The following is an 87,811-nucleotide window of genomic DNA, read 5'->3' on the forward strand; positions in this document are numbered from 1 at the left end:
ACGGTGTTCCCGGCAGGTCCGGCAGGCTGCCGAGAATGGCCCGTTTTCCAGAGGGGAGCGGCGGCGGAGGGCCGCGGGATCGATCCGTTGGCGCGCTCGCCCGCGCGCTTATGCGGCGGCGGCGAGCGGCGTCGCGCGGAAGCTGATCGCCATCCGGTTATAGGCATTCATCAGGCTGATCGCGATCGTAAGATCGGCAAGGTCCTTGCCCTGGAAATGCTCGCTGACGGCGTCATAGGCGGCCTTTGGCACACCCGTCGAAGCGACAAGCGTCACCTCCTCGGCCCAGGCAAGCGCCGCGCGCTCCTTGTCGGAGAAGATCGCGCCTGCCTCCCGCCATGCAGCGACAAGGACGAGATGCTCCACCGACATGCCTCGCTTGACGAGGTCTCGCGAATGCATGTCGATGCAATATGCACATCCGTTCAGCTGCGACGCGCGAAGATACACCAGATCGATGAGGCGGGCGGGCAGCCCCGACTGCGCGATATGTCCGTAAACCGCCCCCAGCGCTTTCATGCCCGCGGGGGATGCCGCGTTATAGTTCAAACGTTCGCTCATAAGAGACTCCTTGGATTGGGTGATGTTCAGTGGCCGGCGGGCGTGGTCAGCGCCTCGTCGCCCTCGTCCATGATGAAAACCGCGAGCAGCCGGGCGGGCTCGGTCTCGCTCGCATTGTCGCTCACCGCATGATACGCACCGGGCCTCTCGAACCATCCTTCGCCCGCACGATAGACCCGCGCAGGCTCGTCATCGACCTGGCTCCGGATCGCGCCGCTCAGGACGTACGCATAGATGAACGCCGAGCCGGCATGCCGGTGCGGCACCGACTTGCCGTTCGCCGGATATTCGACCAGCCGCGATACCAGGCGCTTGCCCGGTATGTTCGCGATGGCCTGTTCGGCGACGGTATTGGACGTTTCACGGATCGGCGCGCCGTGCGCGAACGCCGCGGTGGTGAACAGCAAAGTCGCGGCAAGCGCCGCACTGGCTGACAAGCGTTTCACAACAGTTCTCCATCAGGTTGATGGGAGGAAATTATGCAGCCGTCGGCCCACAAAACAGATGCAAGAATGCCCTGTTTTTGTGTACCATCGACGCAGGCCAAGCCGCTTGCCGTCGATATCGATCGGGACGCCAAAGTGCCGCTGGCAACGCAGATCTATCAAGGGCTGCGCGCGGGGATCGAAGACGGGACGATCGCGCCCGGCGCCCGGCTGCCTTCCTGGCGCGACCTGTCCGCGCAGCTCGGTGTGGCGCGGGGCACCGTCCGCATCGCATATGAGCGCCTTATCGACGAGCAATATGCGATTGGCATGGGAGCAGCCGGAACGCGGGTCGCAAAGCACCCCTCGTCCCGCCGCATCGAGGCGTGGTCCCCCGAAGCGCCGCCCTTGCCCGATATGTTCCACGGCTTCGGCACGGCACCGCTATCGTTTCAGATGGGTGTGCCCTCACAGGCCACCTTCCCCTTTGTCCTCTGGTCCCGCCTGCTGGCGCGGGGCGCACGGGCCGCCGCAGCCGCACCGGTGGCGTATCCCGATCCCAGAGGTGAGCCGTCGCTTCGCGCCGAGATCGCCGCGTATTTGGCGATCGCGCGGGGAATCCAATGTTCGCCGTCACAGATCCTGATCACTGCAGGATTTTCAGCCGCGCTGGGGTTTGTGGTTCAGGGACTGCGGCTCCAGGGGCAGCAGGCCTGGATGGAAAATCCCGGCTTTCCGCTCACGCGATCGGCGCTGATTGCGTCCGGTCTCGACGTCATTGGCGTGGACGTCGACAAGGAAGGCCTCCAGGTGGCGCGCGGCATCGAGATGGCGCCCGCCGCGGCGCTCGCGGTCGTCACGCCGGGGCAACAGGCCCCGCTCGGCATGACCATGTCGTTGTCACGGCGCCTCGCACTGTTGGGCTGGGCTCAGCAAAATGGCGCGTGGATCATCGAGGACGATTATCTCAGCGAGTTGCAGCTCAAGGGGCGTGCGGCACCCGCGCTGGCATCGCTAGATCAAAATGGTCGCGTGTTGCACGCCGGCAGTTTCAGCAAGACGATCAGCCCCACGTTAAGGCTCGGATTCCTTGTCGTGCCTCCGGACCTCGCACGATCGTTCGGTGACGTCGCGGCCTGCGTGAGACCGGCACCGGCCGCACCGGTCCAGCAGGCCGTCGCCGATTTTCTGCGGGAGGGACATTATCTCCGGCACCTCAGGCGCATGAAGCGCCTCTATCACTCCCAACGGGAGGCGATCACACGTTGCCTCGCAGAGATTCCAGGCAGCAGACTGAAAGTCGCTGCCAACGCTGGCCTTGCAATCGTCACTACGCTGCCATCGGATGCGCGCGACGTCGAAATAGCCCTTAACGCGTTGCCATATGGCCTTGCCCCCGCACCACTTTCACCATGGTATCACGGCGAGACCGCACAGCGGGGGCTGCTGCTGGGTGTGACGAACATCTCGCTGAAAAACCTGGAAGCCGACTGCCGAAGGCTTGCCGAGCTGGCGCGCTAGGCGACTTCGGCGGGTGCGGAAACCTCGCCGTCGCCGTGCAGCGTCAGCAGCGATTCCATAAGCCCCTCGTCGGCGCTCGAGCATACGCCGAGCACGACCGCCTCGTCGCAGCCCTCAGCGGCGATATAGGCGTGGCCCATGTTGGAATCGATATAGATCGACTCGCCCTTGTCCAGCAGCACGGGATCGTAGAATTCGGTGTGGATCTCCACGCTGCCTTCGACAACGTAGATATATTCCTCGCCCGAATGATGGACGAGTTCGCCAAACTCGGCGACCGACTTGGCGCGGATGCGCGTGATAACCGGGATCATCCGTTTCCGGCGGAGCTCGGTGCATAGATAATAATAGTCATAGTTCGGCGTCTCGACGCGGACGGCCTGATCGACAAGGCCGATACTGCGTCGCGCGGTCACGGGCTGGTCGGTCGCCTCGTCGGGTTCGGCGAACAGTTCCGACATGCGCAGGCCGAGCCGCTGGCTCAGCTGGAGCAGCTTGTCATAGGTCAGCGTGAGCCGGTCATGCTCGATCTTGGACAGCGTAGAAACGGGAATTCCAGTCCGGGCGCTCATCTCCTTGAGCGTCCAATCCTCCCGGTGCCGGAGTCCACGGAGAAGCGCACCGAGCGTCGGATTGGCAGTTTTCATGCAGTTCCCAGCGCCTCCTGCGCCCAAGTTGACAATTGTTTCTAATTAGGATCACTATGTCCCATTCAGAACATATCGACAAAGATACTGGCTGTGCTGCGGAGATGCAATCCCGGTGCCAGCCGGTGCCCGGGGAAGGGAGCGTTAGAAATGCGTTCGATCAAGCTTTTGGCGGCTGCGGCCCTGTTGCTCGCGGGCGGTGTCACCGCCGCGCAGCAGGGAACAAGCCTTGTACCGTCACCGACTGCGAAGCCGGCCGTGGCGGCGGCGTCGGGTCCGGCGACACCGCAGGCCCAGCGTGCGCTCAGCAAGGAGGACGTCGACAACTGGCTCGACGGCTACATGCCCTATGCGCTCAAGACGGGCGATATCGCGGGCGCCGTCGTTGTCGTCGTCAAGGGCGGCCAGATCCTGACCCAGCGTGGTTTCGGCTATGCCAACGTGGAAAAGCGCACGCCGGTTGATCCCGACCGGACGCTCTTCCGTCCCGGTTCGGTGTCAAAGCTCGTCACCTGGACCGCGGTGATGCAGCTGGTCGAACAGGGCAAGATCGACCTCGACGCGGACGTCAACGCCTATCTCGATTTCAAGATTCCCCCCAAGGACCGCAAGCCCGCGACGATGCGGCAGGTCCTGCAGCATACGGCAGGGTTCGAGGATCATGCCAAGGACATCATGTTCACTGATCCCGCCAATCTGCCTTCTCTGGCGGACTATTCGCGCAATGCGCTGCCCAAGCGGATCTACACGCCCGGCACGACGCCATCCTATTCCAACTATGCGACGACGCTCGCGGGCTATGTCGTCGAACGCGTTTCGGGCCAGCCCTTCGACGACTATGTCGAACAGCATATCTTCAAGCCGCTCGGCATGACGCGATCGACCTTCCGCCAGCCGCTGCCCAAGTCGCTCGCGCCGCTTATGGCAACGGGTTACGACGTGGCTTCGGGTGAGCCCGGCAAGTTCGAGATCGTCGGACCCGCGCCCGCGGGCAGCCTGTCCTCGCCGGGCACCGACATGGCGCGATTCATGATCGCGCATCTCAATCAGGGTGCAGGGCTGATGAAGCCCGAAACCGCCCAACTGATGCATGACAGCCCGTTCACGCTGCTGCCGCCGCTCAACCGCATGGAGCTCGGCTTCTTCGAGACGAACCTCAATGGTCGCCAGGTGATCGCGCATCTCGGAGATACCAGGGCGTTCCATACCTCGCTGCATCTCTTCATGAACGAGAATGTCGGCTTCTACGTGTCTTTCAACAGCGCTGGTGCGCGGGGCGCAGTGGGTGGTCTGCGCGGCGCGCTCTTCCAGGATTTCGCGGATCGCTATTTCCCGTCGATCACGCCCGCCGATGGCAAAATCGACGCAAAGACCGCGGCCGAGCACGCGAAGCTGATGACGGGGCTGTGGCGGAACAGCCGCCGCGAGGAATCCAATTTCCTCGCGATAGCCGGCCTCCTCGGTCAGACCGAGGTTTCGGTCAACGCCAAGGGCGAGCTGGTCATCCCCGCGCTCACCGGGCTCAACAAGGCGCCGCGCAAATGGGTCGAGATCGCACCCTTTGTCTGGCGCGATGTGAACAGCCATGACCGGCTTGCCGCGAAGGTGGTCGACGGCAAGGTGGTGCGCTGGAGCATGGACGGCGTGTCGCCCTTCATGGTGTTCGACCGCGTCCCCGCCTCCAAATCGGCGTCGTGGATCCTGCCGCTGCTCTACACCAGCCTCGGTATCCTGCTGCTGACGCTGATCCAGTGGCCGGTGGCTGCACTTGTGCGCCGCCACTACAAGGCGCCGCTCGCGCTCGAAGGCCGCGAACGGCTGGCATATCGCGGCGTTCGCATCGGCTCGGGCCTGGTGCTTGCGGTCCTTGCCGGCTGGATGGTCGGCTTCACCAGGCTGATGGGCGACTTCAACCTGATGACTTCGGCATCCGACTGGTGGCTGTGGACGCTCCAGATCCTCGGGCTCGTCGTTTTCGTCGGCGGCGTGGCGGTTGCAGGTTGGAACCTGTGGCTTGCGTTCAAGGGCAAGCGTCGCTGGACGGGCAAGCTGTGGGCGGCACTGCTGCTGCTGTCGATGCTTACCGTCCTCTACGTTGCCTGGAGCTTTGGCCTTCTCGCGATGACGGTGCATTACTGATGACAAAACTGCGATTGAATGTTGCCACCGAGGCGCTCGCGCTCGCGTCGCCTTTCCGGATTTCGGGTCACGTCTTCGAGACCTGCGACTGCATCGTCGTCACACTCGACGACGGCATGCATCAGGGGCGGGGGGAAGCCTCGGGCGTCTATTATCTTAATGACGACGTGCCCCACATGCTGGCTGCAATCGAGGGTGCCCGTGCCGCGGTCGAGGCGGGGGTGTCGCGCGAGGAATTGCGTGCGGTCCTTCCGGCAGGCGGGGCGCGCAACGCGATCGACGCGGCGCTCTGGGAACTCGAGTCCAGGCGCTCGGGCAAGCCCGTCTGGGCGCTGGCCGGTATTGCCGAGCCGCGCCCCGTCGTGACCACCTTTACGCTGGGCGCCGATGAACCCGCGACAATGGCGGAGGGCGCGAAGCGCTTTGCGCAGGCGCGTTCCATCAAGGTCAAGCTCACTGGCGATCTCGACCTCGATATCGCGCGCGTGCGGGCGATCCGCGCCGCACGGCCCGATGTCTGGCTGGGCGTCGATGCCAATCAGGGCTTCGCTATCGGCGAACTCGACGCGCTGGTTGACGCGATGGTTGCGGCCGATGTGTCGCTGATCGAGCAGCCGCTCGCACGCGGTCGCGAAGCCGATCTCGACGGCTTCACCTCGCCCATTCCGATCGCCGCCGACGAAAGCGCGCTGACGGTCGACGACGTTGCCGGCCTTGTCGGGCGCTTCGAAATGTTCAACATTAAGCTCGACAAATGCGGGGGGCTCACCGAGGGGCTCATGATCGCGCGTGCCGCACGCGAGGCGGGCCTTGGCGTCATGGTCGGCAACATGGTCTGCACAAGCCTCGGCATGGCGCCCGGCTTCGTGCTCGGCCAGCTCTGCGACATATGCGACCTCGATGGTCCGATCTTCCTCAAACAGGATCGTTCGCCGAGCATCGTCTATCGTGATGGCACCGCCTGGTGCGACGAAGCCATATGGGGCGCGGAGGCCGTTGCCGCGGCATGACCGAAACCGGTCCACGGCCCTGGTTCGGGCAGCCGCGCGGGCTCACCATCCTGTTCCTCACCAACATGTGGGAACAGTTTTCCTATTACGGAATGCGGGCGCTGCTGGTCTATTACATGACCAAGCAGCTCCTGCTGAGTCAGGGCCATTCGTCCTTCGTCTATGGCGCCTATACCGCATGCGCCTATTTCACGCCGATCGTCGGGGGCGTGATCGCCGACCGGCTGCTCGGCAAGCGTCGCGCGGTCGTGCTCGGCGCGAGCATCATGGCGGCGGGCCATTTCATGATGGCCTTCGAGCCGCTCTTCTATGTCGCGCTCGCCACCATCGCGCTGGGCAACGGCCTGTTCCTCCCGAGCCTCCCGAGCCAGATCAACGATCTCTATACGGCCGGCGATCCGCGCCGGAGCTGGGCGTACAATGTCTATTATGTCGGTGTGAACATCGGCGGGTTCCTTGCGCCGCTGATCTGCGGGACGCTCGGCGAGTTCTATGGCTGGCATTACGGCTTCGGCGCGGCAGGGTTCGGGATGCTGGCCGGATTGCTGATCTATCTCTGGGGCCAGCGCTATCTGCCGCCGGAGCAATTGCGAACGCCGTCGCAGCAGCACCGGGCGATGCGCTGGGCTGATCATCGACGCACATTCGTGGTGCTGCTCACGATCGGCCTTTCTGTCACCGTGTTCCGAGGTGCTTATGAGCAGGCGGGCAACACCGTCGCGCTCTGGGCCGACAGCGGCGTCGATCGCATGGCGGGCGGGCTGGTGATCCCGATGACGTGGTTCCAGTCGCTCAACCCGCTGCTCGTCATGCTGATGACGCCGCTGCTGCTGGTCTACTGGCGCCGCAGCGCGGACGCGGGGCGTGACGCCTCCCCCCGCGCCGCATGGCCACGGGCGCGCTGGTGGTCGCGGGCGCCTATCTGCTGCTCGCGCTCGTCGTCTGGACGGGCGGCGGTGCGCGTGCGAGCTGGCTGTGGCTCGTGGCGTTCTTCGGCATTTTCACCTTCGGCGAATTGCTGATCCTGCCGACGGGACTGGGCCTGTTCGCGCAGATCGCGCCGCCGCGGCTGGGAGCGACCACGGTTGCGGCGTGGTATCTGGCGATCTTCACGGGCAGCCTTTCGGCGGGGCTGGTCGGCATGCTGTGGAGCCATATGGGCCCCGCGCCCTATTTCGCGCTGCTCGCAGTGATCGCCACGGCCGCTGCAGGCCTGTTACGGGCGCTTGATCGCATGGTGCTCAGCGTCGACCCCACCGCGACGACCGAAATCAATTGACAGTTCTCCAATTAGGACAATATCGTCCCGCTTCGGAAAACAAACGAGAGTGGTGCACCGCGCGGCCAATATTGGTGCATGCGTGACCCCGCCGGATACCGGAGCGGCCCAAAGGCCCGCGACAAAGGGGAAGGCCATGACCAGTAGAAAGCAGCTCGACCGCCAACCGTCGGCGCGCTTCGCCGATTGCATGGCGTTCTGACGAGAGCGCCGATGACACGCGACCCATCCACAGGCGCCGATGCGTTGCCACAGCCCTATCTGCTGTTCCTCGGAGACACGACCGAGCCCGGCTTTGCCAAGACCGCCTTCGGTCTGCGCGACTGGGCGGGAGACCGGTGCATTGGCGAGTTCGCGCTCGCCGGCGCCACCGTCTCGGCGGGATTACCCTGGCTCTCCCCTGCGCAGGCACGCGCGATCGGCGCACGCGCGCTGGTGATTGGCGTAGCCAATACCGGCGGCGTCATTCCCGAGAGCTGGATCGGTGCGCTGGTGGAAGCGCTTGAGGCCGGCCTCGACCTGATCAGCGGCATGCACGCCAAGCTCGCGGATATTCCCAATTTGCGCAGCTCCGCCGAGCGGCTGGGCCGCCGGCTAATCGACATCCGTACGCCACCCCCCGGAATAAAAGTCGCGACTGGCGCGAAGCGCAGCGGCAAGCGACTGCTGACAGTCGGCACCGATTGTGCGTTGGGCAAGAAATACACGGCGCTGGCGATCGCCCGCGGATTCCAGGCGCGCGGCATCGACGCAACCTTCCGCGCGACCGGTCAGACGGGAATCATGATCGCGGGTGCAGGCATGCCGATGGATGCCGTGGTCGCCGATTTCGTCGCCGGCGCCGCGGAAATGCTGAGCCCCGCCGCTGCGACCGATCACTGGGATGTCATCGAGGGGCAGGGATCGCTCTTCCACCCCGCCTATGCCGGCGTCTCGCTCGGGCTGCTCCATGGCAGCCAGCCCGACGTCTTCGTCGTGTGCCACGAAGCCGGACGCACCGACATGCTGGGCACCGCAGGTTACACGCTTCCTTCGATCGCGGCGGTGATCGAACAGACGCTCGCGCTCGGGCGGCTGACCAGCCCCGCAATCCGCTGCGCCGGGATCAGCCTGAATACGGCATCGCTCAACCCCGAACAGGCGGCGCACGAAATTGCCACCCACGCCGCCCGGATCGGCCTGCCCGTCGCGGATCCGATCCGTGGGGGCGCTCCTTTTGATCGTCTTCTGGAGGTCTGTCTCTCATGATCCCCGCAGTAGATACCGGTCGTTCCACATGGTTTCAGCGCTTCCTGCTCCCCGGCTTCGCTTTCAAGGCGGTGATCATCGGCGGGGGCTATGCCACGGGCCGCGAACTCGCCGAATTCTTCCTGCCGAGCGGCCCGTGGGGCGGGCTCGCCGCGATGCTGCTCGCGACGCTGGTCTGGAGCCTGATCGCCACGCTGACCTTCCTCTTTGCGCGGTTGACCGGCGCACGCGACTATCGCAGCTTCTTTCAGGAACTGCTGGGGCGGGGATGGGTGATCTTCGAGGTCGCCTATCTGCTGTTCATCATGCTGATCCTCGCGGTGTTCGGTGCGGCGGCCGGCGCGATCAGCGAGGCCGCCTTCGGCCTGCCGCCGATTGCGGGCACACTCGCCCTGATGACGGGCATCGCGGCGTTCGCCACCTTCGGCAATGCCTCGGTCGAGGCGCTGTTCAAATGGGTATCGATCCTGCTCTACGGCGTTTACGCCGTCTTCCTCGTGCTTGCGCTGAGCAGCTTCGGTGACCGCATCCTCGCGGGCTTCGCGCAGTCGGTTCCGACCGACGGCTGGGCGCTCGGCGGCATCACCTATGCCAGCTACAACATCATCGGCGCGGTGGTCATCCTCCCCGTCGTGCGCCATCTGACCAGCACGCGCGACGCGGTCGTCGCGGGCGTGATCGCGGGCCCGCTCGCGATGATCCCCGCGGTGATATTCTTCTCGTGCATGGTCGCCTTCTACCCGGGGATCGCGAGCGAGACGCTGCCCTCCGACTATCTGCTCGGACAGCTCAACAACCCCGTATTCCACTTCATCTTCCAGCTGATGATCTTCTCCGCACTGCTCGAAAGCGGCACAGGCGCAGTCCATGCGGTCAACGAGCGCGTCGCCGCGGCCTGGCAGGTCCGGCGGGGTGTCGCGCTGGGCGATTCGGCGCGGCTGGGCATCGCGCTCGTGCTCCTCATCGGCTGCATGCTGCTCGCCGATCGCTTCGGTCTCGTTGCGCTCATCGCCAATGGCTACCGCGCGCTCGCATACATTTTCCTCGCCGTTTACGTCCTGCCCCTGCTGACGCTTGGCGTCCTGCGGATGTGCCGCAGTCGCCCACTTGTTCCGGAGGTCCAATGAAAAAGCTGATCCTCACATTCGCGCTTGCCTCGACCCCGCTTGCCGCGGCGCCGCCACCCGACTTCGACGCGCGCGTGGAACAGGTCCGCAAGTCCGCGGGCGTTCCGGGCATGGCGATTGCCATCGTCGAGGACGGCAAGACCGTGCTCGCCAGGGGCTATGGCGAAAAGAAGCTCGGGTCCAATGATCCAGTGACGCCCAACACGATCTTCCCGACGGGCTCGACGGGCAAGGCGGTTACGGTCGCGGCGCTGGCGACGCTTGTCGATCAGGGGAGAATCAAGTGGGATGACAAGGTGATCGATCACCTGCCCTGGTTCCAGATGTGGGATTCGTGGGTGACGCGCGAGATGACGATCCGCGACCTTCTCGTCCACCGCAGCGGCCTCGACCTCGGCGCGGGCGATCTGCTGTTCGTTCCGCGCAGCAATCTCTCGCGCAAGGAAGCCGTGCAGCGCCTGCGCTACATCAAGCCCGCGACGAGTTTCCGCAGCGGCTATGCCTATGACAACATCCTCTACATGGTCGCCGGCCAGCTCATCGAGGAGGTCACCGGCCAGACCTGGGAAGACTATGTTGCGCAGCATGTCTTCAAGCCGGCGGGCATGCTCGCCTCGACCAGCGACGATGCGAAGCGCTTCGCGACCGCCGACCGTGCGATGCCGCACGCGCGGATGAATGCCGGGCTTCGCGGCGCGGGCGACCAGGAACCGCTCAACGAGCGCGACGAACTCGCGCGCAATGCTGCGCCCGCGGGCGGGCTCGCGGTCAGCGCCGCCGATATGGCGAAGTGGCTCACGATCCAGCTCGCGCATGGCAAGCTCCCCGGCGGCGGCCAGCTCTTCAGCGCGGCGCAGGCCGCCGAGATGTGGAAGCCCATGGTTCTTCAGCCGGGCGGGCCACGCCCCGAAAGCCTGAAGCTCACCCAGTCGATGTTCGAGACCTATGCGCTCGGCTGGACGGTGCAGGACTATCGCGGCGCCAAGATCGTCTGGCATGGCGGGGCGGTATTCGGCTTCCTGACCGCGGTCGTGCTGCTGCCCGAGAAGAATGTGGGCTTCTCGATCGAGATCAACAGCGAGGACGGCCACGCCATCCGCGGTTTGATGTACGAGCTGCTAGATCACTATCTCGGCTATCCGCGCGAGGACTGGCCCGCCAAATATGCCGAGGTCAAAAAGCAGTCGGTCGCCAAGGGGCTCGCGCTGTACAAGGCCACCGCGGCCAAGCCGGCAGGCATCGGCCCCGCGCTTTCGCTCGATCGCTATGCCGGTACCTTCAGCGATGCCTGGTATGGGAATATCGTCGTCGGGCAGGACAAGGCGGGGCTGACGATCGATTTCAAGTCGACCCCGCGCATGGGCGGCCGGCTTGAGCATTTCCAGTACGACACCTTCATCACCCGGTTCGACGACAAGACGATCGAGCCTGCCTATGTGACCTTCGGGCTCAATGCCGATGGCAAGGTGGAGCGCGTGACGATGAAGGCGGTCTCCCCGCTTGCCGATTTCAGCTACGACTATCACGATCTGCTCTTCACACCCGCGGCTTCAGCGGCGAAGAATGCGTCATCGAAATAGGTCCCTCAAGAACCAAGGAAATCAGTGTGGTCGCCAAGTTCGCGAAGAGTGCCCGATATCTGTTCACCACCGCGATGCTCGTGGCCATCGCGCAGCCGGCGCATGCCGAGAGCTATGAAGCGCGTGTCGCGCGGGTGCTCAAGGCCACGCCGTTGATCGACGGTCACAATGACTGGCCCGAGGCGCTACGCGAGCGCGAGGGCGAAGGGCGGTGGACGATCGACCTCACGCGCGGTCTCGATGGCAAGCCGGTTCCCTACAACACCGATATCGAACGGCTGCGCCGCGGCATGGTGGGCGGTCAGTTCTGGTCGGTTTATGTCTCCGCGGATCTGCCGGGCCTCGAACAGGTCAAGGAGACGCTCGAGCAGATCGACTATGTGCGCACCATGGCCGCGCGCTATCCCAACGACTTCGCGATCGCGCGGACCGCCGAAGATGTCCGGCGCATTCACGCTTCGGGTCGGATCGCCTCGCTGATCGGCGTCGAGGGGGGCGGCCAGATCGACGGCAGCCTGTCGGTGCTGCGCGCCTATCGCGATCTGGGGGCGGGCTATCTCACGCTCTCCCATTCACGGACGATCGCGTGGGCCGACTCCGCAACCGACAATCCCAAGCATGACGGGCTGACCCCGTTCGGCGAAAAGGTGGTGCACGAGCTCAACCGGCTCGGCGTGCTCGTCGATCTCAGCCATGTCAGCGAGGCGACGATGAAGGACGCGCTGCGCGTTTCGCGCGCACCCGTGATCTATTCGCACTCCAATGCGCGTGCGCTCAACGACCATCCGCGCAACGTGTCCGACGAGGTGCTCAGGCTCGTCGCGGCGAATGGCGGCGTGGTCATGGTCAACTACGCCAACATCTACATATCCGACGCCTATCGGCGCTGGTCGGCCGATGCCGCCGCGGAGAAGACGCGGCTGAACGCGCCCCCCTTTGGCGGGCTCTATATCGGTCAGGCCGACAAGGCCGCGGCGGCGTTCGCGCAGTGGGAAAAGAAGCATCCCGCGCCCAAGGTGACGCTCGCGCAGGTAGCCGATCATATCGAACATATCGCGCGCGTCGCGGGCGTCGATCATGTCGGGCTGGGGTCGGACTTCGACGGCGTCGGTAACAACCTTCCGCAAGGGCTCGGAGACGTCGCGACCTATCCCGCGCTGCTCGCCGAACTGATGCGGCGAGGGTGGAGCGACACCGATGTCGCCAAGCTCGCGGGTGAGAATGTGCTGCGCGTCATGGCGGCGGCCGAGAAGGTCGCCGCATCGATGGCCAACGAGCCGCCGGCATCGGGAGAGGCTGCGACCGCAGCCAAGGGTCAGTAGGTCGGGACGAACGCCATGCTCCAGGGCTTGCCGCCCTGGTGTCGTGTCGATTGAAACCCGCCAAATAGCCGCAGAGTAACTACCGGCACCAGCACGCGTGCGCGCTCGCTCATCGCGGGCGTGGCGGTGTGCTGCGACGTCACCGCCAGCTGTGCGTCGCGTGGCGCCGGCAAGCGAGATTCCCCGCAATCCAAGAATATGGGGCGGCGTGGATCCACGCCGCCCCATGTTGAAGCATCCAGATGCCGGCGAAGCTGCCGCCGGCGGACAGCCCGCGTCAGAACTTCACGCGGGCGCCGGCCGAGAAGTAGGTGCCGACGATGTCATAATGCGGGTTGCCCGCGGCCGAGATCGGCGGGGCGACGTCGAACACATTGTTGACGTTGCCGAACAGCGTGAACTTGTCGGCCACGTTGAACCGCACGCCCAGATCGACATAAGTCCGCGATCCGATCTCGTTGTTGACCAGCGTGGTCAGCAGGTGGTTGTAGAGGCCGCCATCGACATAACGTACGCGCGCGTCCACCGCGACGTCCTCATCCTGATAGCCTGCGCTGAGTGTGGCGCGCCACTTGGGCATGCCGTTTGCGGTGGCGTCGCCGACGTCGCCGGCGCTGTCGATCCGGGTCAGGCCGGTGTCGAAGATGAACCGGTCGATATAGGTCGCGAGCGCACGGAAGCGGAGCGTGCCGGGCATGTCCACGTCGAGTTGAGACAACGGAAGCGAATAGGATGCTTCGATATCGACCCCGCGCGTCGCGAAGCTCGCAATATTCTGCGCGTTCGAGAACACGGTTTCGACCGTCTGGGTAGTCGGATTGCGGATCACGCGATCGCAGGCCGCCTGGCTTCCCCTGTTACAGGCAAGCGTCAGGTTGGACGCCGAAAGGGTGGTGATCGCGCCGCCTATGTCGATGTCGTAATAATCGACCGAGAGGTTGAAGCCGGGGAAGAATTTGGGCGAGAAGGTCGCGCCCACGGCCAATGTCTTGCTGACCTCGGGCTCGAGCTCGGGATTGCCACCGCTATAGGTCGTGACCGTCTGCGGCGTGGCGCTGTAGCCGGGGGTCCCGGTTCGTCCCGCAGAATCCTGATCGACCAGCGGGCCGACGTTGATCCGCCGGACCGCGAACAGATCGGCGACACCCGGCGAACGGATATCGCGCGAACGCGTCACGCGCAGCAGAATGTCGTCGAACAGGCGCACGGTGCCGCCCGCCTTCCACGACCAGATTCCGCCGCTGTTGCTGTAGTGCGAATAGCGCGCGGCGCCGTTGAGATCGACCTTGACGTCGTCGATATCGACCAGCGGCAGCGCGAGTTCGGCGAAGCCTTCCTGGACGTCGAATCCGCCCGAAAGATCGCTGGTGAAGACGGGAAGCGCGAAGATACCCGCGACCGCATCGGCATTGCGCGACGAGGATTGCTCTTCCCAGCGCGCCTCGGCGCCGATCGCGAGCGTCACCGGTCCGGCCCAGAGCGAGAAGATATCGCCCTGAATCTCGGCACCTGCGGAATCAAGCTTGGTCACCGACAGCGATTGCTGCGTACCCGTGACATAATCGACCGCCTCCGCCGAGGCGTTGAACCGCCCGAACGGGTTGAGCGGGCGGCATGCCGGGTCGTCGTTGGTGGTGATGGCGTCGGCATTGACCGCGCAGACGATCTGCCCGCCGCTCGATACCGCGTTGAGCGCCTTGGTGAAGTTGGCACCGATCCGGGAATTTTCGAGTTTCTGATCGCTGTGCACTTCGCCATGGCTGTAGTGCGCGTTGTACTTGAAGCCGTTGCCGAACGTGCCATCGATCCCGATCGCACCTTCGATGTTCTCGCGAACGGTGTCGAATCGCATGAACAGGATGTCATTGAACACGCGACCCAGCGTGAAGCTGGTCTGCCCTGCCGCCGCGAGCTGGTTGCGGATCGTCGTGGACAGATAGGGGTTGGTCGCCTGGATCGTCAGCGGTGCGACGGTGAAGTCGGGCAGGAAGCGCGCGTCGGTGGTGGAGCGGCCATAGGTAAAGTCCGCCCAGACAGTCGCGCCGCCGAGATCGTAGCTGGCGCGGGCGTAGGTGCTCAACCGCTCGAAGGGGGTGGCGGCATTGATGTCGTCATAGAGGCCGATGCCGTCTTCGCCCCCGATCATCTGTGCCGGGAATGCTGCGGTGCCGAGCGGCGTGCCGTCGAGCCGCGTGCCGCCGCGGAAGGCCCGCAACGTGCCATCCTGATTGAAGATCTGGCCGGCGAGAACGCCGGTGGTGATCAGGCCTTGGGCGGCAAGATTGCCGTAGTTCACGTCGCGCGTCAGACGCGTCGACAGATCGGTGAGGCTGGACGGATTGGTCCGGACGATCGCCGCGCTGCCCAGGTTACGGCGCGAGTTGCGATCGAGGATGCCCTTGTCCTCAATATAGTCGGCGCCGATCATGAAATGGCCGTCGCCGCCCGCGAAATGCGTGCCGAAGCTCGCGTCGAACCCGTATCGCGTCCCGTCGCCGCGCGAAGAGATGCCAGTCTGGGCACCGACCGATATGCCCTCGAGATCATCCTTGAGAATGATGTTGACCACGCCCGCAACGGCGCCCGAGCCCCAGGCCGCCGACGCACCGCCGGTGACCACCTCGACCCGCTCGACGAGATTGGTGGGCACGAAGTTCAGGTTGTTTTCGCCGACGAAGCGGCGGCCGTTCAGCAGCGTCAGGGTTCGCGAAATGCCGAGGCCGCGCAGATCGACGGGCGCGGTGCCGGTCGACGTGTTGCCGTTCGACACTTGCGGCGTGACGGACTGCCGGAATTGCGGCTGATCATTCAGCACTTGCTGGATGTTGGGCCTTGCACCTTCGCGGAGTTCGACGTCGCCGATTACCGTCGTGGGCGTGGGCTGGTCGAAGCCCGCCTTGGCGATGCGCGATCCGGTCACGACGATTTCGCCGTCATTCTCGGCGCTGTCGGACTCCGGTGCCGGTGTCGTCTGTGCAAAAGCACTCGTGCTTGCGAGCAGGGCCATGGCCAAGGTTGCCGTGCGGCTGGCTTGGCGGATGTTGTTTTTCAAACTGTTGCTGACGCGCATCGAGTGGTCCCCCTTGATCATTGTCATGCCGATTCGACCAGACCGGTCTCTCCCTTTGAGACATCAATCTGTCATATGATCCTGATTAGGACAACAATAATATTATCGGAAAACCATTTGTCGTTTAGGATTGCGTTTGCGCAATCCGGTTCTGACCATCCAGAAGCTGCAATCTGCGCGTACGCGTCGGCTTGGCGGGCGGGCGAGGTCGTGCCGGCTGCGGCTATTTGCCGCTCTCGCGGATGCGGGCGCGCGCGTTTCCATTCAGGACAGTGTCCACGTCACCAAGGCTGATGGCGATCTGTGGCTTTGCGGCTTTCTCGATCGTGAGCGTGACGGGCTGAATCATTCCCGTCCGGTCGCGCAGCACCGCGGTGACGCTCGCCCAGCCGGACGCGGTCTGGTCGTCCCGAAGCGCTCGGCGGTCCATGTCGTGCCCGATCGATCGTCACGCAGTGTCAGTCGGCTGCCCGACAGGCGAGCGCCGCTGTCCTGCGCGATCGCGAAACTGACGGAATATCGCAGGTCCCCGCCAGCGACGGCGCCCTTGCCCGAAATGCTGCGCTTGCTGTTTGCAGCCGTCATCTTGCGACTGGGCATATGCGCGGTGCGCAGTATCGCGCAAGCGCAGCGCTCAGAGCCTTGCGATCTCGTATCGGCCGGTGCGGGGCGTGGCGCCCGAAACGCCCGCGCGCGGCGGTGACGACACACACCATCGACGTCCTCCCTTTTTTCGCACAACGCGCTCAATCGGGACGCGCTGTCAAGATCGGGACATTATTTCCCTGCAGGCGCGATTTTTCGGCTTCTTTTACCCAAAAGCACGGCGGTCAGCTGCAAACATAAGAAAAAATTCTGTGATTAAAGTGCGCATTATGTGGCATTTGGCCGGCAAACGGGCATATTTTGCCAAGCGCCGATTTCCGAGTTGACCATTTCCTTTTGGGACAATAGTGTCCCAATCAGAAACCAACGGGAGTCTGCATGCCTGCACTATCTCGCCGCCAAGCGCTTGCCGCCGCGTTGGCCGCCGCCGCTGCCGCACCTTTTGCGTCGCGCGCCGCCGCGCCTGCGAAGCTCGCTCCGCCGCCCAAGGGCTATTCGCGCCGTTCGGTCGACCTGGTTCGCGAATCGCTCGTGATCGACATGCTCGCCCCGCTCAAGATCGAGATGGGGCCGGAATTCTATGCAGCGCCATTGAGCGAGAAGGATGCGATGGAGTTCCGCAACTGCGGAATCACCGGCTTCCATCACGCGGTGGGGCTTGGGGGCTCGAACGCCAAGGAGCAGGCGCTCAGCTTCTTCGCGATCTGGGGCAATTATGTCGCACGCAACTCGCACGTCTTCACAGCGGTCGGCAAGGCGGCGGACCTGACGCGCGCCAAGACAGACGGCAAATGCGCGGTCATCATGGGGCTGCAGAATTCGGATCACTTCCAGCGCGTCGACGACGTCAAGTTCTTCTATGAGCTGGGGCAGCGTTGTTCGCAGCTGACCTACAACTCGCAGAACCGCATCGGCTCGGGATCGACCGACCGCGTGGACGGTGGCGTCAGTGATTTCGGCGCCGCGATCATCGAGGCGATGAACAAGGTGGGCATGCTCGTCGACGTGTCGCACTCGGGCGACCGCACGACTCTCGACGCGATCGCCATTTCCAGGAACCCGATCGCGATCACGCACAGCAACTGCCGCGCGCTGATCAACCATCCGCGTGTCAAGACCGACGAGGCGATCAAGGCGCTCGCGGCGAAGGGCGGGGTGATGGGCATCACCGGTGTCCGCAACTTCGTGAGCAAGGCCGACCCGACCACCGTCGTCCAGATCGTCGATCACATCGACCATGTCGCCAAGCTGGTGGGGATCGAGCATGTCGGCATCGGCTCGGACGCCGATCTCAACGGCTATGACGACGTCTCGCCCGAGATGAACAAGCAACTGCGCGGCGCGTACAAGGACAGTTATGCCTTCCGCGACAAGATCGACGTCGACGGCTTCGATCACCCCTACAAGGTCTATGACCTCACCGAAGAGCTGATCCGGCGCAAATATTCCGACACCAATATCAAGGCCGTGCTCGGCGGCAATTTTCAGCGCCTGCTCGCAGCCACCTGGGGTGGCTGAGCGCAACCATGAATCCCTACGCAGGACCTACCCGATGAAGATCGACATTCCGTTCGATCGCGCCGCGAGCGCGATGGTGTTGCCGCAACCCTATCTGCTTTTCCTCGGCGACACGACCGAACGCGCCTTTGCCAAGACCGCCTTCGGACTGCGCGACTGGGCTGCCGACAAATGTGTCGGAGAATTCACGCTTGAAGGCGCATCGGTCACGACCGGCCTGACGCATCTCACCCCGCACGAAGCTGCCGCCAGCGGCGCGCGAGCACTGGTGATCGGCGTCGCCAACAGCGGCGGCGTGATCCCTGAAAGCTGGCGCGCCGCGCTGTTCGATGCGCTCGAGGCGGGGCTCGACATCGTCAGCGGCATGCATGCGCGGCTGACCGACATACCTGGACTGGCCGACAGGGCCGAGACGCTCGGGCGCCAGCTGATCGACGTCCGTTCGCCGCCTGCGGGAATCCCCGTTGGTACCGGACGCAAGCGCAGCGGCCTGCGGTTGCTCACGGTCGGCACCGACTGCGCGCTCGGCAAGAAATACACCGCCATCGCGCTCGCGCGCGCCTTTGCCGAGCGTGGCGTCAACGCCGATTTCCGGGCGACGGGCCAGACCGGGATCATGATCGCGGGCGGCGGGATGCCGATGGACGCAATCGTGTCCGATTTCGAGGCTGGCGCCGCCGAACTGCTTTCACCCGATGCCGCGCCTGATCACTGGGACGTGATCGAGGGGCAGGGGTCGCTGTTCCACCCCGCCTATGCGGCGGTGTCGCTCGGCCTGCTGCACGGCAGCCAGCCCGATGTGGTAGTCGTTTGCCACGAACCGGGCCGCACCGATGTGCTGGGCGCCCCGGGCTATCGCCTGCCCAGCATCGAGGAGACGATCGAGGCGACGCTGCTGCTGGGACGGCGCACAAATCCCGCGATCCGCTGCGCCGGCGTTTCGCTCAACACGTCGAGCCTCGGTGATGCCGAGGCGGCCGAATTGATCGCGCGCGAGAGCGAGCGGCTTGGAATTCCCGTCGCCGATCCAGTCCGGGGCGGCTCCGCCTTTGCGCGGCTGGTGGATCATTGCCTGAAAGCCGGGCAATGACGGGGGTCCGCCGAGCGCGACGCCTCGCAGCCGCGGCGCTGGCCGTGCTGTTGCTCCCGGGGGCGTCGGCGCCGGCGGACTATGACATCGTGATCCGCGGCGGACGCGTGCTCGACGGTGCGGGCAATCCGTGGGTTACCGCCGATGTCGCGATCAGGAACGGCGTGATCGTCCGTGTCGGCAGGGTCGAGGGCAAGGGCACGCGCGAGATCGATGCGCGCAACCGCTATGTCGCGCCCGGTTTCATCGACATGATGGACCAGTCGGGCGGCGTGCTGCTGCGCAACGGCGGCGCCGAAAACAAGATACGCATGGGCGTGACCACGCTTATTGGCGGCGAGGGTGGAACGCCTGTACCCGCCGCGGAGATCGCCAACTATTTCGGGCGGCTCGAGCAAGGGGGCATTGCGGTCAATTTCGGCACCTATTACAGCGCCGCGCAGGCGCGCGTGAAGGTGATGGGCGATGCAGCCGGCGCGCCCACCAATGCACAGCTCGAGCAGATGGAAACCGAGGTCACCGCGGCCATGCGTGCGGGCGCCTTCGGTATCACGACCGCGCTGATCTATCCGCCCAACAGCTTCCAGTCGACCGCCGACCTGACCCGGCTTGCGAAGATCCCCGCGCGTTGCGGGGGCTTCTATGCGACGCATATGCGCGATGAGAGCGGAAAGCTGATCGAAGCCATCGACGAGGCGATCGCGATCGGTGAGCAGAGCGGCGCAAAGGTCGAGATCTTTCATCTCAAGGCGGCCTATGCGCCCGGCTGGGGGCAGATGATGCCCAAGGCGCTTGCGCGCATCGACGCGGCGCGCGCGCGGGGGGTCGATATCGCGGCCGATGTCTATCCCTATCGCGCGGGTGGGACGGGGCTCGAAGTAACCGTCCCGGCGCATCTGTTCGCCAAGGGCAGGCAGGAAGCGATCCGTCAGTTGCGCGATCCTGCCGTGCGCGTCCGGCTCAAGCGCGAACTCGCAGCAGGGCCGCAGCCCGGCTGGTCCAACCTCGTCGATGCTTCAGGCGGGTGGAAGAATGTCGTCCTCGCAAACAGCTTCAATGCGAAGTACCAACGCTTCCACGGCAAGAACTTCGTCGAGATCGGTCAGGCGCTCGGCAAGGACCCCGCGGACGCCGCCTGGGACATCCTGCTCGAAGCGCTGCCCAATCGCGCCTACGCGCTCTACTTCATGATGGATGAAGGCGACATCGAACGCGCGCTCGCGCGCGCCTGGACCAGCATCGGCAGCGACGCCGCCGCCGCGGAGAAGCCCGGCGCGGTCGACGCGCTCGGCCTGCCGCATCCGCGCGCCTATGGCACCTTTCCCCGCGTCATCGCCGAATATGCCGTAAAGCGCGGCAAGCTTAGCCTCGCGGACGCGGTGCGCAAGATGACGTCGTGGCCGGCGCAGCGCATGGGGCTGTCCGATCGCGGCCTCGTGCGTGAGGGGATGAAGGCCGATGTCGTCGTCTTCGATCTGGGCAAGCTCGATGACGTCGCCGATTTTGCCGACCCCACCGCAAATCCGACGGGCATCGAGCAGGTCATCGTCAATGGCCAGCTCGCGCTCGCGAATGGCCAGCCCACGGGTACGCGAAGCGGCAAGGTGCTGCGCCACCGATGCGAGATCTAGCCGGGCGCATGAACGGGCGAGGTTGCCGCTTCACGACAGGCAATCGGCCGAAACAGACAGAGAGGGAGGATGTTATGTCGCGTCATCGCAACAACCGGGGAGTGGGTGTCGCCCTGCTCGCCCTGATGCTTTCGAGCGGCTTGCCGACGGTAGCGGGCGCGCGTGATGCGACACCGCAAACCACCGTGGTAGACGCGCAAAAGCCGCAGCTTCAGGGCCTCGAATCCTTTGTCGATGGCGTCGTCGCCAGCGGCGTCGCGAACCGCGAGATCGCGGGCGCGGTCGTGGTGGTGGTCGCCGACGGCAAGGTGCTGTTCAAGAAGGGCTATGGCTATTCCGATGTCGCCAAGGGCGTGGCGGTCGATCCCGATCGCACGCTGTTCCGTCCGGGCTCGGTGAGCAAGCTCTTCACCTGGACCGCGCTGATGCAGATGATCGAGCAGGGCAAGGTGAAGCTCGACGATCCCGTCGATAAGTATCTCGATTTCAAGATGCCGACCGCGGCGTTCAAGAAGCCGATCCGCATCCGTGACCTCTTCACCCATACGCCGGGTTTCGAGGATACCTATGTCGGCATGTTCTCCAAGTCGATGTCGGAGTTCGAGCCGCTCGGAAAATTCCTTGCCACCCACATCCCGACGCGCGTCCGCGAGCCGGGGGTCGAGGCGAGCTATTCAAACTATGGCACCGCGCTCGCGGGCTATATCGTGCAGCGTGTCTCGGGCGAGGCCTTTCCGGACTATATCGACAAGCACATCTTCAACCCGCTCGGAATGACCCACAGCACCTTCCGCGAGCCCGTGCCCGAAGGCTGGGAGCTGGCGAAGAGCTATGACTTCACCGAAGGCCGCTTCGTCGAGAAGCCCGGTGAACTGATCACCAACATCGCGCCCGCGGGATCGCTTTCGGCGACCGGTGCGGACATGGCGCGCTTCATGCTCGCCCATCTGCAGGATGGCACGCTCGACAGCGGCACGATCCTCAAGCCCGCAACGGCGCGGCAGATGCGCGAGCGCCTGTTCGCCAACGCGCCCTCGCTACCGGGGCTGGCTTATGGCTTCCTCGAATACCGCGCGGCCAACCCGCGGATCGTGGGGCATGGCGGCAATACCGGCTATTTCCATTCGGACCTGATGATCGTGCCCGAGGCGGGCGTGGGCGTATTCGTCTCGGTTACCGGCGGCGATGCCGCGTCGACCGCGCGCTCGGAACTGATGCACCTCATCACCGACCGGGTCTTCCCCGCCGGCCCGCAGTTGCTCTGGGCGGGCGCGGCGACCCCCGTGGTCGAGGGTTTCTACCGGCCCAACCGGCGCTCCTACGCGGCGGGCACCATTTCCGCGGCCAGCCTGATCCGGATCCGCAAGGACGGCGAAGGCGGACTGGTGACCGAGATCAGTGGCAAGACGGTGCGCTGGGAGCCGGTGGGGCCGCGGGTGTTCCGGCAGGCCGGCGGCGAAACCACGCCGCTCGGGCCGCTGGGCAAGCTCGAGTTCTACGGCGAAGGGGCGGACACGCGCTTCTCGTTCGAGCACCAGCCCTATATGCTTTTCCGCCTTGTGCCCTGAGGGGGAGGTTCGGGCATGAAGAAGGTCATCGCCGCTGCGGTTGCGGTCGGACTCGCCGCCGCCGCGCCCGCACAGGATTACGCCTCGTACAGCGACGAGGCACTCGCGCGCGAGCTGGCGCAGCGTGCCGACACGACGATGCTTGCGGTGGTGCCGATGCGCGACGGCATCGGATTGGCCACGAACGTCTATCTGCCCAGGGGCGCCAAGGGGCCGCTCCCGACGATCCTCTGGAAAACGCCGTACAACGAGCTGTCCTACAAGGCAGCGACCAGCCGGCGCGCGCTGGAAGCCGTCAAGCGCGGCTATGCTTTCGTCGTGCAGAACGAGCGCGGACGCTATTATTCGGAGGGCGAGTACGAGATTCTCGGCCATCCCGCGACCGACGGCTATGATATGCTGAGCTGGATCGCGAAGCAGCCATGGTCGAACGGCAAGGTCGGCACGCTCGGCTGTTCGTCCTCGGCCGAATGGCAGCTCCAGCTCGCTGCGCAGAACCATCCCGCACACAAGGCCATGGTGCCGATGGCCTCGGGCGCGGGAATCGGCAAGGTCGGCCCCTTCCAGGAGCAGGGTAACTGGTATACCGGCGGCGTACCGCGCACGCTGTTCTTCGTCTGGCTCTACGGTGTCGACAATCCGCTGCGGCCGCAGGTGCCGGCGGAGATTGATCAGGCGATGCGCGCCCGACTGGTCCAGTACAACGATCTCGCCGCCAAGAAACCCGAGGTGAAGTGGCCCAAACAGATCGCGACACTGCCCGTCGACAGCATCCTTACGAGCATGGGCGAGCCACCCGCGACCTTCGAGCGCTTCATCGCGCGGACGCCCGCCGATCCGGCGTGGCGCAAGGGCGGACTCTATCACGACGACATGGGCTGGGGCGTCCCCGCGCTGTGGTTCAACAGCTGGTATGATGTCTCGATCGGGCCCAATATGGCGCTGTTCAATCACGCCCGCACGGTGAAGAGTGACGCCGAGGCGAGCGCGCATCAATATGCGGTGATCGGCCCCAATCCGCACTGCCAGTTCAACAAGCTCGGACCGAACTACACTTCGGGAGATCGCAAGCTGGGCAACGCCAGCTTCGACGTCGACGGGCAGGTCTATGGCTTTTTCGATCGCTGGCTGAAGGGTGACGCCAAGGCGTTTCCCGATTCAACGCCCGCGCTGCGCTATTTCGCGATGGGTGAGAACCGCTGGAAGTCCGACGCGCAATGGCCGCCCAAGGACGCCAAAACGGTGCGTATGTACCTGCGCTCGGCGGGTTCCGCCAACAGCGTCTATGGCGACGGCAAGCTGCTGCGCGATGCGCCGCCCGCGACCGAGACGCCCGACCGCTACAGCTACGATCCGATGAATCCCGTCCAGACGATCGGCGGCGGCGACTGCTGCAATGGCGGGCTGGTGACCGCGGGCGCCTTCGACCAGCGCGTCATCGAGGCGCGCAACGACGTGCTGGTCTACACAAGCGACCCGCTGACCGAGCCGCTGGAGGTCAGCGGATTCGTGAATGCCGTGCTCAGGATCTCGTCGGACGCGAAGGACACCGACTTCGCGATCAAGCTGGTCGACGTCGCCCCCGACGGCACCGCCTATATCCTGGGCGACACCATCCTGCGTGCGCGCTACCGGGACGGCTTCGACAAGCCGGTCATGATGGAGAAGGGCCGGGTCTATACGCTCCGGCCGACGCCGATCACGACGAGCAACACCTTCCAGCCCGGGCACCGGATCCGGATCGAGGTGACGTCCTCAAACTTCCCCAAGTTCGTCCGCAACCTCAATACGGGCGGGGACAATGAGCGTGAAACCAGATCGGTGGTCGCGCGCAACGCCGTCCACCATGCGGGGGACGATGCCTCCTATATAGAGCTGCCCGTCGTCAAATAGCGGCAGGACGCAGCCAGGGCCGCCACGCGGCGGGTCGAAAATGCGCGTGGCGGCCGAATGGCAATGCCTCAACCAAGGCACGCTCGAGCGATGGAAAATGGCGCGATACCTTCTCGCCCGGATCGCGGCACGCTAATGTGTCGTGCGTTTGGCGGAAGAGTGACTGCCGATCTGCGGCTGTTCACGCCAACGGCGTTTGGCCCTAGCTGATGGCCGCAACAACTCGCTCAAAGGAGCAGACCATGGCAGTGGATGTGAAATACACGACGCGTGCAACCTCGACCGGGGGTCGCGAGGGCACGGTGCGATCCGAGGACGGCCGCTTCGAAGCCGGACTGTCGATGCCCAAGGAACTCGGCGGCGCAGGTGGCGACGGAACCAATCCCGAGCAGCTTTTTGCGGCGGGCTATTCGGCCTGCTTCATCGGCGCCCTCAAGGCTGCGGGCCAGCAGCTCAAGATGAAGGTGCCCGCCGAGACGACGGTGACGGCCACGATTGGCATCGGACCGCGATCGGAAGGCGGCTTCGGTATAACGGCTTCGCTGCTCGTTGACCTTCCGGGGCTTGACCGGGCTGATGCTCAGACGCTCGTCGATGCCGCGCATCAGCTCTGCCCCTATTCGAATGCGACGCGCAACAATGTCGACGTCGGGCTCAGCCTCGCCTGAACGTACGCGGATTCCCTTGCAGCTAACCGGGCGGCCCGGCGCCGCGCGGATTTGCGCTGTCTCCCGAAAGGACCGGCCCGATGGCCAAGAAGATCAAGATCGATTTCGTGTCCGACATCGCCTGCCCCTGGTGCATCATCGGCCTCAACGGTCTCGAACAGGCGCTCGACCGCGCCAGCGATGCCGTGGATGCCGACATCACCTTCCATCCCTTCGAGCTCAATCCCCAGATGCCCGAGGGCGGGCAGAACATGATCGAGCATGTCGGGCAGAAATACGGCATCTCGGCAGACGAGGCGCGGGTCAACCGCGAGCGCATCAAGGCGCGTGCGGCCGAACTCGGCTTCATGATGAACACGTCGGACGGCAGCCGCATCTACAACACATTCGATGCCCACCGGCTGCTCGCCTGGGCCCGGGAAGAGGGCAAGCAGCACGCGCTCAAGCGGCAGCTCTTCATCGCGAACTTTACCGAGCAGAGCGACCCGGGCAATCACGACATCCTCGTCGCTGCTGCCGAAAAGGTGGGTCTCGACCGCGCGACTGCACGCGCGATTCTGCAATCGGACCGCTATGCCGAGGAGGTCCGCGCCGAAGAGGCGCTCTGGGTGAGCCGCGGCATTCAGGGCGTGCCAGCCGTCGTGATCAACGACCGTTATCTGATCTCGGGCGGCCAGCCACCCGAGGCGTTCGAGCGCGCGATCCGGGAAATCGCCGAAGACCTGTAGGGACTGGCCGAAATATTGCGCATCAGCGGCGAAACAGCCGGTCGGGCATGATGTGCTCGCGCAGAACGCCGTGTTGGGTGAGCGGGGCGGGCCATTCAAGGCCGAACATCAGCGCCTCCACGGCAAGCGCCATGGCGGGCGATGTCTGCAAGCCATAGCCGCCCTGTCCGGCGAGCCAGAAGAACCCCGGTGCGTCGGGAGCAAATCCGGCGGTCGGCACCTTGTCGGCGACGAAGCTCCTCAGCCCCGCCCAGCGCGTCGTGATCCGACGCACCTTGAGTGTCGTTGCTTCCTCGACGCGCCAGGCCGCAAGGGCTACGTCCTCCTCCTCGGGCTGCGCGTCGCACGGCAGCGAGGGCGTGACATCCATCGGCGAAACCAGGAGCTGACCCGCCTCGGGCAGCATGTAGAATCCGTCGTCGGAGGCGGTTTTCAGGAAGGGCCAGCCCGATATGTCGAGGTTGCCGGGGGGCGAAAAACCGATGATCGTCCGGCGCAGCGGCTGCAGCCCCAGCGGCTTGACCCCTGCCAGAGTCGCGATCTGATCAGCCCATGCCCCCGCTGCGTTGACGATGATCCTCGCGGCATATGCGCCGGCGGGCGTGTCGACGATCCAGCGGCCTTCAGATTGCGCGATGCCATCGACTTCGGCTCCGAGCACCAGTTCACCCCCGGCGGCGCGTAGAGCGCGCGCGTTCGCCTGCAGCAGTGCGTCGGCGTCGAGCTTGCGGCCCGCGGTATCGAGCAGACCGGCGACGACGCCGTCCTTCCCGGTTTTCAGCACGGGCACGATGTCGAGGATTTCCCCCGGCCCCACACGCTGCACGGTGTCGGTAAAGCGGTCCATTTCCGCCTGAAGCGCATCGAGCTCGGGCAGCGTCGCGGCATCCGCAATGAACAGCGCGGCCTTTTGCTGCCACAGCGGAGCGGGCCCGAATTCGGCAGGCGGCGACGCGAAGAAGTCGCTGCTGGCGGCGGTCATGCCGCGGACGACATCGTTGCCGATCCCGAAATGATAGAAGGTCGCGCTGCGCCCGGAGGAGTGATAGCCGAGCGCGGTTTCGCGCTCGAGCACGACGGTGTCGGCGTGGCGCGCGCACCGCGCGGCTGCGGACAGGCCCGCAACGCCACCGCCGATTACGAGCACGTCCGCAAGCCTTGTCATCAGCCGCCTTTCCTATCCAGATATAGGCGGGGCCTCATCGTCCATTGTCAACAACGGCGATCGTGATCGCCGACGGATGCGAGGGCGTGTGGAATACCGAATGCGTCTGCGCTTTGTAGTCGGAAGGCCTGGCCTTCAGGATATTGGGGACATAGGTCTGCGGGTTGCGATCGATCAGCGGAAACCAGCTGCTCTGCACCTGCACAGCGATGCGGTGCCCCTTCTTGAACACATGCGACGCGGAATGCAGGTCGATATTGTAGTCCAGCACCTTGCCCGGCGCGATCGGCTGGGGCTTTTCGTAGCTGGCGCGGAAGCGGCCGCGGAAGACGTCGTTCGCGATCATGCGCTGGCGCCCCTTCAGCTCGGGCGGCGTCGTGGCGTCGTCGGGATGGACGTCGATCAGCTTCACAACCCAGTCGGCATCCGAGCCCGTGGTGCTCGCGAAGAGCTGGGCGGCGACATCGCCCGCGATCGTCACGTCCTCTGCCAGCGGTTCGGTCTGCCAGAACAGGACATCCTTGCGTTTTAAAAAGGGTGCCTGATCATCGGCGAGCCATGTCGACCAGGTCGAACCCTTGCGCATGAAGGGCTTGAGCGAGGCACGATCGCGATAGGGCACGGGATTCGCCGGATCGGACCGGAAGCGGTCGGCGGCCTCTGCAGTCGAGGGCGGATCGAAGGACAGGCGTCCGCCCGCCCGCAGGTAGAGCTTGCGCGGGGTGGCCTCGGCGGCGGGCCAGCGTGACAGCCGCTGCCACACATTGCTGCCCGACTGGAACACCAGTGCCTCGGGCTGATCGAGCGTGCCGATGCCCTTCAACCAGTGGCGGAACCAGGGTAGTTCAACCTTGGTCCGGAACCATGAGCCGGTCGGCCCGCCGAGTTGATAGGGGCCGTAGGTGTTGCCATCGCGCCGCCATCCGCCATGGTTCCACGGCCCGACCACGAGATAGTTGAGGTTGCGATCGTCGCCCTTTTCCTGGTTGGCGTAGATCTGCATCGGACCGTAAAAGTCCTCCTGATCCCACCATCCGGCAACGATGAGATTGGGCGTTGCCACCCTGGCGGGCATCATGTGGGACGTGCGGCGCTCTTTCCAGAACGCGTCATAACTCGGGTGCGAGACGAAATTCTGCCAGCTCGGCATAGTACGTCCCAGCCGCTGTCGATCGAGACTGGCGAGGTCGGTCTGCTTCAGATACCAGTCATAGGCATCGTCGGTGCCGAAATCGAACGCGTTCATGGTGCGGCCGTCGGTTTCCAGCGCCGAGACCCACGACCAGGCATAGTCGAGCCGGAAGGCGCCGTTGTGCAGGAAGTCGTCGCCGATGAACATGTCCTCGGGGGATGCCTGCGAAGACACCGCCTTCAGCGCAGGATGGGGATCCTTTGTCGCGACGGCAGTTGTCCAGCCGCCATAGGACACGCCGAAAATCCCGACCTTGCCGTTGTTGGCGGTGACATTTTTGACCAGCCAGTCGATCGTGTCGTAGGTGTCGGTCGCCTCGTCGATCCCGTCCGCCGACGTCTTCGAGGGGCGCAGGTTCACGAACTCGCCCTCCGAGCCGAAGCGACCCCGAATGTCCTGAAAGACGAAGATGAACCTGTCTGCGGCGAGTTCGCCATAGCCCCCGGACTTGCCCAATCCCTGCCCGATGCGTTGGGGGGTGAAGCCATAGGGTGATCGCGTCATCAGAATGGGAAGAGGGCCGGTTGCGTCCCTGGGGCGCCAGATCTGCGCGTGCAGGCGGACGCCGTCGCGCATCGGGATCATCACCTCCTGGCTGACATAATCCGAAGCCGGAGCGAGCGGCGCCGGCGCGACGGGCGCCTGGTTCGTCGCCGCGGGCTGCGAAACCACCGCTGCGGGCAGGCTCGCTGTGACGAGAAGCGCCAAAAGCGTGGCGCTTCGTTTCATGACCGAACTGACCATACGCATGTGTCTCCCCCAAAAGATATCGTGTTCAGGCAGAGAAGGGGTGCAGGCGGCCCCTTTCCCATGACGTTCCGGGGACGCGGACTGCGCCCCCGGGCGATGACATCAGGACGTTGCTCTCAGGCGCGCGATCAGCGCGTTTCGGTGTAAATATACTCGTGCTGGCTGTCGCGGATGGTCAGCGTCCGCGCGCCGTCTTTGTTGCCGATCACTGCATCGATACCGATGTTGCCGGGACCGGCGGAAAGGAGCGAAACGGTGCCGTCGGCGTTCTTGCGCGTGGCCACCGGCCCTTCGATAAAGCCCGCCTTGACCCATTCGGTGCCGCCGCGGTCGTTGAGTGCGATAGAGCCCACATCGCTGCGATAGCTGGCCGCCAGACCCGCGAGCGCCGCGGGATCGCCCGGCACCGTCAGCCGCGCGCGCTTTGCCTTGGCCTGCGCGTTGAGGCGGGCCGCCGCGGCGGCGACATCCTGCGCGGCTTCGGGCTTGCCGTCATAGACGACCTCGAGCAGGCGGCGGAGGAAGGGCGCAAGCATCGACGCGCCCGGATCGGCGTTGGTGAGGATCACCGCGCCGATACCGGCCTCGGGCAGCACGTAGAAGCTGCTGTGATAGCCCTGCAGCGTGCCGCCATGCGTGACGACGGGTACGCCGGCGACGACGCGCTCCATCAGGCCCATGCCGTACCATGCCTTCTCCCCGACCGGCACGCCGTGCTTGCGGCGTTCGAGGATGTTGGCTTCGCTCACCACGCGCTTGCCCTCGGGCGTCACGCCCTTGCCGAGCTCGAGCTGTGCGTAGCGCGCCATGTCCGCGGCGGTGGACCAGGCGCCGCCGGCCGGCCGGTGCGGCGTGATCAGATGGTTGAAATAATTCGACATCTCGACCATCCGCCCATCGACGTCATAGCCATGCGGACGCGCCCAGTTGCCGGCCTCGGCCGTCTTGAAGTCGAAGCCGGTGTCAACCATTCCGAGCGGGCCAAAGATGCGCGTCTGCATCGCCTTGTCGAAGGCCGCGCCCAGCTCCATGTCGGGATAGGCGAGCGCACCGCCGAGATAGCCGGCGGCAGAGGCCATCAGGTTGTTATACTGGAACAGCTCGCCGAACTTGCTCGTCGGCTGGGTCTGCGCGAGCTGGACGAAGGTGTCGGAGGCGGGGGCGCCCTCATCGGCGAGGATGAAGGCGAAGTCCTTGCGCGGCAGGCCGGTGCAGGCGCAGACAAGATGGCGGACCAGAACCGACCTGGTGACCTCGTCGCTGCCCAGCCGGAACGTCGGATACAGCTTGGTCACCGGATCATCCCATTTCAGCTTGCCCTCGTCGGCGAGCGCCGAGAGCAGCAGTGTCGCCATGCCTTTGGTATTGGAGGCGACCATGAACTTGGTGTGCGCGTCGACGGGTTCGGTGCCGCCGAGTTCGCGCACGCCGACGCCGCCCTGCCAGACAACCTTGCCTTGATCGATGAGCGCGATCCCGACGCCCGGCACCCCGAGCGTGCGTGCGGATTCGGTGACGAAATCGCGAAGCGCCTGGATGCGATCGGGGGTGAGGCGGTGCGCTACCTTGCCCGCGAAGCTTTCGGGCGCATAACCCGCCGGGCGCAGGCTTTGCGCGAGCACGGAGGTAGCGGCCGAGCGCTTGTTGGCGGTCGATTCGGCGCCGTCAGTGATCACCACGGTCCAGGCGGTGCCCTGGCGCATCGCGGTCGCCGAAACCACGGCTTTCTCGCTGGGCGAGGTTTCGTAGGAAATGCCCACGCGCTCGTCCCAGCCATCGCCGCGCGTGCCGGTGGTCACCAGTCGAACCGTGCGCTTCGCATCGGGCTTGTAGAGCGACCACGCCTTCGCCGCGGCTGCCTGCGCGTCGGGCGCGCTGCCCACCTCGATGACGGCGATGTTCAGATTCGCTTCGGGCGCGGCGAAGACCGTCGCGCTTCCGCGGACGGACGCGGTCCAGTCCTTGGGCTGCGTATAGGCAATGCCCGACACGGTCTTGCCCGGCGTGTCGGAGGTAGCGGGAGCTTGAGCCGCGAGCGCGGTCGGCAGGCTCAACAGAGATAGAGCGAGCTTAAATTTCACGGCCAACCTCTCCATCGATTGTCAGTAAGTGTCGTTATCTATCGACCGCATCAAAATGAAAAAGCAGGATCATTTTCTGCCTCATGCGACCTGATTGGAAATTTGTAGTCGCAATTGGAGAACTGTCAATGCCGCTATGAGCATGGGCCGGGCGCCGCCCGATCGGGTGTGACAAAGTGTTTCTGCAATGGTGATCGCACTGGAACATCGGCGGCGCGCGCCCTAGCTCATCCGCTGGACACGCGTGCCGCCGCCCGGCATGGCTGCGCTGAACTCGATACAGATCCGGTTGATGACTGCCCTAGTAATCCTGCTCGTTGAAGACGATCCCGCGCTGCGCACGCTGACCGCACGCGCGCTGCAGCAGAATGGCTATCAGGCGCGACCCGCGGCGTCGGCGCCCGAAATGTGGGCCGCGTTCGATTCAGGGCCGATCGATCTTGTGCTGCTCGACGTCATGCTGCCCGGCACCAACGGGCTCGATCTGTGCCGCCAGCTTCGCCAGCGCAGCGACGTCCCGATCATCTTCATCAGCGCCAAGGGCAGCGAAACCGATCGCGTCGTGGGGCTCGAGCTCGGCGCGGACGACTACCTCGCCAAGCCCTTCAGCGCGCGCGAGCTGATCGCACGCGTCCGCGCGGTGCTCCGCCGCGGACAACTCGACCGCCGCCACGGCGACGGCGGGCATGGGGTCGCGCACTTCGCGGGCTGGACCGTCAACTTTCCGCGGCGCGAGCTGCATTCGCCGACGGGCGCGGTGGTTGACCTGACGGGTGCCGAGTTCGACCTGCTGTCGAGTTTTCTCGAAAATCCGCAACGCGTGATCGCGCGCGAGCGGCTGATCGAGCTGTCGCGGACGCGACTGGGCGACGCGTCGGACCGCAGCATCGACGTGCTCGTCAGCCGGCTGCGACGCAAGCTCTCGCACACCGATTCGAACGCGCCGATCCTCACGGTACGCGGCGTTGGCTACATGTTCAGCGCCGAAGTCACGCGCCAATGACCGAAAGGATGCGCCCGTCATTCGGGCTGCTCGGCCGTGTCTTCGCGATCCTGCTGCTGACGATCGCGATCGAGTTCGCGGTAAGCACCCTGCTCTATGAACGCGCGGGGCAGCTGCGCGTCCGCGAGGATGAGGCGCACCGCATGGCCGAGCAGCTCGCCATGGCCAGCCGGCTGATGAATGCGCAGCCTCGTGCGCAGCGCCCCCAGTTGGCCGGCCGCCTTTCGCGCGAGACATTCATCGTCAAATGGCACCCGACGCGGATCCTCCCCGTCCCGCTGGCGGCGGAGCTCGGCGAGATGCGCGCGCAGATCGTCAGCTGGGAGCCGTCCCTCGCGCGCAGCGACCTCCACCTGCATCTGAAATCGCCGGGCCGCAACGGCGTCGTCATGGGACAGCTCGGGCTCGACGATGGCAGCTGGCTCGAATTCAAGGCGACGCAACTCGTCAACCCTTCCAAGCTGCGCTTCAACCGCTTTCTCCTCGCGCTCATCCCCGCCGTCGCGCTGATCCTGATCGCGGGACTGCTGCTGCGCCGTGTGCTCGCGCCGATGCGGATGCTCGCGCGCGCCGCCGAGCGCATCGGCGAGGGCGGACGCGTCGTGCTCCCCGAAATCGGTGTTTCCGAGATCCGCCGCGTGGTGCGCGCCTTCAACGACATGCAGGCGCGGATCCACCAGCTCATCATCGACCGTACCGAGGCGCTGGCCTCGGTCGGGCATGATCTGCGCACCCCGCTCGCGCGGCTGCAGCTGCGCGCCGAAGGGATCGAGGACCCCGCGCTGCGCACCGCGATCGCCAAGGATGTCGACGAAATGGAAGCGATGGTCGCCTCGCTGCTCGCCTATTATGGGGGGGACAGCGATCCCGAAAAGCCCGTCCACGCCGATATCGCGGTGCTGGTGCAGACCATCGTCGACGACGCCACCGATATGGGGCACATCGCGAGCTACACGGGCCCCGATCATCTCGAGGCGATGATCCGCCCGGTCGCGCTCAAGCGCGCCTTCGGCAATCTCGTCGAGAATGCGATCAAATATGCCGATGGCGCGGAGGTCAGCCTCGAGGCGGCGGGGGACCGGATCATGCTGCGCGTCGAGGACAATGGCTGCGGTATTCCCGAGGACGAGCTGCTCCATGTGCTCCAGCCCTTTGTGCGCCTCGACCCCGCGCGCAGCCGCGACACGCACGGGCTGGGGCTGGGCATCCCGATCGCGCACCGTTTCGCGCTGCGCGAAGGCGGGGTGCTGCGGCTGATCAACCGGCCGGGCGGCGGGCTGCGCGCCGAGCTCGACATGCCGCGCAATGCGACGCGCCGCCCTTTTGCGGCGCGGTAGAAACACTTCCTTACGCGCGAAACACTTCGTCACAGGAACGCTGCAACGCAGCAAAGATCGATGACTAGCTTGATCCTGCGCCGTCCCCCTCGGCGCCAGTCAAGGAGTCATTCCCGTGAACGAGCTCATCGGTCGCGTCTTTTCATTCGAGAAGCAGGTCTTTCCCAACCAGAGCGCGCTCTACGCGCGGCTCGCGAGTGACGGGCAAAGCCCCAAGGCATTGATGATTTCCTGCGCGGATTCGCGCGTCGTGCCCGAGCACGTGATGCAGGCGCAGCCCGGCGACCTGTTCGTCTGCCGCAACGCGGGCAATATCGTGCCCCCGTTCGCCACCCAGAATGGCGGGGTTTCCTCCACCGTTGAATATGCGATCGCGGCGCTCGGCGTGCGCGACATCATCGTCTGCGGTCATTCGGACTGCGGCGCGATGAAGGCGCTGGCGATGCAACAGGATCTGAGCGGCATGCCCAATGTCGCGGCCTGGCTGCGCCACGCGCACGCCGCGCACAAGGTGGTGACCGACAGCTATCCCGAGATGGAGGATGCGCAGCGAATCCGTGCGGTCTCGCTCGAGAATGTCGTCGCCCAGCTCGCGCATCTGCGCACGCACCCATCGGTCGCCGCGGGGATCGCGCGCGGCGAAATCGCGCTCCACGGCTGGTTCGTCGATATCCATGCGGGCTGCATTCTCGCGCTCGACGGGGCGACGGGTCGCTTCGTGCCGCTGCGCGAGGGCGAGCCGCTACCCGTGGCGCTGGCCTATGCGCCGCGCCGTGCGGCCGACTTCACGGCGGAGGCGGCCGAATGAACCTCGCCAGCACCGCTCTGGGCAAGACGCTGTCGCGCGACTTCACCGCGTCGATCGTCGTGTTCCTCGTCGCGATGCCGCTCTGCATGGGCATCGCGATCGCGTCGGGTGTCCCGCCCGAAAAGGGGCTGATCACCGGCATCATCGGCGGCATCGTCGTCGGCGCGGTCGCGGGCTCGCCGCTCCAGGTCAGCGGTCCCGCCGCGGGCCTTGCCGTCATCGTCTTCGAGATCGTGCGCGACCAGGGCCTGTCGGCGCTCGGGCCGATCCTCATGCTCGCCGGCCTGATCCAGTTCGCGGCCGGCGTCTTCAGGCTCGGCGGCTGGTTCCGCGCGATCTCGCCCGCGGTCGTCCACGGCATGCTCGCGGGCATCGGCCTGCTGATCGTCGTCGGCCAGTTCCACGTAATGTTCGATGCCAAGCCGCTCCCCGGCGGCATAGACAACCTGCTAGCCATGCCCGGCCGCATCCTCGGCCTTGCCCCCGGTGGCGAAGGCGGCGCGCTTGCCGCCTTCGCCATTGGTGTGGTGACGATCGCGACGATGCTCGGCTCGGAAAAGCTGCGTCCGCAGAGTATGCGCCTCGTGCCCGCCGCGCTGGTCGGGGTCGTCACCGCGACCGCGATGGCCTATGGCTTTTCGCTCGAGGTCATCCGCGTCGACGTGCCCGAATCGATCGTCGGCGCAATCGCGCTGCCCGATGCAGGAATCCTTGCGCAGCTTGTCCAGCCCTCGGTCATCACGACCGCGATTGCGATCGCGTTCATCGCGAGCGCGGAGACACTGCTCTCGGCCGCCGCGGTCGACCGGATGCACGACGGCGCGCGGACCAACTACAACAAGGAGCTGCGCGCGCAGGGCGTCGGCAACCTGCTGTGCGGTGTTGCAGGTGCGATCCCGATGACGGGCGTGATCGTGCGCAGCTCTGCCAATGTCCAGGCAGGCGCGGTGACGCGGCTGTCGGCGGTGCTCCACGGCGTGTGGATCCTCGGCTTCGTCGCGCTGCTGCCCTGGCTGCTGCGCGAGATCCCGATGGCCGCGCTCGCCGGCGTGCTCATCGTCACGGGCGCCAAGCTGGTCAGCCTCGACCATGTCCGCCACCTGTTCCACCGCTATGGGCTCCTCCCTGCGGTCATCTGGGCGGGAACCTTCATCATGGTCGTCGCCACCGACCTGCTGACCGGCGTGCTGGTCGGCCTCGCGCTGTCGCTGATCGAGCTGCTGCCGCATGCGACCAAGCTCAGGCTCGGCGTCGACGAGCGCCGCGATGACGACATACACGAGATCGTGCTCGACGGCACCGCGACCTTCGTCGCCCTGCCCAAGCTGAGCGCGGTGCTCGATGGCGTGACAGGCCCGGGCAGTCTTCGCCTCGACGTCGAACAGCTACGGCATATCGACCATATCTGCGCGGAGATGCTCGAGGACTGGATCAAGCGCCGTCGCGAGGCGGGGCATGTCGTCGAACTCAAGGGCGCAAGCGGGCGGCTCGGCGCGCTCGCCCACGCATGAACCGCGCCGCGGGCTTCCCCATGCCGGTCGAGGCTCGCGGCCCCTCTGCGCCAATCACCGGAGAGTCGATGGCGCTCGCGAACGGGGATGACGGGTTTCTCGTCATCCCCGTTTCGGTTGGCGGGGTTGCGGCGCGCGCGATGCTCGATAGCGGCGCGACCCGCTCGATCCTCGATTCGGGCTTCGCCGCGCGTCATGGCATAATACCCGTCCGTGCGCGCCACGTTACAGGGCTCAGCGGAGACACGCTTGCAGGCCTGGCGCCGCCGCTCGACATCGCCGCCGGATCGGTGCGACTCCAGCAGATCGAACCGCTCGTCCTTGACCTCGCGGACATCGCGCGCGCCGCGGGGGCATCGTTCGAGGTCGTGCTCGGCCGCGAACTCTTCCTGCAGAGCGCGATCGCGATCGACCCCGATGCGCAGCGCCTGTCCCTCGACCCCGACCGCGCTATGCCGGGCGCGCTATTGCCGATCACCCAGACGCGCGACCGCCATTTCTGTACCGAGATCGAGCTGGTGCGCGGCCTGCCCGCCGATGCGATGATCGACCTCGGCTGCACCGCGCCGCTCTATGTCAGCCCGCGCTTCGCCGAGTCGCATCGGCTGTTCGCGGGGCTGCGCCGCGGATCGAGCGCTGCGATCGGCGTCGAGGGGATCGCGATCAGTCAGCTCGGCCGCCTGCCGCGGCTGCGGTTCGGCGATTTGACGCTGCGCGACATTCCCTTCGCGGTGCCGGCGCGGTGGAATTTCGCGGCGCCGGTAATTCTGGGGCTACCCTTGCTGATGCGCTTCCGGAGCCTGCTCGATTTCGGCCGGGGGTGCATGCGGCTCGCGCCCGCCCGCGCGCTCGAAAGGCCCTTCGCGCGCGATCGCTCGGGTCTCAGCGTGATTCCATCGGAGGGCGGGCTGCAGGTGATCCATATCGCCGATCACAGCCCTGCCGCGCAGGCGGGGCTCGTCGCGGGCGACACCATCGTCGCGATCGATGACGGCAACGGCGGAGCTCAAGCCGGCAAGGCGCATCGCGGCCTCGGCAAGCGCCCGCCGGGCACGCGCTATCTGCTTTCGGTCAAGGGCAAGGGGCGGTGCGAGCTGGTGCTGGTCGACTATTATTGAGGCCGTGCCGACGCGCCGATGGGGCCGCCCTTCGGGCGGCCTCACTGCAATTTTCGAATGCCTTGAGAAGCAATGGTGCCCAGGAGAGGACTCGAACCTCCACGCCCTTGCGAGCGCCAGCACCTGAAGCTGGTGCGTCTACCAATTCCGCCACCTGGGCACGGGGTAGGCGGCGCGGATAGACGGGGTTATCGGCGCTTGTCAACACGGGGTTTAGGGGGCAAAGCCGCGACAGCAAAATAATCCTGAGGGACGTGAGTGATGAACCGGCTGGTTGTGATGTTCGGCGGCAGCGGATTTCTGGGCCGCTATATCGCGCAGGAGCTGTTGGCGAGCGGCGCACGCGTGCGTTTTGCCGAGCGCGATCCGAAGCGCGCCTGGTTCCTGAAGCCGCTCGGCAATCTGGGACAGACCCAGTTCGTCGCCGCCGATGTCGCGCGCAAGGACAGCGTCGCGCGCGCGGTGCAGGGCGCCGATGCGGTGATCAACCTCGTCGGCATCCTCTCGGGCAAGTTCGACAAAATCCATGCCGAGGGGGCGCGCAACGTCGCCGAGGCCGCGGCGGCCGCGGGCGTCGACACGCTCGTCCATGTCTCGGCGATCGGCGCGGACCGCAACGCCGAATCGGCCTATGCGCGGACCAAGGGGCAGGGCGAGGAGGCGGTGCGCAAGGCGTTCCCCGCCGCAACGATCCTGCGCCCCTCGATCATCTTCGGACGCGAGGACAATTTCATCAACCGCTTCGCGGGCCTCATCCGCGCGCTGCCCGTGCTGCCGGTGATTCGGAGCAAGGCGAAGTTCCAGCCCGTCTATGTCGGCGATGTCGCCCAGGCCGCCACCAGAGCGCTGCTCGACCCGCGCCACTATGCGGGCAAGACCTTTGAGCTGGGCGGGCCGCAGGTGCTCAGCATGGGCGAGCTCAACGACTGGATCGCGCGCGAGATCGGGCGCCATCCGCTTGTTGCCGACGTTCCCGACGCGGCGGCCGGTGCGATAGCGCGGCTCGCCGGGTGGCTGCCGGGCGCGCCGATCACCTGGGACCAGTGGCTGATGCTGCAGAAGGACAATGTCGTCGCATCCGATGCGCAGGGACTTGCGGCGTTCGGCATCAGCGCCACGCCGCTCGCCGCGGCCGCACCCGGATGGCTGGTCCAGTATCGGCGCCACGGCCGCTTTGCCGGGGTCAAGGGCGGGGCCTGATTTCCTGATCCGTTTGTGTCGAGCGAAGTCGAGACACGTATCACAACGCTCTCGTCCCTCGACTTCGCTCGGGACGAACGGATCGGAAGATCGCGTACATGACCTCCTCCGAAGTCCTGACCTATATCCTGCTCGGCATCATCGAGGGCTTGACCGAGTTCCTCCCCGTCTCCTCGACGGGGCACCTCATCCTCGCCAGCGCGCTGCTCGGCTTCGAGGGCGAAGCCTCGATCGCGTTCAAGATCGCGATCCAGTTCGGCGCGATCCTCGCGGTGCTCGTCGCCTATTGGGGGCGCTTCTGGAATATCGGCAAGGGGCTGCTCACCTTAGACAAGGGCGCGGTCGCCTTCACGCGCAACATCCTGCTCGGCTTCCTGCCCGCGATGGTCGTGGGCGTCATCGCCTATGACGCGATCCGCGCGGCGATCCAGACGCCGATGATCGTCGCGGTGATGCTCGTGCTCGGCGGCATCGCCATCCTGGCGATCGAGCGCATGGTCAAGCATGTCCGCTTCGACAGTGTCGAAGCGATGCCGACCTGGACCGCGATCCGTATCGGCATGGTCCAGTGCCTCGCGATGGTGCCCGGCGTCAGCCGCTCGGGCGCGACGATCATGGGGTCCCTGCTGATGGGAGTCGAACGCAAGACCGCCGCCGAATTCAGCTTCTTCCTCGCGGTCCCGACGATGCTCGCCGCCACCGTCTATGCGCTGTGGAAGGATCGCGCGCTGCTCAGCACCGATGATCTCGGCGCAATCGCGATCGGCTTCAGCTGCGCCTTCCTAGTCGCGCTCGCCATCGTCAAGGCGTTCGTCGCGGTTGTCTCGCGCTACGGCTTTGCGCCCTTTGCATGGTATCGAATCGCGCTGGGAAGCATCGCTTTTGTCTGGCTGTTGATGAGATAAGTCCGAATCGGCCGTAATATTCTAACGGGCTTCCATAATTTAGCATCGTAAAGGCTTGAATCGGGCAAAACAGGGTAAGCTCTACTTACCTAAATTGACAAATCCGCGTGACTCCGCGGTTCTTTCGGTTATCGCGACCCTGCGACAACGGAGGGACCGATGGCCGAACAGGCGATGCTCAAATTCGTGGGAACGGGACAGGCCTATCCCGAAAAGCGCGCGGCGGAGTTGCGCGCCGAGGATTTCGAGGAGATCGCAAGGCGCTACGAGATCGCGAAGGCCGAGGAACAGGCCTCGCGCTGCTCGCAATGCGGCGTGCCCTATTGCTCGGTCCATTGCCCCCTGCACAACCATATTCCCGACTGGCTGCGCCTGACCGCCGAGGGGCGACTGCGCGAGGCGTTCGAGCTGTCCAATGCGACCTCGACCATGCCCGAGATCTGCGGCCGCATCTGTCCGCAGGACCGGCTGTGCGAGGGCAATTGCGTGATCGAGTTCTCGGGCCATGGCGCGGTCACGATCGGCTCGGTCGAGAAATTCATCACCGACACCGCCTGGGAAGAAGGCTGGGTCGAGCCGCTCGTTGCGGGCCGCGCGACCGGTCAGTCGGTGGGCGTGATCGGCGCCGGACCCGCGGGGCTCACCGCCGCCGAATATCTGCGCGCCGCGGGGCACGAGGTGCATGTCTATGACCGCCACGACCGGATGGGCGGGCTGCTCGTCTATGGCATTCCCGGCTTCAAGCTCGAAAAGCATGTGGTGAAACGCCGCATCGGGCGGCTCGAGGAGGGCGGGATCGTCTTTCACCGTGGTTTCGAGGTCGGTCGCGACGCGACGATCGAGCAGCTCCGTGCGAAGCACGACGCGTTGCTGATTGCGACGGGCGTCTACAAGCCGCGCGCGATCAAGGCGCCGGGCGTGGGCGCTCAGGGTGTCGTCGAATCTCTCGACTATCTGATCGCCTCCAACCGCAAGAGCTTCGGTGACGCGGTTCCCGAATTCGAAAGCGGCGCCCTGAATGCGGCGGGCAAGAATGTCGTCGTTATCGGTGGGGGCGATACCGCGATGGACTGCGTCCGAACCGCGATCCGCCAGGGCGCGAAGTCGGTGAAATGCCTCTATCGCCGCGACCGCGCCAACATGCCGGGCTCGCAGAACGAGGTGAAGAATGCCGAAGAAGAGGGCGTCGAATTCGTCTGGCTCTCCGCGCCGGAGGCGTTCGACGGCACCGAGGCCGTGGCGGGCGTGCGCGCGACGAGAATGCGTCTCGGCCAGCCCGACGCCTCGGGCCGCCGCGCGCCCGAGCCCGATCCGGGCAGCGAGTTCCGGCTCGACGCCGATCTGGTCATCAAGGCGCTCGGCTTCGATCCCGAGGATCTGCCGCGCCTGTTCGGTGCAGAGGAACTCGGCGTCACGCGCTGGGGCACGCTGCGCGTCGACCACAAGAGCATGATGTCCAACCTCGACGGCGTCTTCGCCGCCGGCGACATCGTGCGCGGCGCGAGCCTCGTCGTCTGGGCGATCCGCGACGGCCGCGATGTCGCCGATCACATGCACAGCTATTTGAAGGCCAAGGCGAAGGTCGCACCCGCCAAGGCGCTGGAGGCGGCATGATGCGGCGCGCTCTTTACTCCGCCGCGCTGCTGCTGGCTACCGCGCCGGCTATTGCACAGTCGCAGCCACCCCTCGCCGCAGAAGCGCCGCCCTCCGATCGTCTCGAGGCGGCCAAGAAGCTCATTGATGTCATGCTGCCGCCATCACAACGGCAGGTCATGATCGAGCAGATAGCGCTTGCGACGATGAAGAGCACCCTCGCGGGCGTGCGCAATTCCTCGATGCTTGAGCAAATGCTGAAAGATCCCAAGGCAAAGCCCGCCTTCGAGCGTATGTTCGAGCGCGTCCAGCAAGATTCGCTCGATCAGCTCAAAGCAAGTTTTCCGGGAATGATTGTCGCGATGGAACGCGCCTACGCCCGTCGTTTCACGATCGCGCAGATGGCAGAGATGCACGCCTTTTTCGCGACACCGACAGGTCAGCTCTATATCGCGCAGTCGGCATCAATCATGTCTGATCCCGATGTGTCGGCGTGGCAGGAAAAGTCGATCACCGACAGCATGAACAGTGTGCCCAAGCATCTGGAAGCGCTTGGCGCCGAACTCGAAGCGCTCACAAACAAGGAAAAGTCCGGTGACCAGTGAAACCGAACGCGACCGCCTCGCCCGCGAGGGCATGTACCGGCCCGAATTCGAGAGCGATGCCTGTGGTGTCGGCCTTGTCGCGGCGACCGACGGCAAGCCCTCGCGCCGCGTTGTCGCGTCTGCGATCGATGCGCTGAAGGCCGTCTGGCACCGCGGTGCGGTCGATGCCGATGGCAAGACCGGCGATGGCGCGGGACTGCACGTCGACATCCCTGCGCGCTTCTTCGACGATGCGATCGTCGACGGGGGCCACAAGCCGCTTGCCAATCGCCTCGCGGTCGGCATGATCTTCCTGCCGCGCACCGATCTTTCGGCGCAGGAGACCTGCCGCACGATCGTCGAAAGCGAGATCATCGACGCGGGCTACACCATCTATGGCTGGCGCCAGGTTCCCGTCGACGTCTCGGTGATCGGCCGCAAGGCGCAGGAAACGCGCCCCGAGATCGAGCAGATCATGATTGCGGGCCCGCTGCCCGAGGACGTCGACGCCGCCGAGTTCGAGAAGAACCTCTATCTCGTGCGCCGCCGCATCGAGAAGAAGGTGATCGAGGCGCAGATTTCGGGCTTCTACATCTGCTCGCTGTCGTGCCAGTCGATCATCTACAAAGGGCTGTTCCTCGCGGAATCGCTGTCGGTCTTCTATCCCGACCTCGTCGACGAGCGCTTCGAGAGCCGCGTCGCGATCTTCCACCAGCGTTATTCGACCAATACCTTCCCGCAATGGTGGCTGGCACAGCCCTTCCGCTGCCTTGCGCATAATGGCGAGATCAACACGATCCGCGGCAACAAGAACTGGATGAAGAGCCATGAGATCAAGATGGCCTCGATCGCGTTCGGCGAGCATTCGGAAGACATCAAGCCGGTGATCCCGGCAGGCGCGTCGGATACCGCCGCGCTCGACGCGGTGTTCGAGGCGATCTGCCGCTCGGGCCGCGATGCGCCGACCGCGAAGCTGATGCTCGTGCCCGAAGCGTGGCAGCACGACCCCGAAATGCCCGATACGCATCGTTCGATGTACCAGTATCTCGCCTCGGTGATGGAGCCGTGGGACGGCCCCGCAGCGTTGGCGATGACCGACGGCCGCTGGGTGGTCGCGGGCATGGACCGCAACGCGCTGCGCCCGCTGCGCTTCACGCGCACGATCGACAATCTACTGATCGTCGGGTCCGAAGCCGGCATGGTCGTCGTCCCCGAAAGCTCGGTCGTCCAGAAGGGGCGGCTCGGCCCGGGCCAGATGATCGCGGTCGACCTCCACCAAGGCACGCTATTCGACGATCGCGCGATCAAGGACCGGATCTCGACCGAGCTTCCCTATGCCGAGATGGCGGGCCGCTTCCTGTCGATGGACGATCTGGTCGACGCGCCCGGCGATGCGATGCCCGTGTGGGACCGCGCCGAGCTGACGCGCCGCCAGGTCGCGGCGGGCCAGACGCTCGAGGACATGGAACTGATCCTTGCGCCCATGGTCGAGGACGCCAAGGAGGCGATCGGCTCGATGGGCGACGACACGCCGCTTGCGGTCATCTCGGACAAGCCGCGGCTGATCAGCCAGTTCTTCCGCCAGAACTTCTCGCAGGTCACCAACCCGCCGATCGACAGCTTACGCGAAACGCAGGTGATGAGCCTCAAGACGCGCTTCGGCAACCTCGCCAACATCCTCGATCGTGAGGCGCAGAATGACGGCGTGCTCGTGCTCGACAGCCCCGTCCTCACCTGCGCCGAATGGCACCGGTTGAAGGCGCATTTCGGCGCGCAGGCCGCCGAGATCGACTGCACCTTCGAGACGGGGGGCGGGCAGGAAAGCCTGCGCGCCGCGATCACGCGCATTCGCGCCGAGGCCGAGCAGGCGGTGCGGGAGGGACGTTCCGAACTGTTCCTGACCGACGAGAATGTCGGGCCCGATCGCGTCGCGATCGCGGGCGTGCTCGCCGTCGCGGCGGTCCACACGCATCTCGTTCGCAAGGGGCTGCGCTCCTATGCCTCGGTCAACATCCGCACCGCCGAATGCCTCGACACGCATTATTACGCGGTGCTGATCGGGGTCGGCGCGACCACGGTGAACGCCTATCTTGCCGAGGCCGCGATTGTCGATCGCCAGGCGCGTGGCCTGTTCGGCGCGTACAGCCTCGACGAATGCCTCAAGCGTCACCGCAAGGCCGTCAATGACGGGCTTTTGAAGATCATGTCCAAGATGGGGATCGCGGTGATTTCCAGCTATCGCGGTGGCTATAATTTCGAGGCGGTCGGCCTGTCGCGCGCGCTGGTCAACGACTTCTTCCCCGGCATGCCCGCCAAGATCTCGGGCGAGGGCTATTCGTCGCTCCACTTGAACGCGATGATGCGGCACGGGGCGGCGTACGACAAGGCGGTGGTCACGCTGCCTATCGGCGGCTTCTACCGCCAGCGCCATGGCGGCGAGACGCACGCCTTTTCGGCGCAGCTGATGCACCTGCTCCAGACCTCGGTCGCGACCGACAGCTATTCGACCTATCTGCAGTTCGCCCGCGGCGTGCGCGACCTGCCGCCGGTCTATCTGCGCGACCTGCTCGAGTTCAACTTCACCAACGAGCCCGTGGCGATCGACAGCGTCGAGGCGATCACCGAGATCCGCAAGCGCTTCGTCACGCCTGGCATGTCGCTAGGCGCGCTTTCGCCAGAAGCGCACGAAACGCTCGCCATCGCAATGAACCGCATCGGCGCCAAGGCGGTATCGGGCGAGGGCGGCGAGGATTCGGCGCGCTACAGGCCCTATGAGAATGGCGACAACGCCAATTCGGTGATCAAGCAGATCGCCTCGGGCCGTTTCGGCGTCACCGCCGAATATCTCGGCGCGTGCGAGGAGATCGAGATCAAGGTCGCCCAAGGCGCCAAGCCCGGCGAGGGCGGCCAGCTTCCCGGCTTCAAGGTCACCGAGTTCATCGCCAAGCTCCGCCATGCGACCCCGGGGGTCTCGCTGATCTCGCCCCCGCCGCATCACGACATCTATTCGATCGAGGATCTGGCACAGCTGATCTACGACCTGAAGATGATCAACCCGCGCGCGCGCGTCTGCGTCAAGCTCGTCTCCTCGGCGGGGATCGGCACCGTGGCGGCGGGCGTCGCCAAGGCGCACGCTGACGTCATCCTCGTCGCGGGCCATGTCGGCGGCACCGGCGCTTCGCCCCAGACTTCGGTCAAGTATGCGGGCACGCCGTGGGAAATGGGCCTCAGCGAAGTCAATCAGGTGCTGACGCTCAACGGCCTGCGCCACCGGGTCAAGCTGCGCACCGATGGCGGGCTCAAAACCGGGCGCGACATCGTCATCGCCGCGATCCTCGGCGCCGAGGAATTCGGTATCGGCACGCTGTCGCTGGTGGCGATGGGCTGCATCATGGTGCGCCAGTGCCATTCGAACACCTGCCCCGTCGGCGTCTGCACCCAGGATGAGAAGCTCAGGCAGAAGTTCGTCGGCACCCCCGAAAAGGTCATCAACCTGATGACCTTCATCGCGGAAGAAGTACGTGAGATTCTTGCGCGACTGGGTTTCCGATCGCTGGACGAAATCATCGGCCGTACCGAGCTGCTGCGCCAAGTCAGCCGTGGCGCCGAACATCTCGACGATCTCGATCTCAATCCCGTCCTCGCCAAGGTCGATGCCGACGACGACAAGCGCCGCTTCAATATCGGCGGCTTCCGCAACGAGGTACCCGACAGCCTCGACGCGCAGATGATCGCAGATGCCAAGGCGGTGTTCGAGCGACGCGAGAAGATGCAGCTCACCTATAATGTTCGCAACACGCACCGCGCGGTTGGCACGCGCTTCTCGTCCGAGATTACGCGCCTCTACGGCATGTCCGCGCTTAATGACGGGCATGTCCATGTCCGGCTGCGCGGTTCGGCGGGCCAATCCTTGGGCGCGTTCCTCTGCAAGGGCATCACGCTCGAGGTGTTCGGCGACGCCAATGATTATGTCGGCAAGGGGCTTTCGGGCGGGATCATCACGGTGCGCCCGACGGTCAGCTCACCACTCGACAGCCATGCCAACACGATCATCGGCAACACCGTCCTCTACGGCGCGACCTCGGGCAAGCTGTTCGCGGCGGGTCAGGCGGGCGAGCGCTTCGCGGTCCGCAATTCGGGCGCCGAAGTCGTCGTCGAAGGCTGCGGCGCCAATGGCTGCGAGTACATGACCGGCGGCACCGCGGTGATTCTCGGCAAGGTCGGCACCAATTTCGGTGCGGGCATGACGGGCGGTATGGCCTTCATCCTCGACGAGGACGGCTATTTCGAGCGCCGGGCCAATCCCGACAGCATCGTCTGGCAGCGGCTCGATTCGGCCTATTGGGAAGCCAAGCTCAAGTCGCTCATCGCCGAGCATGCGGTCGCGACCGACAGCAAATGGTCCAACGCGATCCTCGACGACTGGGATCGCCGGCGGCACCAGTTCTGGCAGGTCTGCCCGAGGGAAATGCTGTCGCGGCTCGACTATCCGCTCAGCGATGCGCCCGCGGAGCTTGCGGCGGAATAGCGCATGGAACCCGTTCAGCCTGGACTCATTTAATACTGACTATGTGTCCAGGCTGTTCCCGCGCGTCTTCGCGCGTCTGGAGGATTGCGATGCGTTATTTCGTGCTCGGCCTTGTTGCGCTGGCCTTCACCGCGCCTGTCCATGCTCAGGATCATGAGCGTGCGCCCGAAGCGGAGATTGCGCGCAAGATGAACGATCCCGCGATGCAGGACCGTGTCAACGGCGCGATGTCGGGGGTGATGGGCGCGGTGCTTGACATGCGTGTCGGCGAGATAGAGCGCGCGATCGATCCCAACTCGCGTACCCCGCGCGACGAGACGCTGCGCGATCGCGCCGAACGCGACGATCCTTATTTCGAGGAGCGGATGGCGCACCGGACGCGCGCGATGACGGGCGCTGTGGGCAGTATGGCGACGCAGATGGCGGTGATGATGCCCGAGCTCCGCCGCGTGCTGGCCGACATGGCGGTCCGCATGACCGATATCGGGGGCCGCGTCTCGTTGCCTGATTACGAAGATGATTGGGACGACTGAGAAAAAGCCGCCACCCGTGGCTCACGCCGCATCAAAGGCTGGACGGACTCGCCGCGTGCGCTAAAGCTGCGGGCCCATGTGGCATCTCTTCCAGTTTCCGCTCTGCCCCTTTTCGCGCAAGGTCCGTCTTCTTCTCGGTGAGAAGGGCGTCGGCTATGAGCTCGTGCGCGAATCCCCGTGGGAGCGCCGCGACGAGTTCATCGACATGAACCCCGCGGGGCAGACCCCGGTGATGACCGAGGCCGACCGCAGCCTGATCCTCATCGATTCCTCCGCGATCTGCGAATATTTCGAGGAGACCACCGACAAGGCGCAGCTCATCGGCGGCACCGCCGCGCACCGCGCCGAGGTGCGCCGGCTCGTCTCGTGGTTCGATCATCAATTCTATGGCGATGTCGTCGCCCCGCTCATGCACGAACGGATGAAGAAGCGGCTGGTCGACCGCGCGGCGCCCGATGCGCGCATCCTGCGCGAGGCGATGAAGAATGCGCACAGCCATTTCGACTATATCGACTATCTCCTCGATCACCGCACCTGGCTCGCCGGCGCGACGCTCAGCCTCGCCGACCTTGCCGCCGCCGCGCATATCTCGGTTGCGGACTATCTGGGCGGGATCGACTTCAGGGGGCATGAGCTCGTCAAGCGCTGGTATGCAGGGCTCAAGTCGCGCCCAAGCTTCCGCCCGCTGCTTTCGGAGCGGATGGAGGTGATCAAGCCCCCCGAGCATTACGACAAGGTGGATTTCTGACGCCGCACGGCTAGTCTGCCTGCGGACAGCGGAGGGCAGACGACGATGCGAAGTGCAGCAAGCCGATCGGTCGCGATCCTGGCAGCCACCTTGGCGCTTGGCGCCGGCGCGCACGCCCAGCCAGTCGAATATTATCCCGTCGAAGGTCCGCAGGCGCGCCCCTTCTCCGAGGCGGTGCGCGTCGGCGACATCCTCTACCTCTCGGGCGAGATCGGGACGACCGAAAGTGGTGCGCTCGCGGCGGGCGGGCTTGCCGCCGAGACGAAGCAGATGATGGAAAATATCGGCGCCAAGTTGCGCAAGCACGAGCTGGGCTTCGACGCGGTTTTCAAATGCACCGTGATGCTCGCCGACATGCGCCGCTGGGGCGATTTCAACGCGATCTATATCACCTATTTCAAGCCCGATCGCCTGCCCGCGCGCAGCGCCTTCGGCGCCAATGGCCTGGCGCTCGGTGCGCAGGTCGAGCTCGAATGCTGGGCCAGATTGCCCGACCGGAATTAGTCGCGGCAAGATCGGCACAGTGACGCTTGCACCATTGTATACCATGTTATATACATAGATATGCAAGGTGCGGCTGGAGACAAAAATGCCTGAGGATATCGTGCGCCAGCTTGGCTTTCTCATGCTGGGAAGCAGGCTCAAGCGGATCGGCGATCGGATGCAGGCCGATGTCGGACGCTTTGTCGAAAGGGCGGGCCTGCCGGTCCAGCCCGCGCAATATCCGTTGCTCGCCGCGATCGACCGCCACGGCCCGCTGACCGTGAACGAACTGGTCGAGGCTGTGGGCGTCAGCCAGCCCGGCGTCACCCGCAGCATCGCGCGGCTGATCGAAATGGGGCTGCTGGAAACCCGCGTCACGCACCGCGACCTGCGCCACAAGACGGTCGGGCTCACCGCGGCTGGCGAGGAGGCGATGGCCCGCTCGAAGCGCGATATCTGGCCGCGCATCGATGCTGCCGTCGCACAGCTCTGCGCCGGCCTGTCAGGCCCGCTGCTCGATCAGCTCGCCGCGATAGAGGCGGGGCTCGCGCATACACCGCTCGACCGGCGCGCCGCCGACGCTGCGAACCGGAGGCTCATCCTCCGCAGCTATTCGGACTCGCTTGCGCAAGCGTTCCACGACATCAACGCCGAGTGGATCGAGACGATGTTTGCCATGGAAGATGCGGATCGCGAGGTGCTCGAACAGCCGCGCGAACGCATCATCGGTCCGGGCGGCGACATTCTTTTCGTCGAGGCCGAGGGGCTCGGCATCATCGGCACCTGCGCACTTCGCAAGACCGGAGACGGACAATTCGAGCTGACCAAGATGGGGGTCCGCGAGACTGCGCGTGGGCTCAAGGCAGGCGAATTTTTGCTTGAGGCCGTCATAGAGCGCGCCCGCGAGCTGGGCGCGGACAATCTCTACTTGCTTACCAACGCCAAATGCGCGGCCGCGATCCATCTCTACGAAAAACTCGGCTTTGTTCACGACGCGGAGATTATGCGCGACTTCGGCGCGCGCTACGTACGCTGCGACGTGGCGATGCGCTACCGCCCCGACCAGACGAGGGTTTTGGCACGGCACTGAGCCCCGGCCAACGCTTGAGAAATCGCAAGGCGGGCGATCGCGCTGCCCCTACAGTTCGCTTCGTTGCTGAACAGGATGATGTTGTTGCGCGCGCGTGGCATTCCAACAGGAGAAAACTGTCATGCGAGGATTGATTGTGCCGCTTGCCGCGGCATGCGTGATGCTGGCCTCACCGGCCCCCGCGCAACAGGCGCAGCGCGAGAGCATCGTCTCGATCTACCGCGCCGCGCCCGGTCAGCAGCGCGCGCTGCTCCAATGGTTTGCGCAGCAGGACGGCTATGCCAAGGCCGCGGGCGTCGCCGCCTCGCAGCTCTATGTCCATCAGAACGGCGCGAGCTGGGATTTCGTCTGGATCCAGCCCAAGACGACCGAGGCGCAGGACAAGGCGATCGACGAGGCAGCCAAGCGCGCCGGCCAGCCCGCGGGCCCGGCAATGGGCCTCAAGCTGCGCGAATATATCGCCGAGCACAGCGATACGCTCGCAGTCGGCCCCGTCACCGCGGACGAATGGCTCAAGGTCGTCGGCCAGTAGCGACTGGCCGTTCGGGGCTCCCCGTCCGCGCCATGCGCGCCCGCGCGGGAATGGCGCGGGCGTTCAGTCGGCGTGTACCGCCGTCACGAAATAGTCGAGCGCCTTGTTCTCGGAGAGCTTGAAGCCGTGCGCGGGCGAGAAGCTCATGCCCGTGACGTCGATCACCTTGAGCCCTGCCGCCTCGACGAGCGCGGTCAGTTCCTCGGGGGTCAGGAACTTGTCCCAGTCGTGCGTGCCGCGCGGGATCCGGCCGGTGCCTTCGGCAATCGTGATCAGCGCGAGGTGCGACAGGCTCGTGCGGTTGGGTGTGGAAAGGATCATTAGCCCGCCCGGCGCCAGCGAGCCCGCAAGCCCTTCCACGAACGCCTCTGCATCAGTCACATGCTCGAGCACCTCAAGCGAGGTGATGAGGTCGAAGCGCCGCCCGCCCAGCGTCTCGATGCCGCCTTGCTCATAGGCAACCGCCAGCCCTGACTGCGCGGCATGGTGGCGCGCGACCGCGACATTCTCCGCTGCCGCGTCTATCCCGATCACAGTCGCGCCCAGCCGCGCCAGCGGCTCGCAGAGCAGCCCCGCGCCGCAGCCCATGTCGAGCGCGGTCTTGCCGGCGAGCGGCCGCCGTTCATGCTCGTCGAGCTGCCAGTGCCAGTCGGCCATGTCGCGGAGATAGTGAAGCCGGACGGGATTCATCCGGTGGAGCATCGCGGAGGAGCCCTTCGGATCCCACCATTCCGCCGCCATTCGGCCGAAATGCGCGGCCTCTTTCGGATCGATCGTAGTTGCGTTTGACATGGCGCGACCCTATCAGGGCCGCGCCTTTTGACCAAAGGGCATTTCAGGGAATTTTCGGGAAGTCTCAATGGCCCGTATTGTAATGAAATTCGGCGGAACCTCGATGGCGGGCATCGAAAGGATTCGCAACGTCGCGCAGCGCGTAAAGCACGAGGTCGATGCGGGCAATGAAGTCGCGGTCGTCGTCTCGGCGATGGCGGGCGAGACCGACCGGCTGGTCAATTTCTGCCGTGAGGCGAGTTCGCTCTATGACACGCGCGAATATGACGTCGTGGTCGCAGCGGGCGAGCAGGTGACGAGCGGACTGCTCGCGATCACGCTCCAGGCGTTGGGCGTCCGCGCGCGCAGCTGGCTCGGCTGGCAGCTTCCCATCCGCACCAATGAGGCACATGCCTCGGCTCGCATCGAGACGATCGACACTGACGCGCTCATCGCCGCGATGCAGGGCGGGCAGGTCGCGGTCATTCCGGGTTTCCAGGGCATGGCTGAGGACGGCCGCGTCACGACACTGGGACGTGGCGGATCGGATACCTCGGCGGTCGCGGTGGCAGCTGCGGTCAGGGCTGATCGGTGCGACATCTACACCGATGTCGACGGCGTCTATACCACCGATCCGCGCATCGTGCCGCGCGCGCGCAAGCTGAAGAAGGTCACCTACGAGGAAATGCTCGAGCTTGCGAGCGTCGGCGCCAAGGTGCTCCAGACGCGCTCTGTCGGGCTCGCTATGAAGGAGAAGGTGCGCGTCCAGGTGCTCTCCTCCTTCGAGGATCCGACCGACGACGAACTGCCGGGGACGATGATCGTCGGCGATGACGAGATTGAGGAAAACGAAATGGAACGCCAACGCATCACCGGCATCGCGCTCGACAAGAACGAGGCCAAGATCACGCTGACCGACGTACCCGACCGGCCCGGCGCAGTCGCCGCGATTTTCGGTCCGCTCGCGGAAGCCAACATCAACGTCGACGTGATCGTCCAGAACGTCGCGCATGACGCGGGATCGACCGACGTCACCTTCACCGTGCCCGGCGCCGAGCTGGCGCGCGCGATCGACGCGCTTGAAAAGGCCAAAGGCGTGATCGGCTATGGCGAGCTCAAGCACGACACCAAGATCTGCAAGGTCTCGATCGTCGGCGTCGGCATGCGCAGCCATGCAGGCGTGGCCTCGACGATGTTCAAGGCGCTGGCGGACCGCGGCATCAACATCCAGGCGATCGCGACTTCGGAAATCAAGGTTTCGGTGCTGATCGAGGAGGATTATGCCGAGCTCGCGGTGCGCGTGCTGCACACCGCCTACGGTCTCGACGGCCCGGAGCCGCTTGAAGCATGAGCATCGGTCAGGAACGCCTCGCCCGCCGCATGGCGCGTGGCGCCGAATTCCTTGGTTGCGAAATCGCAATCCTCGGCGGCGCGATGAGCTGGATCTCGGAGCGCCACCTCGTCTCCGCGATCTCCGATGCTGGCGGCTTCGGCGTGATCGCGTGCGGCGCGATGAGCCCCGAACTGCTCGACACCGAGATTGCCGAGACCAAGAAGCGCACGACCGGGCCCTTCGGCGTCAACCTCATCACCATGCACCCGCAGCTGTTCGAGCTGATCGAGGTGTGCGCGAAGCACAATGTCAGCCACGTCGTGCTCGCGGGCGGCTTGCCGCCGGGGGGGGCGCTCGACGCAATCAAGGCGAGCGGCGCCAAGGTGATCTGCTTCGCGCCCGCGCTCGCGCTGGCGAAGAAGCTGATCCGTTCGGGCGTGGACGCGCTGGTGATCGAGGGCATGGAGGCGGGCGGCCATATCGGCCCCGTCTCGACCTCGGTTCTCGCGCAGGAAATGCTCCCCGAGATCGCCGAGCAGCTTCCCGTCTTCGTCGCGGGCGGCATCGGCAAGGGCCAGCTGATCGCGGGTTATCTCGAAATGGGTGCGGCGGGCGTCCAGCTCGGCACGCGTTTCGTCTGCGCCACCGAATGCATCGCGCATCCCAATTTCAAAAAGGCGTTCATTCGCGCCTCGGCGCGCGACGCGATCGCCAGCGTCCAGATCGACCCGCGCCTGCCTGTGATCCCGGTGCGCGCGCTCCGCAATGCCGAGATGGAGGCCTTTGCCGCCAAGCAGCGCCAGGTCGCGCAGATGCTCGACGACGGCAAGGTCGACATGAATGCCGCCCAGCTCGAGATCGAACATTACTGGGCGGGCGCGCTGCGTCGCGCGGTGATCGACGGCGATGTCGAAACGGGTTCGGTGATGGCGGGGCAGTCGGTGGGTATGGTCAAGGCCGAGGAGCCCGTGGCCGACATCATCGCGACACTGATGGCCGAGGCTGCCGAGGCTCTGGAGACGCGCACGCACTGAACTCCGGCCAGCCCCGGATCCTGCCGGGGCGCCGGTTTGCAGCCGGGGTCGAAAAAGCGTCGCGGAATCATGCAAGCATATTGGAAAGCGGGACCACTTTCTGATAGCGCTTCTTGTCGATGGCCTCATCCGCACCGACCACATCCGCTGTCGCTTCTGCGCGCGAAATCCTCACCCGCCTTCATGATGTGATGGCGGCGCGAACGGGGGCTCAGGCCAAGCTCAACCAGGTCGTCAACATCCTCGGCGAGGCGCTAGATTCCGAGGTCTGTTCGATCTACCTGCTGCGCGACGGCGTGCTCGAACTGTTCGCGACGCGCGGGCTGAAGCAGGAGGCGGTCCACGTCACCAAGCTGGCGTTCGGGGAAGGCCTGGTCGGAACGATCGCCGAGAATGTCGAGATGCTCAATCTCGACGAGGCCGCCAGCCATCCCGATTTCGCCTACAAGCCCGAGACCGGCGAGGAGCTCTTCCACAGCTTTGCGGGCGTACCGATCGTGCGCCGCGAGGAGGCCGTGGGCGTGCTCTCGATCCAGCATGCCGAGCCGCGCAAATATGACGAACTCGTGATCGAGGCGCTGCAGACCGTGGCGATGGTGCTGTCCGAGCTCATCGCCAATGCCGGGCTGATCGACGAGAGGGCGGCAGCCGCGGGGCGCGTCCACAACACCGATCCCGTCCGCCTCACGGGCCTGAAGCTCGTTGACGGCATGGCGCGGGGCTTTGCGGTCTATCACCAGCCACGCATCACGATCGAACACACCGTCGCCGAGGATGTCGAGGCGGAACGGCACAGGGTCTATTCGGCCTTCGACAAGATGCGCGAGCAGATCGACCGCATGGCGAGCCAGGCCGAGTTCGGCGGCGGCGAGCACCAGGAGGTGCTCGAGATGTACAAGATGTTCGCCTATGACGAGGGCTGGTCGCGCCGGATCAACGAGGCGATCGACAGCGGCCTGACCGCCGAGGCGGCGATCGAGCGCGTCCAGCAGCGCACCCGCATGCGGATGCGCCAGATCGACGATCCGCTGCTTGCGGACCGGATGCACGATCTGGAGGACCTGTCCAACCGGCTGCTCAGGATTGTCTCGGGCCAGCTGGGCTCGGCGGCACAGCTGGGACTCAGGCAAGACACAATCCTGATCGCGCGCAACCTTGGCCCCGCCGAACTGCTCGAATATGATCGCCGCCGTCTGAAGGGCGTGATCCTTGAGGAAGGGTCGTTGACCGCCCACGTCATCATCGTCGCGCGCGCGATGGGGGTCCCCGTGCTCGGCCGCGTCACCAATGTCCGCCGCACGATCGGTGAAGGCGATCTTGTCCTGCTCGATGCGAGCCAGAGTGCGGTTTTCGTCCGCCCCTCACCCTCGATGGAGGAGGCTTTCGAGGCCAAGCTCGATGTCAGCCAGAAACGCCGCGCCGCGTTCGCCGCACTGCGCAACGAGCCTTCGCTCACGAAGGACGGCGCGCATATCGCGCTGATGGTCAATGCGGGCTTGCGTGACGACGTCGCCGCGCTCGACACTACAGGCGCCGAGGGCATCGGGCTGTTCCGCACCGAATTCCAGTTCCTCGTCTCGGCGACGCTGCCGCAGCGCGAGCGTCAGCAACGGCTCTACCGCGACGTGCTCGAGGCCGCGGGCGACCGTCCCGTCATCTTCCGCACCGTCGATATCGGCGGAGACAAGGCGCTGCCCTATATGCGCCATGACGGCGAGGCCGAGGAGAACCCGGCAATGGGGTGGCGCGCGCTGCGCGTCGCGCTCGACCGCAACGGGCTGATGAAGGCGCAGGCGCGCGCGCTGCTCGAGGCCGCGGCGGGACGTACGCTTCACGTCATGTTCCCGATGGTCTCCGAGCCTTGGGAGTTCGAGGAAGCCAAGGCGTTGTTCGAGACGCAGCGGGACTGGGTCGCTTCGCGCGGCCGGATGCTGCCGAGTGCAATTCGCTACGGCGCGATGCTCGAGGTGCCCGCGCTCGCCGAGAGCCTGGACATATTGCTCCCCAAGATCGATTTCCTCTCGATCGGCACCAACGACCTGACCCAGTTCCTGTTCGCCGCCGATCGCGCGCATCCGAAGCTCGCCGAGCGTTATGACTGGCTTAGCCCCGCGATCCTGCGCTTCCTGCGCCGCGTCGTTACGCCGACAAAAGCGGCGGGCGTGCCCGTCGCGGTGTGCGGCGAAATGGGCGGGCGGGCGCTGGAGGCGATGGCGCTGATCGGGCTCGGCATCGAACGGCTGTCGATCACGCCGGCGGCGATCGGCCCGGTCAAGGCGATGCTGCGCTCGCTCGATCGTGGCGCGCTGCAGGCGGTGCTTTCGGGCTGGCTCGACACGCCCCCGCCCAACATGCGCACAGCGCTTGCGCAATGGGCGGCGCAGAACGGTGTAGAGGTCGCCTGAACGCCCGAAAAAAGCATGACAAAACCCCGCGCTACGCATTGACATTGCGCACACGCAAATGTGACATGTGTGTCCTGGGTCGAAAATCTGACAAGCTAAGGTGGGATGACGGATCAAAGCGAAGCCGAGGGGACATACGCATCCCCCAAAAGGGTTGGGGAGCGGCTTGCCGAGGCGCGCAAGGCCGCCAATCTTGATCTCGCCGACATCGCGACGCGCACGCGGATTCCGCAGCGCCATCTCGAGGCGATCGAGGAGGGGCGTTATAACGACCTTCCCGCCATCACTTATTGCTCCGGCTTTACAAAGGCTTATGCGCGCGCGCTCGGGCTGGACGAGGTCGCCTTTGCGCGCGATGTTCGTCATGAGCTCGAGGAGTATCGCGGCGTCACACACGAGCCCGAATATTTCGAACCTGCGGATCCCGCGCGCGTGCCGACGCGTGCGCTCGCCTGGACCGCGGTGGTGCTCGCGTTGCTGCTCGTCGGAGGATTCGTGATCTTCCGCGGCGGTTTGCTCGACGATTTTGGCGGGCGCGATCCCGACGCGATCGCGGCTGGCACCGAAGCGCTCGAGCCGCTGCCGGAGGAAAATGCTGGCCCCGCCAATGCCACTGCGCCCGCGCCTGCGGCGCCCGCCGCTGCCACAACAGGCCCCGTCGTGCTCACCGCGACGCAGGACGTCTGGCTGCGCATCTACGAGCCCGGCGGCAAGCGGCTGTTCGAAAAGACAATGAAAGTGGGCGAGACCTACCTGGTGCCCGAAGACGCGACCAATCCGCAGATCCTGACGGGCCGCCCCGACGCGCTGCGCGTCACCGTGGGCGGTCGCGAGGTCGCGCCGCTCGGTCCGCCCGAAAAGACGATCGCCGATGTCGGGGTCAGCGCGGCGGCGCTTGCCGCGCGAACTCCGGCTGCGGCTCCGGCCGGCACGTCGGGCACGGCGCCGGGGGCAGCCCCTGTTGCCCCCGCGCCCAACGCGCCCTCGGCATCGAACGCCCAGCTGCCTCCGGGCACGGCTCGGCCGTGACCTCGGCGCTGCTCCGGCCTTGAGGCGGGGGCCGCGCTGTCCCTATAAGGCGCCTGAACACATCACCCAATGAGCGGGACGAATATCATGCGTAGAACGCTGTTTCTGGCGATCCTTCTTGGCGGTATCGCCGCGCAGCCGCTTGCGGCACAGAATGCTGGCAATCTGGCACCGCGCGTCGACAAGCTCGAAAAGGAGATGAAGGCGGTCCAGCGCAAGGTCTTTCCCGGCGGCGCGACCGGCTACTTCGAACCCGAAATCGCGCCGCAGACGCAGGCCGTCGATCCCGCGGGCGAGCCCGCCTCGACCCCGATCGCCGACCTCACCGCGCGCGTGAACGCGCTCGAGACCGAGTTGCGATCGCTGACCGAACAGTCCGAGCAGAATGCGTTCAAGGTCCGCCAGCTCGAAGACGCGATGGTCAAGTACAAGGGCGAGGTCGACGCACGGCTGCAGGCGCTCGAGGGCGGCGCGGCACCCGCCACGCCCGACGGCGGCACAACATCGACGGGGACGGTCAAGCCGCCTGTCGCCACACCCACCGCGCCCGCGCTGACCACCGAGCGCGCGGCCGCGCTCGATGCGATCGGCAAGCCGTCGACGGGCGAGGCGGGTGAAGACGCCTATCTCTACGGCTATCGGCTGTGGGAAGCGAAATTCTATCCGCAGGCGCAGGCGCAGCTGAAGGCGTTCATCGCGAAATATCCCAAGCACAAGCGGGTCAGCTATGCACAGAACCTGCTTGGTCGCGCCTATCTCGACGAGGGCAAGCCCGCGCTCGCCGCAACCGCCTTTTACGACAATTACCAGAAGCTACCGAAAGGCGAGCGCGCGCCCGACAGCCTCTATTATCTGGGCGTCTCGCTGACGCGTCTCAAAAAGACCGCCGACGCATGCAAGGTTTTCGAGGAATTCGATCAGGTCTTTGGCGCGACCGCGTCGGCCGGCCTTAAGGCGCAGGTCGCCAGGAGCAAGGCCGAGGCGAAGTGCAAGGCGTAGCCGCAATGAGGCCGTTCGCGCTTTCGCGGGAATGACGGTAAGGGAGGCGAATGGCCGTCTCGCCCGAAACCCTTGAGCGCTTCCTCAAAGGCATTCCCGCGCTCAGTGCGGATGCGCGTGTCGGCGTCGCGGTCTCGGGCGGGCCCGACAGCCTTGCGCTGCTGCTGCTCGCTGAGGCCGCCTGGCCTGGCCGCGTCCGCGCGGCGACGGTCGATCATGGCTTGCGACCCGAATCCGCCGCCGAGGCACGCTGGGTGGCCGATCTCTGTGCGACGCGCGGAATCGCGCACACCACGCTGACGCCCGAAATACCGATCACGGGTTCGCTGCAGGCCGAGGCAAGGCGTGCGCGCTATGCGCTGCTCGAGGCGTGGCGGATCGACAGGGGTGCGACCTGGATCATGACCGCGCACCATGCCGATGATCAGGCCGAAACGCTGCTGATGCGCCTGAACCGCGGGGCGGGGGTCGGCGGGCTCGCGGGAATCCGCGCGATCAACGGCGCGATCGTGCGTCCGCTGCTCGGCTGGCGCCGCGTCGAGCTCCAGGCGATCGTCGATGCGGCGGGACTGACCGCGCTGCGCGATCCCTCCAATGAGGATCTGCGCTTCGATCGTGCGCGCTTCCGCCGCCACCTCGCCGATGCTCCGTGGATTGACGCGCAAGCGCTCGCAAAGAGCGCCGCCAATCTCGCCGATGCCGAATCCGCGCTCGGCTGGATGACGGAACGGCTCGCCGCCGAACGCATCGTCGAGACCGGCGACGCGCTCACGCTCGATCCGCGCGATTTGCCCGCCGAGTTCGTCCGCCGCTTGCTACGGATCGCCCTCGCGCGGCTTGAGCGCGATGTCGCGCCGTCGGGCCCCGAACTTGACCGCGCGCTGGCCGAAATGGCACATTCGCGTCAGGTCAGCCTTGGCAACCTGCTTGTGCAGGGCGGCGCAATCTGGCGGATTCATCGCGCTCCGCCGCGTCGCGCGGGCATTTGAACCCGCCACCCGCAGAAATGCACGGGGTTGCATTGTCTTTAAGCATTCGCGCCCTATTTTAGTCGGGTACGAATCTATCCGGACACCCTGATGAACGACGACGACAACAAGCAGCCCGAATCCAACCCCTGGATGAAGAGCCTCCTGATCTGGGTAGGCATTCTGGTCGGACTCGCGCTGTTCGTGGCAATGTTCGACGGTCGCACGCGCGCCGCGGCGGCGGACGGCATCTCCTATTCGGAATTCCTCCAGCGCGTCGATGAAGGCACCGTCAAGAAGGTCGAGATCGCGGGCGACGTCGTCTCGGGCACGCTCTCGAACGACAAGGCGTTCCGCACCTACGCGCCCAATGATCCCATGCTGATCGAGCGTCTGAAGGAAAAGGGCGTCAACTTCGCGGCCAAGCCCGAGGAACAGCCCTCGATCTGGCTCGTCATCCTCTATCAGTCGCTGCCCTTCATCCTGATCATCGGCATCGCCTTCTTCATCATGCGGCAGATGCAGAAAAATGCGGGTTCGGGCGCGATGGGCTTCGGCAAGTCGCGCGCGCGCATGCTCACGCAGAAGGAAGGCCGCGTGACCTTTGACGATGTCGCGGGCATCGACGAGGCGCGCGAGGAGCTGCAGGAAATCGTCGACTTCCTCAAGGATCCGACCAAGTTCGCGCGCCTCGGCGGCAAGATCCCCAAGGGCGCGCTGCTCGTGGGTTCGCCGGGTACCGGCAAGACGCTGCTCGCCCGCGCGATCGCGGGTGAGGCGGGCGTGCCCTTCTTCACCATTTCGGGTTCGGACTTCGTCGAGATGTTCGTCGGCGTCGGCGCGTCCCGGGTCAGGGACATGTTCGAACAGGCCAAGAAGAACGCGCCGTGCATCGTCTTCATCGATGAGATCGACGCCGTCGGCCGTCACCGGGGTGCGGGCCTCGGCAATGGCAATGACGAGCGCGAGCAGACGCTCAACCAGCTCCTCGTCGAGATGGACGGCTTCGAGGCCAATGAAGGCATCATCATCATCGCGGCAACCAACCGCCCCGATGTGCTCGATCCCGCGCTGCTGCGTCCGGGCCGCTTCGACCGCCAGGTCGTCGTGCCGCGCCCCGATATCGACGGCCGCGTGAAGATCCTCGAAGTCCACATGAAGAAGGTGCCGCTGGCGCCCGACGTCAGCGCGCGCACGATCGCGCGCGGGACGCCCGGCTTCTCGGGCGCCGACCTCGCCAATCTCGTCAACGAGGCCGCGCTGCTCGCGGCGCGCAAGGGCAAGCGCCTCGTCGCCATGTCCGAGTTCGAGGAGGCCAAGGACAAGGTCATGATGGGCGCCGAGCGCAAGTCGATGGTCATGACCGAGGACGAAAAGAAGGCTACCGCCTATCACGAGGCGGGCCATGCGCTTGTCTCGCTCCATGTGCCGGGCTGCGATCCGCTCCATAAGGTCACGATCATCCCGCGCGGCCGCGCGCTGGGCGTAACCTGGAACCTGCCCGATCGCGACCGCTATTCGATGTCGATGAAGCAGATGAAGGCCAAGCTCGCGCTTTGCTTCGGTGGCCGCATCGCCGAGCAGCTCATCTACGGCGAGGATTCGCTCAACACCGGCGCTTCCAACGACATCCAGCAGGCGACCGACATGGCGCGCGCGATGGTCATGGAATATGGCATGAGCGAGAAGCTCGGCTGGCTGCGCTATCGCGACAATCAGGACGAGGTGTTCCTCGGCCATTCGGTGTCGCGCAGCCAGCACATGTCGGAGCAGACCGCGCGCCTGATCGACGAGGAGGTCCGCCGCCTTGTCGAGGAAGGCGAGTCCGTTGCGCGTCAGGTGCTCACCGACAATCTCCACGAGCTCCATCGTCTTGCCGAGGCGCTGCTCGAGTACGAGACGCTGTCGGGCGAGGAATCCAAGCGCGCGATCGCGGGTGACGATATCGGCCGCAACGACGGCAACGCCCACAAGCCCGCTTCGCTGGGTACGGGCGGCTCATCCATCCCCAAGACGCGGCGGCCCAGCGGCGGCTTTGGCGGTCCGGCGCCGCAGGGCGCCTGACGCGTGCACCTGGGGGGATTGCTGGCGCTGCTGCTTCTGCAGGCGGCGCCGGCGGCACCTGTACCGGTTTCGGCTGACCGCAGCGTCGCCGATTTCCTGGCGCGCGCCCAAGCGGTGAGGAGGCTCGGCGACGCTGCCTCGACCTCTCCCGAATTTGCGGCGATCAAGGCCGAGGTGGCGGCGGTCACGCGCTCATATCGTGCCGATCTCGCACGCCAGCGTGCCGCCGGCCAGTCGCCGCACAGCTGCCCACCCGATCGTTCGGGGCTGACGTCGTCCAATCTGATGGCCGAACTCAACCAGGTCCCGGTGGAGCTGCGCGCGACGACGACCGTCAAGTCGGTCTATTACGCCATGATGAAGAAGCGCTATCCCTGCCCGTTCCCGTGATGGTGCAAGCGCGAAGGGGGGAATGGATGCCCATCTATTGCGACGAAAGCGGCGGAACATCGGCAGGCGCGATGGTCTTCGCCGGGGTATCGATCGAAGCCGACGCCGCCGACGCGCTCCTCAAGCGCTTCAAGGCGGTCACCGGCATCCGCGGCGAGATGAAGGGCAGCCGTATCTCGCTGGTCGAGCGCGGCCTGTTCTGCGAATTGCTCGCGCGCTTCGGCGGGCGCGCGATCGTCGCGCAGCTCCGCGCCGACCGTATTCCCGGGGTGCCGGGCGAGAAGGATCGCGATCTCAAGGCCTATGCCGCGTTGCTCGAGGATGTGGTTTCGGCATGGCTGCCCGAAACCGCGGGCTGTGCCGAAGTGATCATCGACGACGGGCGCTACGACGCCGCCACGCTTGGCCTTGTGCGCCAGGACATCGCCGCGCTGCTCGGTACCTGCGGTCGCGCGCGGCTCGAGGACAGCCGCCGCTCGGCTGGCGTGCAGATCGCCGACGTCATCGCCAACTCGGTCTTCAATCTGGCGATCTCCTCCGAGCGCGCCGAACGCATTCGCCGCATCCTCGCGCCCTTCATGGCGGACGGCATTGTCCGTCTGCGGACGCTGGGATGAAGGTTTCGTGAAATTTTTTTGACGCAATGCGGAACCCGTCTCGGGCTCACCCGTTCTGTACCTGCTCGATCGAAAGAAAGAGCGATATGACTGGCTCCGACCTTTACGGAAAGAGCCGTCTAGGGAGCCCCGCCGCGAAAGCGACGGGGCTTACCTGTTTTCAGGGCCGATCGATCCAACGCCTTTTGCGCACACAGCCTGGCGGAGGAAACGCGCGGCGTTCCCCCATTCACTAGGCTTGGCTCATCGGGATTCGGGGGCGGCGAAACGGCTGGCGAGGTGATCGCGCACCGAAGGATGCAGTGGGTGGACGAAGGAACAGCCGTAAACATCGCGCTCGCGCCATTCGACCACCGATTCGAGCCCGCCAAGTCCGGGCAGCGTCACGAAGATCCGCGACCCGACCTGGAGCGCGGCCGTCGTGACGAGCCGGAACCCGGTAGCCGACAGATCGGTCAGATCCGCGGCAAGCCGATGTGTGGACTGTTCGCGCACGCCCGCATGTATCCTGACGCTGACGCGCTCGACGCGGCGCGCATCATGATCCGTGGCGGGCGTCATCCGATCGATCGGGGGCATGTTTCGAACCCTCCTGCAATCCCGAATCCTCATGCACCAGACAGGGTTTAAGAAGCGTAAGCGGCCATGGTGAATCACGGTCGCCGGCGGCCGATCAGCGGCGCGCGTGCTTCGCTTGCCATGAACGCACCGCGGCCAGCGTGTTTTTGACATGGTGCTGGGGCGACAGGTCCGAATGGACATAGATGATCTTGCCATCGGGTGCGATCACATAGGAGGTGCGGTTCGACAGGTTGGGACGCTTGTCGAAAACGACGTCATAGGCCTTGATCGTCGCGGAGCTCGCCGCCGCCACCGCGAACTTGTCACGGCACGCCTCGCGAGAGAAGCGGTTGAGCGTGTCGATATTGTCGGCCGAAATGCCGATCACGGTCGCGCCCGCCTTGCGGAAGTCTTCGGTTGCCTCGGCAAATTCATGCGCCTCGATCGTGCAGCCCTGGGTGAAGGCGGCGGGATAGAAATAGAGGACGACGGGCCCCTTCTTCAGCGCGCTGGCGAGGCTGAAGGAAAACGGCTTGCCCGCAAGCGATGCCTGGGTGTCGATGGCCGGCGCCTTGGCCCCCACGGGCAACGCGGCAAGGGCGGAGAGCGGCGTAGCCGCAAAACAGGTCAGCGCGAACGCGGCAAGCGGGGTCCTCATGGCACGATATCCTTGGCGATTGGGTTTCACGCCAGTCTAATGCGCGATCGTGCGATGGGAAAGCGGCGTGCGCCTCCGATGAAAGCGAAAACCGGATTCGATGTTACGGGCGCCGCGAGGGCAACCGCATTTCGCTTGCCGACCCGGCCGTCGAGCGTGGGGCGGCCGGGTTGATCACGATCGGTCAGCCTTCGCTGGCGAGCCAGCCCACCAGCAGATAGGCGAGGATGGCGACGGGGCCGAGCGCGAATACCGTCGCGAGCACCAGCGCGATCCGGACGATCATGACATCGATGCCGCTCGACCGGGCGAAGCCGGCGCAGACGCCCATGATCCTCGCATTGCCTTTGTCGAGCGCGTAAGGAACGTACATTGTGTGCAATCCCTGTTCTTGTGTGTAGTGGTCAGCGCACGGTCTGGGCGGCGGTGACGGCTTCAGCGGGAACGACGGCGGTGCCGACGAACACGGTTGCGAGCAGAAGCGCACCGAAAACCGAAAGGGTCGCACGCTGCAGATTTTCAAAATTGACGGTCATTGTCTTGGTCCCTGTATCGCTTCGTCCGACCATCGAACGAAGATGCATCCGGGATTGCAGAAAGCGTGCCAATTGCGATTTCCGGTGAAAAACCGTGATATCGTAAAAAGTCGTAAGGTGTTAAATCCCAATTATTAGTGCAATTTACCGTCTTTGCGAAAAATCTGCCTTCAGCGCGCCGACATCGGCGCGGAGCAAAATCGAGATCGGTGTGCATCAGTGCCATCGGCGCGGCCGGCCGATGCCCCTGTTCGTGCGCGGCGGCGGGCGCTAAGAACGGGCTTTCAAACCGGAAGAGTCGCCCGCAATGCTTGATACGCCCGTTTCCGCCGTCCCGCCGCTTTCGCTCCTGCAGGATCAGCGCGATCCCGAGGGCTTCGCGCGCGACTTCGGCGCTTCGTTCGAGCGCTACGGCTTTGCGGTGATCGCTGATCACGGGATCGATCAGGCGCTGATCGATCGCGCCTGGGCGCAGACCAAGGCATTCTTCGACCAGCCGCTCGATTACAAAAAGCAGTTCCATGTGCCCGGCCAGGGCGGCGCACGCGGATACACACCCTTTGGGCTTGAGATCGCCAAGGACGCCAGCCAGCACGACCTCAAGGAATTCTGGCATGTCGGCCGCGACCTGCCCGAAGGTCATCGCTATCGCGCGACGATGCCCGACAATCTCTGGCCCGACCGGCCCGAGGGCTTTCGCGAGACCTTCACCACGCTTTTCGCGGAGTTCGACCGTGTCGGCGCACGCTTGCTGTCGGCGATCGCGCGCCATCTGCGGCTGGCGCCCGACTGGTTTGTCGATCCCGTCGAAAACGGCAACAGTGTGCTGCGCCTCCTGCACTATCCGCCGGTATCGCCCGATGCACCCGGTGTCCGCGCGGGGGCGCACGAGGACATCAACCTGATCACGCTGCTGCTGGGCGCCGAGGAAGCGGGGCTGCAACTGCTCGACCGCGACGGCCGCTGGCTGCCGATCGCGCCGCCCGAAGGTGCGATGGTGGTCAATGTTGGCGACATGCTCCAGCGGCTGACCAACCATGTGCTGCCCTCGACCACGCATCGCGTCGTCAACCCGCCCGTCGAGCGCCGCGGCGTGCCGCGCTATTCGATGCCCTTCTTCCTCCATCTGCGACCCGATTTCGAGATCAGGACGCTGCCAGGCTGCATCAGCGCGGAGCGACCCGATCGCTATCCCCAATCGATCACCGCGGACGAATACCTGTTCCAGCGTCTGCGCGAGATCGGCCTGATCAAATAGTCCCGCGCACAGCGTACAGCGCGCATTTCGTCCGATTTCGGACAGGTACGTTTGTCGACGGAATTCTCGTTCCGGTCGAATGACGCGCGCGAAACGATCCCGAACCCCCGATTGAGCGCAAACGCTATCGGGGAGGGATATTGTGCGAGGGGATAGTCGCCGCGGATCGCGACGTAGCGGGATTGTCATGGGGCTGTGCGGCGTTGCGCTCGTCACGCCCGCGCAGCTTAGCGCGCAGGACGCAGAAGCACAGGCCGCGCCACCCGTCGCGGCGCCTGCCAATGGGAAGCAGGTCTATGCCGCCGCCGATTTTGCGCGTTTTGCGCCCAAATCGGCGCTCGACATGGTGCGCGAGATTCCGGGATTCGCGATCCGGGCAAGCGATGACGATCGCCGTGGCTTCGGCCAGGCCACGGGCAATATCCTGATCGACGGCAAGCGCATTTCGGGCAAGACCAATGATACCGAGGCCGCACTCGGCCGGATCAACGCGCGCGATGTCGTGCGTATCGAGATCGTCGAGGGTGCCACGCTCAACGTGCCCGGCCTTTCGGGGCAGGTCGCCAACATCATCACCTCGGTCGACGGTCTCAGCGGCAATTTCCGCTGGAGCCCGCAATTCCGGACGCGCCAGACCGAGCCGCGCCTGCTGGATGGCGAAATTTCGGTGACGGGGCGCAGCGGTGTGCTCGACTACACGCTCAGCCTCGGTAACACCTCGCAACGGCTCGGCAACAATGGCCCCGAATTCGCGCTCGACGGCAATGGCGCGCTGGCGGACCTGCGTGACGAAACGCTCAACTGGTATGAAGATACGCCCCGCGCCGCGGCGACGCTCAAATACCAGACCGCGGGCGGATCGATCGCCAATCTCAACCTGGCTTATGAGCGGTTCATATTCTCCGCCCACGAAGAATCGCTGCGCAGCTTTCCCGGCACCGTCGATCGCCAGCGCGATTTCCGCGACCGCGAGCGTGAATGGAATTACGAGGTCGGGGGTGACTATGATTTCGCGCTCGCGGGCGGCCGCCTCAAGCTGATCGGCCTGCGGCGGTTCGAACGCAGCCCACAGCGACAGAGCGTCGTCACCACCTTCGCCGACGGCCGGCCCGCAACGGGCACGCAGTTCAATCGCGATACCGATGAGGGCGAATCGATCCTGCGCGGCGAGTATCGCTGGCGCGGCGGCGATGCCGACTGGCAGTTGGCGGGCGAGGGCGCGATCAACACGCTCGATACCGTCGCTGCGCTTGCGGAACTCGATGCGGCGGGCGTGTTCCGGCCCGTGCCCTTGCCCGGGGCCACGCTGGAGATCGAGGAGAAGCGTGCCGACCTCGCGCTGAGCTATGGCCGCGCGATCGCGTCCGGGCTGACGCTTCAGAGCTCGATCGGTGCCGAATATTCGCGCCTCGCCCAGAGCGGCGATAACGGGCTGACGCGCACCTTCTACCGCCCCAAGGGCTTCGTGTCGCTTGCTTGGAAAGCGAGCCCGCGGCTCGATGTCAGCGCGCGGATCGAACGCGCGGTCGGCCAGCTCAACTTCTACGATTTCGCGGCCTCGGTGAATGTCAGCGGCGGGACGCAGAACAGCGCCAACCCCAATCTCCGCCCGCCGCAGAGTTGGGATGGCGAGGTCGAGCTCACCCGCAGCCTCGGCGCCTATGGCTCGATCAAGGCGCGGGCCTATGCGCGGCTGATCAGCGACGTTGTCGCGCAGATACCGATTGACGACTCCGGGGAGGCGCCCGGCAACCTCGATCGCGCGACGGTCATCGGCCTTGACTGGAACAGCACCTTCAACCTCGATCCGCTCGGCTGGAAGGGCGCCAAGCTCGATCTGGACCTGTCGTTCAGGCGCAGTCGGCTGCGCGATCCACTGACGGGCGAGAAGCGGCCGATCAGCGAGGATCTGGCGCATGAGCTCATCGCGAATTTCCGCCACGACGTTCCCGATACCGATTGGGCCTGGGGGGTCGAATTCAGCCACTATCGGCAGACCGCGGGCTTCCGCCTCGATCAGTATCTGCGCTTCCTCACCGCACCCGCCGACCTCGGCGTTTTCGTCGAACACAAGGATCTGGCGGGGCTAACGCTGCGCGCCGGCGTGTCCAATCTGCTCGATTCCGACGAGCGCCTGTACCGCTACATCTATGACGGGCGGCGGACGGGCCCGCTGTCGGTCTATGAGGAGCGGTCGCGCACCTGGGGACCGATCTTCAGCTTCACCCTGCGCGGCAGCGTCTGATGTGCGCGATCAACCGTGCGCGGGCGCGATGACGCCCTGTTCGGTCAGGTAGCGCAGCACCTTCTTGCGGAACTTGGGCGAGTAGAAATACTGGCTGAGGATCGCGTCGGGCTCAGCGGACTTCACCTTGCGGCTCGCGATGATCCGCTTCCAGTGCTGCCGCGCCCTTGCCTGGTCACCGCGCTGCGCACTGGCGATCAGCCGAACCAGCTCATATTGCGCGGACATGCCCTGGCCGGGCGGCCGGATCGTGTCGGCAATGCGAAGAGCGTCGTCGTTGCGGCCATGCTCGATCAGCGACAGCAACTGCGCCACGGTGTAGAAAGGCGGCAGTTCGTTGTCGAGCATGCGCGCGCTGTCGAGCAAAGCCCCCGCATCGGGATCGTCGCACTGATAGAGCAGGAAGCCGAGCAGCCCGAGATTTTCCGGATCATAGGCGTTGAGCGCGATCGCGCGATTGGCGATATCCTTGCCACGGCCGCACTGGCCCGCGATGAAGGCCGCGCGCGCGTCGGCAACCTGCGCGTCGGCATTATAGGGGTCGGCGGCAACCGCCCGGCGCGCCAACTCGGCGCCGCGCTGGTGCGAGGCCGCGGTGCCCCCGCCGATCGAGAAATCGAACTCGAGGAAAGACGCCGCCGCCAGCGCGGTCGCGTTCAGCGGTTCGCGCCGGATCGCGTCGGCGACGCAACCGCGGACGCGCGGGCGCAGCGCGGGATCGCGATCGCGGAAGTAGAGGTCGAAATCGAGCATGCACGCATAGGTCGAGCGCTCGCCGTTCGGGCGCTGGGCACGCTGGTCGGTCGCGATCACGCCAAAGGCATTGATCAGAGTCGAGACAACCGGGGTCATGACGGAGCGAAGCGAGCTGTCATCGTCGGGAAGCGGCACCATCTCCGACCATAGCTGCGCGCCCTGATCGAGATCCCACAAGGTCAGGAACAGTCGCCGCCCGCTAAAGCCTGGGCCGGCGTTGACCTGACCGGTCAGGCGATAGCTGGGGCGTACGGCGTGGCTGTTTTGCCTGTTGGTTTCGGGCGTCGTGACGCGCACGACCCAGGACCGGTGCAGCGCGACGCCCAGCACAGCCTCGACGCGGCGTGCAAGTGCGACGGCCTCGGGGCTCCCGACCGAGGAAATCCGCCGGATCTCCAGCACGGGGGTAGGTTGCGGTTCACGTCTCGCACCTGCGCTGATCCACCACGCCGCGGCGACCGACGCGGTGATCAGCATCAGCGCGACCATCCCGACGATCAGGCGCGTTCGCGTCAGCACCCCGCGCCACGGCACCGCGGGGCGCTCCGCGCCACGGGGTGGGGCGGCCGCGTCGGTCGCGGGAAGCGCGCCGCCATGCCCGCTGTCGTCGGACGCCCTTCCCGGCGCCTCATTTTCGGCCTGGCTGAAATGGACGCGATAGCCGCCGGGCTTTATGTGCAGCCGCACGCCATCGCTCGACGGCGCCTGGGCGTAATAGCTGTCGAGCATCTTGCGGAGCCGGCCAACCTGGACGCGCGGATAGCTGTCGGATTGCGAATCGAAATCGGGATCGCGGCCGAGCCCGTCGACCGCGACCGCATAGGCTTTGAGCTCGTCGCCGCCGCCCGCCAGCGTCGTGCGCACCAGAAAGGCGAGCAGCCGTCGCATCACCGGCGAGCGCTCGAATTCGGCCGACTGGAAGATCGCCTCGAGCTCGGACAGGATTCGCCCATGGGCAAGCCCGTCGCTCGACGCCTTTGCATCAAGCGTCATCGCTGATCCCCAACGCCCGCTGTCGCCCCAATTCTGCTCGATCCTTCATGTAACGGTTAATTGGTTTGTCCTGCCACGTTACATGCGTTCGCTTATCACGGGTTACGGGACGTGCCGAATGAAATCGCAACCATATCCAACATTATCGCCAGTTGACGCGGAATCCGCCGTTGCAGACCGCGCGTGCAGCGGCGCTTCAACACCGTACTGGGGCGATCGTCTGATATATAATACACTGTGAAAAAACGATTTTACTGGATTAGTGGATCAGTGCCAAAACATGGACGGCAGGGTGTCCATGCGGTGGGCAACTGCGCCGACCGCCACTCCCCCGACGATCGCGCCGCCACCGCACCATCCCATCGGCGTGCGCACGTAACGCTTTGAGACGGTCTGAAACTCCCGGCCGCATCGGCCATATGGGACAAACATTGTCGGTCGGAGGGCGTATTTTCTTCGGTCCGGTATCGAACTCCCGCGCGTCAGCGGTGGCAGGCGTTTCTGGTCACGTCTGCAGCCCAGCGGGTGGGTCGCGATGCTGATGCGCGTGGTTGCGCGACGCTGCAATGCCAAGCCCGATCCCCACAGGGCGATGTGCAGCTTGCGGCCGCGATCGTACCTGAGCCGGCGGCGGCAATCCCCACATTTTTCCGCCGCCGGTTCAGGAGATCGCCTGACAGCCCTGTCAGGCCGTGCCCCCATGATCGTCACGCGCCTTGGCGGTTGGCGCTGCGCGCCGCACCCCCTAGATTGAGGCAATGCCACCGATTGCTGACAGCACGCTTCCCGCCACTGGCTTCGCGCCACTGAGGCGCTTCCTTCCCTATCTCTGGCCCGCGCGCGACCCCGCGCTGAGGATGCGTGTCGTCGTGGCGCTGTTGCTCGTGCTCGTCGCCAAGGGCGCGACGCTCGCAATGCCTTTTGCGTACAAGGCAGCTGTCGACCGGATGGCCCCGGGCATGGAGCCAGCGGTCGCGCTCGCGGTCGCGCTGGTGATCGCCTATGCCGCGGCGCGTTTCGGCGGGGTATTGTTCGACAATCTGCGCAATGCGATTTTCGAGCGCGTCGGCCAGGACGCAACGCGCCGCCTGTCGGCCAATGTCTTCGAGCATCTCCACGGGCTGTCGCTGCGCTTCCATCTTGAACGCCGCACCGGCGCGGTGACCAAGGTGGTCGAGCGCGGGACCAAGAGTATCGACGTGATGCTCTATTTCCTGCTCTTCAACATCGCGCCGACGGTGATCGAACTGACCGCGGTCGTGGTGATCTTTCAGATCAAGTTCGGCTTCGGGCTGGTCGCGGCGACGCTGGCGATGGTCATTGCCTATATCTGGTTCACGCGCGCGGTGACCGACTGGCGCGCCAAGCTGCGCGAGCAGATGAACGATCTCGACACCGGTGCGGTCGCGCGCGCGGTGGATTCGCTGCTCAATTACGAGACCGTGAAGTATTTCAACGCCGAGGCGCTCGAGGCGCAGCGCTATGGCCGCGCGGTGCAGGCCTATGCCAATGCCGCGGTGAAGAACGAGACCTCGCTCGCCATCCTCAATGTCGGCCAGTCGCTGATCACCAACCTGATGATGGCGGGCGCGATGGCCTATACCGTCTGGGGCTGGAGCACCGGCCGCTTCACCACGGGCGACGTGGTGCTGGTCAATACGCTGCTCGCGCAGCTCTTCCGGCCGCTGGACCTGCTCGGCATGGTCTATCGCACCGTGCGTCAGGGACTGATCGACATGGATGCGATGTTTTCGCTGGTCGACACCGCGGCCGAGGTCACCGACGCACCCGGCGCCCCGAAACTGCTGGTCACCGAGGGACGGCTGGCCTTCGAAAATGTCTCCTTCGCCTATGATCCCGAACGCCCGATCCTGAAGGGCGTCAGCTTCGAGGTCGCACCCGGCGGCACGCTCGCGGTGGTCGGCCCATCGGGGGCGGGCAAGTCGACGCTCGCACGGCTGCTCTTCCGCTTCTACGACGTGACGGGCGGGCGCATCCTGATCGACGGGCAGGATGTTGCCCAGGTCACGCAACGCTCGCTGCGCGCCGAGATCGGGATCGTTCCGCAGGACACCGTGCTGTTCAACGACACGATCGGGTACAATATCGGCTATGGCCGCGACGGCGCGATCCAGGCGGAGATCGAGGCGGCGGCGCGCGGGGCCTCGATCGCGCATTTCATCGAGAGCTTGCCCGATGGCTATGCCGCCAAGGTCGGCGAGCGCGGCCTGAAGCTCTCGGGCGGCGAGAAGCAGCGCGTCGCGATCGCGCGCACCTTGCTCAAGAACCCGCCGATCCTGATCCTCGACGAAGCGACGAGCGCGCTCGACAGCCGCACCGAGGCCGAGATCCAGTCCACCCTGAGCGCGGTCGCGGCGAAGCGCACGACGATCGTCATCGCGCACCGCCTGTCGACCGTCGTCGATGCCGACGAGATCGTCGTGCTTGAGGCGGGGCGCGTCGTCGAGCGCGGCACGCACCGGGCGCTGTTGCGCAAGAAAGGGCTCTACGCCGAAATGTGGGCGCGCCAGGCCTCCGAGCGCGAGATGGAAGAGGCGTGAGCGTCGAACGGGTCGCTTTCACCCGGTTGCAGCCATTAGGGACGATCCCTACCTTCATTCCTGAACGACCGGTCAGGTCGACCAGCGCGTCAATATGCCGGGAATCGAACCGGCGAACATTGTGGTGATTCGCCGAACGGAGAGCCGCCATCGTCGTTGCGATCCATGGGACCAACACGCATGACCCTACGAAAAATTTGGAAGAACGTTCTCGGCGGTGCCGCCGTCACCACCGCAGTCGTCGGCTGCTTTGCGGCGGGCAATGCCTATCACGAAGCCGCAGGAAAACCGCAGCTGACTCTCAATTCGCTTGCGATCGCGGCGCTGGGCGGCGCGACCGAAAATCCTCTTTCCTCGCTTCCGCAAGGGGCTCAGTGGCTCAACACCAAGCCGCTTACCGCAGCGGATCTGCGCGGCAAGGTCGTGCTGGTGAACTTCTGGACCTATTCGTGCATCAACTCACTGCGCCCGCTTCCCTATCTCCGCGCCTGGGCCGAAAGATACGGCAAGCAAGGGCTCGTGGTGATCGGGGTGCACGCGCCCGAATTCGGTTTCGAGCATGATCCTGATCGCGTCCGGCAGGCGACCACGACACACGCGATCACCTATCCTGTGGTGCAGGACAACAGCTTCGGCATCTGGCGGGGCTTCAACAATCAGGCCTGGCCCGCCTTTTACTTCATCGATGCCAGGGGCAAGGTTCACGCGCCCAAGTTCGGCGAAGGCGACTACGCCGAATCCGAAAGGCTGATCCAGCAGCTGCTCGCCGAAGCGGGCGCAGACACCGCGAATGCATCGATCTCGCATGTCGAAGGCGAGGGAATCGAGGCAGCGCCCGACTGGGCTGACCTGCGCACACCGGAGACATATGTTGGGTATCGCCAGGCCGAGCGCTTCGTTTCCGATGGCGGTGCGAAAAAAGATGCCTCCAAATTCTATCAGCCCGTGTCGACGCTGACCCTCAATCAGTGGAGCCTTGGGGGACAGTGGACGATTGGCGGAGAGTCGGCAGCCCTCGACGCGGCATCGGGCACCATCCGATTCCGCTTTCATGCGCGGGATCTCCACCTCGTCATGGGCAACGCACCGGACGGTCGGCCGATCAGATTTCGGGTCACGATCGACGGCGCGGCGCCCGGCGCTGACCATGGCGTCGACATCGATCCCAGTGGGTTGGGAGAGGTGCGGGAAGACCGGCTCTACCAGCTGGTGCGTCAGGGTGGCCCGGTCGGGGATCGGACGTTCCAGATCGAGTTCCTCGATCCGGGTGTCAAAGCCTATTCCTTCACATTCGGCTAACCCGAGTGGGCACCAGCGACAAAAGTGTGCTTTCTCCTGCTGATAGGCCTGTATCCGTCTGCGCTGCTGGATGGGCTGCGGGGGCGCCTCGGCGCATGTGAACGAGCGTGATGGTCGGGAAAACGTCCGGAGGATCGAAAAGGATCGCGGGGAAGGCTGCAGCCAGGGACGGCCGTGCGAAACGGGTGCTCCTCTCGGGCGGCAACCCCCAAATCGCGAAGGGTGACGGTGACGCCCCCGTACAGGCCTATATCGCGGCGATGCCCGGCTGGAAAAGCGATGTCGGGCGCCGCCTCGATGCGCTCATCGAGCGCACCGTGCCGGGCGTGCGCAAGGCGGTCAAATGGAACTCGCCGCTATACGGAACGGAGGGGCAAGGCTGGTTCCTCGGCGTGCATTGCTTCACCAGCTACATCAAGGTGGCGTTCTTTCGCGGCGCCGCCCTGCAACCCTTGCCTCCGGTCGAATCCAAGGACCAGCATACGCGCTACTTCCATATTCACGAGAACGAGCCGATCGACGAAGAACTCGTGGCGGGCTGGATCAGGCAGGCTTCGGAACTGCCGGGCTGGATCCCGTAGCGGATGCAACGGTTCCCAGGTTTGGCCTGGCAGGCACGAGAGCAGTGGAGAGAGACATCATGAGCAAGAGCGCGCGCCAAACGGAGAAATCCCCGTCGCAGATGATCGACGAACGGATCGAAGAGCTGGGGGACTGGCGGGGCGAGATGCTTTCCCGGCTCCGCACCCTGATCAAACAGGCCGACCCGGAGGTTGTCGAGGAGTGGAAATGGCGTGGCGTTCCGGTGTGGTATCATGACGGGATGCTCTGCACCGGCGAGACCTACAAGAAGGTCGTCAAGATGACCTTTGCCAAGGGCGCCGCGCTGGATGACCCGATGGGCCTGTTCAATTCCAGCCTCGATGGCAATACCCGGCGCGCCATCGATTTCCAGGAGGGCGAGGAGGTCGACGAGGCTGCCCTTAAGGCGCTTGTGCGCGCGGCCGTGGCGCTGAACACATCGCGGGGCAGCGGTTGATCGAGGAGTAGTGCGAGGGCGCGTGCGTTGACGGCTGAATCGGGTTGCGGTGTCCAGAATGGGCCGAGCCCCGAAAAAAAGGGTTCGCCGTAACGTGCACGCCGGTTAAGTGACCCGATGCAGTCCCCTGAAGCGATCCTCCACCAGACATTCGGATTCCCGGCGTTTCGCGGCGTTCAGCGCGCGGTGGTCGATCGCGTGCTTGGCGGTGCGCGGACGCTGGCGGTGATGCCGACGGGGGCGGGGAAGTCACTTTGCTATCAGCTGCCCGCGCTCGCGCTCGAAGGGACCTGCATCGTCGTCTCGCCGCTGATCGCGCTGATGCACGACCAGTTGCGCGCCGCGACCGCCATCGGGATTCGCGCGGCGACGCTGACCTCGGTCGACGACAACCGCGCCGAGACGCTGGCACGGTTCCGGAACGGCGAACTCGACCTGCTCTATGTAGCGCCCGAGCGCGCTTCGGGTGAAGGATTTCGCAGCCTGCTCCGCGAGAGCCGGATCGCGCTGTTCGCGATCGACGAGGCGCATTGCGTCTCCGAATGGGGGCATGATTTCCGGCCCGATTACCGGCTGCTCAGGCCGATGCTTGACGACTTTCCCGAGGTGCCGCGGCTTGCGCTCACCGCCACCGCTGATGCGCATACCCGTGCCGACATCCTCGTCCAGCTCGGCATTCCCGAGGGCGGACTGATCGTCGCGGGCTTCGACCGCGAGAATATCCGCTATGCGATGACCCCACGCCAGGGGCTGCGGCAGCAGCTTGCCGCGGTGCTTGCGGCCGAGCCGGGGCCGGGGATCGTCTATGCGCCGACGCGCACTGGGACCGAGCGGATTGCCGAGATGCTGGGCGGCACCGGACGGCCCGTGCGGATCTATCATGCCGGGCTTTCGGCGGAGGAGCGCGCGCGCAACCAGCATGATTTTGTGGCCTCGGAGGATATGGTGATGGTCGCGACGATCGCCTTCGGCATGGGGATCGACAAGCCCGATGTCCGCTTCGTCGCGCACGCCGCGATGCCCAAGTCGATCGAGGCCTATTATCAGGAGACGGGACGTGCTGGGCGCGACGGTGAGCCCGCTCAGGCGCACCTCTTCTGGGGCGCCGAGGATTTCGTGCGCCAGCGCCAGCGCATCGACGAGATGGAACCCGATCGCCAGCCGGGCGAGCGGACGCGACTCGCGGCGCTGGGCGCGCTCGTCGAGACCGCGGGGTGCCGGCGCCAGCTCCTGCTGCGCCATTTCGGCGAGCAGCCCCCCGAACACTGCGGCAATTGCGACCATTGCCTGACGCCTCCCAACGCGATCGACGCCACCGAGACCGCGCGCAAATTCCTGTCGGCGGTCTATCGCACGGGGCAGAGCTTCGGCGTCGGGCATATCGAGGCGGTGCTTACGGGCCAGTCCAGCGACAAGGTGCGCCAGCGCGGGCATGACGCGCTCTCTGTTTTCGGCATCGTCGACGGCGAGGAGACCGCGCTGATCAAGCCCGTCTCTCGTGCGCTGCTCGTGCGTGATGCGCTCAGGACCAACGAGCATGGCGGGCTCGAGCTCGGCCCCGAGGCGCGCGCAGTGCTCAAGGGCGAGACATCGGTGCGGCTGGTGCTGCCGTCGCGCCGCGAACGACGCAGGCGTTATACGGAAGCCAACCCGATCGGCGACCCGCTGTTCGAGGCGCTGCGTGCGAAGCGCCGCGAGCTCGCGCAGGCGGCGGATGTGCCGCCCTATGTGATCTTCCACGATTCGACGCTGCGCGAGATCGCGCAGGTGCGGCCGCGGAGCCTCGACGAGATGGCGGGGATTTCGGGCATCGGGCTCCGCAAGCTCGAGGCCTATGGCGAGGCGTTCGTCGAGGTCGTGCTCGAGGCGGGGTAGGATCGATCCAAGTTTGTGCTCCGGGCTTGACCCGGAGCCCATGACGGAAGCGGTGGCGCCACAGGACAGATGGGCTCCTGCTTTCGCAGGAGCACTGCGACTACTCCCCGATCAGGTCGAGATAGGCGACCACATCGTTGTCGGTCGCGATGAACAGACCTTCCTGTATCTCGGCGGGCTGGCGCGCGGCGATCTCGAGTGCTTCGGCGAGCGAGCCATAGAACAGCGTCGTCGCAGCGCCACCCTCGGCCTCGCCGTCAAGGTGATAGAGGCGGACGGATATGCTGTCGGAAACGCTTCGCATGGCGGCGGAGACCCAAAACGAAAAATCCCGCGACGGCAAGCCGGGCCATGCGTGGCTTCCGGCCGCTGTCGCGGCATTTCTGAAACGGCTGTGGCCTTACGCCTTGGCGCGCTCGATGGCTTCGATCAGCACCTTGCGCGCGTCGTCGGCATTGCCCCAGGTACCGACGCGGACCCATTTCTCGGACTCGAGGTCCTTGTAGTGGGTGAAGAAGTGCTCGATCTGCGCCATCACGATCGAGGGCAGGTCGTCCTTCTCGCCGACATCGGTGTAATAGGGGAAGGTCTTGTCGACGGGCACGGTCAGCAGCTTCTCATCGCCGCCGGCCTCGTCCTCGAGGTAGAGCACCGCGATCGGACGGACCTTCACCACCGAGCCGGGGATGAAGGGCGAGCGTGCGACGACGAGTGCGTCGAGCGGATCGCCGTCGGGCGACAGCGTGTGCGGGATGAAGCCGTAATTGGCGGGATAGCGCATCGGCGTGTGCAGGATGCGGTCGACGAACAGCGCCCCCGACTTCTTGTCGAACTCGTACTTCACGGGTTCGCCGCCGACGGGCACTTCGATGATAACGTTGATGCTCTCGGGCGGGTTGTCCCCGACCGGGATGAGGTCGATGTTCAAGGTTTGGGCTCCAGAAGACGATCGAGAGTCGCGGCGCCGTTAGCCGCTTTTTCGAGCCTTGGATAGCGCAGACCGCCCGAATAGGCGATTTCCACGTCGCGGAAGCGATCACCCGACTGGATCAGGAGCCGAACGGGCGCCTTGCTTCCCTTGGCGGCGGTGATCGCTTCCTTGATCCGGTCCTCGGAATAGGCCTTGCCCGCGACCGCGACGATCTTGTCGCTGACGCGAAGCCCCGCGTCGAAGGCGGGGCCGTCCCACATCACCTGGCTCACCTCGCCGCTGTTCTTGACGGTCAGCCCGAGCGAATAGCTGAGATCGGTGTTCTTGGCGCGGCGCTCACCATCGGTGATGAAGCTGGTCGGTTCCTCGGTATAGACAAGGCGATAGCCCGCATCGGTCAGCCCCTTGAGTGGCGCGGTCTTCGAGGTCTCGCCCAGCCGCTGCGTCAGGAAACCTGCCCAGTCGTATGTGACGACGCCGTTCAGCGCCGCGACGACGTCGTCGAAGACGTAGGTGCGGATACCCCAGTCGCCGTCGCGGCCGCCGAAGAAGCTGCGCGCGAAATCGTCCATCGATTTGCTATCGCCCGACTGCCTGCGGATGATCGTGTCGGCCTCGAGCCAGATCAGCATGCCTTCGTTGTAATAATCCTCCGACCGCTGAAGGCTCACCCAGCCCTTGGGTGCGCGCGGTGTGATCACGGGGTCGTTGGTGGTGTCGCGCAGCGGGCGCCACTGGCGTCCGGCGCGGTTGTCAAGACCGGCCGCGATCGCGGCGAGCGCCTCCAGTGTCTGCTGCTTGGTGAACAGCCCCGAGCGCGCGCCGAGCACATAGCCCCAGAACTGCGTCTGGCCTTCATAGACCCAGAGCAGGTCGTCGTTCATCGGGGTGTTGAAATTGGGGGTCCAGTTGCCCGCCGGGCGGCGATGCTTGCCGTTCCAGCTGTGGGTCATCTCGTGCGGCAGCAGGTTGCGGCGGCCGGGGCCCTTGTCCCATTCGGTGAAATATTCGCGGTTCACGCCGTTCTCGGAGGAGCGGTGATGCTCGAGCCCGATGCCGCCCATCTCGTCGGTAAGCGCAAGCAGGAACTCGTATTTGTCGTAATGCTGGACGCCGAACAGCTTGACCGCCTGTTCGGCGAGGCGGCGATGTGCCGCGATCTGCTCGGGCTTCGCAGCGAGATACTTGGCCTCGTCGGCGACGATGTTGAGCCCGACGCGCGGGGTCAGCTGCTCGCGGCGGAAGTGCTTGCCCGCGAAGACCGGCGAATCGATCAGCGTCTCGTAATCGGTCGTCTCGTAGGAATAGGTCGAGCCATTGGCGGTCGAGGGAAGGCCCGATGCGGCCTTCCAGCCGACCGGGTACCTGACCGTCGCCTTCACCGGGATGCGCCGCGTGAAATAGCCCGCGGGATAGAGCGAGACCTGTTCGAACTGCAGGTTCATCATCACAGGGGTGATGACGACGCGGCCCTGGTCCTTGTCGGTCGCCGAGACGAAATCGAAGCTGATGTCGAGCCGGTCAGCGCCCTGGGGAATATCGATATGGAAGGCATGGACGTCGAGATTGTCGCGGCGCCAGGAGAGCTCCTTGCCGCCCGCCCGGATCTTGAGCCCGGCGAGCTTCTCAACCTCGCCGCGCGGCGCGTGCTTGCCCGGCAGCCAGTCAGGGAAGAGCAAGGTCATCGGGCCCGCTTTCGCGACGGGAATGGTCTGCTTGACGCGGTAGATCGCGCGCTGGACGTCGGTTGCGTCGACATCGAGCGTCATCGTGCCGGGATAGGCGATGTCCTGCGGTGCCGGAATCGTATTCGCCAGCAGAGCTGGTTCGGAGATGCTGTTCTGAGCGAGCGCCGAGGTCGAGACGAGAAGCAAGGGCAGGGCGATCAGACGAATGGACATGGAAACGTGATTCCCCCGGGGATGATGCGATATTGTCTCATCCCTTAGGGCGATCGGCGCGCCCGGGTCCACCCCCGCGCCCAGAAAATCAGTGGGCGCCGCCCAATGTGTTGATGACGAAGGCGAGGATGCCGATGTTGAACACGAAGGCCGCGATGCTCTGAAGCAGCACGATCCTACGCATATGCCCGCTGGCGACGGTCACGTCGGAGGTCTGGAAGGTCATGCCGAGCGTGAAGCTGAAATAGAGGAAGTCCCAGTAATCGGGGGTGTCGTCACCGGGAAATTCGAGCCCGGCGCGATCCCGGCCGCCATCGGGCAGATAGTAAAGATGCGCATAGTGCATCGCGAAGATCGTGTTGGCGAACAGCCAAGTCAGCGCGAGCGAGGCGATGATGAGGGAGCCGACGCCCAGCGCGGGCTTGCCCGCGAGGCTCAGCAGCGATGCGACCGTCACGAGGATCGACGCGCTGACTGCGACAGTAATGATCAGCAGCGACAAGCGATTGGCGTCATTGGCAGCCGCATGGCGCCGCATCTCGTCGGCGTCGCTCTTGCGCAATAGCGTCACGGCGGCGAGCAGAAAGCACAGCGCCGCTGTGTCAAAGGCGGTGAGCAGCGCAAGTTGCCAGTCTTCCGACGGGAAGAACCGGAGTGCGCCAGGAACGCCGACCGTGAGTACGAGCAGGAACAGCAGGAAGCGCGGTGGCGCCACCGCATTGCCCACACCCCTGCGTTGCGGCTGCGTCATGATGCGGACGCTAGCGATTTTGAAAACTCTCTACTAGAGAGCGCAGCATTATGGCTGGACAGACTCCAAATCGCATCCGTGGAACGCAGGACATGCTCGGCGAGGCGCAGCGCGCTTTCCAGCATGTCGTCGATACCTTCGATCGTGTCCGCGGGCTCTATGGCTTCCAGCGCGTCGAGGTTCCGATCTTCGAGGCGACCGCGGTGTTCGCGCGCTCGATCGGCGAGACCACCGATGTCGTCTCCAAGGAGATGTACACCTTTCCCGATCGCGGCGGGGATTCGCTGACGCTGCGCCCCGAATTCACAGCGGGCATCTGCCGCGCCTATCTGACCGAAGGCTGGCAGCAGTTCGCGCCCTTGAAGCTCGCGGCATCGGGAGCGGTATTCCGTTATGAGCGCCCGCAAAAAGGCCGCTACCGCCAGTTCCACCAGATCGACGCCGAGATCATCGGCGCCGCCGAGCCGCAGGCCGATATCGAGCTGCTCGTCCTGGCCGACCAGTTGCTCAGGGAACTCGGCATCGGTGACGGGGTGACGCTGCAATTGAACACGCTCGGCGATGCGCCGACGCGCGATGCCTGGCGCGCGGCGCTCGTCGCGCATTTCGAGAAGCATCGCGGCGAACTGTCCGAGGACAGCCTCGACCGGCTCGAGCGCAACCCGCTGCGCATCCTCGACAGCAAGGATTCGCGCGACCGCCCGATCGCTGACAGCGCACCGGGGATCGACCAGTTCCTGACCGACGAGGCCGCCGGTTTCTTCGCGCAGGTGACCGCGGGGCTCGACGCCGCGGGGGTCAGGTGGACGCGCAACGAGACGCTGGTGCGCGGGCTCGACTATTATCGCCACACCGCGTTCGAGTTCGTCACCGACCGGCTGGGCGCGCAGGGCACGGTGCTGGCGGGCGGGCGTTACGACGGGCTGATCGGCTCGCTCGGCGGCCCCGAGACGCCGGGCGTGGGCTGGGCCGCGGGGATCGAGCGGCTGGCGATGCTTGCTGGCGCGCCGGCGGCCGAAGGCCCGCAGGTGGCGCTGATCCCGATGGGCGCGGCAGCCGAGGCGGCGGCACAGGGGATTGTCGCGTCGCTGCGTCGCGCGGGTGTGTCGGCGGACATGGCGTTTCGCGGCAATATGAAGAAGCGGATGCAGAAGGCGAATGCCGCGGCCGCGCGTTTCGCGGTGATCCTGGGCGATGACGAGCTCGCCAAGGGTGTGGCGGCGGTGAAGAATCTTGGCACGGGTGCCCAGTCCAAGGTGGCGCTCGATATATTGGTGGAAGCGGTTCGCGGCGAATGATCTCGATCTCGGCAGACCGCATCGCCGCGATCGAGGCGCGGCGCGACGAGCTTCAGGCGATGATGACGCGCAGCGATCTCGCGCCCGAGCAGTTCGTCGCGCTGTCCAAGGAGTATGCCGAGATCGAACCCGTCGCGGTCGCCGCGGGCGAGGTACGCCGACTGCGTGCAGAGCTAGAGGTGTTGTCTGGACTGGTGGCGGACAGCAGCGCCGAAGCCGAGATCCGCGAGATGGCGGTCGAGGAGGTCGCGACGATCCGCGACAAGCTGCCCGAGGCCGAGCGCGATCTGGCGATTCGCCTGCTGCCCAGGGATGCTGCCGACGCCAAGCCCGCGATGCTCGAGATTCGCGCGGGCACCGGCGGCGACGAGGCCGCGCTGTTCGCGGGTGACCTGTTTCGCATGTATTCGCGCTTCGCCGAGGGGCAGGGCTGGCGCGTCGAACTGATCTCGGCGAGCCCGTCGGATGTCGGCGGTTACAAGGAAGTGGTTGCCAGCCTGACCGGGCAGGGCGTGTTCGCGCGGATGAAGTTCGAAAGCGGGGTCCACCGCGTTCAGCGCGTGCCCGTGACCGAAAGCGGCGGGCGAATCCATACCTCGGCGGCGACGGTGGCGGTGCTGCCCGAGCCCGAGGAGGTCGACGTCCATATCGACGAGAAAGATCTGCGGATCGACGTGTTCCGTTCCTCGGGCGCAGGCGGGCAGCACGTCAACACGACCGACAGCGCGGTGCGGATCACGCACCTGCCCACGGGCATCGTCGTCAGCCAGCAGGACGAGAAGTCGCAGCACAAGAACAAGGCCAAGGCGATGAAGGTGCTGCGCGCGCGGCTCTACGAGGCCGAGCGCGAGCGTGTGGCGAGCGCGCAGGCGGGCGCGCGCAAGTCGATGGTCGGATCGGGTGATCGTTCGGAGCGAATCCGCACCTATAATTTCCCGCAGGGCCGCGTCACGGACCACCGCATCAACCTGACGCTGCATCGTTTGCCCGAGATCCTCGAAGGGCAGCTCGACGAGCTCGTGTCCGCGCTGGTTGCCGAGGATGAGGCCGAGCGGCTTGCCAATCTCGATAGCTGAGGCGCTCCGCGCGGCCGCGGTGCGGCTGGGTGCGACGAGCGACACGCCGCGGCTCGACGCCGAGCTGCTGATGGCACATGCGCTGGGCGTTAGCCGCGAGGACGTGCTGCTGGGCCGCGGCGGCGCCGATGTTCCCGAGACCTTTGCCGCACTGGTCGAGCGCCGGCTGGGGAGCGAGCCGCTCGCCTATATCACCGGAACGCGTGATTTCTGGACGATCACGCTCGGCGTCGCGCCGGGGGTGCTGATCCCGCGCCCCGACAGCGAGACGCTGATCGAGGCGGCGGTGGATCATTTCGGCGGCGCCGGACCCAAGCGCGTGCTCGACCTTGGCACCGGCCCCGGTACGCTGCTGCTGGCCGCGCTCAACCAGTGGCCGACCGCGACCGGCCTTGGAGTCGACGCCTCCGAGACGGCGCTTGGCATCGCACGCGCCAATGCCGAACGGCTGGGACTGGCCGATCGGGCAGAATTCGGGCTCGGCGACTGGGCGGCGGGAATCGATGAGCGTTTCGATCTGATCCTGTGCAATCCGCCCTATATCGCCGAGAGTGAGCAGCTGGCGCACGATGTGCACGGCTATGAGCCGCATGAGGCGCTGTTCGCGGGTGCCGACGGGCTTTCAAACTATCGTATACTGGCGCACCAGATTCCGCCGCTGATCGCGCCGGGCGGATGTGCCGTGATCGAAATAGGTGCGGCGCAACGTGCTGATGTCGAAGCGCTTTTCGCTGCGAGCGGGTATGAGGTCTCGTGCCGCCAGGATCTGGGCGGGCGTGACCGGGCGATCCTGCTTTCGCGACCCTGACGCTTTTTCGAACATTTCCCCTTGGCGAGCGAGGGGTGGCTCGCTAGATAGGTCTCAGGGACGGGCAAATCGACAGCGTAGCTCTGAATTTGCCGTTACCTGCCCCCAAAGTCATGATGTCGCTGAAGTCCGGTGGCTCAGGCAAAAGGCACGACGCGCCCGCTCGTGAAGCGCGCGCGGCAAGGCCGGACAGGGGCCGACAACCGTTTTAACGGGAGCGTTGTCTAGGTTTTACGCTAGTCAAGGACACACACAGCTTGATGAACAATCGTCAGTCCGGCCGTCGTCGCGGCCGCGGCGGCCAGCGGTCGCAATCCGGCCAGGGCCGGTCCGATCAGGGCAACCGCATCGACAACCGCGCACGCGGCAATGCGGCGCAGCTGCATGAAAAGTACAAGAATCTTGCGCGGGACGCCCAGATGCAGGGCGACCGGGTCATGGCCGAATATTATTTCCAGTTCGCGGATCATTATTTCCGTGTCCTCAATGATGGTCGTGCGCGATTCGAGGAAAACCGGCGCCCGCGCGACGAGATGCAGGACGATGAGGATCTGGGCGACGAGGTCCGCGCCGACGAGGCGATGGACGACGGGGCTGCCGAACCGTTCGAACAGGAAGATTTCCGGCATCAGCGCCGCAATCGCGATCGTGCGCCCCAGCGCGAGATGCACGACGAGCCTGGCGATCAGCAGCGCCGCGAAGCGCCTGAAGCCGCCGAATCCGAATCCGCCGAGCCGGCGCCCCGTGCTCCGCGCGCGGGATTGCGCCCGCGTCGTGGCACCAAGACCGACACCAATGGCCATGCGGTCGATGCGTCCGCGGAACTGAGCCTCGACGCGGATCGACTGCCGCCGGCGCTGTCGGCGTCGACCGAGGAGGCGCCCGCGCCCAAGCCGCGCGCGCGGCGGACGCGCAAGGCACCCGAGGCCGGGGCCGCCGTCGAGGGCTGATCGCCCGAGGTCAGATGAAAGACATAAAGGGGTGGTATCCGTGAGGGTGCCACCCCTTTTTCGTTGCATACCCGCTATCGTGTCATCAAACAGTCATCAATGCGTCGTGTAACTGTCATCATATTGCCCTAGCGGCGTCACCGAGCAACGGACGGGGCGTCCCGAAATTCGATGAAGAGACCAGGCCGATGAAGACTCCTTTTCTGGCTGTATTGCTCGCAGCGACTGCACTGACCGCGCCCGCGCACGCCCAGACCGCGCCCAGCGCCGCGGATATCCAGGCGCTCAAGGCCCAGATCGACGCGCTCCAGGCCAAGGTCAGCGAACTCGAGGCGCAGATGGCGGCGAGCAAGGCCGCGGAGGCGAGGGCGCCGGCCGCGGCGCCCGCACCCGCGCAACCGCCCGCCAAGACCGCCGAGGCTTCAGCGCCGATCTGGAAGGGTGCGCCGCAATTCGAGGACAAGGCCACAGGCTTCAGCTTCAAGCCGACGGGCTTCATCCAGTACGATACCGGCCATGTCGGCAATCCCAATGATGCGGTGGACACCAACAATCTCGGTTATCGCACGCGCGCCCGGCGCCTCGTGCTCGGAGCGCAGGGCGGCCTGCCCGGCGGCTTCGGCTACAAGGCGGAGTTCAACTTCGCGAATGGCGAGGTGGGCTATGAGGACGTGATCCTGACATGGCAGGGCAAGACGCCGGTCCTCGTGACGCTCGGCAATCATTATCCGCTGTCGGGGCTCGACACCGTGTCGAGCTCGAAGATCGGCTCGGTGCTCGAGCGCCATCAGGGCAACGACGGCTTCAATTTCGCGCGCAGGATCGGCGCCTCGGTCGGCTATATCGATCCCAAGGACCGCTTCACCCTGACCGCGGGCATCTATCAGGGGCCGATCAGCAACAGCTTTTCCGACGACCAGTGGCAGGCGAGCGTGCGCGGCACCTGGTCGCCCAAGATCGGCAAGGACGGCCGGCTGCACTTCGGCCTCAACTACCAGCACCGCGAGAATCAGACCGCGGCTCCGCTGTCGCGCTTCCGCGCGCGGCCCTTCACGCAGCTCACCGACGTCCGCTTCGTCGACACCGGCACCCTCGACATCAGCGGTGACGACGTGGTCGGCGCCGAACTGGGCGGCATCTTCGGACCCTTCCATTTCGCGGGCGAGGCGCACAAGCTGTGGACCAAGGACTTTCGGATGGACTCCGACAGCGTGGTTCTCGACGGCGCGCCTTCCTTCTTCTCGGGCTATGCCGAGATCGGCTGGTACATCACGGGCGAGACGCGCGGCTACAAGGGCGGCAAATGGGATCGCACCAAGGTGGTCAATCCCGTCGACAAGGGCGGGCCCGGCGCGATCCAGCTTAATGCGCGCTTCGACTATCTCGACCTGACAGACCGGTTCTCGTCCGACTTGCTCGGCGCCCCGCTCCTGATCAATGGTGGCCAGCAGACGGGCTATGAGATGAGCCTGATCTGGAATCCCATCGAGTATCTGCGCTTCCTGCTGCAATATTCGCACATAGAGGTCGAAGGAGGACCGCAGGCCGCGACGGTGGTGCCACTTTCGACCAAGCCCGTCGACCAGCGCCGCTACGACACCGATTCGGTCGCGCTGCGCGCACAGATCGAATTCTGATTCCTGCATTTTCCGGCTTCGCGCGAGCCGAGGGATAGGGCATGACATGCCATCCAGGCGGAGGGGATGTCATGCGCAAGCTGTTGGCTCTGGGTCTGATCGTTGCACCGACGGCGCTGTTGGCGCAGAGCGCGCAAGGCGATGTCGCGGTCACCATTTACAACAACAATCTCGCGCTGGTGCAGGATGTGCGCCAGCTCAACATTCCGTCGGGGCGCAGCCGGCAGGAATTTCCCGACGTCTCGGCGCAGATCCGGCCCGAGACCGTCACGCTGTCGGGTGCGGGCATCGGCATCGTCGAGCAGAATTTCGACTACGACCTGCTCTCGCCCGACAAGCTGATGGAAAAGGCGGTGGGGCAGGTGATCACCATCGTCCGCACCAATCCCGCAACGGGCGCCGAGACGCGCGAACTGGCGAAGGTGCTCGCGGCCAATGGCGGGATCGTCCTCCAGATCGGCAACAGGATCGAAGTGCTGCGCGACGACGGGCTGCCTGTACGCGTGGTCTTCGACAAGGTGCCCGAAAATCTGCGCGCGCGCCCGACGCTGTCGGTGACGCTTGACGCCGCAAAGGCGGAAACCGTCGCAACGAGCCTTTCCTATCTCACGCCGGGCATGGGTTGGACCTCGGACTATGTCATGCTGTTCGACGAGAAGTCGGGCACGGCCGACATGCAGGGCTGGGTTACGCTCACCAACAATACGGGCACGACCTACGCCAATGCCGATACGCTGCTCGTCGCGGGCAATGTCGGCGGCGGGCAGAACCGCTTCAACGCGCTCAATTCAACGCTTGAGGCCGCGGGCACCGAAAGCGGCACGCGCGAGCGGCTCGGCGACTATTATCTCTATCCGTTGCCCGAGCGCACGACCATCGCCAACGCGCAACAGAAGCAGGTGAGCTTCCTCGACGTGAAAGGCGCGCCCGCGCGCAAGGCTTATGAGTTCGTCAATCACTGGCTCGGCAGCAACGACGATCCGCGGAGCGCGGTGACGGCGATCAAATTTTCAACCGCGAAGCAGGGCGGGTTGGGAGACCAGCTTCCCGCAGGCACGATCCGCGTCTATCTGCGCGACAGGCGGGGCGATCCGCAGTTCATCGGAGAAAGCCGGATCGACCATACCCCGATGGGGTCGTCGATGGCGATCCGCACCGGCGACGCGTTCGACGTCAAGGTGAAGACGGTGGTCGAGGAGCGCGCCAGGCTCTCCAACCGCCGCTGGCGCACCAGGATGCGCTACATCGTGACCAATGCGCGACCCGAGCAGCTCACCCTCGATCTCGCGCAGGACGGGCTGTGGGGCGATGTCCGGATCGAGGCGCAGAGCATCGCGGGCACGCGCGTCTCGGCCGACCGGATCGAATGGAAGGTGCCGGTGCCGGCCAATGGCACGACTGAACTGACCGCGACGTTCGACACGCGGTATTGAGCCGATGCGCGCATTAGCGCTCCTGCTGATCCTGTTCGGATGGGTGACGGCCGCTCAGGCTGGCACCGTCGTTTCGACCGAAGTGTCCGACGTGTCAGTCACGATCTATCGCGCACCGAATCGCGGCAAGGGGCCGATGGATCGCAATTGGCCGCAGGGCTATGCGCTCATCAGCGAGACTCGCACCATCACCATTCCCGCAGGCGAAAGCGTCGTGCGGTTCGAGGGCGTCGCGGAAGGACTGCTTCCCGAGACCGCGATCGTCACCGGCCTGCCCAGGGGTGTGCGCGAGAAGAACAGGGATGCGCGATTGATCTCGCCCGCGGGGCTGGTCGACGCCTATCTGAAGCGCAAGGTTCGCCTGAAGCGCACCAACCGCAAGACCGGCAAGGTGACCGAGCAGGACGCGATCGTCCAGGCAGGCCCCAATGGCGGCGTCATCGTCCAGACCGCCGAGGGTGTCGAGGCACTCGGCTGCTCGGGGCTGCCCGAACGGATGCTCTACGGCGAAATCCCCGCCGATCTTTCGCCGCGCCCGACGCTCACGGTGCTGACGACGAGCGACCGACCCGTCACCGCAGCCGTGCAACTCACCTATATGGCGCAGGGCTTCGACTGGTCGGCCAATTATGTGGCGCGCATGGACGAGAGCGGCAAGGCGATGGCGTTGTTCGCCTGGCTGACGCTCGCCAATGGCGGCGTGCAGAGCTTCAGGGATGCGCGGCTGCAAGTCGTTGCGGGCCAGCCGCGCAAGGAACGCAATGCCCCGCCTCTTGCCCAGCCCAGCCGGGCGCTCCGGCTAAAATGCTGGCCGAGAGACATTACGAGCACGCATCCCCGTCACATCTTCAGACGCCTGCCGTGGCCCGACGAAGCCGCGGAAGAGGGCGCAATCGCTATGAACTCGGTATCCAGCGAGATCATAGTGACGAGTTCAAGGCGCGATCGCCGCTCTTATAGCATGCTGGCGCCACCGCCGCCCGCCCCGGTTGCGATGGTGGCACAGCAGGAGGATCTGGGCGATCTCAAGCTCTACCGCGTGCCCGAGCGCGTCACCGTGTCCGCGCAGGGCCAGAAGCAGGTCGCGATGATCGACCAGCCCGAGGCCAGTTTCGAGCGCGTCTATGTGGCCAATGCCGGGTCGGATGCTGCGGACTTCCAGGCGATGCCGTTCCTGCTGAGGAGCAGAAACACCAAGGACAAGGGACTCGGCGTGCCCCTTCCCGCGGGAGGGGTAGCGGTCTTCGAGGCGGTCGCGGGCCGCGAGCTGCTTGCGGGCAGCGATGATCTCGCCGACATTGCGGTCGAAGAACGCGTCGAGATCAACCTGGGCAACAGCCCTGATGTCCAGTGGCGACTCACCAAGCAGCGCGAAACGAAGAAGAAGCAGGACTGGCGCGTCGACCTGACCAACGCCCGCCCGGTGCCGGTCAGGGCAGAGATCATCGTGCCCTTCGATCTTGCCGAGAAACCGCCTGGAATCGAGCGTGGGCGTGGCGGCTGGGTTCTGCCGGTCACGGTGCCCGAGAATGGCGAAGCGAGCGTCAGCTATTCAGTGCGCCTTCATCGGGATCACTGATCACGCCACGCTCGGCAAAGGCCGCGGCCGGTGATTCTCGTCCAGCGCGACGAAGGTGTAGATCGCTTCGGTCACCTTGACCGCGGTCTCGCCGCGGTCTCGCGTCGCGATCACCTCGATCTTGATCGCAAGGCTGGTGCGCCCGCGGCGTGCGACATGTGCATAGACCGAGATGAGGTCCCTGAGCAGGATCGGCGCGATGAATTCCATCGCCTCGATCGCGACCGTCGCGACCGCGCCACCGGCCTCGCGCGCGGCGACGATGCCGCCGGCGATGTCCATCTGCGACAGGATCCATCCGCCGAAGATATGGCCGTTCGAATTGATGTCGCTGGGGCCGGGGACCACGCGCAAAATGGGGTCGCGGGGCGCGCTGCCGATCTGGTTCATTCGTCTTCGTCCTTCGAAAAATCCTGGATCTTCTCGTCATGGCCGGTGCCCGAGCTCAGGAACACCAGCCCCATCAGCGCGGTGCCGAGCATCACCGACAATCCCACGCCCAGCACCGTCGCGATGATCATGTGGATCGACAGCGGGCCATAGCTCCACCGCAGATAAAGCAGCGCCGCGCCGATCGCGATGATCGCCGCCAGCGTCATCCACGCCATCAACCGCCGATAGCGCCGCCAGGCGAAGCGCGCATATTCGGGATCGGAAAGGTCGGGCTCGTTCGCAGCCATAGCCTTCCCTTTGTGGCCAAGTCATGGGAACATCAAGGTCCAGGGCACAAAAGACATGGGAGAGTCGCGACAATGACGATCCAGGCGATACTCGAGCGAAACCCACACCGCGTCATCTCGATCTCGGCGAGCGCCAGCGTGGCCGAAGCCGTGGCCATCCTCGCGGAAAAGCGGATCGGCGCGCTGCCCGTCGTCGAGGGCGACGCGGTGCTCGGCATTTTTTCCGAGCGCGATGTCATCCATTGTCTCGAGCGCCATGGGGCGGCGGCGCTCCAGCACTCGGTCGCGGACGTGATGACCGCGCCCGCGGTGACCGCAGAACCCGAACGCACCGCGCTCGGGGCACTGTCGCTGATGACGCAACGGCGCATCCGCCATCTGCCCGTGATCAAGGACGGTCGCATGATCGGCTTCGTCTCGATCGGCGATCTCGTCAAATACCGCATCGACAAGATCGAGGCCGAGGCGAACGCGATGCGCGACTATATCCAGGGCGTCTAGATGTGAGCTCACATGACGAGGACGTCGGTCAAGGTTTAAAATCGCGACGGCATTTGTCTTCTCCTTGATGTTTGGATCCAGGC

The 87,811-nt window shown here is 65.4% G+C and carries 75 protein-coding genes and 1 tRNA gene; 55 read left to right on the forward strand and 21 right to left on the reverse strand.

Features of this window, described 5'->3' with window-relative positions; translation table 11 throughout:
* Window positions 1-108: 108 nt before the first annotated feature.
* Together AC3WJD_RS08430 and AC3WJD_RS08435 are read right to left on the reverse strand one after the other, a co-directional pair.
* A complete protein-coding gene (locus AC3WJD_RS08430; RefSeq protein WP_492746158.1) occupies window positions 109-561 on the reverse strand; it encodes a carboxymuconolactone decarboxylase family protein in 453 nt (150 codons plus the stop codon).
* Between the two features lie 26 nt (window positions 562-587).
* Complete coding sequence (locus AC3WJD_RS08435) at window positions 588-1,007, reverse strand: cupin domain-containing protein (RefSeq protein ID WP_492746159.1); 420 nt, start codon at window positions 1,005-1,007, stop codon at window positions 588-590.
* Between the two features lie 33 nt (window positions 1,008-1,040).
* Here AC3WJD_RS08435 and pdxR point away from each other — a divergent pair, with 33 nt between their 5' ends.
* Window positions 1,041-2,507: a MocR-like pyridoxine biosynthesis transcription factor PdxR gene (pdxR, locus tag AC3WJD_RS08440; protein ID WP_492746160.1), complete on the forward strand. Its 1,467-nt coding sequence runs from the start codon at window positions 1,041-1,043 to the stop codon at window positions 2,505-2,507.
* Here pdxR and AC3WJD_RS08445 read toward each other — a convergent pair.
* Window positions 2,504-3,154, reverse strand: a complete 651-nt coding sequence (locus AC3WJD_RS08445; RefSeq protein ID WP_492746161.1) for a helix-turn-helix domain-containing protein — start codon at window positions 3,152-3,154, stop codon at window positions 2,504-2,506. The genes pdxR and AC3WJD_RS08445 overlap by 4 nt on opposite strands.
* Before the next feature lie 150 nt (window positions 3,155-3,304).
* On the opposite strand from AC3WJD_RS08445, the gene AC3WJD_RS08450 reads away from it, so the two are divergent.
* From AC3WJD_RS08450 to AC3WJD_RS08485, 8 genes are all read left to right on the forward strand, one after another.
* The gene (locus tag AC3WJD_RS08450; protein ID WP_492746162.1) at window positions 3,305-5,293 is read left to right on the forward strand and encodes a serine hydrolase domain-containing protein; all 1,989 of its coding nucleotides are present in this window, start codon (window positions 3,305-3,307) and stop codon (window positions 5,291-5,293) included.
* Entirely contained in the window at window positions 5,293-6,303 is a 1,011-nt protein-coding gene (locus AC3WJD_RS08455) for a dipeptide epimerase (RefSeq protein ID WP_492746163.1), read from the forward strand. The genes AC3WJD_RS08450 and AC3WJD_RS08455 overlap by 1 nt, the downstream gene beginning before the upstream one ends.
* Window positions 6,300-7,325 (forward strand): peptide MFS transporter, encoded by a 1,026-nt coding sequence (locus AC3WJD_RS08460; protein WP_492746164.1) that lies wholly within the window; start codon window positions 6,300-6,302, stop codon window positions 7,323-7,325. Before AC3WJD_RS08455 ends, AC3WJD_RS08460 begins: the two co-directional genes overlap by 4 nt.
* A complete protein-coding gene (locus AC3WJD_RS08465; RefSeq protein WP_492746165.1) occupies window positions 7,286-7,582 on the forward strand; it encodes a hypothetical protein in 297 nt (98 codons plus the stop codon). Before AC3WJD_RS08460 ends, AC3WJD_RS08465 begins: the two co-directional genes overlap by 40 nt.
* A gap of 213 nt (window positions 7,583-7,795) precedes the next feature.
* On the forward strand, window positions 7,796-8,830 hold the full coding sequence (locus tag AC3WJD_RS08470; RefSeq protein WP_492746166.1) for an N-acetyltransferase DgcN family protein: 1,035 nt from the start codon (window positions 7,796-7,798) through the stop codon (window positions 8,828-8,830).
* Entirely contained in the window at window positions 8,827-9,957 is a 1,131-nt protein-coding gene (locus tag AC3WJD_RS08475) for a YkvI family membrane protein (RefSeq protein ID WP_492746167.1), read from the forward strand. Before AC3WJD_RS08470 ends, AC3WJD_RS08475 begins: the two co-directional genes overlap by 4 nt.
* Complete coding sequence (locus AC3WJD_RS08480) at window positions 9,954-11,537, forward strand: serine hydrolase (RefSeq protein ID WP_492746168.1); 1,584 nt, start codon at window positions 9,954-9,956, stop codon at window positions 11,535-11,537. Before AC3WJD_RS08475 ends, AC3WJD_RS08480 begins: the two co-directional genes overlap by 4 nt.
* 74 nt (window positions 11,538-11,611) lie before the next feature.
* Window positions 11,612-12,859: a dipeptidase gene (locus tag AC3WJD_RS08485; RefSeq protein ID WP_492746230.1), complete on the forward strand. Its 1,248-nt coding sequence runs from the start codon at window positions 11,612-11,614 to the stop codon at window positions 12,857-12,859.
* 277 nt (window positions 12,860-13,136) lie between these two features.
* On the opposite strand, the gene AC3WJD_RS08490 is transcribed toward AC3WJD_RS08485, so the two are convergent.
* Together AC3WJD_RS08490 and AC3WJD_RS08495 are read right to left on the reverse strand one after the other, a co-directional pair.
* Window positions 13,137-15,866 carry a TonB-dependent receptor plug domain-containing protein gene (locus tag AC3WJD_RS08490; protein WP_492746169.1) on the reverse strand — a complete coding sequence of 910 codons (2,730 nt, stop codon included), beginning with the start codon at window positions 15,864-15,866 and terminating at the stop codon, window positions 13,137-13,139.
* Window positions 15,867-16,152: 286 nt separating this feature from the next.
* A complete protein-coding gene (locus AC3WJD_RS08495) occupies window positions 16,153-16,359 on the reverse strand; it encodes a hypothetical protein (protein WP_492746170.1) in 207 nt (68 codons plus the stop codon).
* Window positions 16,360-16,913: 554 nt separating this feature from the next.
* On the opposite strand from AC3WJD_RS08495, the gene AC3WJD_RS08500 reads away from it, so the two are divergent.
* The 7 genes from AC3WJD_RS08500 to AC3WJD_RS08530 all read left to right on the forward strand — a co-directional run bounded on the left by AC3WJD_RS08500 (window position 16,914) and on the right by AC3WJD_RS08530 (window position 25,631).
* Window positions 16,914-18,053 (forward strand): dipeptidase, encoded by a 1,140-nt coding sequence (locus AC3WJD_RS08500; protein ID WP_492746171.1) that lies wholly within the window; start codon window positions 16,914-16,916, stop codon window positions 18,051-18,053.
* Window positions 18,054-18,087: 34 nt separating this feature from the next.
* Complete coding sequence (locus tag AC3WJD_RS08505; protein ID WP_492746172.1) at window positions 18,088-19,143, forward strand: N-acetyltransferase DgcN family protein; 1,056 nt, start codon at window positions 18,088-18,090, stop codon at window positions 19,141-19,143.
* Window positions 19,140-20,774 (forward strand): N-acyl-D-amino-acid deacylase family protein, encoded by a 1,635-nt coding sequence (locus AC3WJD_RS08510; RefSeq protein ID WP_492746173.1) that lies wholly within the window; start codon window positions 19,140-19,142, stop codon window positions 20,772-20,774. The genes AC3WJD_RS08505 and AC3WJD_RS08510 overlap by 4 nt, the downstream gene beginning before the upstream one ends.
* Before the next feature lie 74 nt (window positions 20,775-20,848).
* Complete coding sequence (locus tag AC3WJD_RS08515) at window positions 20,849-22,342, forward strand: serine hydrolase domain-containing protein (RefSeq protein ID WP_492746174.1); 1,494 nt, start codon at window positions 20,849-20,851, stop codon at window positions 22,340-22,342.
* Between the two features lie 15 nt (window positions 22,343-22,357).
* The gene (locus AC3WJD_RS08520) at window positions 22,358-24,235 is read left to right on the forward strand and encodes a CocE/NonD family hydrolase (protein ID WP_492746175.1); all 1,878 of its coding nucleotides are present in this window, start codon (window positions 22,358-22,360) and stop codon (window positions 24,233-24,235) included.
* A gap of 242 nt (window positions 24,236-24,477) precedes the next feature.
* Entirely contained in the window at window positions 24,478-24,903 is a 426-nt protein-coding gene (locus AC3WJD_RS08525; protein WP_492746176.1) for an organic hydroperoxide resistance protein, read from the forward strand.
* 80 nt (window positions 24,904-24,983) lie between these two features.
* Window positions 24,984-25,631 carry a DsbA family oxidoreductase gene (locus AC3WJD_RS08530; RefSeq protein WP_492746177.1) on the forward strand — a complete coding sequence of 216 codons (648 nt, stop codon included), beginning with the start codon at window positions 24,984-24,986 and terminating at the stop codon, window positions 25,629-25,631.
* 22 nt (window positions 25,632-25,653) lie between these two features.
* Here AC3WJD_RS08530 and AC3WJD_RS08535 read toward each other — a convergent pair whose 3' ends face one another.
* The 3 genes from AC3WJD_RS08535 to AC3WJD_RS08545 form a co-directional block, all read right to left on the reverse strand.
* Window positions 25,654-26,796: an NAD(P)/FAD-dependent oxidoreductase gene (locus AC3WJD_RS08535; protein ID WP_492746178.1), complete on the reverse strand. Its 1,143-nt coding sequence runs from the start codon at window positions 26,794-26,796 to the stop codon at window positions 25,654-25,656.
* A 34-nt stretch (window positions 26,797-26,830) separates the two neighbouring features.
* Window positions 26,831-28,717, reverse strand: a complete 1,887-nt coding sequence (locus AC3WJD_RS08540; protein ID WP_492746179.1) for a CocE/NonD family hydrolase — start codon at window positions 28,715-28,717, stop codon at window positions 26,831-26,833.
* 149 nt (window positions 28,718-28,866) lie between these two features.
* On the reverse strand, window positions 28,867-30,819 hold the full coding sequence (locus tag AC3WJD_RS08545; RefSeq protein WP_492746180.1) for a serine hydrolase domain-containing protein: 1,953 nt from the start codon (window positions 30,817-30,819) through the stop codon (window positions 28,867-28,869).
* A gap of 292 nt (window positions 30,820-31,111) precedes the next feature.
* On the opposite strand from AC3WJD_RS08545, the gene AC3WJD_RS08550 reads away from it, so the two are divergent.
* The 5 genes from AC3WJD_RS08550 (at window position 31,112) to AC3WJD_RS08570 (ending at window position 36,596) form a co-directional block, all read left to right on the forward strand.
* Window positions 31,112-31,822, forward strand: a complete 711-nt coding sequence (locus AC3WJD_RS08550; protein ID WP_492746181.1) for a response regulator transcription factor — start codon at window positions 31,112-31,114, stop codon at window positions 31,820-31,822.
* Window positions 31,819-33,159 (forward strand): ATP-binding protein, encoded by a 1,341-nt coding sequence (locus AC3WJD_RS08555; protein WP_492746182.1) that lies wholly within the window; start codon window positions 31,819-31,821, stop codon window positions 33,157-33,159. The genes AC3WJD_RS08550 and AC3WJD_RS08555 overlap by 4 nt, the downstream gene beginning before the upstream one ends.
* A gap of 115 nt (window positions 33,160-33,274) precedes the next feature.
* Window positions 33,275-33,967, forward strand: coding sequence for a carbonic anhydrase (locus tag AC3WJD_RS08560; protein ID WP_492746183.1), 693 nt, complete (start codon window positions 33,275-33,277; stop codon window positions 33,965-33,967).
* The gene (locus tag AC3WJD_RS08565; RefSeq protein ID WP_492746184.1) at window positions 33,964-35,478 is read left to right on the forward strand and encodes a SulP family inorganic anion transporter; all 1,515 of its coding nucleotides are present in this window, start codon (window positions 33,964-33,966) and stop codon (window positions 35,476-35,478) included. Before AC3WJD_RS08560 ends, AC3WJD_RS08565 begins: the two co-directional genes overlap by 4 nt.
* A 68-nt stretch (window positions 35,479-35,546) precedes the next feature.
* Window positions 35,547-36,596 (forward strand): aspartyl protease family protein, encoded by a 1,050-nt coding sequence (locus AC3WJD_RS08570; protein ID WP_492746185.1) that lies wholly within the window; start codon window positions 35,547-35,549, stop codon window positions 36,594-36,596.
* 73 nt (window positions 36,597-36,669) lie between these two features.
* On the opposite strand, the gene AC3WJD_RS08575 is transcribed toward AC3WJD_RS08570, so the two are convergent.
* Window positions 36,670-36,756, reverse strand: a tRNA-Leu gene (locus AC3WJD_RS08575).
* A gap of 101 nt (window positions 36,757-36,857) precedes the next feature.
* On the opposite strand from AC3WJD_RS08575, the gene AC3WJD_RS08580 reads away from it, so the two are divergent.
* The 10 genes from AC3WJD_RS08580 to AC3WJD_RS08625 all read left to right on the forward strand — a co-directional run bounded on the left by AC3WJD_RS08580 (window position 36,858) and on the right by AC3WJD_RS08625 (window position 48,792).
* A complete protein-coding gene (locus AC3WJD_RS08580; protein WP_492746186.1) occupies window positions 36,858-37,796 on the forward strand; it encodes a complex I NDUFA9 subunit family protein in 939 nt (312 codons plus the stop codon).
* Window positions 37,797-37,894: 98 nt separating this feature from the next.
* Window positions 37,895-38,701: an undecaprenyl-diphosphate phosphatase gene (locus tag AC3WJD_RS08585; protein WP_492746187.1), complete on the forward strand. Its 807-nt coding sequence runs from the start codon at window positions 37,895-37,897 to the stop codon at window positions 38,699-38,701.
* 159 nt (window positions 38,702-38,860) lie between these two features.
* Window positions 38,861-40,315, forward strand: a complete 1,455-nt coding sequence (locus tag AC3WJD_RS08590) for an NAD(P)-dependent oxidoreductase (protein ID WP_492746188.1) — start codon at window positions 38,861-38,863, stop codon at window positions 40,313-40,315.
* Complete coding sequence (locus tag AC3WJD_RS08595; RefSeq protein WP_492746189.1) at window positions 40,312-40,899, forward strand: DUF2059 domain-containing protein; 588 nt, start codon at window positions 40,312-40,314, stop codon at window positions 40,897-40,899. The genes AC3WJD_RS08590 and AC3WJD_RS08595 overlap by 4 nt, the downstream gene beginning before the upstream one ends.
* A 31-nt stretch (window positions 40,900-40,930) precedes the next feature.
* Entirely contained in the window at window positions 40,931-45,406 is a 4,476-nt protein-coding gene (gene gltB, locus AC3WJD_RS08600; RefSeq protein WP_492746231.1) for a glutamate synthase large subunit, read from the forward strand.
* An 89-nt stretch (window positions 45,407-45,495) separates the two neighbouring features.
* Entirely contained in the window at window positions 45,496-45,939 is a 444-nt protein-coding gene (locus AC3WJD_RS08605) for a hypothetical protein (RefSeq protein ID WP_492746190.1), read from the forward strand.
* Between the two features lie 76 nt (window positions 45,940-46,015).
* Complete coding sequence (locus tag AC3WJD_RS08610) at window positions 46,016-46,687, forward strand: glutathione S-transferase family protein (protein ID WP_492746191.1); 672 nt, start codon at window positions 46,016-46,018, stop codon at window positions 46,685-46,687.
* A gap of 45 nt (window positions 46,688-46,732) precedes the next feature.
* Window positions 46,733-47,191 (forward strand): RidA family protein, encoded by a 459-nt coding sequence (locus AC3WJD_RS08615; protein ID WP_492746192.1) that lies wholly within the window; start codon window positions 46,733-46,735, stop codon window positions 47,189-47,191.
* Between the two features lie 85 nt (window positions 47,192-47,276).
* On the forward strand, window positions 47,277-48,260 hold the full coding sequence (locus AC3WJD_RS08620) for a bifunctional helix-turn-helix transcriptional regulator/GNAT family N-acetyltransferase (protein ID WP_492746193.1): 984 nt from the start codon (window positions 47,277-47,279) through the stop codon (window positions 48,258-48,260).
* 121 nt (window positions 48,261-48,381) lie between these two features.
* Window positions 48,382-48,792 (forward strand): hypothetical protein, encoded by a 411-nt coding sequence (locus AC3WJD_RS08625; RefSeq protein ID WP_492746194.1) that lies wholly within the window; start codon window positions 48,382-48,384, stop codon window positions 48,790-48,792.
* 63 nt (window positions 48,793-48,855) lie between these two features.
* Here AC3WJD_RS08625 and ubiG read toward each other — a convergent pair whose 3' ends face one another.
* Window positions 48,856-49,584: a bifunctional 2-polyprenyl-6-hydroxyphenol methylase/3-demethylubiquinol 3-O-methyltransferase UbiG gene (ubiG, locus tag AC3WJD_RS08630; protein WP_492746195.1), complete on the reverse strand. Its 729-nt coding sequence runs from the start codon at window positions 49,582-49,584 to the stop codon at window positions 48,856-48,858.
* Window positions 49,585-49,651: 67 nt separating this feature from the next.
* Between ubiG and AC3WJD_RS08635 the strand changes: the two genes are divergently transcribed.
* The 9 genes from AC3WJD_RS08635 (at window position 49,652) to AC3WJD_RS08675 (ending at window position 60,402) form a co-directional block, all read left to right on the forward strand.
* Complete coding sequence (locus tag AC3WJD_RS08635) at window positions 49,652-50,914, forward strand: aspartate kinase (protein WP_492746196.1); 1,263 nt, start codon at window positions 49,652-49,654, stop codon at window positions 50,912-50,914.
* On the forward strand, window positions 50,911-51,930 hold the full coding sequence (locus AC3WJD_RS08640; protein ID WP_492746197.1) for an NAD(P)H-dependent flavin oxidoreductase: 1,020 nt from the start codon (window positions 50,911-50,913) through the stop codon (window positions 51,928-51,930). Before AC3WJD_RS08635 ends, AC3WJD_RS08640 begins: the two co-directional genes overlap by 4 nt.
* A gap of 191 nt (window positions 51,931-52,121) precedes the next feature.
* Window positions 52,122-54,335 (forward strand): phosphoenolpyruvate--protein phosphotransferase, encoded by a 2,214-nt coding sequence (gene ptsP, locus AC3WJD_RS08645; RefSeq protein ID WP_492746198.1) that lies wholly within the window; start codon window positions 52,122-52,124, stop codon window positions 54,333-54,335.
* 105 nt (window positions 54,336-54,440) lie between these two features.
* Complete coding sequence (locus AC3WJD_RS08650; protein WP_492746199.1) at window positions 54,441-55,364, forward strand: helix-turn-helix domain-containing protein; 924 nt, start codon at window positions 54,441-54,443, stop codon at window positions 55,362-55,364.
* Window positions 55,365-55,451: 87 nt separating this feature from the next.
* Window positions 55,452-56,363, forward strand: a complete 912-nt coding sequence (locus tag AC3WJD_RS08655) for a tetratricopeptide repeat protein (protein WP_492746200.1) — start codon at window positions 55,452-55,454, stop codon at window positions 56,361-56,363.
* A gap of 50 nt (window positions 56,364-56,413) precedes the next feature.
* Window positions 56,414-57,352: a tRNA lysidine(34) synthetase TilS gene (gene tilS / locus AC3WJD_RS08660; protein ID WP_492746201.1), complete on the forward strand. Its 939-nt coding sequence runs from the start codon at window positions 56,414-56,416 to the stop codon at window positions 57,350-57,352.
* A 90-nt stretch (window positions 57,353-57,442) separates the two neighbouring features.
* Entirely contained in the window at window positions 57,443-59,395 is a 1,953-nt protein-coding gene (gene ftsH, locus AC3WJD_RS08665; RefSeq protein WP_492746202.1) for an ATP-dependent zinc metalloprotease FtsH, read from the forward strand.
* Between the two features lie 3 nt (window positions 59,396-59,398).
* Entirely contained in the window at window positions 59,399-59,785 is a 387-nt protein-coding gene (locus AC3WJD_RS08670) for a hypothetical protein (RefSeq protein WP_492746203.1), read from the forward strand.
* Window positions 59,786-59,811: 26 nt separating this feature from the next.
* Window positions 59,812-60,402, forward strand: coding sequence for a DUF3800 domain-containing protein (locus tag AC3WJD_RS08675; protein WP_492746204.1), 591 nt, complete (start codon window positions 59,812-59,814; stop codon window positions 60,400-60,402).
* A 243-nt stretch (window positions 60,403-60,645) separates the two neighbouring features.
* Here AC3WJD_RS08675 and AC3WJD_RS08680 read toward each other — a convergent pair whose 3' ends face one another.
* The 4 genes from AC3WJD_RS08680 to AC3WJD_RS08695 all read right to left on the reverse strand — a co-directional run bounded on the left by AC3WJD_RS08680 (window position 60,646) and on the right by AC3WJD_RS08695 (window position 62,157).
* Window positions 60,646-60,981, reverse strand: coding sequence for a PilZ domain-containing protein (locus tag AC3WJD_RS08680; protein ID WP_492746205.1), 336 nt, complete (start codon window positions 60,979-60,981; stop codon window positions 60,646-60,648).
* Between the two features lie 94 nt (window positions 60,982-61,075).
* Complete coding sequence (locus AC3WJD_RS08685) at window positions 61,076-61,621, reverse strand: peroxiredoxin (RefSeq protein WP_492746206.1); 546 nt, start codon at window positions 61,619-61,621, stop codon at window positions 61,076-61,078.
* Between the two features lie 184 nt (window positions 61,622-61,805).
* Window positions 61,806-61,994, reverse strand: coding sequence for a PspC domain-containing protein (locus AC3WJD_RS08690; protein WP_492746207.1), 189 nt, complete (start codon window positions 61,992-61,994; stop codon window positions 61,806-61,808).
* A gap of 31 nt (window positions 61,995-62,025) precedes the next feature.
* Window positions 62,026-62,157, reverse strand: a complete 132-nt coding sequence (locus AC3WJD_RS08695; RefSeq protein WP_492746208.1) for a hypothetical protein — start codon at window positions 62,155-62,157, stop codon at window positions 62,026-62,028.
* Window positions 62,158-62,464: 307 nt separating this feature from the next.
* On the opposite strand from AC3WJD_RS08695, the gene AC3WJD_RS08700 reads away from it, so the two are divergent.
* Window positions 62,465-63,415 (forward strand): isopenicillin N synthase family dioxygenase, encoded by a 951-nt coding sequence (locus tag AC3WJD_RS08700; RefSeq protein ID WP_492746209.1) that lies wholly within the window; start codon window positions 62,465-62,467, stop codon window positions 63,413-63,415.
* 187 nt (window positions 63,416-63,602) lie between these two features.
* Window positions 63,603-65,660: a TonB-dependent receptor plug domain-containing protein gene (locus AC3WJD_RS08705; protein ID WP_492746210.1), complete on the forward strand. Its 2,058-nt coding sequence runs from the start codon at window positions 63,603-63,605 to the stop codon at window positions 65,658-65,660.
* 9 nt (window positions 65,661-65,669) lie between these two features.
* Here the strand turns inward: AC3WJD_RS08705 and AC3WJD_RS08710 are convergent, their stop codons facing one another.
* Window positions 65,670-67,409: a tetratricopeptide repeat protein gene (locus AC3WJD_RS08710; protein WP_492746211.1), complete on the reverse strand. Its 1,740-nt coding sequence runs from the start codon at window positions 67,407-67,409 to the stop codon at window positions 65,670-65,672.
* A 758-nt stretch (window positions 67,410-68,167) separates the two neighbouring features.
* On the opposite strand from AC3WJD_RS08710, the gene AC3WJD_RS08715 reads away from it, so the two are divergent.
* From AC3WJD_RS08715 to recQ, 5 genes are all read left to right on the forward strand, one after another.
* The gene (locus AC3WJD_RS08715) at window positions 68,168-69,970 is read left to right on the forward strand and encodes an ABCB family ABC transporter ATP-binding protein/permease (RefSeq protein WP_492746212.1); all 1,803 of its coding nucleotides are present in this window, start codon (window positions 68,168-68,170) and stop codon (window positions 69,968-69,970) included.
* A 180-nt stretch (window positions 69,971-70,150) separates the two neighbouring features.
* The gene (locus AC3WJD_RS08720; RefSeq protein ID WP_492746213.1) at window positions 70,151-71,269 is read left to right on the forward strand and encodes a thioredoxin family protein; all 1,119 of its coding nucleotides are present in this window, start codon (window positions 70,151-70,153) and stop codon (window positions 71,267-71,269) included.
* A 185-nt stretch (window positions 71,270-71,454) separates the two neighbouring features.
* Window positions 71,455-71,850, forward strand: a complete 396-nt coding sequence (locus AC3WJD_RS08725) for a DUF1801 domain-containing protein (protein WP_492746214.1) — start codon at window positions 71,455-71,457, stop codon at window positions 71,848-71,850.
* A 59-nt stretch (window positions 71,851-71,909) separates the two neighbouring features.
* Entirely contained in the window at window positions 71,910-72,308 is a 399-nt protein-coding gene (locus tag AC3WJD_RS08730; RefSeq protein WP_492746215.1) for a DUF1801 domain-containing protein, read from the forward strand.
* Between the two features lie 117 nt (window positions 72,309-72,425).
* A complete protein-coding gene (gene recQ, locus AC3WJD_RS08735) occupies window positions 72,426-74,183 on the forward strand; it encodes a DNA helicase RecQ (protein WP_492746216.1) in 1,758 nt (585 codons plus the stop codon).
* A 100-nt stretch (window positions 74,184-74,283) separates the two neighbouring features.
* Here recQ and AC3WJD_RS08740 read toward each other — a convergent pair whose 3' ends face one another.
* From AC3WJD_RS08740 to AC3WJD_RS08755, 4 genes are all read right to left on the reverse strand, one after another.
* A complete protein-coding gene (locus AC3WJD_RS08740) occupies window positions 74,284-74,487 on the reverse strand; it encodes a hypothetical protein (protein WP_492746217.1) in 204 nt (67 codons plus the stop codon).
* Window positions 74,488-74,583: 96 nt separating this feature from the next.
* Entirely contained in the window at window positions 74,584-75,111 is a 528-nt protein-coding gene (gene ppa, locus AC3WJD_RS08745; protein WP_241631828.1) for an inorganic diphosphatase, read from the reverse strand.
* A complete protein-coding gene (locus AC3WJD_RS08750; protein ID WP_492746218.1) occupies window positions 75,108-77,015 on the reverse strand; it encodes a M61 family metallopeptidase in 1,908 nt (635 codons plus the stop codon). Before AC3WJD_RS08750 ends, ppa begins: the two co-directional genes overlap by 4 nt.
* An 88-nt stretch (window positions 77,016-77,103) precedes the next feature.
* Window positions 77,104-77,766 carry a DUF1345 domain-containing protein gene (locus AC3WJD_RS08755; RefSeq protein ID WP_492746219.1) on the reverse strand — a complete coding sequence of 221 codons (663 nt, stop codon included), beginning with the start codon at window positions 77,764-77,766 and terminating at the stop codon, window positions 77,104-77,106.
* 50 nt (window positions 77,767-77,816) lie between these two features.
* Here AC3WJD_RS08755 and hisS point away from each other — a divergent pair, with 50 nt between their 5' ends.
* The 7 genes from hisS (at window position 77,817) to AC3WJD_RS08790 (ending at window position 86,547) form a co-directional block, all read left to right on the forward strand.
* Window positions 77,817-79,064 (forward strand): histidine--tRNA ligase, encoded by a 1,248-nt coding sequence (gene hisS / locus AC3WJD_RS08760; RefSeq protein ID WP_492746220.1) that lies wholly within the window; start codon window positions 77,817-77,819, stop codon window positions 79,062-79,064.
* Entirely contained in the window at window positions 79,061-80,140 is a 1,080-nt protein-coding gene (prfA, locus tag AC3WJD_RS08765; RefSeq protein ID WP_492746221.1) for a peptide chain release factor 1, read from the forward strand. Before hisS ends, prfA begins: the two co-directional genes overlap by 4 nt.
* On the forward strand, window positions 80,106-80,948 hold the full coding sequence (gene prmC, locus AC3WJD_RS08770) for a peptide chain release factor N(5)-glutamine methyltransferase (protein WP_492746222.1): 843 nt from the start codon (window positions 80,106-80,108) through the stop codon (window positions 80,946-80,948). Before prfA ends, prmC begins: the two co-directional genes overlap by 35 nt.
* 260 nt (window positions 80,949-81,208) lie before the next feature.
* Window positions 81,209-81,898 carry a DUF4167 domain-containing protein gene (locus AC3WJD_RS08775; protein WP_492746223.1) on the forward strand — a complete coding sequence of 230 codons (690 nt, stop codon included), beginning with the start codon at window positions 81,209-81,211 and terminating at the stop codon, window positions 81,896-81,898.
* A gap of 188 nt (window positions 81,899-82,086) precedes the next feature.
* The gene (locus AC3WJD_RS08780) at window positions 82,087-83,535 is read left to right on the forward strand and encodes an OprO/OprP family phosphate-selective porin (protein ID WP_492746224.1); all 1,449 of its coding nucleotides are present in this window, start codon (window positions 82,087-82,089) and stop codon (window positions 83,533-83,535) included.
* 71 nt (window positions 83,536-83,606) lie between these two features.
* Window positions 83,607-84,968: a DUF4139 domain-containing protein gene (locus AC3WJD_RS08785; protein ID WP_492746225.1), complete on the forward strand. Its 1,362-nt coding sequence runs from the start codon at window positions 83,607-83,609 to the stop codon at window positions 84,966-84,968.
* A gap of 4 nt (window positions 84,969-84,972) precedes the next feature.
* Window positions 84,973-86,547, forward strand: coding sequence for a DUF4139 domain-containing protein (locus AC3WJD_RS08790; protein ID WP_492746226.1), 1,575 nt, complete (start codon window positions 84,973-84,975; stop codon window positions 86,545-86,547).
* Here AC3WJD_RS08790 and AC3WJD_RS08795 read toward each other — a convergent pair whose 3' ends face one another.
* Window positions 86,548-86,937 (reverse strand): acyl-CoA thioesterase, encoded by a 390-nt coding sequence (locus AC3WJD_RS08795; protein ID WP_492746227.1) that lies wholly within the window; start codon window positions 86,935-86,937, stop codon window positions 86,548-86,550.
* A complete protein-coding gene (locus AC3WJD_RS08800) occupies window positions 86,934-87,227 on the reverse strand; it encodes a hypothetical protein (RefSeq protein WP_492746228.1) in 294 nt (97 codons plus the stop codon). The genes AC3WJD_RS08795 and AC3WJD_RS08800 overlap by 4 nt, the downstream gene beginning before the upstream one ends.
* Before the next feature lie 72 nt (window positions 87,228-87,299).
* Between AC3WJD_RS08800 and AC3WJD_RS08805 the strand changes: the two genes are divergently transcribed.
* Window positions 87,300-87,728 (forward strand): CBS domain-containing protein, encoded by a 429-nt coding sequence (locus AC3WJD_RS08805; protein WP_492746229.1) that lies wholly within the window; start codon window positions 87,300-87,302, stop codon window positions 87,726-87,728.
* Window positions 87,729-87,811 lie beyond the last annotated feature (83 nt).

This window comes from Sphingobium sp. FW306-1B-F04DB (assembly GCF_058781925.1).

What these genes read in the sequence shown, in the direction of transcription:
- AC3WJD_RS08625 (WP_492746194.1), top strand. Translation starts at nt 48,382, where the DNA reads ATGCGAGGATTGATTGTGCCGCTTGCCGCGGCATGCGTGATGCTGGCC.
- AC3WJD_RS08515 (WP_492746174.1), top strand. Translation starts at nt 20,849, where the DNA reads ATGTCGCGTCATCGCAACAACCGGGGAGTGGGTGTCGCCCTGCTCGCC.
- AC3WJD_RS08605 (WP_492746190.1), top strand. Translation starts at nt 45,496, where the DNA reads ATGCGTTATTTCGTGCTCGGCCTTGTTGCGCTGGCCTTCACCGCGCCT.
- AC3WJD_RS08805 (WP_492746229.1), top strand. Translation starts at nt 87,300, where the DNA reads ATGACGATCCAGGCGATACTCGAGCGAAACCCACACCGCGTCATCTCG.
- AC3WJD_RS08685 (WP_492746206.1), bottom strand. Translation starts at nt 61,621, where the DNA reads ATGAGGACCCCGCTTGCCGCGTTCGCGCTGACCTGTTTTGCGGCTACG.
- AC3WJD_RS08695 (WP_492746208.1), bottom strand. Translation starts at nt 62,157, where the DNA reads ATGACCGTCAATTTTGAAAATCTGCAGCGTGCGACCCTTTCGGTTTTC.
- AC3WJD_RS08795 (WP_492746227.1), bottom strand. Translation starts at nt 86,937, where the DNA reads ATGAACCAGATCGGCAGCGCGCCCCGCGACCCCATTTTGCGCGTGGTC.
- AC3WJD_RS08490 (WP_492746169.1), bottom strand. Translation starts at nt 15,866, where the DNA reads ATGGCCCTGCTCGCAAGCACGAGTGCTTTTGCACAGACGACACCGGCA.
- AC3WJD_RS08565 (WP_492746184.1), top strand. Translation starts at nt 33,964, where the DNA reads ATGAACCTCGCCAGCACCGCTCTGGGCAAGACGCTGTCGCGCGACTTC.
- AC3WJD_RS08710 (WP_492746211.1), bottom strand. Translation starts at nt 67,409, where the DNA reads ATGACGCTTGATGCAAAGGCGTCGAGCGACGGGCTTGCCCATGGGCGA.
- ftsH (WP_492746202.1), top strand. Translation starts at nt 57,443, where the DNA reads ATGAACGACGACGACAACAAGCAGCCCGAATCCAACCCCTGGATGAAG.
- AC3WJD_RS08520 (WP_492746175.1), top strand. Translation starts at nt 22,358, where the DNA reads ATGAAGAAGGTCATCGCCGCTGCGGTTGCGGTCGGACTCGCCGCCGCC.
- pdxR (WP_492746160.1), top strand. Translation starts at nt 1,041, where the DNA reads ATGCAGCCGTCGGCCCACAAAACAGATGCAAGAATGCCCTGTTTTTGT.
- AC3WJD_RS08540 (WP_492746179.1), bottom strand. Translation starts at nt 28,717, where the DNA reads ATGAAACGAAGCGCCACGCTTTTGGCGCTTCTCGTCACAGCGAGCCTG.
- AC3WJD_RS08555 (WP_492746182.1), top strand. Translation starts at nt 31,819, where the DNA reads ATGACCGAAAGGATGCGCCCGTCATTCGGGCTGCTCGGCCGTGTCTTC.
- AC3WJD_RS08780 (WP_492746224.1), top strand. Translation starts at nt 82,087, where the DNA reads ATGAAGACTCCTTTTCTGGCTGTATTGCTCGCAGCGACTGCACTGACC.
- AC3WJD_RS08700 (WP_492746209.1), top strand. Translation starts at nt 62,465, where the DNA reads ATGCTTGATACGCCCGTTTCCGCCGTCCCGCCGCTTTCGCTCCTGCAG.
- AC3WJD_RS08475 (WP_492746167.1), top strand. Translation starts at nt 8,827, where the DNA reads ATGATCCCCGCAGTAGATACCGGTCGTTCCACATGGTTTCAGCGCTTC.
- AC3WJD_RS08720 (WP_492746213.1), top strand. Translation starts at nt 70,151, where the DNA reads ATGACCCTACGAAAAATTTGGAAGAACGTTCTCGGCGGTGCCGCCGTC.
- AC3WJD_RS08680 (WP_492746205.1), bottom strand. Translation starts at nt 60,981, where the DNA reads ATGCCCCCGATCGATCGGATGACGCCCGCCACGGATCATGATGCGCGC.
- AC3WJD_RS08615 (WP_492746192.1), top strand. Translation starts at nt 46,733, where the DNA reads ATGCGAAGTGCAGCAAGCCGATCGGTCGCGATCCTGGCAGCCACCTTG.
- tilS (WP_492746201.1), top strand. Translation starts at nt 56,414, where the DNA reads ATGGCCGTCTCGCCCGAAACCCTTGAGCGCTTCCTCAAAGGCATTCCC.
- AC3WJD_RS08755 (WP_492746219.1), bottom strand. Translation starts at nt 77,766, where the DNA reads ATGACGCAGCCGCAACGCAGGGGTGTGGGCAATGCGGTGGCGCCACCG.
- AC3WJD_RS08775 (WP_492746223.1), top strand. Translation starts at nt 81,209, where the DNA reads ATGAACAATCGTCAGTCCGGCCGTCGTCGCGGCCGCGGCGGCCAGCGG.
- AC3WJD_RS08690 (WP_492746207.1), bottom strand. Translation starts at nt 61,994, where the DNA reads ATGTACGTTCCTTACGCGCTCGACAAAGGCAATGCGAGGATCATGGGC.
- AC3WJD_RS08740 (WP_492746217.1), bottom strand. Translation starts at nt 74,487, where the DNA reads ATGCGAAGCGTTTCCGACAGCATATCCGTCCGCCTCTATCACCTTGAC.
- prfA (WP_492746221.1), top strand. Translation starts at nt 79,061, where the DNA reads ATGATCTCGATCTCGGCAGACCGCATCGCCGCGATCGAGGCGCGGCGC.
- AC3WJD_RS08655 (WP_492746200.1), top strand. Translation starts at nt 55,452, where the DNA reads ATGCGTAGAACGCTGTTTCTGGCGATCCTTCTTGGCGGTATCGCCGCG.
- AC3WJD_RS08580 (WP_492746186.1), top strand. Translation starts at nt 36,858, where the DNA reads ATGAACCGGCTGGTTGTGATGTTCGGCGGCAGCGGATTTCTGGGCCGC.
- AC3WJD_RS08550 (WP_492746181.1), top strand. Translation starts at nt 31,112, where the DNA reads ATGACTGCCCTAGTAATCCTGCTCGTTGAAGACGATCCCGCGCTGCGC.
- AC3WJD_RS08535 (WP_492746178.1), bottom strand. Translation starts at nt 26,796, where the DNA reads ATGACAAGGCTTGCGGACGTGCTCGTAATCGGCGGTGGCGTTGCGGGC.
- AC3WJD_RS08730 (WP_492746215.1), top strand. Translation starts at nt 71,910, where the DNA reads ATGAGCAAGAGCGCGCGCCAAACGGAGAAATCCCCGTCGCAGATGATC.
- AC3WJD_RS08530 (WP_492746177.1), top strand. Translation starts at nt 24,984, where the DNA reads ATGGCCAAGAAGATCAAGATCGATTTCGTGTCCGACATCGCCTGCCCC.
- recQ (WP_492746216.1), top strand. Translation starts at nt 72,426, where the DNA reads ATGCAGTCCCCTGAAGCGATCCTCCACCAGACATTCGGATTCCCGGCG.
- AC3WJD_RS08445 (WP_492746161.1), bottom strand. Translation starts at nt 3,154, where the DNA reads ATGAAAACTGCCAATCCGACGCTCGGTGCGCTTCTCCGTGGACTCCGG.
- AC3WJD_RS08640 (WP_492746197.1), top strand. Translation starts at nt 50,911, where the DNA reads ATGAGCATCGGTCAGGAACGCCTCGCCCGCCGCATGGCGCGTGGCGCC.
- AC3WJD_RS08800 (WP_492746228.1), bottom strand. Translation starts at nt 87,227, where the DNA reads ATGGCTGCGAACGAGCCCGACCTTTCCGATCCCGAATATGCGCGCTTC.
- AC3WJD_RS08430 (WP_492746158.1), bottom strand. Translation starts at nt 561, where the DNA reads ATGAGCGAACGTTTGAACTATAACGCGGCATCCCCCGCGGGCATGAAA.
- AC3WJD_RS08495 (WP_492746170.1), bottom strand. Translation starts at nt 16,359, where the DNA reads ATGGACCGCCGAGCGCTTCGGGACGACCAGACCGCGTCCGGCTGGGCG.
- AC3WJD_RS08585 (WP_492746187.1), top strand. Translation starts at nt 37,895, where the DNA reads ATGACCTCCTCCGAAGTCCTGACCTATATCCTGCTCGGCATCATCGAG.
- AC3WJD_RS08650 (WP_492746199.1), top strand. Translation starts at nt 54,441, where the DNA reads ATGACGGATCAAAGCGAAGCCGAGGGGACATACGCATCCCCCAAAAGG.
- AC3WJD_RS08610 (WP_492746191.1), top strand. Translation starts at nt 46,016, where the DNA reads ATGTGGCATCTCTTCCAGTTTCCGCTCTGCCCCTTTTCGCGCAAGGTC.
- AC3WJD_RS08785 (WP_492746225.1), top strand. Translation starts at nt 83,607, where the DNA reads ATGCGCAAGCTGTTGGCTCTGGGTCTGATCGTTGCACCGACGGCGCTG.
- AC3WJD_RS08500 (WP_492746171.1), top strand. Translation starts at nt 16,914, where the DNA reads ATGCCTGCACTATCTCGCCGCCAAGCGCTTGCCGCCGCGTTGGCCGCC.
- AC3WJD_RS08455 (WP_492746163.1), top strand. Translation starts at nt 5,293, where the DNA reads ATGACAAAACTGCGATTGAATGTTGCCACCGAGGCGCTCGCGCTCGCG.
- hisS (WP_492746220.1), top strand. Translation starts at nt 77,817, where the DNA reads ATGGCTGGACAGACTCCAAATCGCATCCGTGGAACGCAGGACATGCTC.
- AC3WJD_RS08635 (WP_492746196.1), top strand. Translation starts at nt 49,652, where the DNA reads ATGGCCCGTATTGTAATGAAATTCGGCGGAACCTCGATGGCGGGCATC.
- AC3WJD_RS08510 (WP_492746173.1), top strand. Translation starts at nt 19,140, where the DNA reads ATGACGGGGGTCCGCCGAGCGCGACGCCTCGCAGCCGCGGCGCTGGCC.
- ptsP (WP_492746198.1), top strand. Translation starts at nt 52,122, where the DNA reads ATGGCGGCGCGAACGGGGGCTCAGGCCAAGCTCAACCAGGTCGTCAAC.
- AC3WJD_RS08590 (WP_492746188.1), top strand. Translation starts at nt 38,861, where the DNA reads ATGGCCGAACAGGCGATGCTCAAATTCGTGGGAACGGGACAGGCCTAT.
- AC3WJD_RS08620 (WP_492746193.1), top strand. Translation starts at nt 47,277, where the DNA reads ATGCCTGAGGATATCGTGCGCCAGCTTGGCTTTCTCATGCTGGGAAGC.
- gltB (WP_492746231.1), top strand. Translation starts at nt 40,931, where the DNA reads ATGTACCGGCCCGAATTCGAGAGCGATGCCTGTGGTGTCGGCCTTGTC.
- AC3WJD_RS08485 (WP_492746230.1), top strand. Translation starts at nt 11,612, where the DNA reads ATGCTCGTGGCCATCGCGCAGCCGGCGCATGCCGAGAGCTATGAAGCG.
- AC3WJD_RS08675 (WP_492746204.1), top strand. Translation starts at nt 59,812, where the DNA reads ATGCCCATCTATTGCGACGAAAGCGGCGGAACATCGGCAGGCGCGATG.
- AC3WJD_RS08450 (WP_492746162.1), top strand. Translation starts at nt 3,305, where the DNA reads ATGCGTTCGATCAAGCTTTTGGCGGCTGCGGCCCTGTTGCTCGCGGGC.
- AC3WJD_RS08790 (WP_492746226.1), top strand. Translation starts at nt 84,973, where the DNA reads ATGCGCGCATTAGCGCTCCTGCTGATCCTGTTCGGATGGGTGACGGCC.
- AC3WJD_RS08480 (WP_492746168.1), top strand. Translation starts at nt 9,954, where the DNA reads ATGAAAAAGCTGATCCTCACATTCGCGCTTGCCTCGACCCCGCTTGCC.
- AC3WJD_RS08505 (WP_492746172.1), top strand. Translation starts at nt 18,088, where the DNA reads ATGAAGATCGACATTCCGTTCGATCGCGCCGCGAGCGCGATGGTGTTG.
- AC3WJD_RS08705 (WP_492746210.1), top strand. Translation starts at nt 63,603, where the DNA reads ATGGGGCTGTGCGGCGTTGCGCTCGTCACGCCCGCGCAGCTTAGCGCG.
- AC3WJD_RS08570 (WP_492746185.1), top strand. Translation starts at nt 35,547, where the DNA reads ATGGCGCTCGCGAACGGGGATGACGGGTTTCTCGTCATCCCCGTTTCG.
- ubiG (WP_492746195.1), bottom strand. Translation starts at nt 49,584, where the DNA reads ATGTCAAACGCAACTACGATCGATCCGAAAGAGGCCGCGCATTTCGGC.
- AC3WJD_RS08715 (WP_492746212.1), top strand. Translation starts at nt 68,168, where the DNA reads ATGCCACCGATTGCTGACAGCACGCTTCCCGCCACTGGCTTCGCGCCA.
- AC3WJD_RS08470 (WP_492746166.1), top strand. Translation starts at nt 7,796, where the DNA reads ATGACACGCGACCCATCCACAGGCGCCGATGCGTTGCCACAGCCCTAT.
- AC3WJD_RS08595 (WP_492746189.1), top strand. Translation starts at nt 40,312, where the DNA reads ATGATGCGGCGCGCTCTTTACTCCGCCGCGCTGCTGCTGGCTACCGCG.
- AC3WJD_RS08460 (WP_492746164.1), top strand. Translation starts at nt 6,300, where the DNA reads ATGACCGAAACCGGTCCACGGCCCTGGTTCGGGCAGCCGCGCGGGCTC.
- AC3WJD_RS08525 (WP_492746176.1), top strand. Translation starts at nt 24,478, where the DNA reads ATGGCAGTGGATGTGAAATACACGACGCGTGCAACCTCGACCGGGGGT.
- AC3WJD_RS08750 (WP_492746218.1), bottom strand. Translation starts at nt 77,015, where the DNA reads ATGTCCATTCGTCTGATCGCCCTGCCCTTGCTTCTCGTCTCGACCTCG.
- prmC (WP_492746222.1), top strand. Translation starts at nt 80,106, where the DNA reads ATGAGGCCGAGCGGCTTGCCAATCTCGATAGCTGAGGCGCTCCGCGCG.